Source organism: Lactobacillus mulieris, from assembly GCF_007095465.1.
GTDB classification, from domain to species: Bacteria; Bacillota; Bacilli; order Lactobacillales; family Lactobacillaceae; genus Lactobacillus; species Lactobacillus mulieris.
The window spans coordinates 1-115343 of the sequence record NZ_SDGL01000001.1; the positions used below are offsets into that span (position 1 = coordinate 1).

Genomic DNA, 115343 nt, shown 5'->3' on the forward strand with positions numbered 1-115343 from the left:
TATTACTATTTACAAGTCGAGTCTAACAAGATTGGACTTTTTTATTAACTAAAACGATTTAACTAGCACCACGCGTACTACTAATTCAAAATTTATATTCTTCTAAATAACCATTGCTTAGAATATCCATCATATTTACAACTACCTTTTGATACTCCTAAAGCATACAATTCATCACCTTTATATACTCTATTATTTTCAACATCTAAATAGTTAAAATTTACATCAAGATATGGAATACGTAATCTTTTCGCTACAGTATTTGGTTGTGCCATGATTTGAACATATGATACCAATATCTCATCTTGTTTCTCACTAATATACATCCATGCGTATTCATTTGTTTCATCAAGGCCTTGTAGCCTATACAAATCACCCAATTGAACTATAGATCTTATTTTTTTATAAAATAAGATTTTATTCTTTAATATTTCTAATTCATCTTTTCTTAAATTGTTTAAATCTAATTCAAGACCCAAATTTCCCCACATAGCAACCGTTGATCTTGTATCTAAATTTGTTATTCTGTTTGTTTGATGATTTGGTACAGCAGATATATGACAGCCCAACGAAACTGAGGGATAAATTAACGATGTTCCATATTGGATAGGTAAACGTTCAATAGCATCTGTATCATCACTTATCCATATTTGTTGCATGTAATACAACATGCCCGGATCACATCTTCCTCCTCCACCAGCACAACCTTCAATTATCACATTAGGAAAACGCTTGGTCAAATTTTCTAATATAGAATATAATCCAAGAATATATCTATGCGCTTGCTCCTTTTGCCTTTCAGATGATAAATAGGTAGAACCAAGATTTGTAAAGTTTCTATTCATATCCCATTTTACATAGTCAATAGAATAAACCGATAAAAAATTAGATAATATCTCTGTAATATACTCGCATACAGCTGGATTAGAAAGATCTAATACATATTCATCCCTAGACTCTTCAATACGTCTATTTTTAACTTGAATAACCCACTCAGGATGTAAGCGATATAAATTACTATTAGGAGATACCATTTCTGGTTCAAACCATAGTCCAAACTTTATTTTATTCTTTTTAATTTTATTTATTAAAGTATCCAGATTTCCACCTAATTTAACTTGATTAGGTACCCAATCACCAATAGAAGAAGTAGTATCATTTCTTTTTGCAAACCAGCCATCATCAATGACAAATAATTCAACACCTATCTCGGAAGATTTTTCAGCTAAGTTTAATAAACTTTCTTTAGTAAAATCAAAGTAATTAGCTTCCCAACTATTCAATAAAATAGGAGGGGTACTATTTAAATATTTTCTTGAAGCCAAAGTATTTCTATATAATTTATGAAAAATTCTTGACATCTTCCCTAATCCTTCATTGGAATACACCATCACTACTTCAGGAGTTTGGAAAGACTGTGAAGGATCTAAAATCCACTCAAAATCAAAAGGATTTATTCCTAATTGGACCCTAGTATTTTTATGCATATCCACTTCAACTTTTCCTAAAAAATTTCCACTATAAACAAAATTTAAAGCAAAAATTTCACCATACTCTTCGTTAGTTCCCCTCGTTGCCAGTGCTATAAATGGATTTTGACCATGACCACTAGCTCCACGTGCACTAGAAATTGATTGAGAACCTTGAACTAGATGTCTCTTATTAATATGGCATTCCCTTCCCCAAGCACCATTTAACTGAAACATATCTAAATCACTAAATAATAAATCAATTGACGCTGAACAGACTTTTTCAATATAACAAGTTTCATTACTTAAATTTTCTATTTTGACTGATTGAGTAATTGCATCATATGCGTCAAAAACAGAAAATGTCAATGTGATTTTTATTTTTTTTATTTTATCTATTAAGATTAAATCAATAGATTCACTTTCTTTAGAAATAATAGTAGGTAATCCCTTTAGTTTTTTCTTAGTTTTATAAATTTTGTAGGAGTCATATCTTAAATCTGTAATTCTTGAACCATCTTGATATCTTATTGAAAATGCAGGCTCTCTCAAGTCTGAATAACCATAAGATGGATAAATTTGTGGCATCTGTTCTAATTTAAAGTCTTTCACACCATTTGCATCTGCCAAATAACTTGCTCTATTTAATTCTTTTAATACATAATCTAAATTTGTAGGAGATATTAAGCTACCCCAATGTAGTATAAATAAATAATCATACTTATTTTTTAATAAAACAATACTAGTATTATTTGTATTTAAAAAATAATATTTTTCATCATTTTTTTCAATAACATAAATCACTTAATCATCCCTTCTATTCACTCATTACCTCTTTCGGCACAGCAAAAAGCCAAGTAGTAATAAAAGCGGTAATAAAGGTGGCTGCCGCCAACACTATATACAGTATTAATTGTTTAGGTGAATAAACATAAAGTAAAATACCTGGTATAGTTGTAATTCCATTTCCTGTTCCCTGTAATCCAATAATCATTGCAAGCATACCAGCAATTCCATTTATACAACAGCTTAAAATAAATGGAGTTACTTTATATCTTAATAAAACTCCAAATAATGCTGGTTCACCAATCCCTAATAGTGCAGAAACAGTAGCACTTGGTCCTATAGCTCTCACTTCCTTCTTTTTCGCTTTTAATGCAATTGCTAAACATACACCAGCAGATGAAAATCCACACATACATAAAATTGCATTCATTGGATTAAATCCTGTGTTAGCTAATAAGCTAATTTCTAGCATATTTGAAATGTGATGAACTCCAGTCAAAGTTATAATTGACCAAAAGAATCCTATAATCAATCCACCAATTCCAAAGGGTAAATGTAGCGCAGTTTTCATAAAGGATAATAAAATTAATTCAACACCATGTAATATAGGACCTATAATTAATAAGGATACCAGTAACATTATTAATAGTACTAAAAAGGGAGTAATCATGAAATCAAATGTAGCAGGAACTAATTTTCTCAATTTTATTTCTAGCTTAGATCCAATCCAACCTGCAACAAACGCCGGTAAAATGCTTCCCTGATAGCCAACAACAGGAATAATTCCAAATAAATATAGTGGCGTAATACCGCTTGAAGGATCAGCTACAGAATAAGCGTTAGGTAATGCAGGATTAACTAACATAAGTCCTAAAATCAACCCTAATATCGGTGATCCACCAAAGACTCTAAATGTTGACCAACAAACAATGGCAGGTAAAAATGCAAAAGTTGTTGCTGATAAAACATCTATTAATACCAACAAAATCTTTGGAACTTCCTTGATTGTCATACCAAATAAAGAAAGGAAATTATTATTAAATAATGCACCTTTTAATCCTAAAAATAGTCCAGTAGCCACTAAAACTGGAATTATGGGGACAAATACGTCTCCAAAAGTTCTGATAGCTTTTTGAAATTTATTTTTACCAGTTAACTTAGCTTTTTTTGCTTCAGCAACTGTAGTTTCACCAACACCTAATTTAATAACTTCAGAGAAAACTCTGTTTACATGTCCAGTACCAAAAATTATTTGGTATTGACCTCCTGTAAAAAAGGTTCCTTTAACTCCTTCAATTTTTCCAACTTCTTCTTCATTTATTTTTTCTCTATCATCAACAATCAATCTTAATCTTGTTGCACAATGTTGAGCAGATTTAATATTTTCATATCCACCGACAGCCTTTATAACTGACTTAGCAATTTTTTTGTAATCATACGCCATGTTACTATCCTCCTTGGTTGCATTTTTGAAATAATGTACGCGCGTTCATCTAAGATTATAATATCAAAAAGCGCTTACTTTGTCGATGCTTTTAGATAAATAATTCTATTTATAACTCATAGGCCTTAAAAAAATATATACCTATCTCAAACATTTTTGAAAATAATTCTTTCAGCTAATGCCAAAACTTTTTATACTATTTATTTAAAAAATGAATTTTTTAACAACAAAAAAGATGAAACCTAGCTTTTATACTAGATTTCATCTTTTTTACTTTATTAATTTTTAGTGAGCTGTAACAGCGATTAAATTGTCGCCAGCTTTAACTTTATCGTTTTGAACTCTGTCAACTGAAGCATAATCATTAGTATTAGTTACAATAACCATTACAGTAGTATCGTAACCTGCTTCCTTAACAGCAGCTAAATCAACTGTTCCAAGCTTGTCACCTTTCTTAATTCGTTGACCTTGCTTTACAAAGCTTTCAAAATGTTCACCTTTCAAGTTAACAGTATCAATACCGATGTGAATTAAAATTTCAGCACCATCATCTGATTTAAGACCGTAAGCATGCTTGGTTTCATAAGCAACAGTAACTTCCCCATCAACTGGTGAGTAAATATTACCATCAGCTGGAATAACTGCTGCACCATCACCCATTAACTTAGCTGAGAAGACTTGATCATGAACACTAGTCAAGCTTACTTCTTTACCATTAACAGGACTAGCAATAACTTCATCACTTAATGAAAGTTGCTTTTCTACTTTTTGTTCAACAGCAGTTTGCTTTTCAGTTGCTTCTGTTGCTGCAACAGGAGCCATATCAACAGTTTCTTCTTTTAAGTTCTTTTTACCATACATGAATGTCAAAGCGAAAGCAACTGCAAAGCTAAGAATTTCGCACATTACATAAAATGGAATTGAACTTGGGTAGATTGATAAAAATCCGATAAAACCAGCAGCACCCATTGAAGCTGCGATAACCTTAGTTAAACCAGCAACCATTGCTGCAACACCTGAACCAATTAATGCACAGAAGAATGGGAACTTGTATTTAAGGTTTACCCCAAACAAAGCAGGTTCAGTAATACCTAAGAATGCTGAAACACTTGCTGATGATGCTAAACCTTTCATCTTCTTATTCTTAGTTAAGAAGTAAATTGCAAGAGTTGCTGCACCTTGAGCAACGTTAGCCATTGAAGCTACAACGAAGATAAAGTCACCAGATCCAACATGGTTCTTAGCAAATTCTGTAACTAATTGTGTTTCAATTGCAGGGAAGCTTTGGTGAAGACCGGTAGTAACAATTGCTGAATAAGTCAAACCAAAGACACCCATACCAATAAAGCTAGTTGTATCGTAAAGCCATACAATACCTTGAGTTAATAAGTCTGAAACTTCTTTGAAAACAGGTCCAATAACAGTGAATGTTAAGAAACCAGTAATCATTACTGAAAGAAGTGGAGTAAAGGTAAAGTCAACTGCTTGTGGTAAGATCTTGTGGAATCTCTTTTCAAGAATTGATAATACCCAAATTGCTACTAAAACTGGAACAACTTGATACTTGTAGTTGGTTTGCATTACATGGTATCCCAGAATGTCCCAATACTTTGCAGTAGCACCTAAATCAGGAGATGTCATAATCATCCCGATTGCAGCACCAAGGAATTGGTTAGCACCAAATCTCTTAGAAGCTGAAATAGCTACTAAAATTGGCAAGAAAATAAATGGTGCTGCAGACATTAATTGAATAATATCTGAAAAACCCTTAACAGCTGCATTCATTTGAACAATTGATTTAGGTCCAAACAAGCCAGGTTGTGTTAAGAAGTTATTCAAAGCCATTAACAAACCACCTGCAACTAAGGCAGGAATGATTGGTACAAAAATGTCTGACAATAACTTAATGAAGGCCATTACAGGGTTAAATGGCTTACCTTTGTCAGCAATTTTCTTCAACTCTTCTGTTGAAGCTTCTTGTACACCTGTTAGTTTTACTAATTCATCATAAACAAAGTTTACATCCCCTGGCCCAATAATAATTTGATATTGGCCATTAGTCTTAAATGTACCTTTAACATCTGCATTGTTATCAAGTGCTGCTTGATCAACTGCGTCAAAATCTTTTAAAACTAATCGTAAACGGGTCGCACAGTGTGCTGCTGCTACTAAATTATCTTTTCCAACAGCAGCAACAACTTCAGAAGCAACCTTCTTGTAATCCATTGCCATGTTTACACGTCCTCGTTTCTAAAATAAATATTTGAAAGCCCTTACAGCTACTATAATACTTTATAATATTTTTTCTGTCAATCGTTTAACATAAATTTTCTTACTAAAAAATGTAAAAGCTTTCCGAAAAGGTTTACATTATTGATAAATTAGTATTTATTAATTGCTAAGCGCTTGACATTTTATAGGGACAATAATGTAAAATAAGATTATAAATTAAATAAACAAGGAGAATAATTATGGAATGGTCAACTGAAAAACGTTACTTACCTTATGAAAAATGGTCTGCCAAGACTTTACTTGAATTACAATCACAGGCAAGTAACTCACCTTATCAATTGCATTATCATATTCGTCCAAAAAGTGGACTATTAAATGACCCCAACGGCTTTTCCTATTTTAATAATGAATGGCATGTATTTTATCAATCATATCCTTTTGGTCCAGTTCATGGTTTAAAATCTTGGGAACACTGCGTTTCAAAAGATTTAGTTCATTGGAAAGATTTAGGAACAGCTATTTATCCTGATACAGAATTAGATAGCCATGGAGCTTATTCCGGTTCAGCAAAAGTTATTGATGATAAGTTATTCTTAATGTACACAGGTAATGCTCGAGACACTGAATGGGTTAGACACCCACACCAAATGGGTGCTTTTATGGATAAAAATAACCATATCGAAAAATTACCTAATTCATTAATTGAACAACCACAACACACTACAGATCATTTTCGCGATCCCCAAATTCTTGAACATAATGGTAAATATTACTGTATTTTAGGAGCTCAAGATAAAGCTACGAAAACTGGAAAAATTGCCCTTTTCGAAGCAAAAGATATCAAAGGACCTTGGCATGATCTAGGATATATTGACTTCACCAATGAAGAAATGGGTTACATGATTGAATGTCCTAACCTTGTTTTTATTGATGAAAAACCTGTTTTAATTTTTTGCCCACAAGGATTAGATAAGGCAATTGTTAAATATGAAAATATTTATCCAAATATGGTCTTAGTTGGTGATAAATTTGATTTCACATCTGCTCAATTTGATAGTAAACATTCAATCCAGAATTTAGATGATGGTTTTGATGTTTATGCTACTCAACCTTTTAATGCGCCAGATGGTAAAGTATATGCCTTGAGTTGGGTGGGCTTGCCTGATTTAACTTATCCTACTGATATTGAAAACTGGTCAGGATGTTATAGCCAAGTAAAAGAATTGAGCCTTAAAGATGGTCAACTAATTCAAAAACCTGTTTCCACCATTAAAAATTTGCGTCAAGAAGAAGTAAATTTCACTGGAGAATTAGACACTAAGAATCAATACGAACTTAAATTAGAAGTTGCTGCCAGCCAAAAGACCACTTTGCACATTGCAGCAAATGAAACCAATACTGAAAGTTTGAAATTACACATTGATACTGCAAATGGAGAATTAATTCTCGACCGGCAAAATAGTGGCTTTACTGTAAATGAAAAATATGGAACTGAGAGAGCAATCAAATTACCACAAAACACAACTTTAGACTTAGATATTTTCGTGGATCATTCATTAATTGAAGTATTTGTAAATAACGGGGAACACGTATTAACGGCTCGCTTCTTCCCTAAAAAAGGAAGCAATAAGCTTTTATTAGATGAAAATATCAAGTTTAAAGGTCAATATTGGGAAATGGCAGATATCTAATGTCTGTTAAATTAACCGATGTTGCTAAATTAGCTAACGTTTCACCAACTACAGTATCACGAGTTATCAATAATTACGGATATATTAGTGAAAAAACGCGTAAAAAAGTTTTTTCTGCAATGAACGAACTCAATTATCAACCTAACTCCCTCGCCCGCTCTCTACAAGGGAAAAAAACTCGCTTAATTGGTGCAATTGTTCCTAGTTTAACTAACCCTTTTTTTGCTGAATTAGTCAGTCGAATTGAAGAATTGCTTAATCGCAAAGATTACAAACTAATTCTCTGTAATGCTGTACAAGATTCTAGCCATAAAGAACGCGACTATCTTAACATGTTAAAGGCTAATCAAGTTGATGGAATCATATCTGGCACTCACAATTTAGATATTACTGAGTATCAAGAAACAGGCCTGCCAATTGTTTCATTTGACCGTAATCTCGGTCCGGATGTACCAGTTGTCAGTTCAGATAACTATCAAGGTGGTTGGGTTGCCACTAACAGTTTAATTAATTCAGGTTGTAAAAAAGTGGCTTTTTTTGGTAATATCAAGGGGTCTAATAATCCAACTGATTTACGTCTTAAAGGCTATCATGATGCAATCATTGAACATGGTCTACAAGAAATCTTAGTACCAATGAATTTTTATGAATCTGCTAATTTAAAAAAGATGGCATTTCAAAAGCTACTTAGTAAGCATGAAATTGATGGCGCCTTTTTTACTGATGACTTTTCAGCCAACTTATTTTGGCAATATAGTCGCTTCAACCATTTCAAAGATTGTGAGCGAATTAAGGTCATTGGTTATGATGGCACATCAATCATGCGGCAACTTAATCCCGATCTTTCAACAATTGCCCAGCCAATAGAAGAAATTGCTAACTTATTAGTAGATCTTTTAATAAAAAGAATAAATCATGAAGAACTTTCTGATTCAAATTATGTTTTACCAATTACATTAGTAAAAGGTAACTCGATATAAAAAAGGCTTTTCACATTGTGAAAAGCTTTTTTAGTGGATACTACCTTCAATTGTATTAATATCTCCTTGTCCATCCCGCTCTACAATTGCGCTAATTGCAGCAATTAAACCTTTAATATCATCAGCTAATGACAAAGATGGCATTTGCGGTTTAGAAATAACTTGTTCAGGCAAATAAGGAATGTGAATGAAGCCAGCTTTAATATCTGGGAAGAATTTTGCCCTTTGATATTGAACTTGATAAAAAATATGATTACATACAAAGGTACCTGCACTATTTGAAACAGTTGCCGGCAGACCTACTTCTCGAATCGCTTTAGTCATTGCCTTAATTGGTAATTGAGTAAAATAAGCCGTCGCTCCATCTGATTGAATAGTTTGATTCAAAGGTTGATATCCCGCATTATCTGCAATTCTGCCATCATCAAGATTAATTGCTACTCTTTCAGGTGTAATAGCAAAGCGGCCTCCTGCTTGTCCCACATTTAAAACGTAGTCTGGCTTATAATTTTCAATCGCCTCTTTAACTACTTCAGCACTTATATTAAATTTGGTAGGAATTTCTAATTTAATTATTTTAGCTCCAGCAATATTATCTGGTAAACGTTTTACTGCTTCAAGTGCAGGATTTATCCTATCTTCACCAAAAGAATCAAATCCAGTGACAAGAATCTTCATAGCTATCCCTTCTTACTAAAATATCTAAAAACTTATTATCCAAATCTTATCATAAAAAAATCAGATAGTGCAGTTTATTTGTATTATATTTTTAATCTTGATATAATTTAAACAAATAAGTTAAAGGAGTGATTAACATGATTCTTTTTGTTTACAGTCGTTAAGTTCATATTTTAATTAAACAAAGCGAGGTTGAAAACTCATGGTAAAATTACGTTAAACATCAATTCTCCAAAATGTCATAAGATATTTCTACAATATGAGGTACTTCAATGAGCAAATTAAAGAAGAAAAATTTCAACCCAAGTAAATCAAAGATTCATGTTAAGCAAGCATTAAAAAATTATGCTGGCAAAAAGGGGAAAGCCATTCATAGACTAAATATCCCTAATAAATCCGCTTAACTTAAAAGTGAGAGTTTTTCAACTCTCACTTTTTTTATTTTTGCTTAGCTTTTTCAAATTTTTCCTTGGAAATATAACTTATTTTTTCAACATACTGCCCTTTATGAGTAATTTCAATATATTCTTTGCTATTATCATAGCCGCCAACTTCAGAAAGCTTATATGATAGATTCTCGCCAGTTTTTGGATTTATTGCTTGAACTTGATAATAATTTTGCGTTCCTTTCTTTACTTTGGCATAACTAGTAGTTTTCTGAATAAAAGGATTAAATCGATCTGTTTGTGGTGTATGAACAAAGAAAAATGCAAAAATCGCTACAACAATAACGCCTGTAACTGTTAACATAACTTTTTTAAACGTGCTCATTGTCCTTCTCCTTCATTTTTAATTAGTTTTATTTTCTTTTCTTGAACTTGAATAATATAATCACATTTTTTCCAAACTTGTGGATCGTGTGTTGCAACTAAAATAGTTGCATCAGAACCAAAGTCATTTAATAGGTGCTTTAAAATTATTTGGGCATTATCTGGATCAAGTGAACCCGTTGGCTCATCAGCAAAAATAATTTTTGGCTTTTTCAAAATAATTCTCGCAAGTGCTAATCTTTGTTGCTCTCCACCACTTAACACAAAAACTTTTTGACTTAAATTTAAATAATCCAAATCAAGCAACTTAAGAACAGATTTCAATTTTTCTTGTGCCACTTTTTTAGATATCTTTTGATTTGCAAGTCCAATTAATAAATTTTGTTCAACTGTATCTGTATCAATTAGTCCATAATTTTGAAAAATAAAGCCAAAGTAATCTTTACGGAATTTAGCCAAATTTGCTTCCTTAACTACTTGGCCATCTATCTCAACTTGACCACTACTTGCACTTTCTAATCCGCCAATGATATTTAATAAAGTAGTCTTACCTGAGCCACTTTTACCAATAATTGCATAACTCTTGCCAGCATGTAAATCAGCCGATACATTTACAAAGATTGAATGATTCCCAAAGCTTTTACTAATATTTTTTAATTTAATCATTTTAATTACCGCCCTTAATTGCCATGGTTAATTGTTGTGAGTAAGCCTCGTTCAGCTCGCATCGCCAACACAATAATTGCACTCGTTTCCAAAATCAAATAGGCTATTAAGCCAAATATTAAGATCCAATTAATACCACAAAAAATTGCTACTAAGATTGCAACGCCAATATCAATTAATAAATTAAAACTTGTAAATTTTAAAACTAAGTCATAATTTGATATGCCGAATACTTTTCTAATTGCCATCCGAGGACGTTCTTTTTGCAAAAATGAAGAAGCAATAAAAATCATCAAGAAAAATAGCTGACCAATTGAAAGTACGATAGTAAGTGATAAAATTGTCAATTTCCTTGAAATTGTAATATTGAAGTTTGACAATCGTGTTTTAGCATCAGTAATCCCTACAATATAACTTTGCAATCCCAACTGACTGAGTTGTGTTTTTAATTTCTGCAAATTCTTAAACTGAATCATTCCTTTTGTCGCGCTAGAAAAATAGAAATCATTCGATAATAAACCCGAATCAACTATAAACACTGGATTAGTTGAAATAGAATCGCTAATTTCTTTACCTATTAAGTAATTGAAAACTTGGCCAGGATTTTTAATCAAAATATATTCAAAATTGAGTTTTTGCCCTTTTCTTCCACTCAACTCTTGTTGAAAGCTAGTATAGTCGACCACATTTTTCTTAATTTCAGATAATTTAGACTTATGAGTAATTGGGACAAATACATAAAGAGTCTTGGCTTGATAGCGTAGTTTATACAAGTCCTTCCCTGTTAAATCTTCTAATTTATTATATTTGAGGAAATTCTTATTAATAATTAATACATTTCCATTAGTAACATCAAAATTATTGCTTGCAGGATGATACTCCTGATTGGTTCTACTAATAATTACATCTGAATTTTTAGCGACCAATTTTTTAGTTAAGTTACCCAATTTATCTTCTTCTGCCCTATCCTGTGGATCAACATAACCATACTGGATAGTATAGCCACTGCCTCGACTAATCCACATATTCATAATATTCTGGTCGTCATGTAAATTTTTTACGCTTGAATATAATATAAATAAATTAAAGAAGACCACTATTAGTAAAACTATCTTTAACAAGTAACTTACTGCAGTTAAAGCAGCAGAATATGTCTGTCCTTTAATTGCTGCACCTAACTTTGCTAACAGTAAAGGAAAATAAGATAGCAATTCTAATAACAGAGCAAAAATTAATAATACAAGTTCTAAAATTAGTCCATACTTTGCAAAAAAGATAATTCCTGTCAGGTTCATTTCCCAACTAGTAACCACGCCAAAAATGATTATCAAAGCACTTAGTATAATAGCAAAAGGCCGACTAATATCTAATAAATCCCTAACTAATATTTTGAAAAAATTCCAACCATTAAGTCGTAAAATTGCATATTTTTTCAGATTTGCTACCTTTTCCATAACACTAACAGTAAAGAAAATTGCGAATACGCTAATAAAAATCAAAAGATAATTTAGGATATTTTCATTGAAAAAAGCAACTTTCCAAAAATCATCCTTACCTACTTCAAATTTAAGGCCATAGTCCGTTAATTTAGATTGCAATTTAACAAATTCAGATGATGAAGCATTAGTATAGTATTCTCCTTTAAGATCTAACAATTCCACTTCCTTACTAGAAAACTGCTTCACAGCACTATTTCGATAAAGTGAGGCATTATATGGTAAATCAGAGTTAAAAACATAGATTGATTTAGTTACTGAATTATTTATAGTATTTTGTCTAATTAAAGTTAGTTGGTAGTGGCCCTTTCGAGCCACCTTCTTTAGTTCAAAAAATACTTGTGCTTTATTGGCCTTCTGCTTATCGCCATATACTTTTATAACATTTTGCTCTCCTGGAATTGTTTCTAAATCGTATTGCCTAATTACAGTACTTAATAAAAAGAAAGCTACAATACTAATAATCGTAAACAAACTTAATTTAATTGTCTTGAACATGATTCTTCTCCCACATAACAGGCGATTTATTGTAATATTGCAATATAACTGTATACTTAAATTATATCTGAAGAATTAGTCTTTTTCAAAAAAACGCTTTCATGCAAAAACAAAAAAAGACAGCTCTTTCGAGCTGCCTTTTTTAACGTGAGATTAACGACGAACTTCACGAATTCTTGCTGCCTTACCGTGTAAGTTACGTAAGTAGTAAAGCTTAGCACGACGTACACGACCATGACGTACAACTTCTACCTTAGCAACACGTGGGTCGTTAACTGGGAAAGTACGTTCAACGCCGATACCTGAAGAAATCTTACGAACAGTGTAAGTTGCGCTGATACCAACGCCCTTCTTCTTAATTACAACACCTTCGAAAAGTTGGATACGTTCGTGAGTACCTTCAACAACACGTACGTGAACACGAACAGTGTCACCTGCGCGGAATGCAGGAATATCATCACGAAGTTGTTCCTTAGTCAATTCTTGAATTAATGGATCCATAATATATCTTCTCCTTCTACGATATTCTTCAACAATACTCTTGCCAGCGGAATACCCATAACTTAATTACGTGGATACAAACACCACTCAGAATAGTTTAACAAGTCTAGTTCTTATTTTCAAGATCTAGCTTAATTTCAGTTAATAATTTACTTTCTTCTGGGGTAAATTCTCGAGTTTCTAATAAATCTGGTCGCCTTAAAAGAGTATTTCGTAAAGCTTCTTTTAAACGCCATTCAGCAATTTTCCCATGATTCCCACTCATTAATACTTCCGGCACTTTCATTCCTTCAAATTCGGCAGGGCGTGTATATTGTGGGTATTCAAGTAAACCATGAGAAAAACTTTCTTCCACTGCAGAAGCTGAATTTCCTAAAACTCCCGGTAAAAGACGGACTGTTGCATCAATCATGCTCATAGTTGGCAATTCTCCACCAGTTAAAACATAATCACCAATTGAAACAACTTCATCGGCCATTTCATAAACTCTTTGATCAAAGCCTTCATAATGTCCACAAATAAATGTCAAATCTTGCTCTTCATCCGCCCAACGTTTAGCCATCTTTTGATTAAAAGTTTTCCCCTGTGGAGCAGTAATAATAACTTTTCCCTTTTTTTCAAGCGAATCAAGGGCTTTTTTTATTGGCATAATTTGCAAAACCATCCCAGCCCCACCACCATATGGAGTATCGTCAACATGGTGGTGTACATCAGTAGTAAAATCACGGAAATTTACTAAATTTAAATCCCATTTTTTATCTTCAAGAGCACGGCCAAGCATAGAAACCTGTAATGGAGTAAACATATCTGGGAAAAGCGTCAATACATTAATCTTCATCGCGTAATCCCTCCATCAATTCTACTCTTACCTCTTCTTTATCCAAATTAACACTCTTTACAAAACTTGGAACATATGGAAGCCAAAATGGTTTACCCACTTTAGGAGTTACTTGCCAAATATCATTAGCACCTGGGGCTTCAATATCAGTTACTTTACCAATCAATTCGTCAGTTTCATTATCTACTACTGATAAACCAATAATCTGGTGGTAATAATAATGACCTTCAGGTAATTGTTCTTGATCTTCTTCACTAATTACCAAAGTTTTACCAAATAAGCTTTCAGCTTCATTAATATCTTTAATTTCTTTAAAAGTAACCAGCCAAAATTGCTTAAATGGTCGTCCACTTTCTACGGTTAATTGACGCATATCATCTTTTATAAAAAGCTTAACCCCTTCACAAAAGCGTTGCTCAGGAAAATCAGTAATTACCTTTACCTTTACTTCACCTTTAAGTCCATGACTTGTTAAAACTTGGGCAACATCATAAAACTGCATTAAAAAATCCTCATTCTAGCTAATAAAAAAAGTTTGAAGCTCTCACTTCAAACTTTCTAAGTAAATCTAATTACTTGTTGTATTTTGCGTCGTGCAACTTTTGCATCAAGCCAGCACCTGAAAGAAGTGATCTAACAGTGTCTGATGGTTGTGCACCTTTTTGAAGCCATGCGAAAACTTTTTCTTCGTCAAGCTTTAATTCCTTAGGTTGTGAAACTGGGTTGTAGTAACCTACTTCTTCAATAAAACGACCATCACGTGGAGCTCTTGAGTCAGCAACTACGATACGGTAGAAAGGCTTTCTCTTTGAACCCATACGACGCATACGAATTTTAACTGCCATAGTTTGAATTCCTCCTAATTAATTAACGATATATAATATACCAAACAAAATAGAAGGTGTAAAGTATTTTTCCTTAACAGTTTAAATTTTTATGATTTAAATCTTTTAATGTGTTTTAGACGCTTCTTTTTACCTTTCTTAAATTGCTTACCCATACGGCGCATTGCAGCTTGAGCCATTGGTGAATCCATTCCTGGAAGTCCTGCCAAAGCCTTGGTATTACCACTAGTAATTTTTTGCATCATATCTTTTGATTGTTTAAATTGTTTAATCATCCGATTAACTTCCATAATTGGACGACCAGAACCAGCGGCAATTCTCCGTCTTCTAGAAGGATTAAGCAAATCTGGATCTTGACGTTCTGCTTCAGTCATCGAGTAAACGATAGCTTTAGTATGAGCGATTTGCTTTTCATCAATTGAGAAATTTTTAAGTTGTGGATTATTAGCCATGCCTGGAATCATCTTCATAATTTGGTCAAGTGGGCCCATCTTTTGAACTTGTTCTAATTGATCAATAAAGTCATTAAAATCAAAAGTGTTTTCACGCATCTTTTGCGCAACTTTTTCTGCCTCTTTGGCATCGTAATCTCTCTGGGCTTTTTCAATTAAGGTTAAAACATCCCCCATACCCAAAATTCTTGATGCCATTCTATCTGGGTAAAAACCTTCAAGCTCAGATAATTTTTCACCTTGACCAGTAAACAGAATCGGCTTGCCAGTAACTGCTCTAATTGAAAGAGCAGCACCACCACGAGTATCACCATCAAGTTTAGTTAAAATAACACCAGTAACATCTAAACGCTTATCAAAAGTCTCAGCAACTTGTGCACCAACTTGACCAGTCATTGCATCAACAACTAAGACAATATTATCAGGCTTAGCTACTTCTTTAACTCGTTCTAATTCTTCCATTAACGCTTCATCAATTTCAAGTCGACCAGCGGTATCGATTAAAACATAATCATTTTTAGCTTCCTTAGCTTGAGCTAAACCATCAGCCACAATTTTAGCGACATCTTTTTCATCTTCACTAAACACAGGTACTGACAATTGATCACCAATTTGCTTTAACTGATCAATTGCTGCAGGACGGTAAATATCACCAGCAATCAATAAGGGACGAGCCTTTTCAGTATCCATTAAATACTTAGCTAATTTACCAACAGTAGTAGTTTTACCAGTACCTTGCAAACCAACCATCATAATAATTGTTGGAATATGGGGAGCTTTGTTTAACTTGGCAGCTTCTTCTCCCATCATCTTAGTTAATTCATCATTAACAATCTTAATAATTTGTTGACCGGGAGTTAAACTACCTTGAACTTCTTGACCTAAAGCTCTTTCCTTAATTTTTTTAATAAAGTCTTTTACGACTTTAAAATTAACATCAGCTTCAAGTAAGGCAAGTCGAATTTCACGACTAGCAGCATTAATATCTGCTTCGCTAACCTTACCTTTCCCAGTTAAATTTTTTAATGCTTTTTGAATTCGCTCACTTAAATTTTCAAAAGCCATCTAACTATTCTCCTCTAATTAATTTAATTAACTTAGTTAAGTTATCGTGACAAGCCTCTGGATTACTATTTAGCTCTTTTAAAGCCTTACTAGCCAAATTTTCCATTTTAACGTAGTCACTCTTAAGGTGAAGCTTCTTTTCATAGTTTTCCAAGCTTTTACTAGATCTGCGTAAGTTATCATAAACAGCCTGACGCGAAACACCATGATTATCAGCAATTTCACCTAATGATAAATCATCATAATAATAATCTTCAAAATAGGCCTGTTGCCCTTTCGTTAATAACTGACCATAAAAAGAATATAAATCAGCTAAATTTTCATTTTTTATAAGTTCCATTTACTTCACCAATTCATAGTATACCAAAACAAAAAGCTACACTCCATGGTGTAGCTTAATTCATAGATAACTTACTTAATAAAGAAACAAAATACTGAAAACAAGATGAAGTCCCAAAGTGATTGTAAAAACACGAAATAAGGTTTCGTTTTAGCTATTTGACCTAATAAGAAATAACTTGGAACAACTGACAAAATTAAAAATATACCTGCAAATAAGATATTGGAATGAACCGTATTAAGCATCAAAAAAGTAAGTAAAATCATATTAAGAAGATGACCTACTTGATATTGATTTAAAGTCATATTTATCACCGTCCTCTTTTTTGTAACCGCTTTTATAATATTATTATACAAGATTAGATAAGAAAAAGCTTTTTAGATATCAAAAAAGGCGTAATATCAAGCTTTTAAGCTTGCTTACGCCTTTAATATTTACTTAAATGTATTACACGATCAAAATATTGCTCTAACTCTAAATTAAAATTATGTGCAATAAAAACAACGGTAACATCTAATTGAGATAAATATTTCAAAATTTTCTTCGTACCTGTTTCATCGATTGCACTCGTTCCCTCATCAATAAAAATAATCTTTGCTTTATGCACCAATGCCCTCGCCAAAATAATTTTTTGTCTTTGACCACCAGACACATTTAGCTTTTCTAAATCAACGGGTTCATTAATTCCAAGCGAAAACTTAGCTAAATCAGAATCAAGTCCCACTTTTTTAACTACCGATAGAGCTGTTGATTTTAGTTCCTTATCGTACATAGTAATATTATCCAAAATTGTCCCAGGAAGTAAGCTAGGCTTTTGAGGAATATATCTAATTTGTTGAGGGTCATAATTTATCAGTTGTCCATTTTTTAAAAAGCTGATTTTTCCAGTCGTTGGTTTTAACTGTCCTAAAATCAACTTCATCCAGGTAGACTTGCCTGCTCCAGTATCACCAGTCAGTAAAACTTTTTCACCAGCTTTAATATTTAATTCAGGATATGATAAGCTCTCCCCATTTTCAAATTGAAAAGTTAAAGGGCTAGTTGCAATGTCAACCGCATAATTTGGTATATTTTTTACTTCTTCTTCAAGCTCATGACAATCACTTAAAATTTCCCGGCTCAATTTATCAGTTCCTTTAATTTGACCCCAAGAAGTAGTTAACCTTGTAATTGAATTAGTTAAGTAATATTCATAATTTCCTACCGCAATTATCAAACCAAATTCCGCTTTGCCTGAGATAAACAAATAACCAGCAACAAGGTATAGAACAGTGGTAAAAATCGTTGCCATTAATTTATTTAATAGAATTAGAATTTGAATATTCCCAGTTTGTTTAAGATTAGCCCTTTCTAAGCTGGTAGAGGAGCTGGCTAAAATCTTGAATAATTTAGCTCCCGCTAAAAAGTGCCTAATTTCTGCAATTCCATCTAACCAATTTTCAATTTGAAAAAGATATTTTTGATTGGCAGCAGAGATTTTTTGAAAGGACTTTTGCATTGCTTTTTGAATAAATTTAGGAAGGAAAAGTGAAATAATAGTAACCAAAATTGTAACTAAAAAAAGTAACCAATTAGCATACCACAAAGCAAGAGCAGCAAAAACAATTAAACAAATACAAGAAATCAATTCTGGTAAAAGCAAAAATTTCTCTTGTCTTAACATGCTTATATCATTAGTAAGCCGATTTTCCCATCGAGCTAATTCAAACTTTTTTTCTTTATAAAAATGACTGATTAACTTCAATCTAACCTGATGGGAATATTGTTGAAATTGTCTTTCCAATAAATACGTTGAAATTGGTCCCAAAAACACAATTACCACATCAACAACTAGTGATAACAAAAGCATATTTAACCAAAGATTGAAATCATTTTTTTGAATTGCAGTTGTCGTGATTGCTATCAGGTAAGTTGCTAGGATAGTTGCAAAAGAACTCAAAATTATTAATAAAATAGAAATGCCAAAATTTAAAGGATTTGTTTTGATGAAGTCTTTAAAATTCAACTTCTTCACCCCTTCTCCAAATGAATCTGGTGGGTAAATAATTTCTTTGTTTCTGCTGGTAAGTTATGAGCAATAACAACAATTGTTATTTCTCTTTGCAATAGATTTTTGAAAATATCAAAACTAGTTTTACTATCAATTGCACTAGTGGCTTCATCAAGTAATAAAAATTTTGTATCGTGCAAACTAGCACGAGCAAGTACAATTTTTTGCATTTGCCCACCAGAAAGATTCTCATTTGCTAAATTAACTATTGTACTTAGTCCTTGAGGTAAAACTGCTAAATCTCGATCAAAATCAACTAATTTACAAGCTTTTTGAACTTTATCAATAGCTAAATTTTTAAACATTGTAATATTATCCAAGATACTAACTGGAAATAACTTAGCATCTTGAGCTAGATATAGCATATCAAGATTACGATTTTTAATTTCTTGGCCATTTTGCTTAAAGAAGTTAATTTGACCTGCTACTGGTTTTAATTCACCAATTATCAGTTTGAATAAAGTAGACTTACCCACACCACTTTCGCCAGTCACTAGAACTTTATCACCAGGTTTGATTTCAAAATCAGGATAACGAATTTCTTCACCATTTTGATATTTGAAAAGCAAATTTTGGCCCTTGACTCCACCTACAGCTTCATTTTCATTATCTAAAATTGGTTTAAATTTTTGACTTAGTAAAATTTCTTGATTTAAATCACGACTTGATTTGAGCTTCATATACTGATTAATTAAAGTACCAAGGCTTGCAAAAATATTAAAAGCAAAATAACTAGCAACCATCGTACTCCCAAGATCTAATTGATGAGCAAAAAATAAAATAGCCGCACTTGCTGCTAAGAGAGTCTGAGCTCCAATATTTAGTCCACTATTAAAAAAATCTGCAAATTGCATAGCCTTTTGTTCATTTAACTGAGCTTTTTCAAATTTGCCCGCTACTTGACCGAGTTCATTTGTTAGTTTGTGTTTTTTATGATATCTACGTATTTCTTCAATTCCTCCCAACCAGTTATGGGCATTTTTAAGAAGTAATTGATTTTTATCGGCCACTTTCTTACTTGCACGTGCAAGATAATTTTCCAATAATTTTGGTGCTAACATAATCAAGCTAAAACAAAAGAAAGTTATTAAAATTAAACCCCAATGAAGTGTTAATAAAACGCCTAATGAAAGAAAAAACGATATTGAATTAACTGCAATTTCATAATTAGCTTGAGCAAAATTATCTGATAACGTTTTTAAATTATTGCTCAGTTCATTTTGCATTTTAGAAATATCATGACAATTTTGATAATAGTAACTTTTAACTAAGCGAGCTCTTATTTGATGAAGATAAGCTTGTTTTATTTTTTCAAAACTATAATTTGTCCAGCCTTTCCCAATCCCAGTAATTACTGCTAGAAGAACGGTAACTAACAAATATGCTAAGAAATCTTTAAAATCTCTTTCTGATAAACTATTAATCAAAAATTTAAATACATAAGTACTACTTGTTGTTAGAATACTGGTAAATATCAATAAAAAGACTAGTAAAAAGCTCTGCAGGTAGTTAATTTTCAAAAGTCCTTTTAAATTCATATCTCCCCCTCCTTTATTTTGGTAAGAGCTGGATAAAGGTCTGATAACCACAATCAATAAATACTTGGCGAATATTAGTTAATTCTGTAGTATTCTTATCAAACAAAGCCTGGTAATACCTACCTAATAACTTATAAGCAAACAAAGTTAAATTAGCAGGCATTTTTTCGAGGTAGTTCTGCACATTGCGAGATTGATTGAATTCATTATTTTCATAGCAATTATCTAAATAATTAACTGAAATTGCTGCAATCACTTCTACTATCTCAAGATTAACTCCCTTAAAATCAGAGAATTTATTCATTATTGAAGCCATAAAAAAGGTAAGCTGATCAAGGTCATAGATACGCATTGTTAATCTAAAAATTTTTAAAGAGCTTAATGACCAACTATTTTGCTTAAAAAGTTCGGCTCGTAGTTTTTGCATTAGAGAATCAGATAATTTTGCATTCCTTTCAGTTTTGATAAAGAAGGTTAATAATTCAACCTGTAGATTCAAAAAACTAACATCATTACCTGTATATTTCGTTAATTCTGTTTGAAGTTCAGCTAATTGTTTTAAATCCTTGTTATACCATATATCCAAGACTCTATCCGTAAAAGTATTAAGATTAAAATAGTCAGTTTTTACTTTTGAATCAATTTTCATAAAGAAAGACGGTATATCTATGCAATGTGCATCTAAAATAGCTAATAAATCATTTACATTTATTTCATGAAGATTATTTTCAACCTTAGAATAAAAAGATGGTGAAATTACTTCAGCAGCCATAGCTGATTGAGTAAGATTTAAATTTTTTCTTTCTTGTTTTAATGCTTCTCCAACCGTCATTTAATCCACCTTATCATAGCGTCATTTCAGACTCAATTGGAATGAAAAATGGATTCTCACCTTTTCTAAAGACCATTCGATCAATTACTATAACACCCAGTTGTCCGACACCATAATCCATGGCATTTTCATACCCCGTTTCATCTAAAATATTCCACTCTCCAGAACTGGGATTAAAGAAATTAAGTAAATCATATTGTAATAAATCATCCAATTTGGAAAAATGCTTTTCATGGTACTGATTATATTCAAAAATCGTATTTAAAATTCCTTGTCTTCCATGACAAAAACAAGCTTCGATTGTGCAAAATCCCTTTGATAAAAACGAAATAATTTTAGATAAAGAAGAAAATTTTATTTTTCCATGTGAAAGTAATTCAATCCTATTAAAGCCAAAAGCAATTCCAGCGAGTCCTTCACACCAAGAATACTTTAACGAATCTGAAAAGAAGCTTTTATTAATATTTATACTTCTATCCACTATTTTATCAGCTTTTTTAAGTTCTAACTGAGCTTTACTTTTAAAATCTCTATTTTTAAAGTAACAACCTAAAAGATACAAAACATAAGCTTTCCCCACACTTCCATGAGCGAAATTAATTCTTGAGAAATTTGTGGTTTCAAAATCAATATCGTAAAAGCTTTCAAATATCTTTTCCCCTAGTTTTTTTAATTCTTTTGAAAAGCTAGCATCTTTTAATAATAAATTTAAATATAATAGAGTGTAAGCTTTTCCGGAAACACCTAAAACAAAATCGTTAACCTCTTTTTTTTCAGGCCACGATAGAATAATCTTTTTTGCTTCATTCCTTAATGTCGAAGAATCAATTTCTTTTTCCTTGAATAACGCAATTAAATTCCAAATTAATCCTGTACTTCCAAACAAATAACTATCTCCATATTCAAAATTATTGCTTATATCAAGTACTTTTTGTTTTATCGGAAGTTTTTCAGCGCTTACTTTCAATGCTGTATCGACCCCAGAAATTCCATGCTGAATAGATAATTCACTAACGTATTGACCAAAATTTTTACTTTTCCACCATTTTTCACCTATCTTATAATCTGATTTCTTTAATTGTTTCGGAAGCTCTTCTAAAGAATTCATCAATAAGCTAGTATCAAAATCTTTAATTGAGTCAACGTAAAATCCGTATTTATAAATATCTTTTATTTTATTTTGGTTCAAATTTTCAGATACATATGGATTGGGGTCTATTGACAATGACAAAATATAATTGGCAATATCTAAAAAAGCACTAAATTGAGGATTCAATTTTGAAGCTAATTTATTTTGATTAATCAAAATTCTAACTGCATCGTTAAGATTTTCAGAATTATATTTTGGTGTTTTTCCAAGTGTCAAGGTAATTATAATAATGCCTAAAGAAAACAAATCTTCTTTCTGTGTCAAAAAAGTTTTCGTAGAATAATTTGGAACATAATATGGTGTTTTAAAAGTTCTTTTATATTTTTTATTTGCATTTTTCCTAACATATTCAAGATCAACCAAATATGTTATTCCATCTTTATAAATAAAATTACTATTAGTTACATCACCAATTATATATCCTGCTTCATGGATAAGTCTTATAGTATTGCAAATTGAAAGAATCACACTTAATAATTTTTCTTTACCAAAAAAGCTATCCAAACTTTTCCCATCAATAAATTCCGTAACTTGAAATTCTATATTATTTTCATTGAAATAAGATTTCACTTTTGGAATCACATTTAAATTACTAAGATTGCGTAACATTTGATTCTCGTTCCTTAATAGTTCTTTAGCGGAATAAGCAGCACAATCATTCTTAACATACGGATTTGCCGATTTAATTATCACTTGTTTTCCAGTTACATTCTCAACACCTAAATAGACATCACCTTTGTTTTTTTGCGCCATTATTTCAATAAAACTATATGAATTTAGCTTGGATTGTTTTGAAATATTTTTTTCGGGTACTAATAACCATTTTTCCGTTGAACCAAATGGCCACTCTACTCCTTCAGGAAGATCAAAATAACCAACTCTACTATCTTCAATAATTTCACCTGAAGGTAACGTCATATAAAGAAGCTCTTTTTGAGCTTTTAAATCCCATCTTGCAATTTTCTTAAAAGCACCATATCTGAATTGAACGCAACTATTATTCGGTAATTGATAATCAGTAAATATTTGAGGAGCTTTAAAATTTTTTAGCTTTGTAAAAAGTTGTTTAATAACAATTTTAAACACATTTATATTTTGCGGATAAAATGTAATAAATTTATTTGCTTCTGCTACTGGTATATGTGGATCGTTTAAGATTTTAAAACATTCTATATTTTTAGCAACCTTGAAAGAACAGTCATTTGCTTCAAAAACAGCTTTTGCAATTTGAAAAACTTTATACTTATCTTCAGGTCTTGCTGCTAAATGTCCTTTCCATCCAGAATCAGGTAATTTTTGACTCTTGACGTTAAAATAAATCCAGAAATCAGAGACATTTATAGAATATTTTTTAGAAGTTCCTTTTTTTAAAAATTTTGAAAACTCGTCTTCTTTTTGATTGGCATAAACAAAAGGTAAATATTTATTCATTCTATTCCCTCCTTCTTAAATAAAAAAAGACTAATAAAATTAGTCTTTTAATAAAGATTTAACAAGTATAAGAACAAGTGTAAGAACACAATTTAGGTCCACCTGTAACTTCTCTGACTGGTAACTTCTTTAAATCTTTCATGCTAAATACTTTTACAACTTTCATAACTAAAATCTCCTTTTCTTTTTAATTTAATTAAATTTTATCATGGCTTTTTTTATAAAATTTATTTATTCAAATTTGAAAATTTATTTTCGAATACGAAAGTTTGTAACAAAAAGTGGGATAAAAGGGGGGCTTAGCTTATTGCTAACAAATAGATATACAAATTAATTTAGTTCAGATTGGACTTTTAGTTTGTGCAACACTTGTGCAACAAAATTACAATTAATAGTGATTAATAGCATTTTTACAAAAACAAAAAAAGCGTAATATCAAGCTTTTAAGCTTGCTTACGCCTTTCATTAATTATAAATTTTTATCCATATTGAATGTTAATTTACTCATATTAATACTTTCGGTTAACATCTTGCCCCATAATTTTTCAGTTTGTTCACGAGTATAACGAACAGTTTCTTGATTTTCTTTAGTCAAGAATTCTGTTAATTCTTCACCCTTCAAATCTCCTGCCTTAGCAACAACTTCTTCAATTCTTGCTCTAAAGTAGCGACGCATTTCAATTAGATAATCTGTATCAAATTGAACAAATTGTGGGTAATGACTTTCAACAGTTGCCGCTACTGCCTTGTAGAACCACCAGGCATCTTTTTGATTGAAAGTTAAGCTAGTATTCTTAAAACTTTCTTCAGTATCGTTCATATTGGCGAAGAATGGAATAAATGGTGTAAAGGTTGGTCCACCAATACATAACCAGTAAATCGCAGCCTTGTCTTCTGGCAAGTCATTTCTAATTTGTAAGATGTGGGCATTTTGAGTTCTATTTAAACCAATTGGACGGTAGCGATGCTTTTCTTCATCAGTACCCTTGCCATATGGATCAAATGGAGTTTCTTGATAGTGACTACCTAAAACAAAAGTAATATCATCAGGATTAATTAATTTTTCTGCCTTACGAATAAATGGTAAATCGCCATCTTCAGGATCTTGTTCAATACTTGGATTGAAGTATCTTTGAGCGTACCAAACACGGCTAGTGTTGTAATGACGGTCTTTTTCATTGTATGTACCAAAAATGTGTCGGAAGTTAAAGCCTTCTCGATCAACATTTAAGTGGTGCTTTTCAACGAACTCTTGAATACCTTCACTCCACATAAAGTTGTCAGGATCGTTAAAGTCAACTTGCTCAATTGAAACTCGGTTTGCCGCAACTGCATAGCAATCATCTGGAATTCTTTGGGCTACCCAGTGGTGACCGGTAACAATTTCCATGTACCAAACTTCATCCTTATCACCGAACAAAACTGAATTACCAGCTGCAGAACCATACTTTTTAATTAAATCACCCAATAATTTAACTCCATCACGGGCTGAGTCAATATAAGGTGCTACCACATTTTGCATACAGTCTTCATCAAGACCATCAACAACTAAGGGATCGAACGCTAAAGTTCTTTCATTACCATAAGTTGATTCAGTACAAGACATCGCAACGTTCTTTTCATTGATGCCACTTTCTTCATAGTAACCTAATTTTTTGTAATCAACATTAGGAACTGCTTGCGTTCTATATGCCCAATCTGGCAAATCCATTTCAAATTTATTAAGCCATGACTTAATATGGCGGCCTTTTTCACCTTTAACAGCAGGCTTTACCACAAATTTTTGTGGAGTAATTGGTAAAAATGTGTCATCATTTCTAGCAATCATTGTTGAGCCATCAATAGATGCTTTTTTACCAACTAAAATAGTTGTACATGCGCTTAATTCTTTCATTTTTTTCTCCTTATACAATGCCGTGGAATAAACCAACAGCATAACTAGCTGCATCAAAATCAGCTAAATCTTCTGCCTTTTCACCTAGACCAACTAATTTAACAGGTAATTTCATTTCATTTCTGATTGCTAAAATTACCCCACCTTTTGAAGAACCATCTAACTTAGTTAAAACTAATCCAGTTAACTTAGTAGTCTTATCAAAATCCTTTGCTTGAAGTAAGGCATTTTGTCCAGTTGAGCCGTCTAAAACCAATAATGTTTCACTTGGTTCTTCTGGCAGTAACTTTTTGATAGTACGTTCTATTTTTTCAAGTTCTTTCATTAAGTTTTGCTTATTTTGAAGTCGACCTGCTGTATCAACTAAAACATAGTCTGCCTTTTCTTCTAAGCCATGTTTAACACCATCATAGACTACACTTGCTGGATCAGCTTGAACGGGACCTGTTACAACTTCTGTTTCAGTACGTCTTCCCCATTCTTTTAGCTGTTCAACTGCACCAGCTCTAAAAGTATCAGCTGCAACTAAGACAACTTTCTTACCTTGATTCTTGAAACGTTGGGCCAATTTACCGATAGTTGTAGTTTTACCAGCTCCATTAACCCCAACAAAAAGGTAAACATTAGTCTTACCATCATTATACGTTAATTTTTCAGCCTCTGAATCACCATTTTGATCGTAAATGTCTACTAATTTTTGGACAATTAATTTTTTGAGTTCATCGTGACTCTTGGCATTTTGCAATTTTGCTTCGTCTTTTAGCTGTTCAACTAGTTCTTCACTAGTTTCAAAACCAACATCAGATTCAATTAGCAAATCTTCTAATTCATCAAAGAAGTCTTCATCAACACTTCTAAATTGAGCAAAAAAGGCATTAAGTCTAGCTCCAAAGCCCTGATTAGTCTTTTTCAAGCCACTATCATAAAGCTCTTGCGTTTTACTTTCGCTAGATTCTGCTTCAGGTTCTGTTTCTTCGCCTTTTTCTTCTTCTGAGCTACTATCTTCAACTTCTTGACTAGCCACAATATCTTTTTCTGGCTTTGAATCAACAACTTCTTCAGAATCAGTTTGCTCTTCTTTGGTAAAACTTACTTCCGGCTCATTTTTTACTTCATCAGAAGCTGAACTTTCATTTTTATCTTCAGCTGCTTCCGCATTAGTTTCAATTTCCGCTGATTTATTTTCTTCTGGTTTTACTTCATTAGTTTCTTCAGCAACTTCCGCCTTTTCCTCTTCTGGCTTAGAAGGAGCCTGCTTAGCTTTTTCCTCATTATTCCCAAATAATGTTTTTTTAATTTTGTCAAATAATCCCATTAACTCACCTCATCATTATCTTTAATCTCTTTCAATGACACTGAAAGAACCTGTGATACTCCTGATTCTTGCATAACTACACCATACAATTGATCTGCTTTTTCCATAGTTCCACGTCGGTGGGTAATCACAATAAATTGTGTATGCATATCATAATGATGTAAAAACTTAGCAAATCTTGTTACATTTGCATCATCAAGAGCAGCTTCTACTTCATCAAGGATACAGAAAGGTACTGGATTTACTTGTAAAATTGCAAAAAGCAAAGTTATTGCTGTTAAGGCTCTTTCTCCACCAGAAAGCAAACTTAACTTTTGGAGCTTTTTACCAGGTGGTTGAGCAATAATTTCAATCCCTGTTTCTAATAGATTATCACTATCAGTTAAAACCAACTTAGCATTTCCACCACCAAAGACAACTGGGAAAATTTGGCTAAAGCTCTTGGCAATTTCTTTAAATGCGTGACTAAAGCGCTTCTTAACTTCTTCATCAAGGTTAGCCATTGATTTTTCAATGTCTTCTTTAGCTTTAAGTAAATCAGCTTGTTGTCCAGTTAAAAAGTCATAACGGCTCTTAACCTCTTCATATTCTTCAATTGAAGACAAGTTAACAGGGCCAATATCATCTAAACTCATCTGATGCAATTTAACGCTTTTGGCTAATCTAGCCTGATTTTCAGAATTATTTTCAATTTCAGCCTGATTTAGAGCCATTTCATAAGTTAAAGCATATTCATCACGTAATTTATCAAGATGTTGCTTCATCTTAGTTTTAACTTGCGCTAAACTGACAGAATAACTTTCCTGCTCAGTTGCTGCATCTTTTCGCAAGTCGTAATTTCGAGTGAAACTAGCATCTAATTGGCTAATCTGAGCATCTAATTGTCCCAAGTGACTACTAATTTCTTTTAATTTTACTTCTAGTTCTTGTTTTTCTTTAGTCAATTCAGTAATTTTTTGAACTTTTTGAGCTTTTTGCTCAGCTGTTAATTCTTTATTAGAAGTTAAATCAGCTAGCTTAGTTTCTAAAAGTTTTACTTGGGATGTACTAGTCTCTTTTTGAGATGCTAAATCATGTAACTTAGCTTTCAAATTGTTTTTTTGATTGTGAAGAACAGCTAATTTTGGATTCAACTCTGCAAGCTTGGCTTGAACATCTTTATTAAGATTTGCAAAATCATCAATCTGATCTTTCTTTTCGGCCATTGCCTGTTTTTGTTTTTCTAAGCGGTCATTGATTTGCGTTTGTATTTGTTTTTTCTCTTTAATTTTTTCTTCTAAACGCTTGATTTCTGCTGCTCTTTCATCAGCACGATTTTGATAGAGATGATGCGCTTCTTTAAGACGCTTAACTTCACTTTCTTTGTTTTGATAACTTAAAGCTAATGCACTTAAATCTTGAATAGCCACTTGTAGTTCATCATTTAAGCTTGCAAAAATCTTTTTTTCTTTAGAAATTTTTTTATCTAAAGTAATAATCTTCTCTTTAGCTGCTTTTACTCCAGCTACCAATTCATTCACAGCTTTAGTTAACTTATTAATCTCACCAGCTGTTTGAAGTGGGGAATTATTTCTCTGATTCTTGGCCCCACCAGACATTGAACCACCCGGACTAATAACATCCCCATCTAAAGTAACAATACGATAGCGATAGATATGGCTATTAATCTTCATTGCATTATCAATTGTGTCAGCAACAATTACGTTACCCAATAAATAATTAACAGCTACTGATATATCAACTTGCCCTTTAGTTTTAACTAATTCACTTGCAACTCCAATAAAACCAGGCATCGACTTTAAAGTTGTGACTGTTGATGAAGGAATTGTACTAAATCGCAAGCCATCTAATGGAAGGAAAGTTGCTCGCCCCATTCGATTTTGCTTGAGTTGCATAATTGCGTTTCTAGAAGATTGCTTAGTATCAGTAACCAAATCCTGAACACCGCCACCTAGTGCAGTTGTTAAAGCCGCTTCTAACTCAGCTGGGAAATCAAGCAACTCACCAACAGCACCAATAACGCCTTGATATTGATCCAAATGATTTAAAATATTTCTAACACCATAGTAATACCCTTCATGGCGCTTTTGAATATTTTCTAACGCTTCTTTCTGAGCCTTAGCTGCTTGATATTTTTGACTTATATCTTGCAAAGAGCGATTAGCTAAGTTTTGTTTGGCTGTTAAATCATTAATTAAATCACTTTTTAGTTGAACTTGATTTTGTAAGTTATTTTTCTTAGCACTAGCTTCTTGACCTTGCTGCTTTAATTGAGTTAGTTCTGCCTCAGCCTTTTCTAGTTCTGCTTCAGCTGTCTTTAATTCAGGCATTGCAGCATTGTTTAGCCGTTTCAATTCATTTTCTGCATAAACCAAGTCATTATTATTGCTTGTTTGATCTTGCAAGCTTTGAATGTAATCATTACGCAAATTTTCTAATTCCTTGCTCAAGGTTTCAGGATCAGAATGTAAGCTTTGCGCATATCCATCCCTCTTTTTAGCTAAAGCAGCTTCTTGAGTAGCAACTTGATCTACTTCTTTTTGTAAAGAGGCTTCTTTTTCAGTCAAGGAAGATAAGTTCTTTTTTAACTCATTTAACTGATTTTCATACTCATGCTTTGTTGCATCATTATATTGGTCAGATTGTTCTGCAACTTGTAAATCAGTATTTAAGTTGGAAGTTTCTTGCGTTAGGTTAAGAAGACGTTCTTGCAATGCTTCTTTTTCCTTAGTTGTTTTAGCTAGTTGATTTTTTTTCTGTGCCAAATCATTTTGAGATTGGCTAACTTCCTCATCAAGCTTATTAAGCAAAATCTTACTTTTTTCTGTTTTTTTAGCTAGTTCAGTTCTTTTTAGTTCTAAATCTTGTAACTCAAAGGCTAGCAAAGTCTTTAAATCTTTATCTAACCCAGCTTTTTGGAATTTATATTCTTTTGCCAGGCTACTTTGCTTATGAAGCGGCTCAACTCGTCCTTCAAGTTCATTAACCAAGTCATTAATTCTGATTAAATTATCAGTAGTTTTAGCTAATTGATTGGTTGCTGCTTGTTTTTGTTCCTTAAATCGAAGCACTCCAGCAGCCTCTTCAAAGATAGCACGACGATTTTCAGGTCTAGAATTTAAAATTTCATCAACTTTTCCTTGAGAAATAATTGCTAATGAATCTTGTGAAATTCCAGAATCCATGAACAATGCATGCACATCTTTTAAGCGAACAGTTTGATTATTAATTAAATATTCGCTATCTCCACTACGTAGGATTCTCCGGGCAACCGTTACACGATCAGCATCGAAGTTAAGAGCACGATTCTTATTTTCAAATACAAGCTCCACTTCCGCATGATTCATTGGCGTCCTATACTGGCTACCCGCAAAAATTACGTCTTTCATGTTACTACCACGCAAAGACTTAGCGCTTGACTCACCCATTACCCAGCGAATTGCTTCTGTAATGTTACTTTTCCCACTACCGTTTGGACCAACGATACCAGTGATGCCATCGCCAAATTTTATTTTTGTTTTTTCTGCAAAAGATTTAAACCCTGTTAGGGTAAGTTCAGTTAATGGCACCTTTTCACCTTATTTCTCTTGATATTTTATTAATGCTAATTTAGCTGCTACTTGTTCAGCTGCTTTTTTATTATGTCCACTACCTTCGGAAATTTTCTTTCCTTCAACAAATAATGCTACTTTAAAATTAGAAGGAAGTTTAGTTTCCTCAAGAACTTGATACTCAATCTTAATTGCACCATTGACTTGTAAAAGCTCTTGTAAATCAGTCTTATAATCTCTTGAATCAGTAAATTCGCCACTATCAATCAATGGATAAACAGTTAATTTTAAGAATTTTTGAACAGCATCCATTCCTTGATCAAGGAATAACGCCCCATTAAATGCTTCAAAAACATCTTCTAGTAAAGTTTTTCTTTCTCTAGCGCCTGTTTTTTCTTCGCCGCGCCCCAAATTAATCTCAGCTGGGAAACCACACTCAATAGCAAAGCCAGAAAAGCCTTCTGTACGAACAATGTTAGAACGTAAGCGGGTTAGCTGCCCTTCATTTAAGCTTGGAAAATGCCGATAGAGATAATCCGAAACAGCTAATTCAAGCACAGCATCTCCTAAAAATTCCAGCTTTTCATAATTACCAGCTGACTCCTTAGGATGCTCATTTACATATGAAGAATGTGTAAATGCTTCTTCAAGAAGTGTTTCATTTTTAAACTTAATTCCATATTCTTCAAATAAGTAATTTTTAAACTTTGTACTTACCATCTCAAAATCCTTTCTAAAGCTCTATTATACCTATTTTTCAGTACGCAAAAAAGGACCATCTCGGTCCTTTTTCAAATATTAAATCTATTTTTTATAAGCAACATAGTACCAGTTAGGGAAGCCATTACCATTACTCTTAGATGGCTGCAAACTGTAACCCGTTAACTTATCATTAATTGCCATAATTGAATATGAATTAGTAAGTGGAACCACATAAGCTTGGTTATTCATATATTGTTGCCATTCATGGAATTTCTTCACACGATATTTATGATTAAAGGCTTTTTGTGAGTCAATTTCACTAAGCAATTCATTGTTCTTCTTAGTTACAAATCTACTATAGTTAAATTGAGCTGTTTCACTATATAAATCATTTGGTGATGGTTCACTTGATAAACTCCATGCTCCGATAAACATATCAACGTTAGGAGCATCATTTTTCAATTTATCATAGAATGAATTAAATTCAATCAAACGTCCACCTGTCAAAACAACGTGCAAGCCCATCTTCTTCCATTGTTGAATGTAGTTTTGAATAACTGCATCTTGAATTGAAGAACCACTCATTGCTGCTAAGTGAATAGTTAAAGGTTTACCATTTGGCTGAACACGATAAGTTCCACGTTTTTTGTATCCAGCCTTATCAAGTAATTCTTCACCCTTTTTAAGGTTGAATGAATAACCCTTAGCATCTTTATCAAAGTAATCGCCAAATTGTTTTGGAATCAAGGTTGGAATTCTAAAAGTTAATCCAGATGAATAACGCTTATAAACTTGGTTAACGTTCATGCCATAAGCAATAGCTTGACGCAAAGCCTTATTATTCATCTTGGAATCTGTATCCATCACATTCTTGCCAAGAGTTGAATTGTATTTACCAACTTTAAATCCAAGATAAGTATATTGAAGAGGAACTTTAGCAATGAAGTTAACATTCTTGGTTGAATTAATGTTTTGCCATTGCGAATTAATTACTTGAGTTACATCAAACTTATTTGACTTAATAGATTGTGAAACAGAATTTGGTGAAACAACTGTTGCTGTAATTTGGCTTAACTTTGGAGTGCCACGCCAGTAATACTTGTTTGGAACCCAAGTAACTGATTGACCACGAACAATCTTAGATAGTTTATAAGGACCGAAGAACAATGGATTCTTTCTAATCTTATCTGATGAAGTTAACTTCTTAAAACTTACATCTTTCAAATAATGATATGGTTCTGCATTTTCCCAAATATAACCATTACCTGATTGAGTCATACCTGGCTTCATTTCATTAAAGTGAATAACTACTGTCTTACCATCTGGCATTTCAATACCAGAAATAGTGGACGCCTTTCCCTCGTGGTAGTCTTTCATTCCCACAATATCTTCCAAACTTGAAGTATAGTTTTGCGATTGAGTTTCCTTATTAGCAAGTATCTCGTAAGCAAATTCAATATCTTTAGCAACAACTGGTTGCCCGTCAGACCATTTCACATTATCTCTTAATTTAATAGTAGCTGTTTTAGCATTTTGATCAATTTTTATACTTGCAGCACCATCATTTGTGTATCGATATTCATCATCAGTTGAGAATAAGCTTTCACTCCCATACTGCATAACCTCACTATCAATTGCACTAGTAGACAATTCATTACTAAAAATCCCAGTAAATGGTGTATCAGTTTCGATAGCAACATTTACTTTTCCACCCTTTTTAGCAGTCTTAGTTGGAACTGCCTGCTTAAAACTAATCGCTTGCTTAGTAGCATTAGACCCATTATTATTGCCACCACAAGCAGTTGTTGTGAGGGCGACTGCTGTCAATAAACCTAAACCTGTAAATACCTTTAAATTTTTCATATTATTCTCCTCATCGTCATCCAATGACAATAACTATTTTACCACCAAAATTTAATGAAAAAAAGCATAGTTATTTTTTATAGAAATTTATTTTTATTTAAACTAAAGAATAAAAAATGAGAAAACAAAAAAGATTCCTTTCAGGAATCTTTTTCGAGGTATTATTCGGTTTGTATCGGTTTATTTTTTATTTTGCGTAAGCAACATAGTACCAGTTTGGTTGACCGTTACCATTACCGAGACTTGGCTTCAAACTATAACCTGTCAACTTGTTGTTAATAGCAGAAATTTCATAACCATTTGATACTGGAACAACATAAGCTTCATCGTTCATATACTTTTGCCATTCGTGGAATTTCTTCACACGGTAACTATTGTTAAATGCTTTTTGTGAATCAATTTCATTTAACAATTGAGTATTCTTCTTAGTTACAAATCTTGCAAAGTTAAATGGTGCTTGCTCACTGTATAAGTCAGCTGGTGATGGTTCACTAGAAAGTGACCAACCAGCCATAAACATATCGATATTAGGAGAATCATTTTGAATCTTATCATAGAATGAATTTGATTCCATTAAACGACCTGATGAAAGCTTAACATCTAAACCAATCTTTCTCCATTGTTGGATGTAGTTTTGTGTAATAGAGTCACTTACTGAGCTACCACTTCTAGCAGCAAGGTAAATTACTAACTTCTTACCATTTGGTTGAACACGATATTTACCCTTTTTCTTGTATCCAGCCTTATCTAAGATTTGTTCAGCCTTCTTCAAGTTGTATGAATATGCATCAGCATTCTTACTGAAGTATTTACCAAACTGTTCTGGAATTAAAGTAGGAACTCTAAATGCAAGACCGTTAAAGTAACGTTTGTAAGCTTCATTAACGTTCATAGCATATGCAATAGCTTGACGAAGAGCCTTGTTATTCATCTTAGAATTCTTGTCCATCACATTCTTGCCAGTCTTAGTATCGTATTTACCAACCTTAAATCCTAAATAACTGTAAGAAAGAGGTACTTGGGCAATAAAGTTAACGCCTTTAGTATTCTTCACATTATTCCATTGTGAATTGATAACTTGGGCAACATCAAATTTCTTACTCTTAATTGATTGAGTTACTGAGTTAGTACCAACAACTGTAGCAACAATCTTCTTAAGCTTTGGAGTTCCACGCCAGTAGTACTTATTTGGAACCCAAGTAGTTGATTGACCACGTACGATACTTTGTAACTTATATGGACCAAAGAATAGTGGGTTCTTTCTAACCTTGTCGCTAGATTCTAAGTCTTTAAAAGCGACATCTTTCAAGTAGTGGTATGGAACCGCAGTTTCCCAGAAGTAACCATTACCTGATTGGGTCATACCTGGCTTCATTTCCTTGAAGTGTAAAACAACTTTACGTCCATTTTCACCATCTGGCATTTCAATACCAGAAATAGTTGAAGACTTGCCTTCATGATATTCTTCAAGACCAACAATATCAGCTAAAGAAGAAGTATAACGTTGAGAATTAGTATCCTTGTTAGCAATAATTTCATATGCGTATTCAATGTCTTTGGCAGTTACTTGCTTACCATCTGACCATTTAACACCTTTTTTCACTTCAATTGTAATGGTCTTAGCATTCTTGTCTAACTTGAAAGTAGCTGCACCTTTGTTAGTAAATTTATATGAATCATCTGTAGCAAGTAATGATTCATTACCAAATTGCATAACTTCTGAATCGGTTGAAGTTGTTGATAATTCGTTACTAAAGATTCCTGTAAATGGGGAATCAGTTTCAATTGCATAATTTACTGTACCACCACTCTTAGCAGTTTTGGTTGGGACAGTATCCTTAAACTTAGAAACTGAACTTGCTGAATTTGAACTTGAATTTGAATTACTACCACATGCTGTTAATGTAAGAGCAACCCCTGTAAGTAATCCAATAGAGCTTAACACCTTTACTTTGCTCATATGACATTCCCTCCATTTGTTTGTCGGTTCATATCCAATTTGATGTTTTTAATCTTAGCATGGTTATTTTAATATTGCAACATTTTTATCTCATTTTATTTTTAATATTTAATTTTTAAAGCAGATATGTACCCTTTTGTATGCTTTAATATCAGCAATGTAACCACTTACTATAAATCTAACAATAATTATATTTTTTTGCTATTAATTTGCATTAAGACTTAAAAATCGCGATTTATTTTATGAAAAGCAAGATAAAAATTAAAGTTAAATTCGCAATTATAATTTTTTATTGCAAAATAAAAAGGAATCGTAAGATTCCTTTTTAATAAAATTAACTTAGTTTTCACGTTGACGAGCATCCCCGGCTCTTTGTAAAGCACGACCAACATAGTTAATGCTTAAAGAAATAATTAAAAGCAAAATTGTAGCTGGCACCCATAACCATGGTCTAGTAGTTACGTTAACTGGATCATTTGCATACCCAATTAATGTACCTAAAGAAGGAGTGGTAGTTGGTAATCCGTAGCCAATGAATGAAAGTCCTGTTTCAATCCCAATGTTACCAGCAACAGTCAAAATAACGTCAATAATAATCATTGAACTGATATTTGGCAAGACTTCACGGAACATAATTCTTAAATTAGAAGAACCTGAAGTTTTTGAAGCCAAAACATATTCACGGTCTCTTTGAGACAAGACAAAAGATCTATAATATCTAGTTGATGAAGTCCAACCAAATAATGAAATCATTAAAACCAAAGTAACAGCATTGTAATTTGGAATAGTTGCAGCAAAAACAATTAAAATTGGCATTTGTGGCAAAATTTGGATAAAGTCAACTATTCTCATAATGATATTATCAATAGTACCACCAAAATAACCTGAAATTAATCCAATTACTAATCCGACTACTTCTACAATTAAAGTAACAGATAACCCAATCATAATTGAATTACGGCCACCCATCATCAATAATTGTAGGATATCTCTCCCACCATCATCAGTACCAAAGATATGGCCGGCTTCGCCCCAACTATAGTAAGCATCGGCAATGTTAACTTCTGTAACTTGTGATTTGCTTAAAAACAATGATCCTACGAAAGTAAACAATAAGATTGCAATGATAATAATCAAAGCACCCATTGCCACTTTATCCTTCTTTATTTCACGCCAAACAACTTTAAATCCTGAAGGAGGTAAAGAAACTTTAGCTGCAGTTTTTTCTTTCTTTGTTGATTTATCTTTAGCCATATTTCTACTCCCTCCTATTGAATTCTAATTCTTGGATCAACAATACTCATAATAATGTCAGAAAGTAAGTTACCAACCAAAGTCAAAATACCATAAAGCAAAATCAAAGCAGTTAAAGTAGTATAGTCACGTTGACTAATTGAATCAAGGAATAACTTACCCATACCAGGATATGAGAAGACTGTTTCTAATAGAATAGAACCACTAAGCAATCCAGTAATTGTATTACCAAAGAATGCTGCTATTGGCAAAAGTGAATTCCGCAAAATATGTTTGTTGAAAACAACTTTTTCTGGAACACCTTTTGAGCGAGCTGTTCTTACATAATCTTCAACTTTATTATCAACAATTCCTGTTCTAAGATATTGGACTATGCCAGTTGTGCTAATCAAGGCAACTAAAGTACCTGGTAAAATCAAGTGGTAGATTCGACTCAAAAATACGCCAAAAGTTCCACTTGCATCTGAACCAACAGATCCACTAATTGGGAACCAGTTTAAAACAAATCCAAACAGATACAACCCCAAGATATAAAATACAAATCCTGGAATGGCAAAAGTGAAGTAGTTAAAAATTTGGATACTTTGATCTTGCCACTTATCTTGGTTACGTCCTGCACTAATTCCTAAAGGAATAGCAATTAAGTAAGTTAAAATCACAGTAAACAATGATAACCAAAATGTATTAATTGCCCGATCCCAAATAAGTGAAGCAACAGGTACGTGTTGGATATAACTAGTACCTAAATCACCATGGAATAAGTTTCCAACCCAACGTGTATATTGAACCCAAGGTGCGTCATTAAGACCAAGCTCTTGCTTTAGTCGAGCAATTTCCTTGGGGTCAGTATTAGGATTAATAGCACCAGTAAATGGATCCCCAGGCATCATCTTTGCTAAGAAGAAGACCAACACACTAAGTAAGAAAATTTGGGGAATCATGATAAGAAATCTACGTAAAATTGTCTTCCACATCTTATTCACCCTCCTTTTCAATCTTATGAATTTCTTCTTCTGGTAAAGCTACAAAGTGATTTCGACTCACTTCACGTAATGGAAATACTTTACCATCTTTGTCATACCATCTAGCTTGGTCTTCTTGGAATTCCTTTTCAACCGCTTGACGATGCTTTTTATTTTCAGCACGGTGTTCAACATCAACTCGTGGAATAGCTGATAATAAACGCCGAGTATAAATATGCATTGGGTTTTTATAAATTTCTTCACGAGAACCTAATTCAACTAAACGCCCGCGGTGCATAATTGCTAAATTCTCTGACATGTGCTTAACAACACCTAAATCGTGAGAAATAAACAAGTAAGCAATATTGTACTGTTGTTGAATGTTCTTCATAAAGTTCAACACTTGTGCTTGAACTGATAAATCAAGCGCACTAGTTGGTTCATCAGCAACAATAAGCTTAGGGTTTGTTGCTACAGCACGTGCAACCCCAATTCTTTGTCTTTGACCACCTGAAAATTCATGAGGATACTTATAAATCGCATCACTTGGCATACCAACGATATCAAGTAATTCTTGAACTCTCTTTCTTTCTTCATCAGTAGTCAAGTTTTCGAAGTTTCTAATTGGTTCAGCAATAATATCCTCAATTCTTTTTCTAGGATTCAAACTAGACATTGAATCTTGGAAAATCATTTGGACATCTTTGTTATAATTCAGCTTTTTACGATTAGCTGGCTTAGTAACATCAACACCCTTGTATAGAATTTCACCGCTGGTAACCTTTTCAACACCGACAATAGACTTACCTGTTGTTGACTTACCAGAACCAGACTCACCGATCAAGCCATAAGTTTCGCCTTCATTAATTGAGAAGTTAACTCCATCAACCGCTCTTACATAGTCTGTAATTCTGTTCCAAAAGCCGGAACGAATTGGATAATGGACTTTAAGATCTTTAATTTGAATAATTTCTTTTCCCATATCTTATTCCCCGCTTGCTTCTTGGTCATCTTGGAAGTGGAAATTCTTCCAACAAGTACATCTAACCCAATGTCCTGGTTCCACTTCATGTAATACTGGATTTTCTTCGTGTTCACTTGCTGGAATCCAAGGAATTCTTGAAGCAAAACGGTCACCAGTTCTTGGCATGTTCTTAAGAGAAGGCACAGTACCTTGAATAACATGCAAGTCTTCATCTTGATCATCACTTTGTGGCATAGAATGGAGTAATGATCTTGTGTATGGATGTTTTGGATTTTCAAAAATAGTCTTAACGTCTGCTTTTTCAACGATTTGACCAGCATACATAACAGCTACTTCATCAGCAGTTTCTGCAACAACCCCCAAATCGTGGGTGATTAAAATAATACCTGATTGAGATTCTTTCTGAATATCTTCAAGTAAGTCTAAGATTTGTGCTTGGATTGTTACATCTAAAGCTGTAGTAGGTTCATCGGCAATAATAACTTCAGGTTTACATGCAATTGCCATTGCAATAACCACACGTTGACGTAATCCACCTGATAATTCATGTGGATACATCCGGTACATTTCTTCAGGTCTAGGCATACCAACTTGGTTAAATAATTCAATAACCCGCTTCTTTCTTGCGCTTTCATCCATATCAGTATGGTAGTACAAGGTTTCTGCAACTTGGTCACCAACCCGCATTAAAGGATTCAAACTTGCCAACGGATCCTGGAAAATCATCCCGATATTATTACCACGAATCTTATTAAAAAGTGATTCATTTAAACCTACTAAGTTAAGTTCGTTATATAAAATATCTCCAGTAACCTTAGTATTCTTATGGTCATACAAACCAATAATGCTTGAAGCAATAGTACTTTTTCCGCAACCGGATTCACCTACTACGGCTAAAATCTCATTACGTTTTAAAGTAAAGCTAACATCATCAGCTGCATCATAGAACTTACCTTGCAACCGATATGCAGTATGCAAGTGTTGTACGTCTAATAGCAGATCGCTTTGCTTCTCCAAAGGTCATCCCTCCATCTAGCACGACTAAAAAATTAAAAGTCGATTAGTTTTCTTAATTTGTTTTCTAATTATAAACAAAATCTTAAAATCTTGCAAGTTTCTCTAGTTATTTTCTTATTGATGACTCTTAATATATTCAACAGCTTGTCCTACAGTTTCAAGCTTTGCAGCATCTTCATCAGAGATTTCTGCACCAAAAGTATCTTCAAGATCCATAACAAATTCTAAGAAGTTGATTGAATCGCCATCTAAATCCTTCTTAAAGTTTAATTCATTTGTCACTTTATCAGCTTCAATATCAAAATGTTCTGCTAACAATTCAGCAACTTTGTTAAAAATTTCAGTTTCGTTCATGGGATACCTCCAATATATTTTTATAAACAGTTTAAGCCAAGCTTAAATAAAAGTCTATTAATCTTGTTTTGAGAAGTCGTTTACAAATAACTTAATTAATTCTTCTTCAATCATCTTATCCATTTGTAACAATGTATAGTAAATTGCTCTCTTATCACTTCTACCATGCGTTTTTACTACAGGGGCATTTAAACCTAATAAAACTGCTCCACCATACTTTGCGGTATCAAATTTTTTAGCAACACCTTTTAAAGCAGATTTTATTAATAAAGCACCTAACTTGGTCGTCAAACTACCATTCAATAATGACTCTTTAATTAAATGAATAATTACACTTGAAGTTCCTTCAATATTTTTTAGGACTGCATTCCCTGTAAAACCATCTGTTGCAACAATATCAGCCTTACCATCTAATAATTCATTACCTTCAATATTACCAATAAAGTTTAATTTACTTTCTTTAAGCAACTGATATGCTTCTTTATGAATGTCATCACCCTTATCATACTCAGCGCCATTGTTTAAAAGAGCAATCCTTGGGTTCTTAATACCACGTACTTTTTCTGCATAAAAATTAGCCATTTCAGCCCATTTAAGGATATATTCCGGCTTAGCTTGGGCATTAGCGCCAACGTCAATCATGTTAAAGCCTAAATCAGAATTTTTGACTGGCAAAGTTGGCATTAAACCTGGACGCTCAACTCCCTTAATTCGGCCAACGATAAAAATTCCAGCTGCAAGTAAAGCACCAGTATTACCTAATGATACTAATCCATCTGCCTTGCCTTCTTTAACATATCTTGCTGCGACAACTAAAGATGAATCTTTTTTTCGTCTAATAGCTCTAACCGGTTCATCTTCATCTTGAATAATTTCAGTTGTAGCAATCACTTCTATCTGCTTATCAGTTGAATTATCTGCTAGCAATTTTTTTATTTTATTTTCATCACCAAATAAAAGAAATTTAGTATTTGGCAACTTAACTTTTGCCTCTAAAACAGCTTCAACAATCGCTTCAGGTGCATGTTCTCCACCCATCGCATCAATTGCAATTTTCCTCATAATTTCACCTAATCTATTTCTTTAATCTTTTGACTATAATCTATTACTTCTTTTAAAGCTGAATTTTCCATTAGATCTGGATCTGTCTTTACAAGTTGTCTTGCCACATTTTGGGCAACAACCATTGTATTATAATCATTAACTAAATCTCCTAATCTAAATTCAGGAATACCAGATTGAGCCTTTCCAAACAAATCACCTTGTCCACGCAGCTTTAAATCTTCTTCAGATAATTTAAAACCGTTACTTGTCGAAGAAATTATTTCCATTCTTTTCTTACCAATATCAGTTTTTGGATCAGCTACAAAATAACAAAAGCTTTCAGTCTTTCCTCGCCCAATTCGGCCACGCAATTGATGTAACTGACTTAATCCAAAACGGTCAGCATCAAAGATTACCATCATATTTGCATTAGGGACATCTACACCAACCTCAATAACACTAGTTGCTACTAGGATATTTATATCGCCTTGCGAAAATTCTGTCATAATTTGATCTTTTTCTTCACCATTCATTTGTCCATGCAGTAAAACAACTTTTTCATGGTTAAAGTAAGATTGTAACTTTAGACAAAGTTCTTTGGCATTTTTTAAATCAATATTTTCAGATTCTTCAATTAAAGGCGTTACTACATAAATTTGAAATCCTTGACTCAATTGTTCTTTCATCTTAGCTAAAACTTGATCAAGATGTGAACTAGTTATCCATGCTGAAACAATCGGCTTTCTCCCTGCTGGCAAATGACGAATTTCAGATACATCCATTTCCCCATATGCAGTTAAGGCTAGTGTACGAGGAATTGGCGTAGCAGTCATTGCTAGTAAGTCAGGATTTTCACCTTTAATCATTAATTTTTGACGTTGATTAACACCGAAGCGATGTTGTTCATCAATAATAACCAAACCTAATTTCTTAAATTTTAAACCTGGTTGAATCAAGGCATGAGTTCCGATTACTACATTGAGGGTTCCATCAGCCAATTCACGATAAATTTCACGTTTTTCCATTGTTTTCGTGCTAGAAGTCAACAAAGCTATTCGCACACCAAATGGTCGCAACAATTCATCAATCTTTCCAAAATGCTGGTTAGCTAAAATTTCAGTTGGCACCATCAACGCTGCTTGATAACCAGCAGTAATTGCAGCATAAATTCCAAAAACAGCTACAACTGTCTTTCCACTACCAACATCCCCCTGCAAAAGCCGTCTCATTTGTCTTTTTTGATGTAAGTCAGCAAAGAGCTCATTAATAACCTTTTTTTGGTCGGCACTTAGCTCAAAAGGTAAAGTATTCGTCAACTTTTTTATTTCATTTAAATCATACTTTTTAGCCGTTCCTAATCTTCCCTGTGGCCTCATTGTTAAGAGAGCTAATTGTACCTGAAAAATAAAAAACTCCCTAAAAATTGCACTTCGCTTCGCCAACTTTGCTTCATTAGGACTTTTAGGTTCATGCATTTTCTCAACCAATTCTTGGTCATTCATCAAACGGTACTTTTGTCGAATTTCTTCTGGAACAATATCCATTAATTCCTGTTTTTGAGCAAGTGCTAACTTAATTAGTTCAATTAACTTCTTTTGCTTAATATGGCGATTTACTGGATAGACAGGACTAAGACTGGATTTTTCACTTTTAGCTGCCACAAATTTAAAGCCCGATAAACTTTGCTTAGCAAGATTATACTTCCCATAAACTGCCACTTCTTTACCAACTTCTAGCTGACTTTTAAGCCATGGTTGGTTAAAAAAATTGACCATGATAATATCATGGTCAATTCTGAGTTTAAAGCTTAATCGACTTTTTTTGTAACCAAATCGACTAACAAAAGGCTCAGTGGCGATTATTCCTTTCAAAAGCACCTTTTGACCATCATTCAATTGATCTAGTGGAATCATCTCTAAATCGTCATAACGATATGGAAAATAGAAAAGTAAGTCATAGATACTATAGATTGACAAACTTTCTAACGCAGCGGCCGTTTTCGGCCCGACCCCTTTTAGCCTAGTGACTGGTTCAAATAAGTTATTTAGCATTTTTCTATTCTACTGAAACTAAGAATGAGTAAACTGGTTGACCACCATCATGAATTTCAAATTCTAAATCATCATGGCTTTCTTCAAGTTTAGCTTGAACTTCCTCAGCTTGCTTTTTATTACTATCACGCCCGTAAATAATTGTTACGATTTCACTATCTTCATCGAGCATTTTTTCAATCATTGCGCAAGTTGCATCAATTAAATCTGGCTTATCAATTTCAATGTTACCGTCAATAATTCCCATAAAATCATCTTTATGAATTTCAACATTATTGATATTAGTATCACGAATAGCACGTGTTACTTCACCAGAAACAACCATACTTGCTTCTTCGTTCATTGCTTCGACATTTTCTTCAACACTAGCATCTGGATTGAAAGCTAACATAGCTGTTAATCCTTGAGAAATAGTCTTAGTTTGAACAATACCAACAGGAATATCACATACCTCAGCTGCTTGTTTAGCTGCCATGATAATATTTCCGTTATTTGGCAAAATAATTGCCTTACTTGCTCCAGACTTCTTGATTGTATCAATGATGTCTTGAGTAGATGGGTTCATAGTTTGTCCACCTGAAATAATTCGGTTTACACCACCACTTTCAAATAATTGGCGTACACCATTACCTGAACAAACTGCCACCACAGCAAAATCAACTTTTTCTTCTTCTTTAGCTGCTTCATCAACAATTGTTTCATGTTGAATTCTCATATTATCAATTTTAATTTTGCCTAATTCACCAAATTGTTGCCCATAAGTAAATACTTCACCTGGATGTTCAGTATGAACATGGACCTTAGCAATTGTGTCATCAGATACAGCTAATAATGAATCACCTAAAGTTGATAAATGCTTTCTAAATTCTTCCAAATCAAAAGGCTTCTTACCTGGAATATCTTTAGTTAAGTCAACCATTATTTCAGTACAATAGCCATTCTTAATATCCTTAGTAGAAAGCTTACTTTGTGATTGCTCATGAGTTGCACTCATCATTTGATCCATTTCATCAATGTCAGGAGTATACACATCAGAGAAGTTTTCTCCAAGTAAACCTTCTAAAAAGCCTTCATAGATGAAGAGCAAACCTTGACCACCAGAATCTACAACCCCAACTTCTTTCAAAACAGGCAATAAATCTGGAGTAGTCTTTAATGCGCGCTTAGCTCCTTCAACAATCGCTTTCATAACTACTTCAACATCATCACTATCATTAGCAGCATTTTTACCATCTTCAGCTGCTACACGTGCAACGGTTAAAATAGTTCCTTCAACAGGCTTCATAACAGCTTTGTATGCTGTAGCAACACCATTTGAAAAGGCATCAGCTAATTCTTGGGCATTTAAGGTTTGCTTGCCAACAGTTGCTTTATACATACCACGGAATAATTGTGAAGTAATAACTCCACTATTTCCACGTGCTCCCATCAACATCCCTTTGGCCAAAGCTTCAACTAATTCACCAACACTTGTACTTTGACTTTCACTAACAGCGCGTGCGCCACTTTCCATTGTCAAATTCATGTTAGTACCAGTATCGCCATCAGGAACTGGGAAAACATTTAAATTGTTGACATATTCTTTATTTTTACCCATACGGTGAGTAGCAACTCTCACCATATCTCTAAATTGTTTACTTTCGATTACAGTTAATACCAATTTAACTCCTCCGGTAAGCGTTATTCATCAAGAACCTTGACGCCTTGGACAATCACGTTTACAGATTTGGTCTGAATGCCAAGTTGTTGTTCCAAATTATATTTAACACTATCTTGTACATTACGACTTACCTCAGAAATCTTGAGGCCATAGCCAACAATTATGTAGACATCGACAGTGATTCGATTATCAACCGATTTGACAACGACGCCACGCTTATAGTTGGCACGATTCAAAATTTCATTAACTCCATCACGGATGGCATTTTTTGAAGCCATCCCGACGACACCATAATTAGCAGTTGCAGCAGAGCCAACAACGGTTGCAATTACACCATTAGTTACATCAATTAGGCCATGCTTGGTCTTAATTTTAACTGCCATATTATTTTCCTCCGTTCTCAAATTGGGTAATACGAATGTATTTTATCATAGTAAATACAATAATCAAATTAGTACAGATTATAAAAATAGAAAAAATTGATTTTCTATTGCAATTATATCCTAGCTTTGCTATATTATTAAAGTGTTACTTATAACAAGTAAAGGAGGTTTAGCAAATGGCAAAAGATTTTGTTACTGGCAAAAAGACTACTTTCGGCAACAAGCGTTCTAAAGCTTTGAACTCTACCCGTAGAGCTTGGAAGCCAAACCTTCAAAAAGTGCGCATTCTTGTTGACGGTAAGCCAAAGCGCGTTTGGGTATCAACTAAGACTTTGAAGTCTGGTAAAGTTACTCGCGTTTAATAATTTTAATAATTAAGCTTAATTATGCAAAAAAGACCAAGGAATACCTTGGTCTTTTTTGTTTTTAACTTTAAAGATTTGCAAAGCGGTTAAGATCTTTACTATAAATTACAGCAATTGTCCCTTTTTCAAAATAAAGTTCTACTGACTTATCAGCAACAAACTCATTAGAAGCAAAAGATACCGGGTATGCTGATGTATAGTTCTCTAATGGGTATTTTGCGCCTCGTATTGAAAGATTTTTAACTTCAGTTAAATTGACTATCCCTAAATATGAATAGCCTTCTAATGGCTTAATATGATGTTTTCCAGGTAAAAATAATCTAATTACATTTTGACGATCAATTAAAGTTACCTTAGGAGCATAAATTTGAAACTCTGGCTTTAAAAAGGTAAATAAATTAACTAAAAAATGATCTAATCTACCACCAGTGGCACCATAAATTTTTAAGCTAGTTAAATGATAATTTTCAAAAGCAGTTTTTATCATCAATTCCGAATCAGTTAAATCTTTTACTGGATTGGAATAACGAATATCTTTCACTACTTTTTCAATTTTGGCTAGTTCAGCTTTTTTTAAAGAATCAAAATCTCCGACTGCAACATCTGGAGTCAAGCCTTTTTCAACCAAAAACAAACTACCACGATCAACACCCAACAAAAATTTGTTGTTATATTTTAATTCATTAAAAAAGCCTTCAGGTATTAGCTCAAGTGGTCCTCCTAATAAACTAATGCCCTTCATTTAAAATGCCTTCTAATTTTCTAATTTGACTAGCAATATCACCATTTTTAAAAATATATGATCCGCAAACCAAAATATCCGCTCCTGCTTGAGCAGCTAATGGGGCTGTTTTATCATTAATTCCTCCATCAACTTCAATTGGAATATTTACACCAGCCTCGTTTGTTAATTGCTTGAGTTGAGCAATTTTTTCAGCTGTTTCTGGTATATATTTTTGCCCACCAAAACCAGGATGAACACTCATCAATAATACTTGTTTTAATTTTTTTAAATATGGCTTTAAAGAAGCTACATCTGTTTCCGGATTTAAAACCAGCCCTGCTTTAACACCATTACTTGCTAAATAATCTAACCAATAATCCACTTTATTAGTTGCTTCAAAATGAAATTCTAGCAAATCAGCTCCTGCTTGAGTAAAAGCTGGAATTGTTGTTTCTAAGTTATTACTCATTAAATGAACTTCTGCTTCAACTAATGGAAACTCGCGCTTAAAGTCCTGCACAAGTTGTGGGCCATATGACAAATTAGGTACAAAATGCCCATCCATAATATCAATATGGAATCTTGTAATACCGGCTTGAGTTGCTTTTTTTATATCTCTGCCAAGATTTAAATTGTCTGCATTCAAAATTGATGGTGAAATAATCATATTTTTCCTTCATTTCTTTTATAATCCTTAGCTTTATTTTAGATATTCTGGTAATCTTTGGTCTTCAATTTCTGTTCGAAGTGCTAAATAATCATCATATCTAAATTGAGCAATTTTTCCCTCAGAAAGCAAAGCTTTCACTTCACATTTGGGTTCATGAATATGTTGACAGCCTCTAAATTTACAAAATTGGCTAGCCTTGTTAAATTCAATAAAATAATTTTGTAATTCTTTGATTTTAATTGGTCCTAAATCAATTGCGGAAAATCCTGGTGTATCAGCAATAAAACCATCAGAATAAGCAAAGAGTTGTACGCTTCTAGTTGTATGCTTACCACGGTTTAAACTTTTAGATATCTCTCCAGTATCTTGTCCAGCATCCTCTTTTAAAAAGTTTAATAATGTTGATTTGCCAGCACCTGATTGACCAGCTAAGGTCCAAATTTCATTATCTTTAATCAAAGACAATAAAGCCTGTTCTATCTTTTCTTTGTTACTAAAGACACGATAGCCAATTTCTTCATAATAATTTAAAGCTTTTTTTATAGTTTCAACTTGCTCATCAGTCGCAAGATCTGCTTTTGAAAGATAAATTGTTACTGGGACCCTTTGCCATGCAAAAAAAGTTAAAAATCTATCCAAAAGATTGACACTAAAATCTGGTTCAACCGCAGAAATAACTAATAAGACATGGCTAACGTTAGAAACAGCTGGACGACCAATCCGATTCTTTCGTTTAAAAACTTCAATCAAATAATTTGTGCCATGTTTATCAAGTTGAACTTTTACTAAGTCACCAACTTGTGGCTTTTCTTGTCTTTTGCGAAAAACGCCACGCGCCCTAGTTCGCACTAGACCGTTTGGCGTCATCACATCATAATATCCAGCAATTAAACTGATTACAATTCCTTCGGTAATCATTTAGTTACCCTTTCATTTGTTACAGTAGTTCCATCATTGACAACAATTAATGTTCCTGAGCCATTTTTTAGACTAAATGGAATATTTAAAGTTGTATTTTGAGTGATATAAAAATCACGATAAACATTAGTTATTTGATGATTGTCATCGGCAATATAAATCTGGATATGATTTCCATTACCATTATTGCCTTTACTTGAATCATAACTAATTGACACACTCTTATTAACGGAATTAGTATCGCTAGAGCTATCTGATGATGCTGAATCACTAGAAGCTGAAGAACTGTCTTGTTTTCCTTTAGATACAACAACTTCTAATGTATCTCCACGAGCCATCGTTACTCCTGCTGTTGGATTTTGTGAAATAATTAAACCTTTTTCAACGGTATCTGAATATCTTTCTTCCGTCTTTAAAGTTAAGCCATTTTCTTCAGCATAATCTTGCGCGCTCTTTAGAGAATACCCAGTTAAGTCTTTAACTTTAAATTGCTTAGGTTTAGCTTTTTTGCGACTTCCCTTAGAAACAACTATGACAATCGTCGTTTTAGCAGCATTTACACGCTCACCAGCCTCAATACTTTGACTCATGACATAATTTCGACTAATCTCAGTAGAATAATCAGTTTCTTTTTCAACTTTAAAGCCTAATTTTTCTAATCGTTTTTTGGCTTGAGTATAGTAAACCCCAACTAAATCTGGAACAGTAGTTAACCCGGCTCCTTTAGAAATAACCAAATCAACACTCTTGCCCTTTTCGATTGAATTTCCCTTTGTAGGTAGAGTTTTTATGACTTTACCTTTGGCAACTTTATCAGAATACTGATACTCTATCTCGCCTATTTTAAGGCCAGCTGCTTGAAGCGACTGCTTAGCCTGATTTTCATCGAAATCACTTACATCTGGGACTGTTGTTTGATTTGTTTTACTTAAAGCTAAAATAAGACAAATTAAAACAACAATAATTGCAAAAATTGAACTGAGTAGCCAAACTTTATGCTCTTTAAAAGTCTGCCAAAATTTTTTCTTCTTTGCTGGCTTTTGTTTCTTTTCTTCTTTTACATTTTTTAGAGCAGCATCTTCACTAGAAATAATTGTTGGAATAACTCGAGTTTCTTCTAAAGCTGGATTATGCGACGGTTTAAAGACCGGTTCATTAGCCCTTTCAGGATTAAGAGAGGTGTCCAAATCTGCTTTCATTGTCAAAACAGATTCATAGCGATCTCGAGGATCCTTTGCTGTTGCGCAAAGGACTACATTTTCCAAAGGTTGCGGTAAGTTAGGTACAATCTCTTTTAAATCAGGAAGTGGTTCTTTTAAGTGTTTTAATGCAATTGAAATAGCAGTTTCGCCACCAAAAGGCACTTTCCCTGCTAAAAGTTCATATAAAATAATTCCTAATGAATAAATATCGGATTGTTTGGTAACTAAACCACCTTTAGTCTGTTCCGGTGACATATAGTGAACAGACCCCATTGTAGAGTTAGTTTGGGTAATGGTACTTTGATTAAGAGCAACTGCAATTCCAAAATCAGCAATTTTGATTTTACCAGTATTCTCATCGATCAAAATATTTTCTGGCTTCAAATCACGGTGAATTACATTATGCTTATGAGCAAGAGCAACTGCACTTAGAATTTGATCCATGATTCTAATAACTTCTGTAAAGGGTAGTGGGTAATTATCATGCAAATATTGATGCAAATCTGGTCCCTTTATGTATTCCATTACCATATATGGAAGGCCTTGATCTGTATCAACATCAAGCACTGAAACAATATTAGGGTGACTTAATTCACTAGTTGCCATTGCTTCACGCGTAAAACGTTTCAAGGTTTGTGGATCACGTTGCAAATCAAGTCTTAAAACTTTAACGGCTACTTTTCTTTGTAAAATGATATCTTCGGCTAAATAAACATTCGCCATTCCACCTTCACCTAAGGTGTCCAAAATTTTGTAACGTTCGCCTAATAAATAGCCTTGAGTTATCATTTCTTGTCACCTGCCTTGCACAAAAGCAGGCAAACTGTTATATTATCTCCGCCACCCAACCGATTTGCCTCAGTGATTAATTTCTTGCATCGATCGTTTAATGACAAAGATTTGGTTGCCAAAATTTGGTGTATTTGGTCATCCTCTAATGAATTAGTCAAGCCATCAGTGCATAGTAAAATAATGTCATTTTCTTGAATGATGGGACGATTAAATTCAGGATTAATAGTGCTGGAGACACCTAAAGCCTGTGTAATAATATTTTTTTGTGGATGATTTCTAGCTTGTTCTTTGGTAATTTGTCCAAGTTTTACAAGTTCATTTACCAACGAATGATCTTCAGTTAATTGGGTAAACTTTTCTCCAGAATACAAATAAGCTCTTGAGTCACCTAAGTGAGCAATTAAAGCATTATTTTCAAAACAAATTGCCAAAACCACCGTAGTCCCCATTCCATTTAAATCTGGGAAACGATCAGCAGCGCGTAAAATAGTTTCATTCTCCAGTTTCAATTGGACTTGTAACCATTTCTTCGCCATTTCCGCTGTTACAAAATCGGTCTTCGCAAAGTCATGTCCCAAATGGCTAACTGCCATAGTAGAAGCGACATCTCCACCTTGGTGACCGCCCATTCCATCACAGACAACTGCCATTTTTATACTTTTTTGATTTTCATATACTTGAACAAAGTCTTGATTGGTCTTTCTAACACGACCAATACTTGATGCAAAAGCTGTTTCAATCAAAATACTTAACCTCTTAATTTCATTTTTGCAATAAAGAAGCCATCACTGCCATAAGTATCTGGTAAAATCTTCAAACTTTCTTTACTTTGAACTTTAGATAAAGTTATTGGCATTATTTCAAATTCTGGATGCTTCTTTAAAAATTCTGCTATAACTTGTTCATTTTCTTCAATTGTAATTGAACAAGTTGAATAAACTAATTCACCATTCTTCTTTAATAATTGGGCAGCACTATTCAAAATCCCCAGTTGAATTCTCGCTAAATTATGAACATCTTTCATAGTCTTATCATAGCGAATTTCTGGTTTTCTTCTTAATAGTCCAAGCCCAGAACATGGTGCATCAACTAATATTTTATCAAATTTAGTATCAGAAAAATGCTCTGCAGCTTTTCTAGCATCTAAAGCAAGAGTTTCAACTCGCTCATCAACATGCATTCTTTCGGCATATTTTTTGATTAAGTTAAGTTTCTTCTTATGAATGTCTAGACTTATCACTTTTCCTTGTGGCAAGTTTTCTGCTAATTGACTTGTTTTTCCACCAGGAGCTGCGCAGGTATCCAAAACATAATCATTTTCTTGTAAATCAAAGCAATCCACTACTAAACTTGCTGCCTCATCCTGAATTGTAATCTGACCTGCCTTAAATTCATCTGTATTGACAATACTATGATTAACTAAAAAGCAGTTATCTGCAAGGGTTGATTCAGTCAAAGAATATCCTTGCTTTTTCAAACTATTAATTATTTGCGTTTGATTTGCACCTTTAGCAATTCTAATACTATTTTCTGCTCGTTTATTTAAACTCGGCAAGATTTTTTCAGTACGCTTCAAACCCCAGTTCTTAATAAAATACTGAACCAACCATTCTGGCATACTCTCTTTTATGCTCAAAAAATGGACAGGATCTTTCGGACTAGGTAAGACTTGCCCACGTCTTAAAAAAGAACGTAAAATTCCATTTACCAAACGATAACCAGATGAGTTCTTTTTACCAAAGCTCTTAGCTAATTTATTAGCTTCATCAAGAACAGCTCGATTAGGTACTCGATTTAAGAAAATCAACTGATATACCGACATTAATAAAAGTGGCTTCAAATAATCTTCTTTTAGTTTAGTTCTAAGTAAATCTTTTAATTGATATTCCAAGAATAACTGATATTGAATTGTTCCATAAACTAATTGGGTAACAAAAGCCTGATCTTTTTGAGAAAAATTATTTTCATTTAGAGCATGACTTAGACTTAAATTAGAATAGCCTTTTTGCTTAAATACTTTTATCAAAGTAGCCAACGCTACAGCACGTGCTGAGTTAGTCATCAATAAATACTTCTCCTAGCTTCAAACTTGCACCTTTACCATTCATATAGTCACGGCCGGCCATTTTCTTTTTCCCAGTTGGCTGAATTTCAGTAAGATTGAGAACCGTATGATTAGCAAAACTTACCGCAAAACGCTTGTGATTATCTACTAAAGCCCCAGCAGGTAATTGGGTTGTTTCATTTGCTACTTCTGAAGACCAAACCTTCATTCTTTGACCATTAATCATTAAATAAGCACCCGGATCTGGATTTAAGCCACGAATCAAGTTATGAACTTGGCTTGCAGTCATATCCTTAGTTATTCTTTCTTGGTCTTTACTAATATTTGGTGAAAAGACTACCTTAGTGGTATCTTGTGCTTTTTTATCGCAACTACCATCAATAATGCTTGGTAAGGTTTTAAGGAGTAAATCACGACCTAAAATAGCCATTTTTTCAAATAAACTACCTGCTGTATCTTCTGGTGCAATTGGTAGCTTTTCTTGGGCATACATATCACCAGCGTCCATTTCCTTAACCATTTCCATAATAGTTACACCAGTTTCTTTATCTCCATTAATCAAAGAGTATTGAATTGGAGCGCCACCACGATACTTAGGAAGAAGTGACCCGTGGACATTTACCGCTGCAATTTTAGCACTCTTTAAAAATTTAGTCGGTAAAAACTGCCCATAAGCTGCTGTAATAATTAAATCAGCATGTAAATTAATCAAAGTATCAAGTTCTTCACTTCTTGGTAAACGAGCAGGTTGATAAACAGGTAAATCGTATTTTTGAGCCATCTCTTTAACAGGAGAAGAAGTCAATTTCTGTTTTCGACCTACTTTTTTATCCGGTTGTGTAACCACCGCCAAAACTTGGTAATTATCCTTTATTAAACCTTCTAAAACTGTCGCACCAAAATTTGGTGTCCCTAAGAAAATAACTGATGTCATATTCATCCCTCTTTCATTATGATATTCTTCCAGGTTGAGTATCAATATAAATATTTAAGCCATATTTTTGCTTTTCTTGAGCCAAATCTTGAATCTGATGAAGTAGCTCATTTAATTTAGGTTCACGTTTATATTTTACCAGTATTTGATAATAATATTGATTTTTAATTTTAGAAATTGCACTCGGAGTTGGTCCCAAAACAATTGTTGGAGCATGAAGATTGCGCATTAAAATTCTTTTAATAGCAAAGGCTTCTTTGGCAGCATTTTGTTCATTTTTTGAAGCAACTGAAATTAAATTTGTAAAGAAAAACGGAGGATAATTTCCCTGATATCTTACTTTCATTTCAGTTTGATAAAAAGTTTCATAATCCTGTTTTTGCGCTAATTTTATTGCATAATGGTCTGGATTATAAGTTTGAATCAAAACTTGCCCACTTTTTTCTGCACGTCCTGCTCGCCCAGCCACTTGAGTTAATAACTCAAAAGTCTTTTCGCTTGCATTATAATCAGGCAAATAAAGAGCCGTGTCGGCATTAATCACCCCAACTAAAGTTACATTCGGAAAATCAAGCCCCTTAGCAATCATTTGCGTACCTAGTAAAATATCTGCTTCACCTGCACCAAATTTATCTAATATTTCTTTATAACTCCCCTTACGTCTTGTAGTATCAACATCCATTCTTAAAATCCTTACACCTGGAAGAAGTTCGCTTAACTCTTCTTCGACTTTTTGGGTTCCAGTTCCTAAAAAGCGAATTTTGCTACTTTGGCAATTAGGACAACTATTTGGGATTGGTTGATGAAAACCACAATAATGACAAATCATTTGATTTGTATCTTTATGCATAGTTAAAGATAAATCACAATTAGGACATTGTAAAACAAATCCACAATCTCGGCAAAGCATAAAACTAGCAAAACCACGTCGATTGAGCAATAAAATTATTTGTTCATTTCTCATCAACTTTTCTTTAATAGCTTCAACAAGGTCAGTAGATAAATCAAATTGACTTCCCGCAAATTCTACCGACTTCAAATCAATAATTTTAACTTCAGGCAGGGCTTTTTGATTGGCTCTTTTTGTTAAACGCAATAATTCATAAACGCCTTTTTGAGCACGCGCACGACTATCAAGAGATGGTGTCGCACTTCCTAATACTAAAGGCGCATTGTGAAATTGACTTCTCCAAATAGCTACATTTCTTGCATGATATCGAGGTGTATCTTCTTGCTTATATGATGCTTCATGCTCTTCATCAATAATAATTAAACCAATATTACTTAATGGAGCAAAAATAGCACTCCTAGCTCCTACAACTACTCGAGCTTCACCGCGTCTAATTCTGCGCCATTCATCATATTTCTCTCCTTCTGATAAACCACTATGTAAAACTGCCACTTCTTTTCCAAAGCGGGCATTGACCTGGCTAACCATTTGCGGAGTTAAGGAAATTTCCGGCACTAACATTAAAGCATTTTTCCCTTTTTGTAATGCATTGCTAATGGCATGTAAATAGACTTCTGTTTTTCCACTTCCAGTTATTCCTTCAAGTAAATAAGTTTTTGCTTCGGACTTCTCAATACTTTTATTTATTTTTTGCAGAGCAGCTGTTTGTTCCTGATTAAGAATAACAATCTTTCTTTTAATATTTTTTGAAAATTCAGTCAAAGGATTTCGATATTGCTCAACTTCTTTAATTTTGAGTAAATCTTTTTTAACTAAAGTATTAATTGCTGAAAATGATAAATTATATTTTTTCAACTGCCCAGAATCAAAAGGAAATTGTTCAAAATGTTGGATTATAAATTGCAATAATTCAGCCTGTTTAACAGCATTTGAACGTAGACTTTGTTGAATTTCTTTGTAATCGGTGAGACTAGAGGTAAGATAATAAACTTTTTTTGTTTTTTCCTTAGCTTTATTTTCAACTGCATATTCAATTTTAGCCATATCCTTTTTTAGTAACTGATTAATTTGGGCAATTTCTTCTAAATCGGTCACTTTTGCTAAATCAATACTTTTTCCTTTAAAAATTTGTAACTCTTCAGCCTGCTTGGTTGTTGGAATTAAAATTTTTCGATATTTTGCCCTCATAACACTAGGAAGCATGGTTTGTAAAATTGAAATCCGATAAGAAAAAATAGTTTTAGCCAAATATGCTGATAATTCAACTAATTCCGGAGTTAAGGGAGCTTGTTCATCAACAACTAACAACAAGTCTTTCAATTTTCCTTGATATTGACTAGTTTTAGTTAAGCCTACAACGAAGCCTTGAACTTTCCTTCGACCAAAAGGGACAACAACACGGGACCCAGTTGTTAAATCTGCAATTTGCTCAGGGACTTGATATTCAAAAATTCGATCTGTCTGCTTAGCTGCAACATCTACAATTACTTGCGCTATCATATTTATTTTCACCTGCTAAAAAGACCCTCATCTTAGCGATGAAGGTCTAACTAATTAATCAATATTAGTTTTGTGATCTGGGTCAATAATTACCTTACCTGCAGCAATTTCTTCTAATGCTTGGCCAACTGACTTAGATGATTTAAATTTATCAAGTGCTGCTGGATTACCTGCTTCAAGCTCATGAGCTCTTTTTGAAGCTAAAACTGATAAAGAATATCTTGAATCAACTCTGTCTAATAATTTATCAATTGATGGATATGTAATTTTCATGTATTAGTCCTCCTCAACCATTTTACGATACGAATCAATTACTCGCTTAACACTAACATGCTCGGCTTCAACAATCGCTTTAATATGACTAACTGCATTTGCAACAGTATCATTGACTACAGCATAATCATAATCAGACATCATCATAATTTCGTTGCGCGCTTGTTTCATTCGATTTTGAATAACAGCCTCAGAATCTGTTCCTCGATGAACTAGCCGATGCTTTAATTCATGCAAATCTGGCGGTGTTAAAAAGATAAAAACACCATCAGGCATTTGTTCACGAACTTTTTGGGCACCGTTAACATCAATTTCAAGCAAAACATCTTTACCTTCGCTCAGCATTTTTTTAACTGGAGCTAGCGGTGTTCCATAGTAATTGCCTACATATTGATTATATTCAATAAGCTCACCTTGGTTAATAGCCTCTTTAAAACGATCAACACTCACAAAGTAATAATCTTTTCCATCTACTTCACCAGGACGAGGCTTTCGAGTAGTCATTGAAACTGAATATTCAAATGGAAATGCTTTAGTTTCAACTATTGCACTTTTTACTGTACCTTTACCAACACCAGAAGGTCCTGATAGAACCAATAATAAACCTTTACTTGCCATGATTGCTCCTAAAAATCATTAATAATTCTATATTGCACTAAACTAGCAGATTTTTCAAGTTTCACTCCTTTTTTCTCATAATTAAATAACAATCATTTCCAAACATATTTTCGATTTTTCCTTGATTTTTTAAACATTAGTTCGTATAATTTAATCAAACGATTGTTCGAGAGTAATTTATGATTTTCGAGTGCTTTTAGGAGATTGAGAATATGAAGAATTTACAACTTATTGGGAAAAATCTAGTAACTAAGACTTTTAACTTATTTGAAGATATTTTTGCTTATGACCAAGACCAACTTTCTATCATTGGACAAAAGCAGCATTATATTTTAGCTAATTTAAGCTATGCTTTATTGCACCGTAGTTATATTTTGTTGACACTTAAAGACAATACCAATATAATTGGGAAAATCATTAAGGTCGTACCTAATAACAAAATTATTGTAAAAAATGCTGATACTAATGCAATTAACATTGTTAATATTACTGATATCTTTCGAACTGATATTGCCTAAAAAAGCTGGAAAGTTTTCGCTCAAAAAAGCGCATCTTTCCAGCTTTTTTAAATTTTATTTTTCGTGACTTCTCTTAATTAAGTCAGCAGCATTTTGTTCTGCAGCTGCTGTAATATTGATTCCTGCCATCATCTGTGCAATTGCTTTTACGCTTTCTTGGTCATCAAGTATACGTACTTGAGTAAAAGTATTGCCATCTTCAACATGCTTTTCAATTTTGTAGCGCCAATCACTACTTGCAGCTACTTGGACAGAGTGTGTAATTGCAATAACTTGCTTTTGTTGCCCAATTGAATGCATTTTCTTCCCAATAGCTGCTGATACTCGTCCTGAAACTCCAGTATCAATTTCATCAAAAACCATCGTGCCAACAGGTTCAACTTTTGAGAAGATTGTTTTTAAAGCTAAAATCAATCGTGATTGTTCACCACCAGAAACAATCTTCACAAGTGGCATTAATTCCTCACCTGGATTAGGGGCTATATAAAATGCTACTTCATCAGTTCCTAATTCATTGAAGGTTTTCGATTGAACGAATCTAATTGAAAATCTTGCTTTCTCCATAAATAAATCAGCTAATTCAGAACGAATTTCTTTTTCAAGCTGTGAACTAGTCTTTTCTCTCATCTGATGAAGCTTTTGAGCTGAAGCTGCCATATTATCTTCTAACTGACTAATTTCTTTTTGAAGTTTATCTTCATCTAGACCACCCATTTCAAACTGACTGAGTTCCTTAGAGATTTTTTGATAGAAATTAAATACGTCTGATAAATCTGGGCCATACTTCTTTTTTAAATTATTTAAAGTATCTAGTCGATTAGTAACATATTGGAATCTTTCTTCATCAAAATCCAAGTTGTCCATTATATTACCTAATTCACTTCGACTATCTGATAAAGAATATACCCCATCAGATAATGACTGGGCCATATTCTTGAAGTCTGAACCATATTCTGCAAGTTCATCAGCAGCATTTTGAGCATTACCCAATAAAGTTGTCAATCCATGTTCATCATCATCAAATACTTGCATTAAATAATTTGCTGTTTCTGCAATTTTTTGATAGTTATTTAATTTTGAATACTCTTGTTCCAGCTTTTCATCTTCATCAATATCTGTTAAATCAGCAGAATCAAGTTCATCTTTTTGAAATTGAAGAATATCATGCCTTTGGGCTAATTCTTGAGCCCCTTTTTGCAAATGCTTTAATTTATTTGTTAATTCTACCCATTTTTTAAATAGACTCTGATATTTTTCAAGTTCTACTTTAAAAATAGCTCCTGCATACTCATCAACTAAGTCTATTTGCCGTTCTTGATTCATTAATATTTGTTGATCACTTTGACCATGAATATCAACCAAATATTGCCCTATTTGTGCTAAAACTGTAATCGTTGTTAATTGACCATTAATTCTAATTACATTGCGTCCCTTATTTGATAATTCTCTACTAATGATTAAATCATCACCATCTAAAGGTAACCCATATTCGGAGCATAGATTTTCAACTATTTGCTTTTGACTTTCCTCAAGCGTAAAGAGTCCTGTAACAACTGCCTTTTTTTCACCTGAACGAATCATTTCACTTTGAGCGCGGTGTCCCAAGAGAAGGGAAAGTGCATCAATTAAAATTGATTTTCCTGCACCAGTTTCACCAATCAAGACCGTCATGTTCTTCTTGAATTTGATTTTCAGATTTTTAATAATTGCAAAATTCTGAATGTCTAATTCAACTAACATTATTCTTTCTCCTTTATAGCTGATTTACTGCAGCATTAATTACAGACTTAACATCGCCATCCCATAAAAGCTGACTAGGATTTGCAAGATTTTTTCGAAGGTGAATTAAAAATTCAATATTTCCCTTTCCACCTTTAATAGGAGAATAGTCAATCCCCAGAACATCAAAGCCAATTTCCAAAGCTTTATCAATTGTATGCTTAATAACAGCTTCATGTACATTATGATCCCGAACTATTCCATTTTTTCCAACATGGTCAGGTCCTGCTTCAAATTGTGGCTTAATTAAGCAAACAGCATCACACTGATCCTTTAAGATGTCAAACATTGGTGGCATAATCAAATCTAATGAAATAAAAGAAACATCAGTCATTGCAAAATCCGGCAAGCCCTCAGTAAAGTCGGCTGGCTTAGAATATCTAAAGTTTTGTCTTTCCATTACAATAACTCTTGAATCATCTCTAAGCTGCCAAGCCAATTGGTTATACCCCACATCAAGAGCATAAACTTTTTTTGCCCCACTTTGCAGTGCAACGTCGGTAAACCCACCTGTTGATGCACCAATATCAAGACATAATTTATCAGTTAGATCAATATCAAAAACTTTTAAGGCTTTCTCTAACTTAAAACCGCCTCTAGAAACATACTTTTGGCCATCATCTTTAATATAAAATTTTTCATCTTCTGGAAACTTTTCTCCAGCTTTATCAATCCTCTGATGTAAATGGTCAGTCACTAAGCCGGCCATAATGGCCCTTTGAGCTTGAGAGCGAGAATTGAATAACCCTTGCTTGAATAAAATTATATCTGCACGTTCTTTAGCCATTACAACACCTTTTTATATAGGTTTAAGAATCCTAATAACACTTCACTATTTAAGTCAGTCAAATTATTTTTCGCCGCTAAAATTAATTCTTGTAATTCTTTTCGACTTTCATCAATCCCTAACAAAGTTAAAGTATTATTTTTGCCTTCTTCTTCATCCTTATGAGTTGCCTTACCAGCTTCTTGACTTGTTTGAACAACATCAACTAAGTCATCATAAATTTGATATGCACGGCCAAAATTGGCACTAAAGTCGACTAATTTTTTACGAGAAAGATCATCTGCTTTGGCATAAATAGTTGCAATTTCAACACTGGCTTTTATTAAACAACCAGTTTTCAACCATTCCATTCGATTAATAAAATTATTATCTTCTTTAACAGCGTCATTATTAGTTGAATCAATATCTAAATATTGTCCACCTGCCATTCCATTAGGGCCGATTGCATTTGCCATAACAGCTACCATTTCAGCATTTTCAGCACTAGCAATCCATTCTAATCCCATTGGCAACAAAGCATCTCCTGCTAAAATAGCCTCTGCTTCACCCCATTTTTTATGACTAGTGAGCATTCCACGACGATAATCATCATTATCCATTGCTGGTAAATCATCATGAATTAAAGAATAAGTGTGAATTAACTCGATTCCACAAGCAACTCGAATTTCTTTTTCGGTAATTTCTTTTCCAAGTGAAATTAATGTTGCCAAAAAAAGCAATGGTCGTAATCTTTTACCACCTGCCATCACTGAATAAGCCATAATTTGACTAAATTTCTTATCTTCAATTTCACTAGATAGATGCTGTTCAAGATAATGATCAATAATTGGTTGATATTTTTGATAAAAGTTTGTAAAGTCTGTCATTTTATTCCTCTGGTGCAGCTGCATTTTGTGGATCTAATTCATGTTCAGTACCATCTTTGTCGATCAATTTTGCAACTGTTTCCTCTGCTGCTGTTAACTTCTTTTCCAAGTCTCGGCTAATCTTTACACCAGCCTGAAATTGTTCCAAAGCTTCGTCCAATGGGACATTACCATTTTCAAGATTATTAACAATTTTTTCGAGATCTGCTAATTGTTCTTCAAAATTATTTTTTTTACTTGGCATCTTCATTATCCTCTACTTCTAAAATCTTAGCCTTGGCCTTGCCATCTGCAAAATGCAAATTTAAGACCTCATCTTTTGCAATATTTTTAGTCGACATTATCGTCTTTCCAGCTTGGTCAGTTGTATAAACATACCCACGACTTAACACCTTTAGCGGACTAATGTCTTCAAGAGTTTGAACTTGTTGTTGAAAGGCTATCCGCTTATCTTTTAAAAGAGTTTTAATTGCATTAAGCAACCTTTGATTCAAATAATCATTACTTTGCTTGGTCCGTTCAAGTAATCTCTTAGGACTTTGGGCTAATAACTTTTGCTCGCTAATTTTTAGATTTTGTCGATTGTTTTGCAAAATCACCTTTATAATTTGCATCAATCTCCCAGTTAATTGATCAACACTTTGTACTTGTTGGTCATATAACCGCATTGGTTCACGCATAATAGGCGAGTTTTGAATTCTTAGTAAAGCCTGTTTACGTTCACGAATACATGCTTGCATACTGGTTAGAAGTCTACTTTGCAGTTGGTGCAAACCTGCCAATTCATCGCTTAAATTAGGTGTTGCATACTCTGCAGCAGCTGTTGGAGTTGCTGCACGTACATCAGCAACTAAATCACATAAGGTTGTGTCAGTTTCATGCCCCACTGAACTAATAACAGGCATAGGCATACTATATACTGAGCGAACTACTATTTCTTCATTGAATGGCCATAAATCTTCAAGAGATCCACCACCTCGTCCAATAATCATTACATCATATTCACTAGCCCGCTCTTTAATTTGGTTCATAGCATTTACTAAGCTTTCGGCAGCAGTATCTCCCTGAACTTGCGCAGGGAAAAGATCTATTTCAGCATGTGGAAAGCGTCGATTAGCAGTTACCATAATATCGTGAATAACTGCTCCTGATGCACTGGTAACAACTGCAATTTTATCTGGAAAGCGTGGTAATTTCTTTTTATGTTCAGCAGCAAAAAGTCCCTCTTTAGATAACTTATCCTGTAATTGACGCAATCTTTCATACAGCTCACCCAAACCAGCTGGCTCCATCGTTTGAGCATAAAATTGATATGTGCCTTGTGGTGGATAAACGCCAATATAACCACTTACATAGACTTTCATACCCTCTTCAGGCTTAAATTTCAACTTTTCAAAAGCAGAACGGAACATTACTACGCTGATTTTTGCTTTTTCATCTTTTAATGAAAAATATTGATGGGAATTTCTGCGATAGCGAAAATTTGATAATTCACCTTTCAAAAATACTTGATGTAAATAAGGATCGTTCTTAAATTTTAAATTGATATAGTAATTTAAATCAGAAACAGATAAATATTTATCATGATTTTCCATTTTGTCTCCTTGTCAATGCAACAACTTGTTGCATTAAACTCTCAACAGTTAACGGACCAACACCACCTGGAACTGGTGTAATATAACTAGCCCGCTTTTTGACATTATCAAAATCAACATCTCCGACCAAATGGCCATCAATCCGGTTTATCCCAACGTCAATAACAACTGCTCCTTCTTTTACCATATCTGCAGTAACTAGCTTAGCTTTTCCTACTGCAGCAACTAAAATGTCAGCTTGCTTGGTTAACTCTGTTAAGTTCTTAGTATGGGAATGGGCTAAAGTTACAGTTGCATTTCTTTCAAGTAACAATGCAGCCAATGGCTTTCCAACAATATTACTTCTACCAATGATAACGGCTCTTTTACCATCGAGTGAAATCTGATAATGATCTAATAAATCAATAATTCCACAAGCTGTTGCAGGTTTAACAAAATGAGTCCCCTGCCATAAACGCCCCACATTTGCAGCGGTTAGTGCATCAACATCTTTTTCCGGATTAATCGCTTCAATTAAGTGATCTGAATTAATCTGATCTGGGACTGGAAGTTGAACCATCACACCATTAATTTGGGGATCATTATTTAACTTTTGGATTAAAGCTAAAGCTTCTTCTTCAGTGGTTTCTGCAGGTAATTGAAAAATTTCTTGATCGATTCCTAATTTTTCAGCTCTTCTTTTTTTCGCTCTAACATAAACTTTACTTGCGGGATCGTCACCAATATTAATTACACAAAAATGTGGCTTTATTCCGTTGATAGACATTGCTTTAACCTTTTCTTTAATTTCTTCAGATAAAGTATTGGCTAATGTCTTTCCATCTAGTATTTCTGCCATCAACTATATCTCCTTAACAAAAAATGCCGGCAAAAGCCGGGATTAATTACTTGCTTGGCATAAAGTTTGCCAAAATTCCGTTGATAAATGATTTAGATTTTGGATCATCAAATTCTTCACACAAAATTAAAGCTTCATTTACAGCTGCTGGAGCTGAAATTGCATCACTTTGACTAATTTCGAAGATTGCGACTTCAATAATTGCTACAGAAATTCGATTTACCCGCTCTAAACGCCAGCCTTTTCTAAGATACTTGCTAATGTCAGCTTCAATCTCAGATTTTTTAGCTAAAACACCTGCAATAATTTCATGAGCGTAAGCTGGAATTACTTTTAAATCTAAACTTTTAGCAACCTTTGTTTCCACTTGTTCAATAGTCAAATCTGGTTCGCCATTAGCGAGAAAAATTGCTTGCATTGCAATTCTACGACTATCGTGTTGTGACATTATTCCCCATCCTTTTCTGACTCAGGAAATAATTCCTTCTTGTCTTCTTCTACCTTAGTAACATGTGCTTTTTCATCTGGGAAAATAAGACCAACTACGTGTACATTAACTGTAGTCAAAGTTAAATCCGTCATTTGAGAAAGTTGCCCAGCCAACTTTTCTTGGATTTTGGCAGCAACCTTAGGAACATTAACACCAGCATCAAAGTAAGCATATACATCAGCGATTATCTCATGATTTTGATCAACTGAAACTGCTACACCTTTACCGCGATCTTGGCGTCCTAAGACCCAGTTCAACCCAGACTTTAGACTGCCACGCATCGCAGCAACACCATCAACTTTTTCGGCAGCGATTGCTAAAATCACTTCCAAAACGCTTAAATCAATCTTGATTTCGTCACCAGTTTGATTACTGGTCAAAAGAATTGTTGAACTATCAGCCATTTTTCTTACCTCGTAATATTAATACTACTTATTAGCACGTGATACATAACTACCATCACTAGTATTGATAGTTAAGATGTCACCAGCATTAATGAAGAATGGAACATTAACTACCAAACCAGTTTCCATAGTTGCTGGCTTACCACCACCTGAAGAAGTATCTCCACGAATACCTGGTTCTGTTTCAGCAACTTCAAGATCTACTGTGTTAGGTAAGTCAATTCCTAAAGTTTCACTTTCGTGCATAATAACGTTAACTTCCATGTTTTCCTTTAAGAACTTAGATTCTCTTTCTACTTCGGAATTAGGAATTTCAAGTTGTTCATATGTATTCATATCCATAAATACATAATTTGCACCGTCATTGTAAAGGTATTGCATTGGTTTAGTTTGAATATCCGCTGTATTTACCTTTTCAGTTGAACGGAATGTATAATCCTGGACAGCACCTGTTCTCAAGCTCTTTAATTTTGAACGAACAAAAGCACTACCCTTTCCTGGTTTAACGTGTTGGAATTCTACAATTCTCCATAAATCGTTATTGTGTTCAATTGTTAAACCATTCTTAAACTCATTAACTGAGATCATTGTCATAAGTAATCCCTCATTTCTACTTAAATATCTTACCAATTATAGATAAAGATTTCCACACTCTTACTAATTTATAAATGAATTAGTTCATCTTTTTGGAAAAATGACATAGTTACTGGTGCTTGCTCATTGATTAAAATATCATCTTCAATTCTAACACCGCCCTTTTCAGGAAGATAAATTCCTGGTTCAACGGTAATAGCCATATTATTAACTAGTTTTTGCTTTTTAAAAGGTAAAGCTGGCATACATAATTCATGAATTTCTAATCCAATACCGTGACCAATACCATGACCAAAATATTCTCCATACCCTTGTTCAACAATATAATTTCTTGCTGCCTTATCCACATCTGCACCGGTATTGCCGACTACTGCCGCTTCAATCCCACGTCTTTGAGCTTCATGAACGATTTGATAAATCTTTTCTAATTCAGTATCTACTTCGCCCACCGCAACAGTTCTTGTAATATCAGCAGTATAACCATTATAAAAACTACCAAAATCACAAACTACTAACTCACCTTGCTTAATCACCTTATCACTAGCAACTCCATGAGCCCAACTAGAACGCACACCTGAAGCAATAATTGTCTCAAATGATGGCCCATCACCACCGTTGAGCTTAAACAAATAATCTAGCTTGGCAGCAATTTCTCTTTCAACTGCTCCTGGTATAATCATTGGTAAAATTTGCTTAAAACTTTCGATGGAAATAGAAATTGCTTTCTGTAAGGCTTTAACTTCAAGTTCATCTTTAACATTTCGAACTTGTTCAATTAGTTCTTCCACTAAAATAAACTGACAATTAGGATTAGCTTCCTTGAGATTTGAAAATTCAGAAGCAGAAACGAATTCTCCTTCCAGAATTAGTCTTTTAACTGCAAGTTTTTTCAAAATTCGACTGATTTCATTCACGTCACCAGTTTGCTTCATAATTGCTGTTAGTTCACCACTAGCCTGAGCTTGGATTTGACCAGAAAATCTAGAATCGGATAATAAATATCGATCACCCTTATTAGTCAAAATTAATTGAGCTTCTTCACCAGTAAAATTTGTTAAATAGCGATAATTAGCTTGATTAAAAATCAAAAAAGCATCTGCATTATATTGTTTCATTAATTCAAGCACTTTTTTTATCCGTGCCTGTGTTAAGGTCAAAAGTAAAGAGTCAGTCATAAGCTTGTACCTCAAATATTAAAAAAGACCGAAGACATTATGCCTTCAGTCTGCAAAAAATAGTCTTATTTTGCTTCTTCAACTGGGTAAACAGAAACTTGCTTTCTAGTTTTACCAAGACGTTCAAACTTAACAACACCATTTACCAAAGCAAATAAAGTGTCATCACCACCGATACCAACGTTCTTACCTGGGTGGATCTTAGTACCACGTTGACGGTAGATAATTGAACCAGCGTTTACTGCTTGACCGTCAGCACGCTTTGCGCCAAGACGACGACCAGCTGAGTTACGACCATTGGCAGTTGAACCACCACCCTTGTGGTGGGCAAATAAGTTCATAGTTGAAAAGTTATTCATCATCATAATATTATTCACCTCTTATTAAGCTTCAATGCTTTCGATAGTTACCTTAGTGTAAGGTTGACGGTGACCATATTTACTGTGTGAGTGCTTCTTAGGCTTGTACTTGAAAGTTACAACCTTCTTTTCCTTACCTTGCTTTTCAACAGTAGCCACAACTTTTGCACCTTCAACTAATGGAGTACCAACTTTAACGTCTTTACCATCAGAAACAAGAATTACTTGATCAAAAGTTACCTTTTCGCCAGCTTCAACATCAAGCTTTTCTACGAAAACACTGTCGCCCTTAGCAACCTTGTATTGCTTACCACCGGTCTTAATTACTGCGTACATTTGTACACCTCCATAAAAAATACTTAGACTCGCCAAGCCAGGTGCCTTCACATGAAAGACTTGTGACCTAGCATGTGCGGTTGCAGATGTGAGGTTTCACAAATACAACTACTTTAGTTTACTACCCTATCACTTGTTTTACAAGGAGAAACTATGTTATTTAACTAACAAAATCATTTTATACTGCGCTACCCAAAGTAAAGGTAATAACGCCTGTTAAAACACCAGTAAAAATATTTCTAAAAATTGCCTTTTTAACAGATGCTTCACTATTAAGTGTACTAATAAATGCATTAAGTGCTAAGGATACTACCATTGCGCAAAGAGTTATTGGGATTCGCAAATTCATTGGAGATAAAGTCATTGCACACAAGGGAATAATAGCACCTGCAATAAAAGAACAAAAGGAACTTAAAGCAGCACTGATAGGTGTTAAGCCATCAGTTTTTTCGAGTTTCAAATCTTCATCAACAGTCTGATTTTCTAACTTTTTCATCAAAATATCCCTTTGTGTAGATACAGACATCCATTCTCCACCTGCCATTGAACAAGCACCTGCTAGCATTCCTGAAAGGCCTGCTATTAATAAGGTCTTACTATCCAAATTTGCGCCACTAGCACCTAAAACAATTCCAGAAACAGAAATAATACCATCATTAGCACCTAATATACCTGCCCTGATAATGTTCAATTTATCCCAAAAACATTGTGATTTTATTTTTATAAAGCGACTAAATGTGAAAGTTCTTTTCAAAGTTTATTCTCCTAAATTGGTCTACCAATCAAATAAATACTTAAACAAGCTTTTTTAATTTGTTTTTTCTGTGCTTTTTCTGTGGAAACGGCTTTTTTTTTACCCAATACCGCCAGACATGTTGAGCTGTATGAGTCTGTTAAGTTCTACTGCATATTCCATCGGCAGCTCCTTGGTAAATGGCTCAACAAAGCCCATGACAATCATTTCAGTAGCTTTTTCTTCACTAATACCACGACTCATCAAATAATAAAGCTGCTCTTCAGAAATCTTCGAAACTTTTGCTTCATGTTCCATTGACACATTTGAATTTAATACTTCATTGAATGGAATAGTATCACTTGATGACTTATCATCCATAATGATTGTGTCACATTCAACATGGGCAAATGAGCCATCACAATGTTCATTAAAGCGGATATGACCTCGGTAGTCTGCTATACCACCATCTTTACATAGTGACTTAGAAACGGTACTTGAATAAGTATTTTTCGCATTATGCACCATGGTTGCACCAGTATCAGAATCAATGCCCTTACCAGCAAAAGCAATTGATAACATGTTCCCATGAGCGCCTTGACCATTGAGATAAATACTTGGATATTTCATGGTTACTTTTGAACCTAGATTACCATCAACCCATTCCATAGTTGCATTTTCAAGTGCCTGTGCCCTTTTGGTTTCCAAACTATAAACATTGTTAGACCAGTTCTGAATTGTAGTATACCGACAATATGCGTCTTTCAACACATTAACTTCAACAACCGCAGCATGGAGTGAATCAGCTGAATAATTAGGAGCAGTACAGCCTTCTACATAGTTAACGTGAGCCCCTTCATCAACAATAATCAATGTTCTTTCAAATTGACCAGAATTACCAGCATTAATTCTAAAATAACTCTGAATTGGAGTTGGACAACTAACACCCTTAGGTACATAAATAAAAGTGCCACCAGACCAAACTGCCGTATTTAAGGCAGCTAGCTTATTATCACTTGCTGGCACAAGCTTACCAAAATATTTCTTAACCAAATCAGGATGCTTTTGAACAGCAGTATCTGTGTCCATAAAGATAATCCCCATATCTTCAAATTGCTTACGCATATTATGGTAAACAACTTCTGATTCATATTGGGCACTAGAGCCTGCTAAGTATTTCCGCTCTGCTTGTGGCACTCCTAACTTATCAAAAGTTTTCTTAATATCTTCTGGTACATCTTCCCATTTGCGAGCCACAAAATCACTATCACGTCTGAAATAATTAATGTGTTCATAATCAAGCTTGGTTAAGTCTGGTCCAAAATTAGGTAAGGATAACTTTCGATATGTTTTATAGGCAGCTAGACGAATGTCTAACATCCATTTAGGTTCATTTTTAGCTGCTGAAATTTTTCTAACAACCTCTTCACTTAACCCTTCACCAGTTGTATAAATTGGTTCAATATCATCTTTAAATCCATATTGATATTGCCCACCTAGATTTTTTATTGCTTCATCAGTCATTATTTTTGTCCTTCATAATTTTCAATTAGTTGATAAATTGCCTTCCACGCTAAGGTGGCACATTTTATTCGTGCTGGAAATTCTTTTACTCCTTCAAGCATAATACAATCACCAAGTCGATCTTTTTCAGCTTGATTCAGTTTATCCGTAATCAAATTAGAAAAGAGCATAACTTCATCTTTTATCTCAGATATTTCTTGCCCTAAAACCTGATCTGTCATTAAACTTGCGCTTGCTTGACTGATAGTACAACCATAGCCAGAAAAAGCCATATCAACTAGCTTATTATTTTCAAAATAACCATCTAAAACTAAAACATCCCCACAAGAAGGATTATGAAGCTCAACTGTTGCATTTTTCTTCTTTAGTTGACCATGATGTCTTGGAGCTTGAGCCGCTTCAACAATGCTTTCACGATATAAATCAGTCAAATTAAAGCTCATTTTCCAAAAAACTCCTTTATCTTATTTAAAGATTTTACTAAGGCATCTATATCTGAAAAATCATTATAGATATAAAAACTTGCTCGTAAGCAAGCCGGAATTTTCAAATAATTCATCAATGGCTCAGCGCAGTGATGTCCAGCTCGCAAACATAACTTATCTGCATCCAAGAAGCTGACTACATCATGGGGATGAATACCATCTAAATTAAAAGAAATTATTCCATTATTAGCCTCACCATAAATGCTAACACCACCAATTTCTTCCAACCGACTTCTAGCGTATTTACATAGTTCATAATCTATCGCCTTAACATTGGAAATTCCAACTTGCTTTAGATAATTAATTGCAGTATCAAGTCCAATTGCACCTGCAACATTTTGAGTTCCCGCTTCAAACTTAAGAGGAGATGACTTAAAACTAACAGATTGTTGGCTAACCTCGCTAATCATTTCCCCGCCATACTCAACAGGTGTCATTTGATTAAGCAAATTCTTTTTTCCAAATAACACGCCAATTCCCATTGGACCAAGCATTTTATGACCAGAAAAGGCATAAAAATCACAATCAAATTTTTGAACATCAATCTCTATATGTGCAGCAGCTTGTGCTCCATCAACGACTAAATATGCACCAAAACTATGAGCCAATTTGGCAATTTTACTTAGATCAAGAATATTACCTAAAACATTTGACATATGATGTAAAGCTACAATCTTAGTTTTAGAGTTTAACTTTGCTTCATAGTCATCATAATCAAATTCAAGATTGGGCGTTAAATATACATAAACCAACTTAGCTCCAGTTTTTTTAGCAATAATCTGCCAAGGAACTAAATTCGAATGATGTTCTTCAATTGAAATTAGAATTTCATCCCCAGGCTTGAGAATTGACTGGGCGAATCCATTAGCCACCCAATTAAGTCCTTGTGTTGTCCCTTTGGTAAAAATCACTTCATCTTGATCAGCGTTAATAAAATCAGCAACGTGTTTTCTGGCCTGTTCATATTTAGCTGTAGTAGCTTCACCTAAACCGTATAGCGCCCGATGAACATTGGCATTTTGACTTTGATAATACTTGCTTAACCTATCAATTACGCATTGTGGCTTTTGACTAGTAGCAGCACTATCTAAATAAATCAAATCCGAATTTTTAAGCAATGGAAAATCTGCTTTATAGTTATTTTTCACTAATCTTTCTCTCAATTAAATCACTAAATACTTGCTTTAAATCAGCAGTTGGAATTTCTTCAAGAACAGGAGATAAAAAGCCACGAATTACAACCCTCTCAGCCATCTTCTTATCAAGTCCACGACTCATTAAGTAGTAAAGCTGCTCTGGATTTACCCGACCGATGCTAGCTGCGTGACCAGCCATAACGTCATTATCATCAATGAGCAAAATTGGATTAGCATCTCCACGTGCTCCCTGACTAAGCATCAATATTCGACTTTCTTGTTCAGCATCACTGCCTTTTGAACCTTTCATAATATGACCAACAGCATTAAAAATCAAAGTTGATTTATCCAAACTGACGCCATGTTGCAAAATATGGCCAATAGTATTGTTACCATAGTTGGTCACACGAGTATTAATCCCCTGAACCTGATTATTAGTAGAAATCCCTACTGCCTTTAATTCAGCATGACTTCCATCACCAACCAAGTCACTATTAAAATCACCCAAAGTTAAGCCATCGTTCATTAAAGCCATAGCCCAATCAACCTTAGCATCTTTTTCTAAATAGCCACGCCGATTCAAGTAAGAAGTTACATTTTCAGCTAAATTATCAATACTAGTATAGTGAACATGACTATTTTTCTTGGCAATCACTTCACAAACAAAGTTAACCTTGCTTGCTTCATTGCCTTGACTAGTAAGCTTTTCAATATATGAGAAATTACTTCCCTCATCAACTATTAATAAGACATGATGAACATATTCAGAGCCTAAAGCTGCTTTTTGTAAATATTCACAGGTTAGAGGCGTTTCAACATGAACATTTTTAGGGACATAAATAAATAAACCACTTTGTAAATATGCTACATGTTCAGCTAAAAATTCATCATCACTAGCCTTTAATCCCTTAGTCATAAAATATTTCTTTATTAATTTAGGATAATTTTGTAAAGCATCATGAAAATCAGCCACAATTACCCCTTTTTTACGATATTCATCGGGGATATTAATTTGAGCTAAATTCTCTCCTGCTTGAACAACATTAGCTTTAGAAGCAAAAGATTCAGTTGGAATAAAATTACCAGTTAAATGCAAATCCCAATGCTTATATTTCAATTTTTTAAAATCAGGATAAGGGGTTTTACCAATAAGTTGACTCGCATTTTCACGAATTTCTGAAAACCAAGTGGGCTCTAAGCGCTTTTTGGCTAAAGTTTCTACATTTTCCATTCTTCAGCCTCCTATGCGTCTTCATCAACCAATTTAATATCTAATCCCAATTCATCACGTAGTTTTGCATAACCTTCATTTTCAAGACGTTTAGCCAAACTTGCATCACCAGTTTTGACAATTTTTCCGCCCATCATAACATGAACAAAATCAGGTTCAATATAGTTAAGCAAACGTTGGTAGTGAGTAATTAGCAAAGCACCAAAATTATCGCCACGCATTAAATTAACACCCCGTGAGACAACTTTTAAAGCATCAATATCAAGACCTGAATCAATTTCATCTAAAATAGCAAAAGAAGGTTTAATCATCATCATTTGCATAATTTCATTCCGTTTCTTTTCCCCACCAGAAAAGCCTTGATTTAAATAGCGTCCTGCCATTTCCATTGTCATATCTAAAGTCTTGAGTGTGGTTTGAAGTTCTTTCATAAACTCACCCATTGGAACAGGATCATTTTTGGGACGACGAGCATTAACTGCTGCTTTTACAAATTCAGCATTAGTTACTCCTGGAATTTCAGCTGGATATTGCATAGCTAAGAAAAGCCCTGCTCTTGCTCTTTGATCAACGGGCCAATCTAAGATGCTCTCACCATTTAACAAAATGTCGCCACTATTAATGTGATATTTAGCATCACCCATAATTGTTGAAGATAAAGTTGATTTACCAGTACCGTTTGGACCCATAATTGCATGAATTTCACCAGTACTCATTTTGAGGTTTAATCCCTTTAAAATTTGCTTTTCTTCGTTATTATCTTGAACTGAAACATATAAATCTTTTACTTCTAACGTTGACATTATTTTCTCCCAATTTGAATAAAAATTGTGTTGTTACGAATATAAGCATACAACATATTGGGGATAAAATAAAATTTATTAGTTAAGTTTCTATATCTTGTATATTGAAAGATATTAATTATTAACTTGTAACCTCCAAAATATTCAAAATAAAAAACGTTGATTATTTGAGTTTAAGCACTCATATAATCAACGTTTTCTTACAGAATAAAGATTATTTTATATCAAAATATTACGATACAATTTTTATTTCTTTGCTTTTTCTTCTAAGCTATTCTTTATCTTAGTCAATCTAATTGCTTCTTTACATTCTTTGTTGATTAATAAATCCAAAGCAATGACTACACTACCCCAAATTATAATAATTGCTAAAGTCATATAAAATTAGAAATGATAGATTCATGCAATATAAAAATGCTTATGTTTAATTTTCTTAATTTTTAATTTCATAATTTCATTAGCATACTTTTTGTTCTGCCAATCAAAATATTTATTAATTAAATGTAATACTAACCCAACTATAATAACTAAATCTATCACATCTTTTCTCCTTTCTATACTAGCTTTTTATTTTTAAATTATATACCAAATCTTTATTTATTGATATTTACCTAATCAAATAGTTAAATCATATTTTTGACACTGATAATTATGGTCCTAAGTATTCATACGGTGGTTGCCAAGTTTTCGATAATTCAATTAGTCTTTTTTCTAAATAAGCCATTTCTTCATCATTCAGACTTTCAATAAAAGGATCTGATATTTGATAGTCTACTGGTGGCTTTCGAATTTCACGTTGAATATATTCTTCTATTTCTTCTTTTCTCATCAATATTTTTCCATTATTTTTCTATTATTAGAAATTAAAATTATTCTTGAAATTGTTTTCTGAGCTTTTTATCAAAATCATCAGGTACACTCACTTTTTGAGACACTTTTTTTAACTTACTTAAAAAAACAGCCTTTTCTTCAGCATTCATAGTATCAGGAATTAATTCATTAATATCATCAACATAATAGTACTGATCAGAATTAAGTATTCGCTCTGTCTTTAAGAAGCATATATGACTTATTAAATTAATATTTGTACGTAAAGTACCCTCGTGTATCATATCATGAGTAGCCCATTCCCATTCCCATGATGGACATTTTATTTTTTCCATTGCACGAGCCCTCTATTCAATATACAAAAAATTGATAATAATATTACGACTTACCGTGTCTTTTATTCCAATCATCTAGTGATTTAAGCAAAGCTTTTCTTATTTTTTCATAATAATCATCAGGAACTCTACCTGCGTCATGCCTTCGTTTCCAAACACGTAGTGAAATTTCTATCTTCTTAGGCCAAACTTTTTCAAGTCTTTTTTGGCCAATTTCCATTTGTTTTGCAAAGTCATCTTTATCATTCATTGCTTGTTTCCTCTACTAACACAACATATCTTTTGTTAATTGTATCATAGTAATATATAATAAGTTTGAGTCGTGTATTGCTAACAAATTAATTTTAAAATTTTGAAATAAGAAAACGACACAAAAAAGAACTAACATATAGTTAGTTCCTATATACTTATTAAGCTCCAATATTAAAATATGGATTTTCCCATGTCTTTTCGATTTCTTTCAATCTATTATCTAAGTAATTCCATTCTTCTTCAGAAAGTGAATCTAAAAGAGGATGTTGCGCATATTGAGCATCAACAGGAGGTTTACTTAATTCTTCTTGAATAAATTTATCTATTTCAGCTCTTCGCATTTTATAATCCCATCTCATCTTTATACAACATTCAAATCATCATTTTTCATTTTCTAAATCAATGAGTTCCAATATTGTATCATCACCAATCACATCCATAGGATCTGCATGCAAAAATTGTTGAATTTTTTCACGGAGTAATTTATTCTTTTCAGCTTCAGTCATTGTTTTTTTCATAATAAATCATCCCTATGTCTCACCAAACTATTTTTTACAAATATCATTATTCCTCAAAAAGAGAATTAACAATGTTTTTTCTATGTTAATTAAAAAATTACCTTTCATATTCTGTCTCAAGAAGTTCAATTAAAGTATCATTGTCCATAAGGTCTTTAACATTTGCTTATTTTTTCTTCCAAGGGATCTTTTTATGATTTTTCAAGGCTAACAATTCCTTATTATTTTCTAAATCCATCCATTACTGAATTGTTCTGGATAAGAATCATCTTTTATCGCTTTCATAATCGCTCTATATGCTCCTGCCTCATAGGAATTTGAAAGTTTTTGATTATTCTTCAAACGATAAGAAAGATTTCTCTTATTAACTTCTATTTGATTAATGCACTTTTTAGTATCTCCATTCCAAATATCATAAATTACTTTATCTTTAGAATTAGATACTAATTTAATAGTAAACATCAAATTCTCTCCTACTTTATCCCAAAATATATCTTCGGAGATAGTATCATCTGTCAGCAACTCCATGGCACTCATCTTGAATATCTTATTAATCTTTTCTTCAATTAAGGTTTCTCTATCTTTTTTCAGGATAAGTCACTCCATTCTTTAGCAATGAGCTAAAATCAATTTTTATAATTAAGATTAACCCCAGCCATCACTATATTCTTGAGGAGCTACATTAAATTGTATTGCTTCCATAATAGCTCTATATGCTCCTGCTTCATATGAATTAGACAATTTTTGATTATTTTTCAAACGATAAGATAAATCTTTCTTACTAACTTCTATTTGATTAACATATTCATTTCTATCAAAGTCCCAAATATCATAAACTAAAGTATCTGGGGTATTTGATACTAATTTTATAGTAAACAATCTTCTCATGCCTTTCAGAATATTTTTTTCTTAAAAAGATAAGATATTATTCTATGGACCCTTATAGAAATATTCATCAGGTGGCGTCCATGTAAAAGAAATTTCTGTTAATTTTTCAATAAAATAATTCCACTCTTCTTTTGAAAAACTATCTTCAAATTCAGTTGTATATTGGCCATCAATAGTAGGTGGGGTATTAATAAGTTTTTGAATATACTCATCTATTTCAGCTTTTCTCATCTAGCTACTCCTAATTTTTATAACTACCCTCATCATGCTTCAAATAATACATTGGTTTAGAGACATTATCAAATATTTAATTACAAATCTTCTAAATATCATTGGTATTCTCAGTTAGCCAATGATAGTATAAAAAATTTTAATAAAAAAGAAGCAATAAACATGTTAAATGAATTAAACATTTAGCAGTTTCTGCTTCTTTTATTTTGCTTTTTTCTTTCAAATTTCTTTCAAAAAGCACTTTTCGAACTTAATAACGTTGATATAGCAGCATTCTTAAGCATATAAGTGGAGATGAGGGGAGTTGAACCCCTGTCCAAACGCATTCCATCACTAACCTCTACGATCATAGAGATATTATTTAAATTTCATTAGGCTCAAACGCCATATATCAGGGCTAGTAGAACCTAACTAACCTGCAAAATCTCTTCTTATTCTCTCAGGTGGCAAAACTAAGCGTAACCTATTAGAGTTGATACCAGTTAGCAATCATAGGTGAATCGCTAAAAGGCAACACATGCTGACTAAGCAGCTAATGCGTAAGAATTATTGTTTTTTGCAGTTATATTTAACTGATAACGTTTTTACGTAGACGTAACCTACGAATCGCAGTCAGAGCAGATCTACGCCTGTCGAATCCCAAAACATCCCCATAAAAAAGGACATAGTAATTATACCGATAAATCACTATATCCTCAAGTGTTTTGCCTAATCTAAGTGCGCTAAACGTACAACATCACGTTCAATCATCAATTCTTCATCTGTTGGCACAATTAATGCAGCAATTTTAGAGCCATCTTTAGAAATAAGTTTTTCTCCATTAGTCTTATTTGCTTCAAAGTCCGGATCAAGTCCCATACATTCAAATGGCTTCATAATTCCTTCACGAATATAAGCATCGTGTTCTCCAATTCCCGCTGTAAAGACAAGGGCATCAATACCTCCCATCTCTACAGCATATGAACCTGCATAACGAATAACACGATTAATAAAAATATCTCGAGCTAATTTTGCTCTTTTATCTTTACTATTTTCTAAATCTCTCATATCAGAAGAAATTCCGCTAATACCAAGAAGCCCAGACTTATGATTCAAAATATCAATCATATCATCAATGTCATTAATTCCTTCTTTGTCCATAATAAATTGAATTAATGAAGTATCAACATCCCCAGAACGAGTTCCCATTGTAACGCCTGCAAGTGGAGAAAATCCCATTGAAGTATCAAATGATTTGCCATTTTTAACCGCTGTAATTGAAGCACCAGATCCCAAGTGACAAATAATCATTTTAAGATCGGATAAGTCTCTATGTAAAAGTTCAGCTGTTCTATTAGCAACATATCTTACACTAGTACCATGAGCTCCATATTTACGAGCCTTATACTTTTCATAATATTCAAAAGGTACAGAATAAAGATAATGAACCTCGTCCATTGTTTGGTGGAAAGAAGTATCAAAAACAGCAACTTGGGGAACCCCAGGAAGTAAATTCATGAAAGCTTTTATTCCACGGCCTTCAGCAGGATTGTGTAGTGGTGCATAATCAGTTAAATCAAAAATCTTTTGTAAATTTTTTTCATCGATAATAGCAGAATCAGTAAATTCTTCTCCACCACTAACAATTCTATGGCCGACACCTACATTTTCTGTTAAGTCCTTAACTACATCATATTTTTTTAACCAATCAAGTAAAACCTTTACAGCCGTTTCTTGATCTGGCAATGCAACTTCTTCAGAATACTTTTGACCATTTTCAAGCTTCATTTCAAAAGTTGAACCCTGAATCCCAATTCGATCACCAAGGCCTTCTGCAAGAACATTTTCATCAGGTAAGCCAAATAACTTATACTTAAACGATGAACTACCTGAATTAATTGCTAAAACTTTTTTCATAGAGTGATACTCCTTTAATTTAATTTCACAAACTATCTTTTTTTAGTATACCACTCGTTTAATTTTTGGTTGAAGTCAACTAAAGATTTTTCTTCTCTAAGTGAACCAAGTTTAGCTAACAATACATCCCTGCTTTGCGCACCTTCACCATGATTTTGGAAAACTAATAATGATTTCTGATTTAATGGGTTTTGGAACAAATCATTTGGCAATTGAACCACTGCCTGCAAATATACTTTTTTAGCAAGCCAAGGCATAAATTCTGCCCCTAGCTTTCCACCTAAAAGACTATTAGGTACCAATAAAAAGGCATAGCCCGCTGGAGCTAAATTCTTAATTGTTTGCTCTACTAATAATTCATGTGCTAATGAATGCCCCTCCTTAGCTTGAGTAGCAAAATTCTTAGCATTTTCATCAATTGGATAATAACCAACAGGTAGGTCTGATACTATTACATCTGGCTTTTCAATTAGCCAATTTTCTAGCGCATCTTGGCAATATAAGTCAATTTTATAATTACTTAAATGAGCCCCCACATCTGCCAAATCAAGCATAGATTCATCATTATCTATTCCTGCTAAACGATATTTATTCTGCGAGTGATGGCTTTGAACTAGTTGGTCAATAACAGTGTAGAGTAAACTTCCTGTCCCAATTGCTGGATCAACAACAGCTAATTCAGTTTTCGTAATTAATTTGTCCCAAACCATTGCAACTACCGTTGCCAAAACTGGTGGAGTTGGCATTTGAGAATAATTGCGTCCATCTTCTTTCATTGCTTTTAAAGTTAGCAAAGTAAAGACCATATATTTTTGAGTACTTGGAAGCTTATCATAATTTAATTCTTGATATTTTTTAGATAATAAAGCTACTGTTTCTTTGTCTGGAGCACCCATTTCTACTTTTATTTTGCCATTTTCTAAGTTATCAAAAGTTTCAGTTACTGCACCGGCAAATGGGACATTTAAATTTTTTTGTAAAATTTGAACTACGTCTAAAAATTGTGCAAAAATTGCTTCAATATTTTTCATTTAATCAAACCCCTTTTTCTTCTATAACATTTTAAAAGAAAGAGGCTATTACATGCAAGAAAGCTTACTTACTTTCGAAGTATTTAACCAGAAGCTGGTTATTTTCGACCGTTTTTACAAAAGTAAATTGATAATATTGTAAGAAAAGCAAGACAGCTAGTAGAAAAAGAATTGTACTAATTAATATACTCCCCGTTATTTTACTTTTTATCATTTTTTTCAAGTTCATCATTAATTGGCTTGTTTTTACTAGTAAGATCAAAAAACCACTCACTCTCTCCATTTTTTTGCTCGACAATTCTTACTTTTAATTTTTGATTATCTATATCAAAGCTACTTTGTTTTACATTCATCAGCAAAGGAATATGCCCGCCCTGACTCGCAGTTAACCTGAGCATTGAACTATTGTAATATTCAAGGACATAATTTGTTGTTTTGCTGGCTTCCTCTCGCTTGAATATTACCTTCTTGGAGTTGCTTCCTTTTTGGTCAATTTCAATATAATTGCTACTTTCAATAAAGTTATTTAACTGAACATAGCTCAAAACTAATTCATTACCATAATGTTCAGCTTGTCGATATTGTTTAAACAAAGATAACAAGTTAGTTAACATAATTAGACAAAATAAGGTAATCACTAAGCTAATTATGGCTTCTACTAATAAAAAGCCTTTTATCTTTTTAATTTTCATATTCAATCCCATGAACTTTAATTTTATTTAAATGATATTTCCTTAAAACATAATCAGCATAAGCACGATCACTTCTTATTTGTGAATTAGCTTCAATTTTTCTTGTTTCAATAAGACAAAAAACAAACAAGTTAAGACAAAACAATAAAATAATCAAACTAATTGCTGCCTCAATTAACAGGAACCCTTTAACTTGTTTCATTTATCTTCCCCCATTTTAGCTGAATACGAAGTTCTTTTTTAAATTTCTTTGTACGCAAAGTAATTGTTTTAGGCGCAATATATCCTGTTTGTTCAATATTTGTTTTTGCTAAATTATATATCTTTACACCTTCTGGTAAGGAATATTTTTCAACTTTGCCATCCTGATCTTTAACGATTAATAAGTTATCTGATTCATAATAATCAATTAAATAAAGTTTATTAGTAATACTAGCTCGTCGTAATGCCTGATTAAGAATAACTTTAACTTGCATACTAGCGCTATCAATTAACATTTTTTCTTTAATAACAGAAAAATTGAGCCAGCCAATTGAGAGAATAGCTGTAACAATTGCCAGGGTTATAACTGTTTCAAAAAGTGTAAAGGCCCTAACTCTATTTCTTAACAACTTCACCATTTGAAATTACAAATTTTTCTTGTGCTCTTTTTGCTTGCTTTTCAGAAATATATTTAGCTTGCTCTAATTGATCCCAAGAAGTGATTTTTTTGCCATCTTCTTCAGCAAGAGTCACTTGAGCCTGCAGAGTTGTCTGAAATGCTTCATCTGTCTTAGTTTCTGCATTATTTTTTTGATTGGTTAAATTAGGTACTACTAAAATCATCAAAATTGCAATAATCGCTATTACAATTACCATTTCAATTAAAGTGAAGCCCTTAACGGTCTGTTTTCTTAACTTTTTTACTAATTCCTTAAATTTCTTCATCATGATCCTCCTACATACTCTGCATCAATGCATACATTGGCATCAACATTTTCAAATACATTCCAATTATGCAAATTCCAATAAAAATAAAACAAATAGGTTGGACATTAACAATCAATCGTTCCAAGCCCTGGGTCAAATCGCGAAAAAATCCATTAGCTAAGATTGTACATTTCAAGCCCAATTCTTTCCGTTCAGCACCAGTTTCTATAAATAAAAGCAAATTATCAGGTAAAAAGGCTTCTCCTCGAATAATATCGCCTATACTTTTGCCCGCTTCAAACTGTTTAAGCATTTTTCTTCCTAATTGCTCTTGTAATGATCCATCTTCTTGATTAGTAAATAATTTACAGATTTCTGGAAAACTAAAACCTGCTCCTAGCATCATTCCGAATTCTGAACTTATCATATAAAAAACATATAACTGAGTTATTTTCCCGACAATTGGATATCTCAACAATGCCTTTAATGCCTTATAATCTTGTCTTTTCAATAAAATTACAATTCGAGTTACCCCTGCACTTAGTACTGAAGCAACAACTATCAGAATTGCAAAAACTAAGTTAGCAGTTCCATCTTCTTGTCCTAGCTGACCATTTAAGAAATTTTGCATAAACAACAACATAAAAATCATTAAGACAAACAAAGTTATAGGATAAGACAATTCAGCTTTTAACTTTTTTAACTGTTCTTCTTTTAGTCGATTAATAATAACCAGTTGATTAAGACATTCATTTAAATTTCCTTGCATCATCGCCAAATCCACTTGGCTAGCAATTGTTTTTCCAAAACCCATTTGTCGTAAAATTTGGCTGAAATTAACACCTTGCTCCATTAAATATGTCAACTTACGCAACAATCGTTGTTTTTTTGACCATAAAGCTGGCATGACCTGCAAACTTTCAGCCAGAGATAAGCCATTTTTTAAAGACATGGCCAAATATTCTAAAAATTCTAACTGCTCACGCCCAGTTAGTTTATCCTTCTTGAAAGCTGGTAAAACTATCGCCACTAATTCTTTCCTCCTTTAGTAGTTCAGCCAAATTTTCTCGCCAATTAATAAAATCACCAGTTTTCGATTTATTGATTTCTTTGTGTAGTGTTTCACCACTTGCAATATCTAATAAACAGGCGATTTCTCCATCTATGGTTTGAATTAGACGCTGATAACTCACACAATTTAAGCAATTAGCTAATTCAACTGAATCAATTCCCAACCCTTTTAACCTAGCTATTGTTTGCAAAGTAGACCTTGCATGAACTGTTGCTAAAACTAAATGTCCACTAAGAGCCGCATCAACTGCTAGTCTAGCCGTTACTTTGTCACGAATTTCTCCAATAATTAAAATATCTGGTCGCTGACGCAAAGCCGCTTTTAACAAGCTTTCATAATCAATGCCAGCTTCAAGATTTATTTGGGTTTGCAAAAACTCTGGTTCAAATACTTCAACTGGGTCTTCAATTGTCATAACTACTTTCTGATGGGCTAATTTTTTAGCTAAATAATACATAGTTGAGGTTTTTCCAGAACCGGTTGGTCCACTTGTCAAAATTAATCCTCTTTTTATTGCTGCAGCTGTTAAAAGATCAACTTGTTCAATAAAGAAATAACGATTGTTTTGAATACTATTAATCAGCCTAATAACTAATGATTCTTTCCCAGAAAACTCTCCTAAAACTGAAAAGCGTAAAAAAACCACTTGGCTTTGCTTATTATTTTTAAAAATATAGCTTCCTACCTGAGGACGACGATGTTCTGAAACATCCATTTGTGCAATAAACTTAAAGTAATTAATCACTTCTAATCCAAACTGCAAATTCAACTTTTCACGTCTTATTAATCCTTTACTAGTCCGAAAATTAACTTCATAAAAATCCTGCTTTCCAGTTATGAAAATATCACTTGTATTCATATCTTTAGCGCTCTTTATCAAGTCTTCAGCCCAATGTTTTACTTCCATATTTCTTCCTCCTTTCCAATCATAAATACACAAAATCAGTTTATTTTTTTCTAAAAAAAGACTTGAACTAAATTAGTTCAAGTCAAAATATTATTTATTTTATTTTTCAATTGGTTTTTCGCGGCCAATTAACCAACAAACTAGTAAAGCAATACATGCTTCAATAAAGATGTACAAACCTCGTAGTGCAATCTTAGTACCACCCAAATATACATCTAAAATAATTGAACCTATAATAAGTGCAATCATAATAATCCATTGCTTCTTAGAAAATGCAATACCATATTCAACTTCACGTCTTCTAATTCCCGGTAAAATTGCCCCTAAACCAATCAAAACAACAACAGCAATGATGTTAATGATTAATTCATACCACCAAATATCACTAAATTGTTTTACATCTTGAGGAGCTACCCCTAAAACAGTTGCTACAGCTGTTACTACTAATAAGGCTAACCCAGCCAAATAAGCTAATTTATCGTTTTTAATGTAGACATATTCAGAAGGATATTTTTTAGAATCTTTTCTTACACGCATAAATGAATAGAAAATCCAACATGTTACACCTGGTGAAATAATACCATTTAAGTTCAACAACCAGTTAAAAATATCATTCATATCAGGTAAGAAAACGCCCAAAAGCATAATAAATGCAGAAAGAGAAACAGTTAAAATATAACCATTAATTGGCAATCCATCCTTGGTTGTCTTACGTAAAAATTCAGGCATATACTTATCCCCAGTATCGGAAATAAGCATTCTAGTCATTGCATCTAGTAAAACAGCTAATAAAGCCGCATTATAAAAGACGGAGGTCCAAGCATAAACATATAGCAAGGTGTGTCCTAGACCAAATTGTTGTCCAACTGCTTCAAATACATAGTAAGAACCATTCATCTTCAAATCATTTGGTAAATGATAAGCATCAAAATAGATTCCTAAAGCAAATGAACCAAAGATAGTCAAAAATGCAGTCATTACTGCTAAAGCAATCATAGCTTTAGGAAAATCTGTCTTTGGTTTTTTCATTCTAGTTACATATGGTGCAACTAATTCTGATCCATTAACTGCATAAATCAACATCCCTACTGTAGTCCAATATTTTAAATCGAATTTTGGAATCATCGTCTTCCAAGTAAATGGTTGCGTTGCCATATGACCACCAGACTTTGCCAAACCTACAAAGGCCAAAAAGACAAAGAGCATAGTCATAATAAACATCATTGCTCCACCAATTGTAGACAATACTTCCATTGAGTTAGCAAACTTTCTTTCAATAAAGATAAAAATAATAAACATCAAGAAAGTCAAAAGAGTAAATTGAGCATTAGAAATACTATCTTGAAATTTTTCTGAACCAGTAAAAGCCCAACCTACATCAACAATAATTTCATTTGCGGAATCAACAACATAAGGAATAGAAGCTGCCCAATAAGTCCAAGCAGTGAAGTAGCCTAAGAATTCTCCATCAGTTCCACGAACCCAAGATGATAGACCACCACCACCTTTGTTAAAGATTGACCCTAATTGCCCAACCATTAACGCATATGGAATAACATATAAAAATAACATCAAAACCCAAGATGTCATAACAGTCATACCTTGGTTTTGGAAGTTATACATAATATCATCTAAACCAATAACTGTAACAAACGCCATTAAAGTTAAGGTTGGCCAGGAAATATATTTCTTATCTTTTATTAAATCATCCAATTTTATTACCCCGTAAAAAATATTTAAACTATCTATTTTATCTGCCTGGTAATAGAACAGGCGATTTATTCTTCAAACTCGAATTCATTTTTCATCTCCAAATTTATTGTAACGTTTAATATTTTACTGTTTACTTCTTGTAATTTCTATATCCTAATAAAAATTCCCACAAAAAAAGCCTCATAAATGAGACTTTTTTGTGATTTACAATATTGAAATATTATTTAGATACATCTTTTAACTTTTCATAGTTTTGTGTCATCCATTTAAGATAACTTACCCCATTAGGCATAGTTTCACGCACTTCGATTATTGGAACACCTGCAGCCTTACACTTCTTTACTAAAGCTTTTACTGTTGAACTGCTTGCTTGAGTGTTGTTTACGAAGAAAGCAATTTCTTTGCCACTGATTGCCTTGTTCATCTTTTCAATAATCTTGGCACTTGGATCAGTTTCATTTTCAATTGCTTCTTCAAAATCTTTATCACCAATCTTAAAACCAGCAGCTTCTAAAGCATAATCAAATACTGGTTCACTTACATAAACTGGCTTAGAATTTTTACCATCAACAGTCTTGGCGACGGCCTTAATTTCAGAGATTTGTGCTAAGTAATTTTCAGCATTCTTCTTAAAATAAGAAGCATGCTTGGAATCTAATTTTGATAATTTCTTAACTAAGTAGTTAACATATTCTTCTGGCATATCTAAGTTATACCAAATATGAGGATTATCACTACTCTTTAATTTCATGATATCTTCACCAACTTTTACAGCTGTTTTACCATTAGATTTAGCTAACTTGCTCATCCAATTGTCATACCCCATACCATTGGCAATTACAATATCAGCACTATTAATTGTAGTAGCAGATTTAGTCGTTGGTTCAAAATCGTGTGGATCAATATCGCCATTAGAAATAATAGCTTCACTATTGCCATACTTTCCTACAATATTTTTAGCAATATCGGCATAAACATTAGTTGATGTAACGATTTTAATTCCACTGCTTTTTTCACTTGTCTTTTGTGAACAAGCAGTCACTATAGTTAAACTGGCTAATGCCAAAGCCATGATTGTAAATATTTTTTTGATTTTCATTCTATTCCCTTTCTTATAAATGTAAATCATAGTAGAGTATACTTAATTATCCTCTTTGTCAAGGAAGGTGTATTAAAATGCAAAAATTTAAATTCAGCAAGCGAGAGAAATTGAGTCTTGTTCTTGCACTAATCATTTTTATAAGCTTATTCATTTCTAGTTCAATGACTTATCATGAACAAAAAATGAGTTCATCAACGATAAAAACTTACTTTGGCTTTCTCGACCCACTTTTATCTCATATTTCTATTAATTATGGTGGTCAAATTCACAGCGCAAGCAAAGATGGCCTAACTAGTTTTACACAATTTTTTGTCAGAAAATTAGCCCATTTTTCAAGTTATTTTTTATTAGGATTAGGCCTGTTTGCAGGACTTAAACGTTTCTTTTTGAATAAAGTTTATGCTTTTATTTTTATTTGGCCAATTACTATTAGTTTGGCAGTTTTCGATGAATATCACCAATATTTAACAGGTGATCGTACTCCAAGTGTACATGACGTAGTCCTTGATAGTATCGGAGCATTATGCGGGATTTTATTATTTTTGATTTATCGATTGTTCATTGAAAAATCTGCGAAAAAAGCAATAAAAAATTAATATAAATTGAATTTACTGGCCTTTAGCGGTAAGATTATAAAGGTTAACTATTAAATAAAGAAAGAAGGATTCTTATATGTCAGGACATTCAAAATGGCACAATATCCAAGGCCGCAAGAATGCACAAGACGCAAAAAGAGGTAAGATTTTCCAGAAATTATCTCGTGAAATTTATATGGCTGCAAAGAGTGGTGGTCCTGACCCTTCAGGGAATCCAGCATTGCGGTTAGTTATGGACAAAGCTCGTGCAGCTAACATGCCTAAAGATAACATTCAACGTGCAATTAAAAAAGCCGAAGGTGGCTCTGAAGAACATTACGATGAAATCACATATGAAGGTTACGCACCAGGTGGTGTTGCTGTTTTAGTTGAAGCTTTGACTGATAACAAGAACAGAACAGCTACTAGTGTTCGTACTGCATTTACTCGTAATGGTGGTAGTTTAGGAGCAACTGGTTCAGTTGCTTACATGTTTGACCGTAAAGGCTACATTGTAATTGATCGCTCAACTACTGATGCTGATGAAGACCAAATGTTGATGGATGTGATGGATGCCGGTGCAGATGACTTACAAACAAGTGATGATGCATACGAAATCTACACTGATGCCAAAGAATTTACTGGTGTACGTGATGCTTTGGAAAAGGCTGGCTACAAGTTAGCTGATGCAGAACTTACTATGATTCCACAAAACACTACTCCAGTTCCAGCTGACAAGAAAGAACAATTTGCACATTTAATCGATGCATTAGAAGACGATGATGATGTATCAAATGTCTACACTGCAGCTGATGATGAAGATTAATCATCATTAAAAAAGCTTATTGGGAAAAATCCCAATAAGCTTTTTTCTTATTCATTTTTTAAATTTTCAATTAAAACTTCACAAGCTTGCTTAATTTTGCGATAACTTGTTTCAAAATCTCCAGTAAACCATGGATCGTCAATATCTTTATGAGATCCTAACAAAGTTAAGAGCTTCTTTTCTTTACCTTCAGGATCTCCACCAGTAATGCGATTTAAATCAAGGAAGTTTTCTTCATCCATACAAAACAAGTAATCATATTTTTGATAATCCTCTCTGGTTACCTGACTTGCCTCATGATAAGTATAAGGGATGCCTTTTTCATCTAATTTACTTTTGGCGCGTCGATCCATATCATGACCAATTCCGCTAGCATTAATTTCATCTCGAGTTGTAGCCTTAGAAGCAAATTCAACATCACTCAAACCCGCTTTTTTAGCTAAATCACGTGCGATAAACTCAGCCATAGGAGATCTGCAAATATTACCATGGCAAACAAATAAAACTTTTTTCATATTATATTAGAGTCTTTCTATAGTTATGACAAACTACTTCCCAAACGATACTTGCAATAACCACAATAATTACAGCTGTTAGGAAATTAGGTGAAATTGTAACTTTCATGCCTGAATACAAAATTTCATCAAGTGTTGCAGTTGCCTTTTCACTAGCAAATAATAATCCTACTAACATCCCAACAGAAGACAAAATTGCAGTCAATCCAGCAAACCGTTTACCAAGTAGTACCAAAATAATACTAATAACAAAGCATAAAAGCAAAGCATAATACACAAGCTGATACAAATTCATCGCATTTTTTACATCTTCATTATTACGTTTTAATCCTGCATTAATTCCGGCTGCAATATACTTACTAATAAATTTTTCGCCACTAGTCTTGGCTGGTAATTTCAAATCGTTACTTGAGAATTTTCCCTTTTTTTCATAGGTACTACTCAAATTATAAACTTCAAGTGGAGTAATGCTTACTTCTGTTTTCTTTGGTAAATGATTCAGCATTTCATCTTCTAATCCACTTGAAGCAAAAAGACTAGACAAGTTACCATAACCAGAATCATCAGCAACTTCAGTAATTAATTGCTTGGCATATAAACGATTATTATTGCTCTTCATGTTGATTGAGCTTGTCAATAAAAGCAACAATGAAAAAGCAAATGCCAGCGATACAATAATCTTAGTAACTAAATAAATAATTTTTCTCATTTACATCATCTTTCCCAGGTAAAATCCAATATAAACTAATAATAATCCAAGTAGATATGAACTAACGGCATATAGTAATCCTATTTTTGTCTTACGCAAAGTTACTAATTCTTTATTTAGCGTAGAAAAAGTTGTATAACCACCTAAAATTCCTATCCCCAAAAAAGTATAAACATTCTTATCTACTCCTAAAGCAAACAGGAAACCAAGACAAAAAGCACCCGTCATATTAATAAAAAAAGTAGTCTTCGGCCATAAATGATTCGGCTTGATAGTTACAGTTAAAAAATAACGGAAAATTGCTCCTAATGCAGCTCCTAAACCAGCTAAAATCATTTATTTATTCCTCTCTTTCCCAATAAAATACCGACTTTCATGCCTAACAAAGCAAATAAAAAGCCAAATATAATTGAAATCAAGAAATAAGATACAGCTGCTACACTTTGGTTGGCATTAATAAACTTCAAACTGTCTAATTCAAAACTAGAAAAAGTTGTGAAAGCACCGATGAAGCCTGTACCTAAACCCGTATTTAACCATTCAGGTAATTTTTGACTCTCAATAACAAAATAAGTAAGACAAGAGAGTAAAAAACATCCTAATAAATTACAAATTCCAGTTCCAATGGCTTGATAAATTCCCGATAAAAAATATCGACATATACCACCCAAAAAGCCAAAAGCTGCAACACTTAAATAAACTCTTAATTTATTCATAGTTTCATCTCCAGAACAATTGTAAGTTTACCGCAAAAATAACTTTTAATAAAGCAGAAAAAAGCTCTCAAAGCTTGTCTTTGAGAACTTTTCTGAGGAAGTATTAATTAAATTTTGTTCTATTTAAAAGTAATGAACTGGCGACAACTGAAATAGAACTAAAAGCCATCGCCAATCCTGCTAGTTCTGGACTTAAAACTAACCCTTGCTTAGCAAAAATACCAGCAGCAATCGGAATACCTATTACGTTATAGATAAAGGCCCAGAAAAGGTTGATTTTTATTCGATTAAAGATTTTCTTAGAAATTTGTAAGGCATTAAGCAAATTCTTTAGATTATCTTGCATTAAAACAATGTCACCACTTTCAATGGCAATATCTGTTCCACTCCCCATAGCTACACCAACATCGGCAGTCGAAAGTGCTGGTGCATCATTAATTCCATCACCAACAAAAGCAACTTTAGCTTCTTTTTGGAGTTTCTTAACTTCCTTTGCCTTTTCATTTGGCAAGACTTCGCTAATAACCTGATTTACACCCACATTTTTACCAATTTCTCTAGCAACGTTTTGGTTATCGCCAGTTAAGATAACTGTTTTCTTGCCCATTTTTTTAAGTTCAGTTATTACAAAAGCAGCATTGTCTCTTGGAATATCCTGCATCGCTACTACACCAATCGCTTTACCAGCAATTCCCACATAAGCACAAGTCTTGGCTTGACTTTCTAACTTTTTGGCAGCATCTAGTAATTTTTGACTTAAATCAGTTGCCATTTTTTCATTTCCAATAAAAATTTCCTGGCCATTAATTATCCCTGAAATTCCTTGTCCTTTATGAACTTGAAAATTGGACACTTCATAACTTGGCAACTTATATTTTCTAGCTTCATTTAAAAACGCTTTAGCAAGTGGATGCTCACTATTTTGCTCTAAGTTTTTTGCTAAAGTTAATACCCTGTTAACATCTCCTACAATATCCGTTACTACTGGCTCACCTTTCGTAATCGTTCCTGTTTTATCAAAAACAATAGTTGAGATTTGATTTATTTCTTCAAGAGCTTGCCCATTTTTTATCAAAATTCCATGCTTAGCACTTAAATTAGTACCAACCATTAAAGCAGTCGGAATTGCAAGTCCCAAAGCGCAAGGACAGGCTATAACTAAAACATTAACTGCAAAAATCAAACTTCGATCAACTGGAGCAGAAAAAATCACATACCAAACTTCAAATGTTATGATTGCAATAATTAAAACAATCGGTACAAAAAACTGTGAAAACTTGTCAGTTAATCTCTGAATAGGAGCTTTTGAAGCTTGGGCTTTCTTAACAAACTCAACGATTTGATTAAGTAAAGTATCTTGCCCTAATTTTGTAACGCGATAGTTAATAACACCATCATAATTAATTGTTGCACCAACAATGTTATCTCCTACTGTTTTTTTAACTGGCAAACTTTCACCAGTAATCATTGATTCATCAACATGGCTACTTCCTTTAACAACAACGCCATCACATGCGAACTTCATTGCTGGTTTAGCTACTAAAGTATCGCCAATTTTTATTTGTTCAACTGGTATCTTAATTTCTTGCCCATTTTTGAGTAGGATTGCTTCTTTTGCTTGTAATTTTAAGAGCCCCTTTAATGCACCACTAGCGCGTTTACGCATCCCTTCTTCAAGGCTATCACCTATTAAAACAAATAAAATAATAACCGCTGCACTTTCAAAATATACTTCATGGCCAAGAGTCATTGCATAAATACTATAAAAATAAGCAACTAAAGTCCCAATTGTTACTAATGTATTCATATTAGCTTGCCCTTTTTTAAAGGCTGCCCAAGCACTAATATAATAGTCTTTAGCTGCTAAAACTAGAATCAATGTTGTTAAGATTAAAGCTAATTCATTATAATATGGAAACATAATATGAAAAGGCATAAGAACCATTTGAAAAAGTAATGGCAACGCTAAAATTAAAGTAATTATAACTTTTTTTCTTACACTCATTTTCATTACTTAACAACTACCTTTCCATGAAACATATTCATTCCACAGCTATAGTTATATTCTCCTGCTTGATCGGTTGGCACTTTTATTGTTACTTTTTCACCTGGGGCGATTTTTTTATCAAGTGCTAATTCAGCTGATCTTACTTCAGCCAAACACGCTGTTGCGTCCTTTTGCAAAAATTCCACTTCTACTGGAATTCCTTTTTGTAAGACCAAAGTAGATGGACTATAGCCACCTTGAATAACAATCTGGGCTTTTTGCTTATTTTGATCTGCCATAGCTAATTCTGTATCTTTAACTTTCCTAATAAAGAACCACCAAATAATAAATCCAATTATAAATACAGCAATTAGAATTGAAAAACTGCGCATACTTCACACTTCCTTTAACAATGATGCTTTTGATTATTATGTAGACAATCGCAAGGGACAGATTCTGGAGCTGATTGTTCCATTTGATTAAGTTCTGCCTGAATCTCATTTATTGCAGATTTAGATAAAGGAATTTCCTTTATCAATCGAATTAACAAACTTCCCTTATGCATATCACACATATGAGCAAACATATCCTTGGCTACTTGATACATCATCTCATTTTCAGAAACCATTGCACTGTAGATATAGGCTCGACCTTTTTTTCTAGTTTTTACTAAGCCTTTATTAACTAATCTTCTAATTAAGGTTTTTATAGTAGATTCCGTCCAAGACATTCTTTCACTTAATTGATTAATTATCTCACTGCTTTTCACTTCATCAAGTGTCCAAATAATTCTCATGACTTCCCATTCAGCATCTGAGATATTCATCTTCATTACTTTTTCGGTCATTATTTCATCTCCATCGTTTACATTTGTCAACATAATATTATAACCATGCTTACTTTTTGTCAATAAAAAAGGCCAAGTAATTAAACTTGGCTCGTTATAATCTTCTTTAAAGCATAAGCAATTCCATCATCATCATGATCCTTAGTAATCAAGTCTGCACGCTCTTTTAAGTCACTAATTGCATTTCCCATTGCAACTTTATAAAAATTATTATTTTCAAACATCGACAAATCATTACCTTGATCACCAAAAACTACTACTTCATTTTCATGAAAACCTAAGCGATGTGCTAATTGATGAATAGCCAGTCCCTTAGAAGCTACTAAATTATTAACTTCAATTGTGTCAGTCCCCAAAGACGAAATCCCACTACTTGAAGCATTCCATTTTTCAAAAAACACTTTTGGCAAATTTTGTCTAAAGTCCTTAATTTCACTTGCAGATCCACTAAATTCGGCCTTAATAAAGCGAAAATCTTGTGGAATTTGAGGCAAATCACGCACTCTGATTTTCATATTATTCAATGCAGAAGCTGCTGCCATAATAATTGAAAGGTTTCGATCCATTGTATAATAATGATTTTCGGTCATAAAATGTAAGTTAACCTTACCTAACTGTTGATAATGAAGCATCTCTTTTAAATCTTCATAAGTTAAATCATTACTTATTAACTTTTCCCCCGTTAGGCGCTGCACAACTCCACCATTAAACAAAATAGCATAATTACTATGTCCTGAAATGTTTAACTGCTTTAAATATGGCAACACACCAGGCAGTGGACGCCCTGATGCGGGAACAACTTTTATCCCCATTTTGTTAGCCATCTGCAATGCTTTCTTAGTTTTCGAACCTATACGATGATCTGATGTTAATAATGTTCCATCCAAATCAGTCGCGATCATTTTTATTAACATTCTTTTCCTCACAAAACAAACTTTTTAAGTGCTTTGGCAATCCCATTATGATTATTGTCATCAGTAACATAATCAGCTAAATCTTTAATTTCATCAATTGCATTTCCCATAGCAATCTTCTTGAAATGTGGATTTGAAAACATTGAAATATCATTACCTTCATCACCAAAAATCATCACTTCATCTTCTTCAAAACCTAGTCTATTAGCCAATTCCACTAGAGCCAAGCCCTTTGAAGCTGCTGGATTATTAAATTCAATAATATTTTCCGCACTTCTAACCACATTATATTGATCAAATACCCAATCTGGCAAGCGTTTTCTAAAGCGTGCAACTTCATCAACTGAACCCGTAAATTCACACTTTATATAACTAAAATCCTTTTTTAAGTCCTTTAAGTCGCAAACATGGATTTCATTATTTGTGGTACTTGCATTAATTCCCATCTGAACATTAATTATCCGATCAAAAGTATAAAAAGCTTCAGTTGTTTCAAAGTGCATATTGACATGAGCTAATCTCTGTAAATGTTTCATCGTTTCAACATCATGCAAATTTTGTTCATGGCTAAAAAGAACTTTTCCACTATAAGATTGGGCAACCCCACCATTAAAAACAGTTGCGAATTGTTGATCCCCTTCAAGTCCTAATTGTGCTGCATATGGCAAAATACCTGATAGTGGTCGTCCAGAAGCTAAAACAACTTTCAATCCTTGTTTTCTTGCTAAAGTAAGCATTCTTTGCGTTTCAGCAGCAATTGTATTATGTGTCGTCAAAAGAGTTCCATCTAAGTCAACGGCAAGCATTTTTATTGTCATTTTAGTCCTCCGAAAATTAAAATTATTTTTTAAACATATATTTTATTGTACAAAAAAAGACCGCTATCTGCAGTCTTTTTATCCCTTAATTAAAGAAAGTTACTCGCCCATTTCAACCTTTACAACTTCTACAATCTTATTTACATAAGCATCAGTTTGTTCTTGAGTTGGGCCTTCAGCCATTACACGAAGTAATTCTTGAGTTCCAGATGGTCTTACAAGGACACGTCCATCACCATTCATTTCATCTTCTACTTCCTTGATAACGGCCATTACTTTTTCATTTTGTTTCCATGCTTTTTTATCCTTAACAGGAACATTAATTAATCGTTGTGGGTATTCTTTGAAGTCTTTTAAAAGTTCTGTTAACTTCTTGCCAGTTTTCTTCATAACTAGCATTAAGTGAAGTCCTGTAAGCATACCATCACCAGTGTTGTGGTAATCACTAATAATCACGTGACCAGATTGTTCCCCACCTAAGTTATAACCATTAGCACGCATTTCTTCTGAAACATAACGGTCCCCAACTTGAGTACGGATATTCTTCAATCCAGCACGCTCTAATGCTTTAGTGAAGCCAAGATTACTCATCACAGTTGTTACAATAGTATTTTTCTTAAGACGGCCATGTTCTGCTAAGTACGTACCAATAACATACATAATGTGGTCACCATCTACTTCGTTACCATTTTCATCAACAGCAATACATCTATCTGCATCCCCATCAAAAGCTAAACCAAGATCTGCACCTTGCTTAACAACTTCTTCTTGTAACTTCTTAGTATGAGTAGCCCCAACATGGTCATTAATGTTTAAACCATCTGGATGAGTTGCAATAGTAGTGAAATCAATATTCAAGTCAGCAAATAGACGTGAAATCAAATGACTTGAAGCACCATTTGCACCATCAACAACTACTTTAATTCCATCTAAATCTTCAGGAATAGTTTGTTCGATAAATTGTAAATACTTTGAAGCACCTTCATGATAATCAGTTACTGTACCTAAACCTAATGCTGATGGGCGAGGTAAAGTATCTTCTGGTGCATCAATTAATTGTTCAATTTCTTCTTCTTTTGCATCAGATAATTTAAGACCATCGCTACCAAAGAACTTAATCCCATTATCTTGAACCGGATTATGTGAGGCTGAAATTTGAACACCAGCATCTGCACCTTGAGCACGAACTAAGTATGATAAACCTGGAGTTGTAATTACACCTAATTCTAAAACTTCAATCCCAACTGACAAAAGTCCTGAAATAAGGGCATATTCGAGCATTTGTCCTGAAATACGAGTATCTCTAGAAACTAAAACTTTTGCTTTTTCTCCATCTTTCTTGTGCTTAGTTAAAACATAACCACCCATACGACCTAACTTAAAAGCCATTTCAGGGGTTAAAACTTCATTAGCAATTCCACGAACGCCATCAGTACCAAAATATTTTAACATTACAATAAACTACCTTTCTTATGAACTTGATTGTGCAGAATTTGCAACTGTTACTTTCACATCCACTACTTCTTCACTTGCCTTGATTACCCCATCAGGCAACTTCAGCTTTATCTTTTTGGTCTGTGAACTAGTAACATTCTTCAAATCAACATCTGTATCAAGTTCTTTAATCTTCTTCAAAGCACTGCTCTTGCCATAAATAGTTACACTAGTGGTTTCTGCAGTCAATGAGTAAACCTTATCACTAGATTCATTCTTAGGGTTTAGCTTAATTTTAACAGTCTTTTTAGGTAATGTAATTGGGATTTTTACATTTACTGCTAAAGGATTAATAACAACATTCAGTTGCGAACCCTTCTTATCTTCTGCCACTAACATAACTTGCTGTTCAAAAGTCTTAGTTGTATTAGTTGGCAAAACAACTTTGGCAATGATCTTATTAATTTGATTTACTTCACTTTTTGCACCAGTAACACTGACTACTGAAGGATCAGCTTTAGCGGTTCCTATCTTGTATGCATCCGGTACAGCATTTTTATTATACTCTATTTGAACCGGGAGCGAACGAGATTTTCTTCTTTGAATATTAACTGTTATTTTTTGCGGATTAATTGAATAAGCTAATTGCTTATTCAAATTTGTTACTTTAACTTTAATTGTATGCTTACCAACACTCAATTTAGTTAAATCAATATAAACACGAAAATTTTGAGTATTCTGTGTCGATGTAACTAAGGCACTAGCTCCAGAAAGAGTCATCTTAACTTTTTCCGGATAGCCCGTTACATAATATCGATCTGTATTTACAGAAACTTGTAATGGGACACTGATAGTAACTTTTTTAGTTGCAGTTTGCTGGCTAGTTGTTTGCTCACCTTGAGTGAAATAACCATGCTGAGTCGTATCAATATAAATAACTAATAACGTGGCGGCAAGCAAGGCGATTATCTTATAAAACCAAGGTTTATCAAAGAATTTATTCATCGTCCTGCACCCCAATTCCATAACCTACCCAATAATTTTTGGATAACTGTCTGCCTTACTTCATCTTTGGGTACCAATTCACTAGTCAAGTATTTCATATATTCGTCTCTAGTCATATCTAACATAAATTGACTATTTTTGGTGATTGTGACGCCACCAGTTTCTTCTGAAACAACAATTGTTATCGCATCAGTGACTTCCGAAATCCCAACAGCTGCACGGTGACGGGTACCCAGTTTCTTAGGAATCATACTGTTATCTGATAATGGCAAATATGCCGCTGCAACTGCAATTCGGCCATTTCTAATAATAACTGCACCATCATGCAGTGGTGTATTAGGAATAAAAATGTTAATTAATAATGCACCTGTAACTTCAGCATCCAAGCCAATACCTGTTTCAATATAGTCATCAAGACCTGTATTACGCTGAATTGTTATCAAAGCACCTATCCGTCTTTTACTCATATATTGAATTGCTTTATCTAATTCAGCAACAAATTTTTCTGACATTTGTCGTTCAGTTTTGGCATTACCATTAAAAAACGGCATTCTTCCTAGATGTTCAAGTCCTCTACGAATTTCCGGTTGAAAAATGATAATAACTCCAATAACTGACCAAGATAGGAGTTGATCAACAATATATGCGAAGGTGTTAAGTCCTATCCAACCAGCAACTTGTCTAGCTACCCATATAATAACTAAACCTTTTGCTAACTGGACAGCCTTGGTCCCTTTAATGAGCATCAACAATAAATACAAAATATACCAAACTACTAAAATATCTAATAGGATTGATAAATTTTGCCAAGTAAAGAAATTAGTAAAATTAAAAGTCATCTAGCCCCTCCTATCATTAAATATTATTATACCCTTTTAGCGAGAATACATCTTAAATTCTAAGAATAAATCATTATATTCTTGTACTTTTTTAGGAGGTAAGTCCTTATAAACTTGTAAATGCTTAATGGTGTTTTTATCTGGATAAAATTGCTTGTCATCCCGAATAGATTTTGGCAAATACTTCATCGCTGCTTCATTAGGAGTCGCATATCCACCATATTCTGCATTTTGTGCAGCATTTTTAGCATCTAGCATAAAATTAATAAATGCATAAGCAGCTTTTTTATTTTTAGCGGTTTTAGGAATCACCATATTATCAAACCACAAGTTAGATCCTTCTTCTGGCACTACATAATGGAGATGTGAATTATTTGATAACATTTCACTTGCTTCACCAGACCAAGTAACAGCAAGAGCAGCTTCATTTTGAATCATATACATTTTAATTTCATCAGAAATTATTGCTTTAACATTTGCTCCTAAACTATCCAATTTTGTCTTAGCAAGTTTTAGTTCAACCGAGTTAGTTGTATTCATTGAATAGCCTAATGAAACTAAGGAAGATCCCATAATATCACGTGCTGAATCAACTAACAGAATGCTATTTTTCCATTTTGAATTCCATAAGTCATTCCAGTGTTGAATTTCACCAGGCTTAACATATTTATCATTATAAATAATTCCCAAAGTACCCCAGAAATATGGTACAGAATATTGATTCTTTTTATCAAAAGATTGATGCAAAAACTGCTTGTTAATATTTTTAAAATTAGACAGCTTATCAGTATTAATCTTGTCTAGTAAATGACCCTTTCTCATTTTGGTAATCATGTAATCTGATGGAATTACTAAGTCATAGCTAGTCCCACCTTGTTTTACCTTAGTATACATTGCTTCATTTGAATCAAATGTTTCATAAATCACTTTATAGCCCGTTTGCTTTTCAAATTTAGTAATCAAACTTGGGTCAATATAGTCGCCCCAATTATAAATAATTAATGTTTTCTTGGAAGAAGTAGCCGCTGATGAATCTAACTTATTAGCTGCTAAACTAAGTCCCAAACAAAGGGCCAAAATAATGGCTGCACCCCAAATTAATTTTTTCACTTAATAAGGCCCCCAATCTCTGGCTTATTACCTTTATGGCTATGACGTGTCGTTAAGAGATAATATCCACCAACCAACAATAAAACAATTAAAAACATTAGAGTTGACAACGCATTGATTTCTAAATCAATCCCTTGGCGCGCACGAGAATATATTTCAACTGATAAAGTAGTAAACCCATTTCCTGTTACAAAAAACGTAACAGCAAAATCATCCAGTGAATACGTTAAAGCCATAAATAAACCAGATAATATTCCGGGTGTAATTGCTGGTATCAAAACTTTGCTATAGACCTGCCAATTATTAGCACCAAGATCACGAGCTGCATCAATCAATGATTTATCCATTTCTTTGATACGAGGAAGCACCATTAAAACAACAATCGGAATTGAAAAGGCAATGTGACTAAGCAAAACTGATCCAAAACCTAAACTAAGTCCTAATACAGTAAAAAGCACCAAAAAACTGGCACCAATAATAACATCTGGTGACACCATTAATACATTATTTAATGATAACAATACTGTCTTTTTCTTTTTATTCTTAGTGGCATCAATCGCAATTGCTCCCATTGTACCAATAACTGTGGCAATTAAACTAGAAAGCAAGGCTAACATTATCGTATCTAAAAAGATTGCTAAAAGTCTGCCATCAGCAAATAAGTCTGCGTAATGAGATAACGTAAAGCCACGAAAGACATCCATATTTTTTCCACTTGAAAAAGAAAAAACAATTAAGTAAAAAATTGGCAAATAAAGAATCAATAAAACAAATGCCAAATATAGTCTACCCCAAACTTTTTTCATAGCTTTACCTCCTTTTTGCGCTTATTCTTCTCACCAGTCATAACCATTACTGCTACCATCATCACAATTAAAATCACACCAATTGTTGACCCCATGCTCCAATTCATTGTTGTTGTAAAATATTCCTCAATTGCTGTTCCTAAAGTAATCACGCGATTACCACCAATCAATCTAGTCAACATGAATAGAGATAATGATGGAATAAAAATAGCTTGAACGCCACTTTCTACACCAGGAAGAGACAATGGCCAGATTATATAGCGAAAAGTTTGCCACTTACTTGCACCTAAATCATTAGCAGCATTTATTAAAGCAGGATCAATTTCTTTAATTGCAGTATAAATCGGCAAAATCATAAAAGGAATTTCAATGTAAGTTGCTACGAAAATAAAGGCAAAATTTGTAAATAAAATATTTACAGGACCTATTCCAAATAAATGTAAAAAATTATTTACAAGTCCATCTTTTCCAAAAATCCCAATAAATGCATAGGCTTTTAAAAGCAAATTAATCCAAGTTGGTAAAATTATCAAAAGTAACCAAAATTGCTGATTCTTTAGTTTCGTTAAAATATAGGCTACTGGATATGATACTAACAAAGTAAATAAAGTAATAAGTAATGCATACCAAAATGAATTAAGTGTCATTCTTAAAAATGTAGCATTAGTAAAAAAATTACTAAAATTCTCCAAACTAATTGAGCCATTACCTGTTAAAGAAGTCCAAAAAATCATTAACAAAGGTAAAACCACAAATAAGCCAATCCAAAGACTGTAAGGTAATAAAAAGAACCAACGTTTATTCTTCATTATCATCCTCACCTTCGTATTTTTCTAACCGTGCATCAAATTCTTCTTCACTTTCACCAAACCGCATAACATGAATATCTTCTGGATCAAAGAAAATACCTACTTCTTTTCCTACTTCGGTCGGATTTGTAGAGTGAATTAACCACTCATTTTCATCAGCGTCATGAGCCTTAATTTCAAAATGGTCACCTAAAAAGAGCTGACTCTCAACTGTAACTATTAATTTACCTTTATCAGGTTCCACAATGTCCAAATCTTCTGGTCTCAGCACCACTTCAACTTTTTCTCGTGGATTAATCCCCGCATCGGCACATTCAAAATGCTTATTAACAAATTCCACTTCATAGTCTTGAACCATTCGACCAGGGACAATATTAGAATCTCCAATAAAGCGAGCTACAAAATCATTAACTGGTTCATCATAAATATCCACTGGTGTCCCAGATTGCTGAATTTGTCCTTCATTTAAAACAAAGATTTCATCACTCATTGCCAAAGCTTCTTCTTGATCGTGAGTTACAAATATAAATGTAATACCTAATTTCTTTTGAATAGCCCGTAATTCAAACTGCATTTCTTTACGTAAACGCTTGTCTAGTGCAGATAAGGACTCATCTAGTAAAAGTACCTTTGGTTTATTAATAATTGCCCGGGCAATAGCAACCCGTTGTTGCTGTCCACCTGATAATTCAGATATTTCACGATTAGCATACCCATCTAGGCGAACAGTATGTAAAGCCTCTTTAACAGCTTGTTTAATTTCAGATTCTGGTCTTTTTTTCAGCTTTAAAGCAAAAGCAACATTTTCGTAGACATCTAAATGTGGAAACAAGGCATAATTTTGAAAGACGGTATTTAAATGTCTTTTAGAAGCATCTAAATTAGTAATATCTTGACCATCAAACAAAATTTGGCCACTAGTTGCTTCTGTAAAACCGGCAATAATTCGTAAAATAGTTGTTTTTCCACTACCACTTGGACCAAGCAAAGAATAAAATTTACCCGATTCAATCTCTAAGTTAATATCTTTTAAAGCTACAAAGCCATCATCATAACGCTTAGTTACATTCTTTAATTCAATGATGTTCACTTACTCTCCCCCTCAATATCACGACCAATTATTCTAACTTCAGTATGTAAATCAATTCCGCGTTGCTCTTTAATTGTTTTTTGAATGTAATGAATTAGATTTAAATAATCTGTAGCTGTTGCCCCACCTTTATTAACAATAAATCCTGCATGCTTAGTTGATAATTGTGCTCCACCAATTTGCTTTCCTTGCAAGCCAGCCTTAATCAACATTGGGCCGACAAAATGACCTGTTGGACGCTTAAAGACACTCCCGCAAGATGGATATTCAAGTGGTTGTTTGTAGGCACGCAAAGCATTAAGATAATTCATTTCATCTAGGATTTTAAGCTTATCGCCAGCTTTCAACTTAAAACGGGCACTAACTACAATATCTCCAGTATTTTGAACCAATGAATGACGATAACTAAATTGCATCTCATCATGGCTATAATGCTTAATTTCACCAGTTCTAGTTAAAACTGTAACTTCAGAAATAGCTTGTTCACTCTCGCCACCATATGCCCCAGCATTCATGAAGACGGCACCACCAACACTGCCAGGAATCCCTGCAGCGAACTCTAAACCTGACAGACCGTGATTAGCAGCAAAAAAAGCTGTTTTAATGATTGTTGCACCAGCTTGGGCCTCAACTATATCTCCATCAAGCTTAATTTCATTCATGTCTGTTAAAATAATTACTAAACCAGCAATCCCTTTATCAGATATGATTAAATTTGATGCATTACCAATAACAGTAATATCTAAGCCATCTTCATTTGCTGCAGCAACTAACATCTGCAGCTGCTCCAGATTCTTTGGAAGAACCAGATATTCTGCCTCTCCACCGGTTTTAGTAAAAGTATATCGACTCAAAGGTATCTGCTTTGAAATATTATAATTCTGCTTAATTAAAGAATCTATTTTCATTTAGGAGCCTCCAATTTTTTCATCCTTTTTATTTTACCGCAAAGCGCGTTATTACGCAGTAGTATGCTATACTGAAATTGTTTACATTTAAGGAGAATTTTAAGATGAATTTTATTGCCATGGATTTTGAAACCGCCAACCGCCATCCCGAAAGTGCCTGTTCTCTTGCACTAGTAATGGTCAGAAATAACAAGATTATAGATCGTTTTTATACGGTAATTAATCCGCAAATGCCATTTGATGGACGCAATATCCAAGTTCATCAAATCACTCCGGATGATGTTAAAGATGCACCAACGATGGCTGAAGTTTGGCCAAAAATCAAAGCCTTATACCAACCAGGGATGCTTGTTGCGGCACATAACGCCAGATTTGATGCTAATGTTTTAAAAATGTCATTAGCCAGATATGATATCGATGAACCCCATTATCTAGTGATTGACACCTTAAAAACTAGTCGCTTATTTGAACCTGATTTACCAAATCACAAACTTAATACTGTTGCTGAAGCATTGGACGTTGAACTCTGGCATCACCATAATGCTTTAAGTGACAGTGAAGCTTGTGCCGGAATTTTGATTAAACAAAATGAAAAAATGGGTGATGAAGCAATCAAGAATTTAATTGAGCAAAGGTAAGATAAAAAGACGTAACTGAACGATGTGTTCAATTACGTCTTTTTCTTACTCTTCAAACTTAGCTAATGTATCTTCTAGCCAATCTTTAGCTTGCTTTCCTTGTGCATTAACTTCAACTACTCGCTTAGTTGAATCCCAAGAATCATCAACTCGTTTTAAAGTTAACTGCAAATAATCGTCTGGCAAGTCATTCATAATAATTTCCGGCCATTCAATTACTACAATTCCTTGCTCATTTAAATAGCCATTTAAATCAATACTTGCCAAATCGTCATTTTCAAGACGATACATATCCATATGAAAAAGTGGTAAACGTCCCTCACGATACTCTCTTACAATCGTAAAAGTCGGACTTTTAGCTGGACGTCTAATTCCTAAGCTTCGAGCTAAACCTTGTGTCATTGTGGTTTTACCAGCACCTAAATCACCATTTAACAAAAGTAAGCTACCAGGTTTTGCTACTTTTCCAAGACTAGCCCCTAATTTTTGCATTTCTTGAGCTGAATTAATTTCTAATTTCATTATTCTACATCCAAACTTTGTGCTGCTGTTAAAATTGCTGCTTCATAGACATCTTGACTACTACATCCCCGTGATAGGTCATTAACCGGTTTTGCTAAACCTGCCAAAATTGGTCCAATCGCTGTAAAATCACCTAATCTTTGTGCAATCTTATAGCCGATATTTCCAGATTGTAATTCTGGGAAAATAAAGACATTAGCATGACCAGCAACATTTGAATCTGGTGCTTTCTTAGCCCCAACACTTGGTACAAAAGCTGCATCAAATTGCATTTCTCCATCTGCACTAATTTCAGGATACTTTTCTTTAAAACTAGCAGTTGCATCTTGCACTTTACTTACCATTTCTCCCTTAGCTGATCCCATCGTTGAAAAACTTAAAAATGCAAGTTTTGGTTCTAATCCAACCATTTTAGCTGTTTGGGCCGCTTGATATGCAATTTCTACTAAAGTATCTGCATCTGGGTCAATATTCATAGCACAATCACTAAAAATATATCTTTGCTGGCCTTTTTCCATGATAAATTGGCCACTTACTCGTTTCATACCTGCTTGAGTTTTAATAATTTTTAGTGCTGGTCGTACAGTATCTGCAGTTGAATGAGCTGCTCCAGATACACAACCATCTGCCAAGCCATTATACACAAGCATATTTGCAAAATAATTTGGGTCTGAAATTTGCTTTTTTGCTTGTTCTTCACTTTCTTTTCCCTTACGCAGTTCATAGTATTGCTTAGCAAAATCATCTTTTCTAATGTCATTTTTGGGATTAATAATTTTCAATCCTGTTAAATCAAGCTCATGTGTTTTAGCAGTTTGCTTTATTTGAGTTTCATCACCCAACACGAGTGGTTGGATAATCCCTTCATTCTTTAATTTAACAGCTGCTTTCAATACACGCTCATCTTCTCCTTCAGGAAAAACAATTACTTTTTCCTGTCCAACAATTTTTTCTTTTAATTCATCAAAAATACTCATGACAAGCTCCTTTATTTTTCTATTTCAACTTCTTGTGGTAATTGCCAATCTATTGCCCGTTTCCCCCATTTCGTTAAAGCGGTATTACATCTTGAAAATGGTCGAGAACCAAAAAATCCATATCTAGCTGAAAAGGGACTTGGATGGGCTGACTTAATGATGACATTTTTGCTTTCATCTATTAAAGGAATCTTGTTCTGAGCAAATTTTCCCCATAATATGAAAACTACTTCTCCACGTTCACTTAAAGCTTTAATTGCTTGATCAGTAACTTCTTCCCAGCCTTTTCCTTGATGACCATTGGCATGTCCATAGGGCACGGTTAATACCGCATTAAGAAGTAACACACCCTGGTCTGCCCATTTTTTCAAGTAACCATGCTTTACAGGAATACAACCAACATCATCATATAATTCTTGATAAATATTTTTTAAAGATGGTGGTAACGCAATCCCAGGATTTACTGAAAAACTCATCCCTGTTGCTTGGCCTGGGTTGTGATAGGGATCTTGTCCTAAAATAACCACCTTTGTATCTTTAAAACTAGTTAATTTAAAAGCGGTAAAAATATGATACATATCCGGATAAATTTGTTTACTTGCATATTCTTCTTTTAAGAAGTTATGCAATTTTTGGTAAGATTCACTTGAAAAGACCGGTCCTAAAACCTGATCCCAATCATTTCCAATAAGTTCTTTCATCGCAAAATCAACTCTTTCTTTCCTTTATATGTTATCATGAAACTAATTAGGGAGTCTGTAATTTTAAAAATTTTTCAAGAGCAGGTTCAAAAATGAAATTAATTTTACTTTTTAATCAACAAAAAAATTATGGCCAAATTCCTGTTGTCGACCCAGCTGGTCAAACACAATTTTTTATCCAGGGAAAACTACATAATTCTAATCACACGCTTTTTTTAACTGATATTAACCATAATGAAATCGGGCGTCTATACCAAGATGGACGGAGTATTTTAACCAGTTATACTATTGATATTATTGATTATGATTTAGCTCAAGTTAAACAAGTAACTAACGTTGAATTTCCAATGTTCCTAACTAAAAAGAATTATTTAATAACTGGGAGTACTAAAAAAGGCTCCTATGAATTTAGGAGCACTTTTAAGAAAATTGCTAGTTGCGAAAGCATGATTATCGATTCTGGATTAGCATTAGTTTGCGATATTAAAAAATATCAAGATATACCTTATATTTTATTAGTAGCTGGCTTATTCAGCCAATGGTCCGCTACTCCACTTGAACTACCTAAATTTAAGTTCAATAATCAGCTTTCAACAGATTGTAATTAAGACTTAAACGCGATACTTGCGCCGTAATTCACGCTCTTGATCGCGCTTCTTTATTGTTTCCCGCTTATCGTATTGCTTTTTACCTTGTCCAACACCAAGCAAGATTTTAGCAAAACCCTTTTTCAAATAAACCTTCAAGGGAATAATAGTCATCCCTTGTTGAGCCTGAATTTCTGCTAATTTGCGAATTTCTTTTTTATGTAAAAGTAATTGCCGACGTCGCAATGGATCATGGTTATAAATGTTTCCCTGTTTATATTCACTAATATGAACATTTTCCAGATAAGCATTACCATTATAAATTTGTACATAACCATCCCTTAATTGGATTCTTCTTGCTCGTACAGATTTTATTTCAGTTCCAGTTAATGCAATACCAGCTTCAATTGTTTCTTTGATGAAATAATCATGGCTGGCTTTTTTATTTTGCGCTAAAACATTATTTGTTTCATTTTTCATATGACGACGCTCCTATTTATAACGTCTTCTACCTCTATTATCTCTTGAATTGCGAGATTTGTGGCCACTACGGTTTCCATCTCGATTGCGACTTCCTCGACCCAACCGATCATCTCTACGTCTAGGGCGACGAATACCACGATCATTATGCTCTTTCTTCGGAGCATTTGGATCATAGATTTCAAAGTCTAATTGATGCTGTTCTACATTTGCATTAATTAAAGTTACTTTAAGTGGCATTCCAATCTTAAATTGGCGATGGGTTCCTCGACCTGTTAAAGTTAAAGTCTTTTCATCAAAATTATAGAAATCATCAGTCAAGTTAGAAATATGAATTAACCCCTCAACTGTATTTGGCAGTTGAATGAACATTCCAAAACTAGTTACTGATGAAATTACTGCATCAAAATGCTCACCAACATGATCAGACATAAATTCGGTCATCTTTAAATCATTTACTTCTCGCTCAGTATCAATAGACTTTCTTTCCTGAGTTGAAGTTTGCTCTGCAACATCTGGTAAAATCGGTCCAAAATGTTTTTGAGTATCTTCTGACAAGTTGGAGTCTGTATATTCATGAATCATCCGGTGAACCATCAAATCAGAATATCTTCTAATTGGTGATGTAAAGTGGGTATAAAATTCAGCTGCAATCCCAAAGTGTCCCAATGGTTCATCAGAATAATGCGCTTGTTTAAGAGAACGAAGCATAACCATTTGCACAACTGCTTCTTCAGGAGTTCCCAAAGTTTTGGTTACTACTTTTTGCAAGTCAATTGGCTTAACATCATTTGGATCAGCCTTAATATTTAAGCCTAACGCAGAAACAAATTCAAAGAAGCTTTGAATTCTCTCTGCATCAGGAGTTTCATGCACTCGATAAAGAAAAGGAACATGTTTTTTAAAGAATGCTTCTGCAACTGTTTCATTAGCCAATAACATAAATGATTCAATCATTTTTTCAGCTGTTCCACGATTATGAAGCACAATATCTACTGGTTTACCTTTTTCATCAACGATAATCTTTGCTTCTGGTTCTTCAAAATCAATTGCCCCACGGTCATGACGCTGATTATACAAAGCTTCGTGTAAACTAGCCATTTTCTTCAGCATTGGCTGCAATTTTGCATACTTTTCTTCTAATTCATTTGCTGGCTTAGTTAAAGCTTCATTTACTTTATTATAAGTTAAGCGTCCATGTGAGCGCATAACTGAAGGATGGATATCATACGCCACTCTCTTACCTTCTGGAGTGATTTCCATATCACAAGATAATACCAGGCGATCTACACCTTCATTAATTGAACAAATACCATTTGAGAGTCTAAATGGCAACATCGGAATAACACGATCTACCAAGTATGTGGAATTTCCTCTTTGATATGCTTCTTTATCCAATGGTGAATTTTCTTTCACATAATGTGCTACATCGGCAATATGAACGCCCAAATGGTAATTACCATTAGGTAACTTCCACAAAACGACTGCATCATCAAAGTCCTTTGAATCATCACCGTCAATTGTAACTGCAGGTTGATCTCTAATATCAACTCGATTAGCCAACTCACCTTGTTCAATATGGTCAGGTATTTCATTTGCCTGCTTCATTGCATCTTCAGGCCATTCAGTTCTAATATCATGTGCTGCAACAATTGACATGATATCAACACCTGGATCATTTTTATTACCAATAGTTTCTAAAATAGCCCCCTGCATATTTTCAGGCATATCCTCAGTTGGATATTGACTAATAGAAACCTTCACCATATCACCCATTTGTGGCGTAATTCCATCAACTGGTGTATAAATTTTATAATTCTTAAATTTCTTATTACTTGAAATTACATATCCGCAAAATCCACTAAGTTTTACCTGAACATCTGTCAAAGGATAGAATTCCCCAACAAGAGTTTCTACCCCTCGTTCTAAAATTTCAATTACTTTACCCTCAGGTCCTTTACCATTCCATGGATTACCATTTGCGATAATTTTTACTCTAACGTAATCACTATCTAAAGCAAGCAATGTATTGTCAGGTCCAACAAAAATGTCATCAGCATTTTCTTCATCATCAATTCTGACGAAGCCGAACCCTTTTTCATTCGCTCTAAAAATACCAGTAATCTCAGTATCAACACTTGCTAATTGATATTCCCCATTACCATCTGTCACAATTTGTTTTTCTTGTTCAAGAAAAGTCAATGCCTTTACTAATTCAGCAAATTTGATATGATCGCGACTAGACATTCTCTCCAATTGATTTACTCTAAATTTTCTTTGTGGATTATGCCGAAAAATTTCCAATATTGTGGCTAAAACTCTCTCATCTTGAGCCATTAATCTACCTCTATTCAATTATAAAAAACGCCTCCCAAAATAAGATCGGGAGGCTAAAAATTACTTAGTTGATAAATATGCAAGGACAAAAGCTAATAAGAAGAAAAGGACTAATAATACTGAAGTTACCTTTTCCATAAATGCTTCAAAACCACGCTTTTTAGATTGACCACTAAATACTGCCCCACCTGACAAGGCATTTAGGGCATCTTGTTGTTTTTGTGGTTGCATCATCGTTGCAATAACAATCAAAATAGATACGATGATGAGAAGCGTCATAATTATATTGTACAATATGCTGCCTCCATTAATAAAAAATAATAATCACTGTTACAAGTGTACCATAGTCGCGAAAAGATTGCGATATTATGAGTGAAAAAAGGTAAAGAAAAAAGGCCTGCATTAAGCAGACCTTTTTCCTTCTAATCAACAATCAAATTAGAATTGCTTGTGTAAGTTGTAGAATGAGTGAATACCCTTGAATTCAGCAGCTGAATCAAGTTCTTCTTCAATTCTCATTAATTGGTTGTACTTAGCGATACGGTCAGTTCTTGACATAGAACCAGTCTTGATTTGACCAGCGTTAGTGGCAACAACCAAGTCAGCAATAGTAGTGTCTTCAGTTTCACCTGAACGGTGAGAAACAATAGCAGTGTAGCCAGCTTCCTTAGCCATTTCAATAGCTTCGAAAGTTTCAGTCAAAGTACCGATTTGGTTAACCTTGATTAAGATTGCGTTAGCTACGCCCATTTGGATACCCTTCTTGAGGTAGCTAGTGTTAGTTACGAATAAGTCGTCACCAACGATTTGAACCTTCTTGCTCAAACGGTCAGTAAAGCCTTTCCAGTCGTCCCATTCGTTTTCGTCCAATGGGTCTTCGATTGAGATGATTGGGTACTTTTCAACTAAGCTTTCAAGTAATGAAGTCCATTCTTCAGCAGTGTATTCACGACCATCAGCAACAGTTACGTACTTGTGGGTTTCCTTGTTGTAGAATTCTGAAGCAGCACAGTCCATTGCGATAGCAATGTCGTCACCTGGCTTGTAACCAGCACGTTGGATAGCTTCAACTAAAACTTCAAATGGTTCTTCGTTGTTAGCAAGGTTAGGTGCGAAACCACCTTCATCACCAACAGCAGTAGAGTCACCGCGTTCCTTAAGTAAAGCCTTTAATGCGTGGAAAGTTTCTGCACCCATTCTTACAGCTTCGTGCATTGACTTAGCACCTACAGGCATAATCATGAATTCTTGGATATCAACGTTGTTGTCAGCGTGCTTACCACCGTTAATAACGTTCATCATAGGGGTTGGTAATACGTGAGCGTTAGGGCCACCAAGGTATTCGTAAAGTGGCATACCTAATTCATCAGCAGCTGCACGAGCAGCACCTAAAGAAACACCTAAAATAGCGTTAGCACCAAGACGACCCTTGTTTGGAGTACCGTCAAGGTCAATCATAGTTTGGTCAATTAAACGTTGGTCAGTAACGTCTAAACCAATAACTGCCTTTGCGATTTCAGTGTTAACGTTCTTAACAGCAGTTAAAACACCAGTACCGTTAAAACGTGACTTATCACCATCACGTAATTCAACAGCTTCGTGTTCACCAGTTGAAGCACCTGATGGAACGATTGCACGGCCGAAGCCACCTAATTCAGTGTAAACTTCAACTTCAACAGTAGGGTTACCACGTGAGTCAAGGACTTCGCGTGCGTGGATATCAGTAATTACAGACATTGGAAATCTCCTTTATGTATTTTTGTAAATATTACTTTACTTATTTATTATACCAAATTTTAGTCTTGGTAATTAACTAAACTTAAGAATGATTCAACTTCAAGTGAAGCACCACCAACTAAACCACCATCAATGTTAGGCTTAGCCATTAATTCCTTAACGTTAGCAGGCTTTACAGAACCACCGTATTGAATTCTTACATTTTCAGCAGTTTCTTCATTGTAAAGCTTAGCGATGCTTTCACGAATAGTCTTACACATTTCTTCAGCTTGATCACTTGTAGCAGTCTTACCAGTGCCGATAGCCCAGATTGGTTCATAAGCAATAACAAGTGATGAAACTTGTTCACTAGTTAAACCATCAAGAGCCTTCTTGATTTGATCAACTACAAATTCTTCTTCCTTACCTGCTTCACGAGTTTCAAGAGATTCACCACAGCAGATAATTGGTAATAAACCATTTCTAAAGATTGCTTTAGCTTTCTTGTTAATGTCTTCGTCAGTTTCATGGAAGTAGTCTCTACGTTCACTGTGACCAATGATGCAGTACTTAACGCCCATTTCTTTCAAAACTTTAGGTGAAGTTTCACCAGTGAAGGCACCTTCATCTTCAAAGTAGCAGTTTTCAGCAGCAACAGATAAGTTTGAGCCTTCGCTAGCTTTAATAAGAGCGTCAAGGTCAACTGCGGGTGCAGCGATAACTGATTCAACTTTGTTTGATTCAGGAAGCTTATCTTTAACACTTTTAACAAATTCTGCAGTTTGTGCAGGATTCATATGTAACTTCCAGTTACCAGCAATAATTGGAGTACGCATTAATAATGCCCTTTCTATTTATCAGAAATACATTCAATACCAGGTAATTCCTTACCTTCAAGGTATTCAAGTGATGCACCACCACCGGTAGAAATGTGGGTAATCTTAGGTGCAATACCTAATTGCTTAGCTGCAGCAGTTGAGTCCCCACCACCAATGATAGTTGTTGCATCTGGTAAGTCAGCCATTGCACGACCAACTTCTAAAGTACCTTCGGCAAAGTTTGGCATTTCGAAACAACCCATAGGTCCGTTCCAAACAACAGTCTTTGCACCTTGTAAAGTCTTTCTGAATAATTCAACAGTCTTAGGACCGATGTCAAGACCCATTTCATTGTCAGGAATGTCATCACCAACAACTTCACGACTTGCGTCATTAGAGAATTCAGTAGCTGCAACGTTATCAACTGGTAAAACAATCTTACCGTTGGCTTTTTCTAATAATTCCTTAGCAAGTTCTACCTTGTCAGCTTCAAATAATGACTTACCAATCTTGTGACCTTGAGCTGCCAAGAATGTGTATGCCATACCACCACCGATTAAGATGTGGTCTGATTTAGGAATTAAGTTAGTAATAACACTAATCTTATCTGAAACCTTTGCACCACCAAGAATAGTTACAAATGGGTGTACAGGGTTAGCAATTGCATTACCCAAGAACTTGATTTCCTTTTCCATCAAGAAGCCTGCTGCAACCTTCTTGCCTTCTGCTTTCATTGCAGTAGCAATACCAACGTTTGATGCATGACTTCTGTGAGCAGTACCAAATGCATCATTTACGTAAAGGTCACCTAAACTTGCCCAGTATTCGCCAAGCTTAGGATCATTCTTTGATTCACGCTTACCAAAATCATTGTCAATGTCTTGGAATCTAGTGTTTTCCATTACCAAAACATCGCCATCGTTCATTTTAGCAATTGCGTCTTCTACTTCTTTACCTTCGTTTGATGGTACGAATTCTACATCTTTTTCAAGCAATTCGCCTAAACGCTTTGCAACAGGTGCAAGTGACAATTCTTTCTTGTCAGCGTCTGACTTAATACGACCTAAGTGGCTAAGCAAAATTGCCTTACCACCATTATCAATGATGTATTTAATAGTTGGCAATGCAGCAACAATTCTGTTATCATCACCAATTACGCCATCTTTAATTGGGACATTAAAGTCAACACGAACTAAAACTTTCTTACCTTTAACATCAAGGTCAGAAATAATTAATTTAGCCATTAAAAATTACCTCCAATGGTTAATAATCGAAAAAAGACGAAGGGGAGTAATCCCCTCCGCCTTCTCAAACAACAAAATAATCAGTTACTAAATATTAGCTGTTGATTAAAGAGTTGCAAACTTCAATAAAGTACGAACCATTTGGCAAGTGAATGAGTATTCGTTGTCGTACCAAGCAACAGTCTTAACTAATTGCTTGTCGCCAGCAGTAGTTACTTCAGTTTGAGTTGGGTCAAAGATTGAACCAGCAGTCATACCAAGAATGTCGCTTGAAACGATTTGGTCATCGTTGTATGCGAATGAAGCACTTTCGTATTTCTTCATTGCTGCGTTAACTTCGTCTGCAGTAACCTTCTTGCTCAATACTGATACTAATTCAGTTTCTGAACCGTCAACAACTGGAACACGTTGTGCGTGACCTTGTAACTTACCGTTCAATTCAGGAATTACAAGACCGATAGCCTTTGCAGCACCAGTTGAGTGAGGAATGATGTTAGCTGATGAAGTACGAGCAGCACGGAAGTTACCGCCACGAACTGGACCATCTAATACCATTTGAGTTGAAGTGAATGCGTGGATAGTAGTCATAGTACCAACTTCAATACCGAATTCCTTGTTCAATGCTGAAGCCATTGGTGCTAATGAGTTAGTAGTACATGAACCAGCTGAAACAATCTTGTCATCAGCAGTTAAAGTATCATCGTTTACGCTGTAAACGATAGTCTTAAGGTCGTTACCTGCAGGAGCAGAAATTAAGACTCTCTTTGCACCAGCATCAAGGTGAGCTTGTGACTTAGCCTTGCTAGTGTAGAAACCAGTACATTCAAGAACGAAGTCAACACCGTCGTTCTTAACCCATGGAAGGTTTTGTGCTTGTGGTTCAGCGTATACACGGTACTTCTTACCATCAACTACGATTGAGTCTTCAGTTGCTGAAACTTCGTGGTTGAAAGTACCATGAGTTGAGTCATATTTAAGAAGGTGAGCCAAAAGAGCTGGAGTTGTTAAGTCGTTAATTGCAACAACTTCAATATCTGATGACTTTTCGCCTAAATCCATAATACGACGGAAAGCTAAACGACCAATACGACCGAAACCGTTAATACCAATTTTAACTGTCATGTCCAAAAGTCCTCCTTAGGAACTAGTAATAACATTATTTTTATTTTAAAGAGAGCCTTATTGCCCCTTTAAAATCAAATCTGAGGCACATTCGTCTGTAATTAGCCATGTTTGACTCGGTGCATTGTGCATATAAGAGCTAATTGCCTTAGCCTTGGAATGACCACCGGCAAATGCAAATATATGAGGTATTTTGCTAAGATCTTCAAATTGCAGGCCAATTCGAGGGATCCGCTCAATCATCTTACCATTCTCATCGAAAAAACACCCAAAACATTCGGAGACGGCGCCAGTTGCTCGAATTCTTGATAAAGCAACTGAATCATAACCACGGCGCTTAGCCATATCCTCAGCTAAGCCTATTCCGTGAATTGCAACATCGCATTGTGATATATCTTGCAATACATCACTAATTGCGGGATCACGAATCAAAGAGCGATAAGCATCTTTAGATACATTTTCAGGCAAGTATAATGTTTTATATTTGCCCCCTGTAGCCTTCGCCATTTCTTGAACAATCGTACTACTTTGCGTTTCAACACTTTCACCTAACGCACCACGACCTGGAACAAATTCTAAATCGCGATTTTTACTAAGTGAACTTGATAAGACTTTCGAAGCTTTAGCTAAAGTAGCACCACCTAAAACGGTAATAATACTACTTCCTAATGGTAATAATAAATCGAGAGCTGAATTAAGCTTCTCTCCCATTAAGATTGATACCCGCTCCTGTAAATCGGCATCACCTGGAACAATAATTGCTCTAGCAATCTTCAATTTCTTTGCCAGCTTAATTTCAGCTTGGCTCGCATTGAATAACCGATTTATAAGGCTAGTTGCATCTTTCAGCGTTTCCTCACCTTTTTCAGTGAGATACATCCCAAAAGGTTTAATTTCAATTAAACCTAATTTCTTTAAGTATTCTGTTTCTGTTCTTACCGTTCGCTCGCTCATACCGAGCTGTTGAGCTACAGCACGACGTCCAACAGGATACCTTAAAGATATTTGTTCAAGGACTTGATAACGCTGTCGAGAAATTTTTAAGACATCTGGAACCAGGTTTTGTAGCAAGGTAAAATCCGTGTCCATAGCCTGCCTCCTTCTTATGGGACATTATCTGACCATGTTGTTGTCATTTTTTGACCCAATACGCTTAAAAATATAAGAGAAACGTGACTTTTGTTCAATTCCAACATTTCCCTTTCGACGATTTAAGTATAACAATGACCCAAATTAATTTCAAGTATTTTAGAAAAAATAAATATTTCCGCTTACAAAACTTTTATTTCCTATTTTTTATTTTTTTGCTATACTAGTTGTTGATGTGATTTGGGCCCTTAGTGTAATGGATCGCACGTAAGATTCCGGTTCTTAAAATCCGGGTTCGACTCCCGGGGGGCCCATAAGTTAAGTCAGTAAGCTAGTATGCTTACTGACTTTTTTATTTTCTGATATATTTTTTATCCTTAGCATTATTTTTTATTTGTTGGTACCGTTCAACTTCCATATGTAAATCGTATTTTTCCCTAAGTTTGGCTAACTCTTTCATAAAATGACTTTGATGATGAGCATCAATAGCAGTTTGATCTTCCCAACTATCAATTAATAATATTTTTTCTGGATCATCTAAAGATTGAAAATAATCATATCTAATATTTCCAACTTCCTTTCTTATTCCGTCAACTATTCCTAAATTTTTCATTTCTTGAACAAATTTTAAAGCTGAGCCGTTTTTACCAATATAATAAAGATTCACTGTAATCGCCATCTACAAGTCCTCCAAAAAAAGCAATTTGATAGTTACCCAAAAAGCATACGCTTTCAAGCTTTCTAAATCAACAAAAAAGACTAGCCAAGGCTAGTCTTTTTTAATCTTCAATTCTAACGTCTTTATTTACTTTTTCGGCATCTTTCAAGTCTTCTCCATCATAACTTGATTTTACACCCCAAATGTAAAAGCCAATTGATGCCAAAATTACAATTACAAAGTCCCATGGATATTTAAAAGTATTATTTCCTCCAAACGCACTACTTCCCAAATATGAAATTATTGAAATAAAAGCTAAGAAGGATAATAGCCACAGACTAGACTTAAATTGTTGAGCAAAATTTTTATTTTCTTTCTTAAACTGGTAGTAAAAATATATTGGCAACCCAAGCAACACAACAAAGATAACTTCAATTGTAGTTGGCCACATTGCCCAATATATTACTAATCCAGTTAAAACAAATGATACAGGAGCAACCCATTTTAAATGAACTGATTTAAATGGTCGCTTAAAGTTGGGACGCATTTTTCGCAAACTAATAGCCGCAACTGGTCCTGTAGCATAAGCTACAAAAGTTGAAACTGAAACTACAGTTGCTAATTCACTCCAATTTCTAAAGAAGAAAACTAGCGCCATTGCTAAAATTAAATCCCAAACCATTGCATAACGTGGAGTTTTATACTTTTTATTAACTCGCCCTAAAAAGGCGGGAACATTTCCTGACCTAGTCATTGCCATCAAGGTTCTAGCACTTGTTGCAACAAACGTTACACCAGTACCAAAAGGTGAAATAAAGGCATCCATATAGAGCAAAACAGAAAGCCACGTCAAACCTAGCAAAATAGCAATATCAGCAAATGGTGAAGCAAAATCAACCCCATGCCAGCCCACCTTAGCTAACATAGTTGGTTCAACAGCTCCTACAAAGGCAACTTCAAGCAATACATAAATAATGGCTGTAACAGATAACGAAATCCAAACTCCCCGAAAAATATTCTTATGTGGTTTCTCAATTTCACCAGCTAAATTAATAACTGTTTGAAAAGCATCATAAGATAAAATAATTCCCGAAACAGTAACAGCTTGAAAAATTCCTTTTGTACCATAAGGCATAAAAGTAGAAACATTATTACCAAAATTACTTGAATGAAAACCGGCTAAAATCAAGAAAATGATTGTTAAAGATGGAATCAAAAGCTTAAAAACAGCAATTAAACTTGTAAAACGTGTTAATAATTTAACAGACCCGAAATTGATCAAACTAAAAACAAACATAAACAAGTAAACCGCCCATAATCCTTCATTTGTAATGGTGCCATTATGAAAAAAGCCTCTAGTCCAATTAGCCCAGCTCCATGGCCAACTACTCATATATTGAACACAAGCTACTGCTTCAATCGGAATCAAGGTAATTAAAGAAACCCAGTTAGCCCACGCACTTAAAAAGCCGAGAAGCTGTCCATGACTATATTCAGCGAAGCGACTCATCCCCCCGCTTTCGGGGAACATTGTACCTAATTCAACATAATTAAAGGCAATTAACATCATAATTGCCGCACCAATAATCCATGAAATAATTGAACTAGGTCCAGCTACTTGTGCAGCACTACCAGCTCCAAAAAGCCAGCCAGAACCAATTAAAGAGCTTAATGCTAGCATAACGCCAGAAAATAAGCTAATCTGGTTTTTCTTCATAAAAATTCTCCTCATTATTTTTCACATCTTTGTAGAATACAATATTTTCTGCATAATTTAAAGTAATAAGTCAACAAAAAACGCAATTCAGTAGTAGAAGCGCTTTCAGCTTTCCTGTATAATATCACCTAGTTATTGTATTGTTTTAATAAAGAAAAGGATACTAGTATGACAAACGAAAATCATAATAAAAAAATTGCCTGGACCACCTTAGCAATGATGGCATTTTCAACTGTCTGGGGATTTGGAAACGTTGTAAATGGATATATTTATTTTGACGGAACCAAAGTTATTTTCAGTTGGATTCTAATGTTTGCCCTTTATTTCATTCCATATGCATTGATGGTCGGGGAATTAGGGGCTGTTTTCCAAAAAAGTGAAGGCGGCGTAAGTTCCTGGGTAGATGCAACACTAGGGCCTAAATGGGCATATTATGCTGGATGGACATATTGGGCTTGCCACATAGTTTATATCTCAAGCAAGGGAACTGGTGGTTTAAGAGCTATGGCTTGGGGAATATGGGGCGACATTACACACTTTGATGCACTACCAACGGCATGGGTTCAAATAGCGACATTAATTATCTTTTTATTCTTTTGTTGGATAGCAACCAAAGGATTAAGTATTTTAAAAACTCTGGCAACTTTAGCTGGTACTTCCATGTTCATCATGTCAATTTTATTTATCATCATGATGTTTGCCGCTCCTGCAATTAACCCTCATGCTGGCTTTAATAATATCGATTGGAACTTAAAAAGTTTAATACCAACCTTTAATTGGAAGTATTTTACATCCCTTTCAATTTTAGTCTTTGGTGTTGGTGGTTGTGAGAAAATTTCTCCATATGTTAACAAAGTTAAAGATCCAAGTCGCGGCTTCCCTAAAGCGATGATTTTACTTGCAACCATGGTAATTATTTCCGCCATTTTAGGTACCGTTGCAGTAGCTATGATGTTTTCAACTAAAGAAATTAATGCTGACTTAAATAACTATATTTCTAATGGAGCATATTGGGCCTTCCAAAAATTGGGCGAGTATTATCATTTAGGGAATCTTTTCTTGTATATATATGCATGGTGTAATG

At 33.9% G+C, this 115343-nt stretch carries 119 protein-coding genes, 1 tRNA gene, 1 other RNA gene and 1 other annotated feature (1 of these 122 running past the window's edge); of the genes, 11 read left to right on the top strand and 110 right to left on the bottom strand.

Annotated elements, in window-relative coordinates:
* Positions 1 to 92: 92 nt before the first annotated feature.
* The 3 genes from ETI37_RS00005 to ETI37_RS00015 form a co-directional block, all read right to left on the bottom strand.
* A complete protein-coding gene (locus tag ETI37_RS00005; RefSeq protein ID WP_143458367.1) occupies positions 93 to 2273 on the bottom strand; it encodes an alpha-galactosidase in 2181 nt (726 codons plus the stop codon).
* 13 nt (positions 2274 to 2286) lie between these two features.
* The gene (locus tag ETI37_RS00010) at positions 2287 to 3699 is read right to left on the bottom strand and encodes a PTS transporter subunit EIIC (RefSeq protein ID WP_006586881.1); all 1413 of its coding nucleotides are present in this window, start codon (positions 3697 to 3699) and stop codon (positions 2287 to 2289) included.
* A gap of 285 nt (positions 3700 to 3984) precedes the next feature.
* Positions 3985 to 5925, bottom strand: a complete 1941-nt coding sequence (locus ETI37_RS00015; protein WP_034535796.1) for a sucrose-specific PTS transporter subunit IIBC — start codon at positions 5923 to 5925, stop codon at positions 3985 to 3987.
* Between the two features lie 245 nt (positions 5926 to 6170).
* Between ETI37_RS00015 and ETI37_RS00020 the strand changes: the two genes are divergently transcribed.
* Together ETI37_RS00020 and ETI37_RS00025 are read left to right on the top strand one after the other, a co-directional pair.
* Complete coding sequence (locus tag ETI37_RS00020) at positions 6171 to 7622, top strand: sucrose-6-phosphate hydrolase (RefSeq protein ID WP_006586883.1); 1452 nt, start codon at positions 6171 to 6173, stop codon at positions 7620 to 7622.
* Positions 7622 to 8602, top strand: coding sequence for a LacI family DNA-binding transcriptional regulator (locus ETI37_RS00025; protein ID WP_006586884.1), 981 nt, complete (start codon positions 7622 to 7624; stop codon positions 8600 to 8602). Before ETI37_RS00020 ends, ETI37_RS00025 begins: the two co-directional genes overlap by 1 nt.
* Before the next feature lie 30 nt (positions 8603 to 8632).
* Here ETI37_RS00025 and pcp read toward each other — a convergent pair whose 3' ends face one another.
* Positions 8633 to 9280 carry a pyroglutamyl-peptidase I gene (pcp, locus tag ETI37_RS00030; protein WP_006586885.1) on the bottom strand — a complete coding sequence of 216 codons (648 nt, stop codon included), beginning with the start codon at positions 9278 to 9280 and terminating at the stop codon, positions 8633 to 8635.
* A 272-nt stretch (positions 9281 to 9552) separates the two neighbouring features.
* Here pcp and ETI37_RS07940 point away from each other — a divergent pair, with 272 nt between their 5' ends.
* On the top strand, positions 9553 to 9684 hold the full coding sequence (locus ETI37_RS07940; protein ID WP_006586886.1) for a hypothetical protein: 132 nt from the start codon (positions 9553 to 9555) through the stop codon (positions 9682 to 9684).
* A gap of 34 nt (positions 9685 to 9718) precedes the next feature.
* Here ETI37_RS07940 and ETI37_RS00035 read toward each other — a convergent pair whose 3' ends face one another.
* From ETI37_RS00035 to ETI37_RS00175, 29 genes are all read right to left on the bottom strand, one after another.
* Positions 9719 to 10051, bottom strand: a complete 333-nt coding sequence (locus tag ETI37_RS00035) for a YxeA family protein (protein ID WP_006586887.1) — start codon at positions 10049 to 10051, stop codon at positions 9719 to 9721.
* On the bottom strand, positions 10048 to 10716 hold the full coding sequence (locus tag ETI37_RS00040; RefSeq protein ID WP_006586888.1) for an ATP-binding cassette domain-containing protein: 669 nt from the start codon (positions 10714 to 10716) through the stop codon (positions 10048 to 10050). Before ETI37_RS00040 ends, ETI37_RS00035 begins: the two co-directional genes overlap by 4 nt.
* Positions 10717 to 10730: 14 nt before the next feature.
* Positions 10731 to 12710, bottom strand: coding sequence for a hypothetical protein (locus tag ETI37_RS00045; protein ID WP_006586889.1), 1980 nt, complete (start codon positions 12708 to 12710; stop codon positions 10731 to 10733).
* A gap of 153 nt (positions 12711 to 12863) precedes the next feature.
* Positions 12864 to 13211 (bottom strand): 50S ribosomal protein L19, encoded by a 348-nt coding sequence (gene rplS, locus ETI37_RS00050; RefSeq protein WP_006584892.1) that lies wholly within the window; start codon positions 13209 to 13211, stop codon positions 12864 to 12866.
* A gap of 106 nt (positions 13212 to 13317) precedes the next feature.
* Entirely contained in the window at positions 13318 to 14049 is a 732-nt protein-coding gene (trmD, locus tag ETI37_RS00055; protein ID WP_006586890.1) for a tRNA (guanosine(37)-N1)-methyltransferase TrmD, read from the bottom strand.
* Positions 14039 to 14551, bottom strand: a complete 513-nt coding sequence (rimM, locus tag ETI37_RS00060) for a ribosome maturation factor RimM (RefSeq protein ID WP_006586891.1) — start codon at positions 14549 to 14551, stop codon at positions 14039 to 14041. The genes trmD and rimM overlap by 11 nt, the downstream gene beginning before the upstream one ends.
* A 70-nt stretch (positions 14552 to 14621) precedes the next feature.
* Entirely contained in the window at positions 14622 to 14894 is a 273-nt protein-coding gene (rpsP, locus tag ETI37_RS00065) for a 30S ribosomal protein S16 (RefSeq protein WP_006584894.1), read from the bottom strand.
* 89 nt (positions 14895 to 14983) lie between these two features.
* The gene (gene ffh / locus ETI37_RS00070; RefSeq protein ID WP_006586892.1) at positions 14984 to 16411 is read right to left on the bottom strand and encodes a signal recognition particle protein; all 1428 of its coding nucleotides are present in this window, start codon (positions 16409 to 16411) and stop codon (positions 14984 to 14986) included.
* Between the two features lie 4 nt (positions 16412 to 16415).
* Complete coding sequence (gene ylxM, locus ETI37_RS00075; protein ID WP_006586893.1) at positions 16416 to 16751, bottom strand: YlxM family DNA-binding protein; 336 nt, start codon at positions 16749 to 16751, stop codon at positions 16416 to 16418.
* 71 nt (positions 16752 to 16822) lie between these two features.
* Positions 16823 to 17056 carry a hypothetical protein gene (locus ETI37_RS00080; protein WP_006586894.1) on the bottom strand — a complete coding sequence of 78 codons (234 nt, stop codon included), beginning with the start codon at positions 17054 to 17056 and terminating at the stop codon, positions 16823 to 16825.
* A 122-nt stretch (positions 17057 to 17178) separates the two neighbouring features.
* On the bottom strand, positions 17179 to 18765 hold the full coding sequence (locus tag ETI37_RS00085) for an ATP-binding cassette domain-containing protein (protein WP_006586895.1): 1587 nt from the start codon (positions 18763 to 18765) through the stop codon (positions 17179 to 17181).
* Complete coding sequence (locus tag ETI37_RS00090) at positions 18762 to 20339, bottom strand: ATP-binding cassette domain-containing protein (protein ID WP_034535762.1); 1578 nt, start codon at positions 20337 to 20339, stop codon at positions 18762 to 18764. The genes ETI37_RS00085 and ETI37_RS00090 overlap by 4 nt, the downstream gene beginning before the upstream one ends.
* 13 nt (positions 20340 to 20352) lie before the next feature.
* Positions 20353 to 21171: a helix-turn-helix domain-containing protein gene (locus ETI37_RS00095; protein WP_143458368.1), complete on the bottom strand. Its 819-nt coding sequence runs from the start codon at positions 21169 to 21171 to the stop codon at positions 20353 to 20355.
* 13 nt (positions 21172 to 21184) lie between these two features.
* Positions 21185 to 23752, bottom strand: coding sequence for a class III lanthionine synthetase LanKC N-terminal domain-containing protein (locus tag ETI37_RS00100; RefSeq protein ID WP_006586898.1), 2568 nt, complete (start codon positions 23750 to 23752; stop codon positions 21185 to 21187).
* A gap of 469 nt (positions 23753 to 24221) precedes the next feature.
* Complete coding sequence (locus ETI37_RS00105) at positions 24222 to 25646, bottom strand: C69 family dipeptidase (protein ID WP_034535763.1); 1425 nt, start codon at positions 25644 to 25646, stop codon at positions 24222 to 24224.
* Positions 25647 to 25656: 10 nt separating this feature from the next.
* Entirely contained in the window at positions 25657 to 26961 is a 1305-nt protein-coding gene (ftsY, locus tag ETI37_RS00110) for a signal recognition particle-docking protein FtsY (RefSeq protein ID WP_006586900.1), read from the bottom strand.
* Positions 26961 to 30530 (bottom strand): chromosome segregation protein SMC, encoded by a 3570-nt coding sequence (gene smc / locus ETI37_RS00115; RefSeq protein WP_143458369.1) that lies wholly within the window; start codon positions 30528 to 30530, stop codon positions 26961 to 26963. The genes ftsY and smc overlap by 1 nt, the downstream gene beginning before the upstream one ends.
* Positions 30531 to 30539: 9 nt before the next feature.
* Positions 30540 to 31232, bottom strand: a complete 693-nt coding sequence (gene rnc / locus ETI37_RS00120) for a ribonuclease III (RefSeq protein WP_006586902.1) — start codon at positions 31230 to 31232, stop codon at positions 30540 to 30542.
* 84 nt (positions 31233 to 31316) lie between these two features.
* Positions 31317 to 33077: an oligopeptide ABC transporter substrate-binding protein gene (locus ETI37_RS00125; RefSeq protein WP_048598093.1), complete on the bottom strand. Its 1761-nt coding sequence runs from the start codon at positions 33075 to 33077 to the stop codon at positions 31317 to 31319.
* A 187-nt stretch (positions 33078 to 33264) separates the two neighbouring features.
* Positions 33265 to 35037, bottom strand: coding sequence for an oligopeptide ABC transporter substrate-binding protein (locus ETI37_RS00130; protein WP_006586905.1), 1773 nt, complete (start codon positions 35035 to 35037; stop codon positions 33265 to 33267).
* A 339-nt stretch (positions 35038 to 35376) separates the two neighbouring features.
* Entirely contained in the window at positions 35377 to 36291 is a 915-nt protein-coding gene (locus ETI37_RS00135; RefSeq protein ID WP_006586906.1) for an ABC transporter permease, read from the bottom strand.
* A 14-nt stretch (positions 36292 to 36305) separates the two neighbouring features.
* On the bottom strand, positions 36306 to 37265 hold the full coding sequence (gene opp4B, locus ETI37_RS00140; RefSeq protein ID WP_006587361.1) for an oligopeptide ABC transporter permease: 960 nt from the start codon (positions 37263 to 37265) through the stop codon (positions 36306 to 36308).
* Between the two features lies 1 nt (position 37266).
* Positions 37267 to 38235, bottom strand: coding sequence for an ABC transporter ATP-binding protein (locus tag ETI37_RS00145; protein ID WP_006586908.1), 969 nt, complete (start codon positions 38233 to 38235; stop codon positions 37267 to 37269).
* A gap of 3 nt (positions 38236 to 38238) precedes the next feature.
* Positions 38239 to 39255, bottom strand: a complete 1017-nt coding sequence (locus tag ETI37_RS00150; RefSeq protein WP_006586909.1) for an ABC transporter ATP-binding protein — start codon at positions 39253 to 39255, stop codon at positions 38239 to 38241.
* Between the two features lie 114 nt (positions 39256 to 39369).
* Positions 39370 to 39609, bottom strand: coding sequence for an acyl carrier protein (gene acpP, locus ETI37_RS00155; protein WP_006586910.1), 240 nt, complete (start codon positions 39607 to 39609; stop codon positions 39370 to 39372).
* A 57-nt stretch (positions 39610 to 39666) separates the two neighbouring features.
* Positions 39667 to 40671: a phosphate acyltransferase PlsX gene (gene plsX / locus ETI37_RS00160; protein ID WP_006586911.1), complete on the bottom strand. Its 1005-nt coding sequence runs from the start codon at positions 40669 to 40671 to the stop codon at positions 39667 to 39669.
* An 8-nt stretch (positions 40672 to 40679) separates the two neighbouring features.
* On the bottom strand, positions 40680 to 42704 hold the full coding sequence (gene recG / locus ETI37_RS00165) for an ATP-dependent DNA helicase RecG (protein WP_006586912.1): 2025 nt from the start codon (positions 42702 to 42704) through the stop codon (positions 40680 to 40682).
* Positions 42705 to 42708: 4 nt separating this feature from the next.
* Positions 42709 to 44364: a DAK2 domain-containing protein gene (locus ETI37_RS00170; RefSeq protein WP_006586913.1), complete on the bottom strand. Its 1656-nt coding sequence runs from the start codon at positions 44362 to 44364 to the stop codon at positions 42709 to 42711.
* Positions 44365 to 44384: 20 nt separating this feature from the next.
* On the bottom strand, positions 44385 to 44747 hold the full coding sequence (locus tag ETI37_RS00175) for an Asp23/Gls24 family envelope stress response protein (protein WP_006584909.1): 363 nt from the start codon (positions 44745 to 44747) through the stop codon (positions 44385 to 44387).
* A 176-nt stretch (positions 44748 to 44923) separates the two neighbouring features.
* Between ETI37_RS00175 and rpmB the strand changes: the two genes are divergently transcribed.
* Positions 44924 to 45109 (top strand): 50S ribosomal protein L28, encoded by a 186-nt coding sequence (gene rpmB, locus ETI37_RS00180; RefSeq protein ID WP_006586914.1) that lies wholly within the window; start codon positions 44924 to 44926, stop codon positions 45107 to 45109.
* Between the two features lie 70 nt (positions 45110 to 45179).
* On the opposite strand, the gene ETI37_RS00185 is transcribed toward rpmB, so the two are convergent.
* Genes ETI37_RS00185 through gmk form a run of 10 tightly spaced genes read right to left on the bottom strand, consistent with a single transcriptional unit; the run spans position 45180 to position 55718 of the window.
* Entirely contained in the window at positions 45180 to 45854 is a 675-nt protein-coding gene (locus tag ETI37_RS00185) for a thiamine diphosphokinase (RefSeq protein WP_006586915.1), read from the bottom strand.
* Positions 45841 to 46503: a ribulose-phosphate 3-epimerase gene (gene rpe / locus ETI37_RS00190; RefSeq protein ID WP_006586916.1), complete on the bottom strand. Its 663-nt coding sequence runs from the start codon at positions 46501 to 46503 to the stop codon at positions 45841 to 45843. The genes ETI37_RS00185 and rpe overlap by 14 nt, the downstream gene beginning before the upstream one ends.
* A 33-nt stretch (positions 46504 to 46536) precedes the next feature.
* Positions 46537 to 47424, bottom strand: coding sequence for a ribosome small subunit-dependent GTPase A (gene rsgA / locus ETI37_RS00195; RefSeq protein WP_006586917.1), 888 nt, complete (start codon positions 47422 to 47424; stop codon positions 46537 to 46539).
* Positions 47421 to 49415, bottom strand: coding sequence for a Stk1 family PASTA domain-containing Ser/Thr kinase (pknB, locus tag ETI37_RS00200; RefSeq protein WP_006586918.1), 1995 nt, complete (start codon positions 49413 to 49415; stop codon positions 47421 to 47423). Before pknB ends, rsgA begins: the two co-directional genes overlap by 4 nt.
* Positions 49412 to 50161: a Stp1/IreP family PP2C-type Ser/Thr phosphatase gene (locus ETI37_RS00205; RefSeq protein ID WP_006586919.1), complete on the bottom strand. Its 750-nt coding sequence runs from the start codon at positions 50159 to 50161 to the stop codon at positions 49412 to 49414. Before ETI37_RS00205 ends, pknB begins: the two co-directional genes overlap by 4 nt.
* Positions 50162 to 50166: 5 nt before the next feature.
* Complete coding sequence (rsmB, locus tag ETI37_RS00210) at positions 50167 to 51480, bottom strand: 16S rRNA (cytosine(967)-C(5))-methyltransferase RsmB (protein ID WP_006586920.1); 1314 nt, start codon at positions 51478 to 51480, stop codon at positions 50167 to 50169.
* Positions 51473 to 52417 carry a methionyl-tRNA formyltransferase gene (gene fmt, locus ETI37_RS00215; protein WP_006587362.1) on the bottom strand — a complete coding sequence of 315 codons (945 nt, stop codon included), beginning with the start codon at positions 52415 to 52417 and terminating at the stop codon, positions 51473 to 51475. Before fmt ends, rsmB begins: the two co-directional genes overlap by 8 nt.
* A gap of 16 nt (positions 52418 to 52433) precedes the next feature.
* Positions 52434 to 54827 carry a primosomal protein N' gene (priA, locus tag ETI37_RS00220; RefSeq protein ID WP_006586922.1) on the bottom strand — a complete coding sequence of 798 codons (2394 nt, stop codon included), beginning with the start codon at positions 54825 to 54827 and terminating at the stop codon, positions 52434 to 52436.
* Between the two features lie 54 nt (positions 54828 to 54881).
* A complete protein-coding gene (gene rpoZ, locus ETI37_RS00225; RefSeq protein ID WP_006586923.1) occupies positions 54882 to 55100 on the bottom strand; it encodes a DNA-directed RNA polymerase subunit omega in 219 nt (72 codons plus the stop codon).
* A 3-nt stretch (positions 55101 to 55103) separates the two neighbouring features.
* The gene (gmk, locus tag ETI37_RS00230; protein ID WP_006586924.1) at positions 55104 to 55718 is read right to left on the bottom strand and encodes a guanylate kinase; all 615 of its coding nucleotides are present in this window, start codon (positions 55716 to 55718) and stop codon (positions 55104 to 55106) included.
* 212 nt (positions 55719 to 55930) lie between these two features.
* On the opposite strand from gmk, the gene ETI37_RS00235 reads away from it, so the two are divergent.
* Positions 55931 to 56236 carry a hypothetical protein gene (locus tag ETI37_RS00235; protein ID WP_006586925.1) on the top strand — a complete coding sequence of 102 codons (306 nt, stop codon included), beginning with the start codon at positions 55931 to 55933 and terminating at the stop codon, positions 56234 to 56236.
* 54 nt (positions 56237 to 56290) lie between these two features.
* On the opposite strand, the gene recN is transcribed toward ETI37_RS00235, so the two are convergent.
* The 37 genes from recN to ETI37_RS00415 all read right to left on the bottom strand — a co-directional run bounded on the left by recN (position 56291) and on the right by ETI37_RS00415 (position 83742).
* Positions 56291 to 57976, bottom strand: coding sequence for a DNA repair protein RecN (recN, locus tag ETI37_RS00240; RefSeq protein WP_006586926.1), 1686 nt, complete (start codon positions 57974 to 57976; stop codon positions 56291 to 56293).
* 13 nt (positions 57977 to 57989) lie between these two features.
* Positions 57990 to 58802, bottom strand: coding sequence for a TlyA family RNA methyltransferase (locus tag ETI37_RS00245; protein ID WP_006586927.1), 813 nt, complete (start codon positions 58800 to 58802; stop codon positions 57990 to 57992).
* Complete coding sequence (locus ETI37_RS00250; RefSeq protein ID WP_006586928.1) at positions 58802 to 59668, bottom strand: polyprenyl synthetase family protein; 867 nt, start codon at positions 59666 to 59668, stop codon at positions 58802 to 58804. The genes ETI37_RS00245 and ETI37_RS00250 overlap by 1 nt, the downstream gene beginning before the upstream one ends.
* A gap of 1 nt (position 59669) precedes the next feature.
* Positions 59670 to 59912 (bottom strand): exodeoxyribonuclease VII small subunit, encoded by a 243-nt coding sequence (locus tag ETI37_RS00255; protein ID WP_006587363.1) that lies wholly within the window; start codon positions 59910 to 59912, stop codon positions 59670 to 59672.
* A complete protein-coding gene (gene xseA, locus ETI37_RS00260) occupies positions 59902 to 61263 on the bottom strand; it encodes an exodeoxyribonuclease VII large subunit (protein WP_006586930.1) in 1362 nt (453 codons plus the stop codon). Before xseA ends, ETI37_RS00255 begins: the two co-directional genes overlap by 11 nt.
* Complete coding sequence (locus ETI37_RS00265; protein WP_006586931.1) at positions 61250 to 62101, bottom strand: bifunctional methylenetetrahydrofolate dehydrogenase/methenyltetrahydrofolate cyclohydrolase; 852 nt, start codon at positions 62099 to 62101, stop codon at positions 61250 to 61252. The genes xseA and ETI37_RS00265 overlap by 14 nt, the downstream gene beginning before the upstream one ends.
* Positions 62102 to 62147: 46 nt before the next feature.
* Positions 62148 to 62549 carry a transcription antitermination factor NusB gene (gene nusB / locus ETI37_RS00270; RefSeq protein WP_006586932.1) on the bottom strand — a complete coding sequence of 134 codons (402 nt, stop codon included), beginning with the start codon at positions 62547 to 62549 and terminating at the stop codon, positions 62148 to 62150.
* Positions 62549 to 62995 (bottom strand): Asp23/Gls24 family envelope stress response protein, encoded by a 447-nt coding sequence (locus ETI37_RS00275; RefSeq protein WP_006586933.1) that lies wholly within the window; start codon positions 62993 to 62995, stop codon positions 62549 to 62551. Before ETI37_RS00275 ends, nusB begins: the two co-directional genes overlap by 1 nt.
* 24 nt (positions 62996 to 63019) lie before the next feature.
* Positions 63020 to 63589 (bottom strand): elongation factor P, encoded by a 570-nt coding sequence (efp, locus tag ETI37_RS00280; RefSeq protein ID WP_006586934.1) that lies wholly within the window; start codon positions 63587 to 63589, stop codon positions 63020 to 63022.
* A gap of 68 nt (positions 63590 to 63657) precedes the next feature.
* Positions 63658 to 64764 (bottom strand): aminopeptidase P family protein, encoded by a 1107-nt coding sequence (locus ETI37_RS00285; RefSeq protein WP_006586935.1) that lies wholly within the window; start codon positions 64762 to 64764, stop codon positions 63658 to 63660.
* Positions 64765 to 64829: 65 nt separating this feature from the next.
* Entirely contained in the window at positions 64830 to 65129 is a 300-nt protein-coding gene (gene rpmA, locus ETI37_RS00290; RefSeq protein WP_006584927.1) for a 50S ribosomal protein L27, read from the bottom strand.
* Positions 65130 to 65147: 18 nt separating this feature from the next.
* Entirely contained in the window at positions 65148 to 65459 is a 312-nt protein-coding gene (gene rplU, locus ETI37_RS00295; protein ID WP_006586936.1) for a 50S ribosomal protein L21, read from the bottom strand.
* A gap of 15 nt (positions 65460 to 65474) precedes the next feature.
* Positions 65475 to 65551, bottom strand: a sequence feature (ribosomal protein L21 leader region).
* 86 nt (positions 65552 to 65637) lie between these two features.
* Positions 65638 to 66213: a VIT1/CCC1 transporter family protein gene (locus ETI37_RS00300; RefSeq protein ID WP_006586937.1), complete on the bottom strand. Its 576-nt coding sequence runs from the start codon at positions 66211 to 66213 to the stop codon at positions 65638 to 65640.
* 99 nt (positions 66214 to 66312) lie between these two features.
* Positions 66313 to 67716, bottom strand: coding sequence for a Fe-S cluster assembly protein SufB (gene sufB, locus ETI37_RS00305; protein ID WP_006586938.1), 1404 nt, complete (start codon positions 67714 to 67716; stop codon positions 66313 to 66315).
* Entirely contained in the window at positions 67716 to 68159 is a 444-nt protein-coding gene (gene sufU, locus ETI37_RS00310; protein WP_006586939.1) for a Fe-S cluster assembly sulfur transfer protein SufU, read from the bottom strand. Before sufU ends, sufB begins: the two co-directional genes overlap by 1 nt.
* Positions 68156 to 69364 (bottom strand): aminotransferase class V-fold PLP-dependent enzyme, encoded by a 1209-nt coding sequence (locus ETI37_RS00315; RefSeq protein ID WP_006587364.1) that lies wholly within the window; start codon positions 69362 to 69364, stop codon positions 68156 to 68158. Before ETI37_RS00315 ends, sufU begins: the two co-directional genes overlap by 4 nt.
* Positions 69339 to 70568: a Fe-S cluster assembly protein SufD gene (gene sufD / locus ETI37_RS00320; protein ID WP_006586941.1), complete on the bottom strand. Its 1230-nt coding sequence runs from the start codon at positions 70566 to 70568 to the stop codon at positions 69339 to 69341. The genes ETI37_RS00315 and sufD overlap by 26 nt, the downstream gene beginning before the upstream one ends.
* An 11-nt stretch (positions 70569 to 70579) precedes the next feature.
* Complete coding sequence (sufC, locus tag ETI37_RS00325) at positions 70580 to 71371, bottom strand: Fe-S cluster assembly ATPase SufC (RefSeq protein ID WP_006586942.1); 792 nt, start codon at positions 71369 to 71371, stop codon at positions 70580 to 70582.
* Between the two features lie 649 nt (positions 71372 to 72020).
* Positions 72021 to 72200 (bottom strand): hypothetical protein, encoded by a 180-nt coding sequence (locus tag ETI37_RS00330; RefSeq protein WP_006586945.1) that lies wholly within the window; start codon positions 72198 to 72200, stop codon positions 72021 to 72023.
* Positions 72201 to 72240: 40 nt separating this feature from the next.
* Positions 72241 to 72534, bottom strand: a complete 294-nt coding sequence (locus tag ETI37_RS00335) for a hypothetical protein (RefSeq protein ID WP_006586946.1) — start codon at positions 72532 to 72534, stop codon at positions 72241 to 72243.
* A gap of 43 nt (positions 72535 to 72577) precedes the next feature.
* Positions 72578 to 72784, bottom strand: coding sequence for a hypothetical protein (locus tag ETI37_RS00340; RefSeq protein WP_006586947.1), 207 nt, complete (start codon positions 72782 to 72784; stop codon positions 72578 to 72580).
* A 160-nt stretch (positions 72785 to 72944) separates the two neighbouring features.
* On the bottom strand, positions 72945 to 73127 hold the full coding sequence (locus ETI37_RS00345) for a hypothetical protein (RefSeq protein WP_022091195.1): 183 nt from the start codon (positions 73125 to 73127) through the stop codon (positions 72945 to 72947).
* A 39-nt stretch (positions 73128 to 73166) separates the two neighbouring features.
* Positions 73167 to 73304 carry a hypothetical protein gene (locus tag ETI37_RS07770; protein WP_006586949.1) on the bottom strand — a complete coding sequence of 46 codons (138 nt, stop codon included), beginning with the start codon at positions 73302 to 73304 and terminating at the stop codon, positions 73167 to 73169.
* A 228-nt stretch (positions 73305 to 73532) separates the two neighbouring features.
* A complete protein-coding gene (locus ETI37_RS00350; protein ID WP_006586950.1) occupies positions 73533 to 73841 on the bottom strand; it encodes a hypothetical protein in 309 nt (102 codons plus the stop codon).
* 108 nt (positions 73842 to 73949) lie between these two features.
* On the bottom strand, positions 73950 to 74192 hold the full coding sequence (locus tag ETI37_RS00355; RefSeq protein ID WP_006586951.1) for a hypothetical protein: 243 nt from the start codon (positions 74190 to 74192) through the stop codon (positions 73950 to 73952).
* Positions 74193 to 74234: 42 nt separating this feature from the next.
* Complete coding sequence (locus tag ETI37_RS00360; RefSeq protein ID WP_006586952.1) at positions 74235 to 74423, bottom strand: hypothetical protein; 189 nt, start codon at positions 74421 to 74423, stop codon at positions 74235 to 74237.
* 286 nt (positions 74424 to 74709) lie between these two features.
* Positions 74710 to 75075: a transfer-messenger RNA gene (gene ssrA / locus ETI37_RS00365) on the bottom strand.
* A 56-nt stretch (positions 75076 to 75131) separates the two neighbouring features.
* Entirely contained in the window at positions 75132 to 76319 is a 1188-nt protein-coding gene (locus tag ETI37_RS00370; RefSeq protein ID WP_006586953.1) for an acetate/propionate family kinase, read from the bottom strand.
* Positions 76320 to 76351: 32 nt separating this feature from the next.
* Positions 76352 to 77350, bottom strand: a complete 999-nt coding sequence (locus ETI37_RS00375; protein WP_006586954.1) for a class I SAM-dependent methyltransferase — start codon at positions 77348 to 77350, stop codon at positions 76352 to 76354.
* Between the two features lie 200 nt (positions 77351 to 77550).
* Complete coding sequence (gene comGF, locus ETI37_RS00380) at positions 77551 to 78042, bottom strand: competence type IV pilus minor pilin ComGF (RefSeq protein WP_006586956.1); 492 nt, start codon at positions 78040 to 78042, stop codon at positions 77551 to 77553.
* Entirely contained in the window at positions 78032 to 78244 is a 213-nt protein-coding gene (locus ETI37_RS00385) for a hypothetical protein (RefSeq protein ID WP_006586957.1), read from the bottom strand. Before ETI37_RS00385 ends, comGF begins: the two co-directional genes overlap by 11 nt.
* Positions 78231 to 78662 (bottom strand): type II secretion system protein, encoded by a 432-nt coding sequence (locus tag ETI37_RS00390; RefSeq protein WP_006586958.1) that lies wholly within the window; start codon positions 78660 to 78662, stop codon positions 78231 to 78233. The genes ETI37_RS00385 and ETI37_RS00390 overlap by 14 nt, the downstream gene beginning before the upstream one ends.
* Positions 78640 to 78972, bottom strand: a complete 333-nt coding sequence (gene comGC / locus ETI37_RS00395) for a competence type IV pilus major pilin ComGC (protein ID WP_006586959.1) — start codon at positions 78970 to 78972, stop codon at positions 78640 to 78642. Before comGC ends, ETI37_RS00390 begins: the two co-directional genes overlap by 23 nt.
* A gap of 7 nt (positions 78973 to 78979) precedes the next feature.
* Entirely contained in the window at positions 78980 to 79981 is a 1002-nt protein-coding gene (locus ETI37_RS00400) for a type II secretion system F family protein (RefSeq protein ID WP_006586960.1), read from the bottom strand.
* Complete coding sequence (comGA, locus tag ETI37_RS00405; protein ID WP_006586961.1) at positions 79947 to 80930, bottom strand: competence type IV pilus ATPase ComGA; 984 nt, start codon at positions 80928 to 80930, stop codon at positions 79947 to 79949. The genes ETI37_RS00400 and comGA overlap by 35 nt, the downstream gene beginning before the upstream one ends.
* 99 nt (positions 80931 to 81029) lie before the next feature.
* Positions 81030 to 82643, bottom strand: coding sequence for an APC family permease (locus tag ETI37_RS00410; protein ID WP_006586962.1), 1614 nt, complete (start codon positions 82641 to 82643; stop codon positions 81030 to 81032).
* 220 nt (positions 82644 to 82863) lie between these two features.
* Positions 82864 to 83742: a metal ABC transporter solute-binding protein, Zn/Mn family gene (locus ETI37_RS00415; RefSeq protein ID WP_006587430.1), complete on the bottom strand. Its 879-nt coding sequence runs from the start codon at positions 83740 to 83742 to the stop codon at positions 82864 to 82866.
* Between the two features lie 77 nt (positions 83743 to 83819).
* Between ETI37_RS00415 and ETI37_RS00420 the strand changes: the two genes are divergently transcribed.
* A complete protein-coding gene (locus tag ETI37_RS00420) occupies positions 83820 to 84341 on the top strand; it encodes a VanZ family protein (protein WP_006586964.1) in 522 nt (173 codons plus the stop codon).
* A gap of 76 nt (positions 84342 to 84417) precedes the next feature.
* Positions 84418 to 85146: a YebC/PmpR family DNA-binding transcriptional regulator gene (locus tag ETI37_RS00425; protein ID WP_006586965.1), complete on the top strand. Its 729-nt coding sequence runs from the start codon at positions 84418 to 84420 to the stop codon at positions 85144 to 85146.
* A gap of 47 nt (positions 85147 to 85193) precedes the next feature.
* On the opposite strand, the gene ETI37_RS00430 is transcribed toward ETI37_RS00425, so the two are convergent.
* The 17 genes from ETI37_RS00430 to murB form a co-directional block, all read right to left on the bottom strand.
* Positions 85194 to 85661, bottom strand: coding sequence for a low molecular weight protein-tyrosine-phosphatase (locus tag ETI37_RS00430; RefSeq protein WP_006586966.1), 468 nt, complete (start codon positions 85659 to 85661; stop codon positions 85194 to 85196).
* Position 85662: 1 nt separating this feature from the next.
* Positions 85663 to 86370, bottom strand: a complete 708-nt coding sequence (locus ETI37_RS00435; protein WP_006586967.1) for a hypothetical protein — start codon at positions 86368 to 86370, stop codon at positions 85663 to 85665.
* Positions 86371 to 86706 (bottom strand): CrcB family protein, encoded by a 336-nt coding sequence (locus ETI37_RS00440; protein WP_006586968.1) that lies wholly within the window; start codon positions 86704 to 86706, stop codon positions 86371 to 86373.
* Positions 86703 to 87086 carry a fluoride efflux transporter FluC gene (locus tag ETI37_RS00445; RefSeq protein ID WP_006586969.1) on the bottom strand — a complete coding sequence of 128 codons (384 nt, stop codon included), beginning with the start codon at positions 87084 to 87086 and terminating at the stop codon, positions 86703 to 86705. The genes ETI37_RS00440 and ETI37_RS00445 overlap by 4 nt, the downstream gene beginning before the upstream one ends.
* A 103-nt stretch (positions 87087 to 87189) precedes the next feature.
* Positions 87190 to 89097 (bottom strand): copper-translocating P-type ATPase, encoded by a 1908-nt coding sequence (locus ETI37_RS00450; protein WP_006586970.1) that lies wholly within the window; start codon positions 89095 to 89097, stop codon positions 87190 to 87192.
* Positions 89097 to 89465 (bottom strand): cupredoxin domain-containing protein, encoded by a 369-nt coding sequence (locus ETI37_RS00455; protein ID WP_143458370.1) that lies wholly within the window; start codon positions 89463 to 89465, stop codon positions 89097 to 89099. Before ETI37_RS00455 ends, ETI37_RS00450 begins: the two co-directional genes overlap by 1 nt.
* Before the next feature lie 14 nt (positions 89466 to 89479).
* The gene (locus tag ETI37_RS00460; protein ID WP_006587432.1) at positions 89480 to 89920 is read right to left on the bottom strand and encodes a CopY/TcrY family copper transport repressor; all 441 of its coding nucleotides are present in this window, start codon (positions 89918 to 89920) and stop codon (positions 89480 to 89482) included.
* An 80-nt stretch (positions 89921 to 90000) separates the two neighbouring features.
* A complete protein-coding gene (locus ETI37_RS00465; RefSeq protein ID WP_006586973.1) occupies positions 90001 to 90834 on the bottom strand; it encodes a Cof-type HAD-IIB family hydrolase in 834 nt (277 codons plus the stop codon).
* An 8-nt stretch (positions 90835 to 90842) separates the two neighbouring features.
* Entirely contained in the window at positions 90843 to 91652 is an 810-nt protein-coding gene (locus tag ETI37_RS00470) for a Cof-type HAD-IIB family hydrolase (RefSeq protein ID WP_006586974.1), read from the bottom strand.
* A 99-nt stretch (positions 91653 to 91751) separates the two neighbouring features.
* Positions 91752 to 93104, bottom strand: coding sequence for a phosphoglucosamine mutase (glmM, locus tag ETI37_RS00475; protein WP_006586975.1), 1353 nt, complete (start codon positions 93102 to 93104; stop codon positions 91752 to 91754).
* Positions 93105 to 93122: 18 nt separating this feature from the next.
* Complete coding sequence (locus ETI37_RS00480) at positions 93123 to 94091, bottom strand: CdaR family protein (protein ID WP_006586976.1); 969 nt, start codon at positions 94089 to 94091, stop codon at positions 93123 to 93125.
* Positions 94088 to 94930, bottom strand: coding sequence for a diadenylate cyclase CdaA (gene cdaA, locus ETI37_RS00485; protein ID WP_006586977.1), 843 nt, complete (start codon positions 94928 to 94930; stop codon positions 94088 to 94090). Before cdaA ends, ETI37_RS00480 begins: the two co-directional genes overlap by 4 nt.
* 36 nt (positions 94931 to 94966) lie before the next feature.
* Entirely contained in the window at positions 94967 to 96040 is a 1074-nt protein-coding gene (locus ETI37_RS00490) for an ABC transporter substrate-binding protein (protein ID WP_006586978.1), read from the bottom strand.
* Positions 96037 to 96846, bottom strand: a complete 810-nt coding sequence (locus tag ETI37_RS00495; protein ID WP_006586979.1) for an ABC transporter permease — start codon at positions 96844 to 96846, stop codon at positions 96037 to 96039. Before ETI37_RS00495 ends, ETI37_RS00490 begins: the two co-directional genes overlap by 4 nt.
* A complete protein-coding gene (locus tag ETI37_RS00500) occupies positions 96843 to 97655 on the bottom strand; it encodes an ABC transporter permease (RefSeq protein ID WP_006587434.1) in 813 nt (270 codons plus the stop codon). Before ETI37_RS00500 ends, ETI37_RS00495 begins: the two co-directional genes overlap by 4 nt.
* On the bottom strand, positions 97645 to 98745 hold the full coding sequence (locus tag ETI37_RS00505; protein WP_006586981.1) for an ABC transporter ATP-binding protein: 1101 nt from the start codon (positions 98743 to 98745) through the stop codon (positions 97645 to 97647). The genes ETI37_RS00500 and ETI37_RS00505 overlap by 11 nt, the downstream gene beginning before the upstream one ends.
* Positions 98742 to 99653 carry a UDP-N-acetylmuramate dehydrogenase gene (gene murB / locus ETI37_RS00510; RefSeq protein ID WP_006586982.1) on the bottom strand — a complete coding sequence of 304 codons (912 nt, stop codon included), beginning with the start codon at positions 99651 to 99653 and terminating at the stop codon, positions 98742 to 98744. Before murB ends, ETI37_RS00505 begins: the two co-directional genes overlap by 4 nt.
* A gap of 104 nt (positions 99654 to 99757) precedes the next feature.
* Here murB and ETI37_RS00515 point away from each other — a divergent pair, with 104 nt between their 5' ends.
* On the top strand, positions 99758 to 100291 hold the full coding sequence (locus ETI37_RS00515; protein ID WP_006586984.1) for a 3'-5' exonuclease: 534 nt from the start codon (positions 99758 to 99760) through the stop codon (positions 100289 to 100291).
* Positions 100292 to 100336: 45 nt separating this feature from the next.
* Here the strand turns inward: ETI37_RS00515 and tsaE are convergent, their stop codons facing one another.
* From tsaE to ETI37_RS00530, 3 genes are read right to left on the bottom strand one after another with little or no spacing between them, the layout of a single operon-like run.
* On the bottom strand, positions 100337 to 100813 hold the full coding sequence (gene tsaE / locus ETI37_RS00520; protein WP_006584968.1) for a tRNA (adenosine(37)-N6)-threonylcarbamoyltransferase complex ATPase subunit type 1 TsaE: 477 nt from the start codon (positions 100811 to 100813) through the stop codon (positions 100337 to 100339).
* Positions 100813 to 101790 (bottom strand): phosphate acetyltransferase, encoded by a 978-nt coding sequence (gene pta / locus ETI37_RS00525; RefSeq protein ID WP_006586985.1) that lies wholly within the window; start codon positions 101788 to 101790, stop codon positions 100813 to 100815. The genes tsaE and pta overlap by 1 nt, the downstream gene beginning before the upstream one ends.
* 11 nt (positions 101791 to 101801) lie before the next feature.
* The gene (locus tag ETI37_RS00530) at positions 101802 to 102491 is read right to left on the bottom strand and encodes a uracil-DNA glycosylase (RefSeq protein WP_006586986.1); all 690 of its coding nucleotides are present in this window, start codon (positions 102489 to 102491) and stop codon (positions 101802 to 101804) included.
* Between the two features lie 92 nt (positions 102492 to 102583).
* On the opposite strand from ETI37_RS00530, the gene ETI37_RS00535 reads away from it, so the two are divergent.
* A complete protein-coding gene (locus ETI37_RS00535; protein WP_006586987.1) occupies positions 102584 to 103099 on the top strand; it encodes an LURP-one-related/scramblase family protein in 516 nt (171 codons plus the stop codon).
* 3 nt (positions 103100 to 103102) lie between these two features.
* On the opposite strand, the gene smpB is transcribed toward ETI37_RS00535, so the two are convergent.
* The 8 genes from smpB to ETI37_RS00575 form a co-directional block, all read right to left on the bottom strand.
* Positions 103103 to 103558, bottom strand: coding sequence for an SsrA-binding protein SmpB (gene smpB / locus ETI37_RS00540; protein ID WP_006586988.1), 456 nt, complete (start codon positions 103556 to 103558; stop codon positions 103103 to 103105).
* A 12-nt stretch (positions 103559 to 103570) separates the two neighbouring features.
* Entirely contained in the window at positions 103571 to 105895 is a 2325-nt protein-coding gene (gene rnr, locus ETI37_RS00545) for a ribonuclease R (protein WP_006586989.1), read from the bottom strand.
* Between the two features lie 60 nt (positions 105896 to 105955).
* Positions 105956 to 106189 (bottom strand): preprotein translocase subunit SecG, encoded by a 234-nt coding sequence (secG, locus tag ETI37_RS00550; RefSeq protein ID WP_006586990.1) that lies wholly within the window; start codon positions 106187 to 106189, stop codon positions 105956 to 105958.
* 144 nt (positions 106190 to 106333) lie between these two features.
* Positions 106334 to 107632 carry a phosphopyruvate hydratase gene (gene eno / locus ETI37_RS00555; RefSeq protein ID WP_006584976.1) on the bottom strand — a complete coding sequence of 433 codons (1299 nt, stop codon included), beginning with the start codon at positions 107630 to 107632 and terminating at the stop codon, positions 106334 to 106336.
* Between the two features lie 59 nt (positions 107633 to 107691).
* A complete protein-coding gene (gene tpiA / locus ETI37_RS00560) occupies positions 107692 to 108447 on the bottom strand; it encodes a triose-phosphate isomerase (protein ID WP_006586991.1) in 756 nt (251 codons plus the stop codon).
* A 14-nt stretch (positions 108448 to 108461) separates the two neighbouring features.
* Positions 108462 to 109673 carry a phosphoglycerate kinase gene (locus ETI37_RS00565; protein ID WP_006584978.1) on the bottom strand — a complete coding sequence of 404 codons (1212 nt, stop codon included), beginning with the start codon at positions 109671 to 109673 and terminating at the stop codon, positions 108462 to 108464.
* A 105-nt stretch (positions 109674 to 109778) separates the two neighbouring features.
* A complete protein-coding gene (gene gap, locus ETI37_RS00570; protein ID WP_006584979.1) occupies positions 109779 to 110795 on the bottom strand; it encodes a type I glyceraldehyde-3-phosphate dehydrogenase in 1017 nt (338 codons plus the stop codon).
* A gap of 57 nt (positions 110796 to 110852) precedes the next feature.
* On the bottom strand, positions 110853 to 111884 hold the full coding sequence (locus ETI37_RS00575; protein WP_143458371.1) for a sugar-binding transcriptional regulator: 1032 nt from the start codon (positions 111882 to 111884) through the stop codon (positions 110853 to 110855).
* 242 nt (positions 111885 to 112126) lie between these two features.
* On the opposite strand from ETI37_RS00575, the gene ETI37_RS00580 reads away from it, so the two are divergent.
* Positions 112127 to 112198, top strand: a tRNA-Arg gene (locus ETI37_RS00580).
* A gap of 38 nt (positions 112199 to 112236) precedes the next feature.
* On the opposite strand, the gene ETI37_RS00585 is transcribed toward ETI37_RS00580, so the two are convergent.
* Together ETI37_RS00585 and ETI37_RS00590 are read right to left on the bottom strand one after the other, a co-directional pair.
* Positions 112237 to 112563, bottom strand: coding sequence for a putative quinol monooxygenase (locus tag ETI37_RS00585; protein ID WP_006586993.1), 327 nt, complete (start codon positions 112561 to 112563; stop codon positions 112237 to 112239).
* Between the two features lie 100 nt (positions 112564 to 112663).
* On the bottom strand, positions 112664 to 114259 hold the full coding sequence (locus tag ETI37_RS00590) for an APC family permease (protein WP_006586994.1): 1596 nt from the start codon (positions 114257 to 114259) through the stop codon (positions 112664 to 112666).
* Between the two features lie 168 nt (positions 114260 to 114427).
* On the opposite strand from ETI37_RS00590, the gene ETI37_RS00595 reads away from it, so the two are divergent.
* Positions 114428 to 115343, top strand: partial view of an APC family permease gene (locus tag ETI37_RS00595; RefSeq protein WP_006586995.1) — the 5' portion only. It continues 509 nt past the right edge of the window; 916 of the gene's 1425 nt are visible here — the first part of the coding sequence; its start codon is at positions 114428 to 114430; the stop codon falls past the right edge of the window.

Excerpts from the sequence above, each read along its gene's own strand:
- ETI37_RS00495 (WP_006586979.1), bottom strand. The coding sequence starts at position 96,846 with ATGAAAAAAGTTTGGGGTAGACTATATTTGGCATTTGTTTTATTGATT.
- pknB (WP_006586918.1), bottom strand. The coding sequence starts at position 49,415 with ATGATAACTCAAGGCTATTTATTAGGCGAACGTTACAAAATTTTGGAC.
- recN (WP_006586926.1), bottom strand. The coding sequence starts at position 57,976 with ATGTTAGTTGAATTAGACATTCAGAATTTTGCAATTATTAAAAATCTG.
- ETI37_RS00175 (WP_006584909.1), bottom strand. The coding sequence starts at position 44,747 with ATGGCAGTTAAAATTAAGACCAAGCATGGCCTAATTGATGTAACTAAT.
- ETI37_RS00250 (WP_006586928.1), bottom strand. The coding sequence starts at position 59,668 with ATGACAGACTTTACAAACTTTTATCAAAAATATCAACCAATTATTGAT.
- ffh (WP_006586892.1), bottom strand. The coding sequence starts at position 16,411 with ATGGCTTTTGAAAATTTAAGTGAGCGAATTCAAAAAGCATTAAAAAAT.
- ETI37_RS00015 (WP_034535796.1), bottom strand. The coding sequence starts at position 5,925 with ATGGATTACAAGAAGGTTGCTTCTGAAGTTGTTGCTGCTGTTGGAAAA.
- ETI37_RS00435 (WP_006586967.1), bottom strand. The coding sequence starts at position 86,370 with ATGAGAAAAATTATTTATTTAGTTACTAAGATTATTGTATCGCTGGCA.
- fmt (WP_006587362.1), bottom strand. The coding sequence starts at position 52,417 with ATGACATCAGTTATTTTCTTAGGGACACCAAATTTTGGTGCGACAGTT.
- ETI37_RS00450 (WP_006586970.1), bottom strand. The coding sequence starts at position 89,097 with ATGAAAATGAGTGTAAGAAAAAAAGTTATAATTACTTTAATTTTAGCG.
- sufC (WP_006586942.1), bottom strand. The coding sequence starts at position 71,371 with ATGTCAACGTTAGAAGTAAAAGATTTATATGTTTCAGTTCAAGATAAT.
- ETI37_RS00440 (WP_006586968.1), bottom strand. The coding sequence starts at position 86,706 with ATGATTTTAGCTGGTTTAGGAGCTGCATTAGGAGCAATTTTCCGTTAT.
- ETI37_RS00530 (WP_006586986.1), bottom strand. The coding sequence starts at position 102,491 with ATGAAAGAACTTATTGGAAATGATTGGGATCAGGTTTTAGGACCGGTC.
- ETI37_RS00425 (WP_006586965.1), top strand. The coding sequence starts at position 84,418 with ATGTCAGGACATTCAAAATGGCACAATATCCAAGGCCGCAAGAATGCA.
- gap (WP_006584979.1), bottom strand. The coding sequence starts at position 110,795 with ATGACAGTTAAAATTGGTATTAACGGTTTCGGTCGTATTGGTCGTTTA.
- rpmB (WP_006586914.1), top strand. The coding sequence starts at position 44,924 with ATGGCAAAAGATTTTGTTACTGGCAAAAAGACTACTTTCGGCAACAAG.
- ETI37_RS00045 (WP_006586889.1), bottom strand. The coding sequence starts at position 12,710 with ATGTTCAAGACAATTAAATTAAGTTTGTTTACGATTATTAGTATTGTA.
- ETI37_RS00535 (WP_006586987.1), top strand. The coding sequence starts at position 102,584 with ATGAAATTAATTTTACTTTTTAATCAACAAAAAAATTATGGCCAAATT.
- rsgA (WP_006586917.1), bottom strand. The coding sequence starts at position 47,424 with ATGATTACCGAAGGAATTGTAATCAGTTTAATTGCTGGATATTATGAT.
- ETI37_RS00375 (WP_006586954.1), bottom strand. The coding sequence starts at position 77,350 with ATGAAAAATATTGAAGCAATTTTTGCACAATTTTTAGACGTAGTTCAA.
- recG (WP_006586912.1), bottom strand. The coding sequence starts at position 42,704 with ATGCTAAATAACTTATTTGAACCAGTCACTAGGCTAAAAGGGGTCGGG.
- ETI37_RS00255 (WP_006587363.1), bottom strand. The coding sequence starts at position 59,912 with ATGCCAAGTAAAAAAAATAATTTTGAAGAACAATTAGCAGATCTCGAA.
- cdaA (WP_006586977.1), bottom strand. The coding sequence starts at position 94,930 with ATGACTTTTAATTTTACTAATTTCTTTACTTGGCAAAATTTATCAATC.
- ETI37_RS00390 (WP_006586958.1), bottom strand. The coding sequence starts at position 78,662 with ATGGTGAAGTTGTTAAGAAATAGAGTTAGGGCCTTTACACTTTTTGAA.
- rsmB (WP_006586920.1), bottom strand. The coding sequence starts at position 51,480 with ATGACTAACTCAGCACGTGCTGTAGCGTTGGCTACTTTGATAAAAGTA.
- sufU (WP_006586939.1), bottom strand. The coding sequence starts at position 68,159 with ATGAGCTTTAATTTGACTGATTTATATCGTGAAAGCATTGTTGAAGCG.
- rplS (WP_006584892.1), bottom strand. The coding sequence starts at position 13,211 with ATGGATCCATTAATTCAAGAATTGACTAAGGAACAACTTCGTGATGAT.
- ETI37_RS00565 (WP_006584978.1), bottom strand. The coding sequence starts at position 109,673 with ATGGCTAAATTAATTATTTCTGACCTTGATGTTAAAGGTAAGAAAGTT.
- plsX (WP_006586911.1), bottom strand. The coding sequence starts at position 40,671 with ATGAGGAAAATTGCAATTGATGCGATGGGTGGAGAACATGCACCTGAA.
- ETI37_RS00020 (WP_006586883.1), top strand. The coding sequence starts at position 6,171 with ATGGAATGGTCAACTGAAAAACGTTACTTACCTTATGAAAAATGGTCT.
- rpe (WP_006586916.1), bottom strand. The coding sequence starts at position 46,503 with ATGATTATTTCACCATCAATTTTGAATGCAGACAATTTAAATCTTGGC.
- xseA (WP_006586930.1), bottom strand. The coding sequence starts at position 61,263 with ATGGAAAATCATGATAAATATTTATCTGTTTCTGATTTAAATTACTAT.
- ETI37_RS00415 (WP_006587430.1), bottom strand. The coding sequence starts at position 83,742 with ATGAAAATCAAAAAAATATTTACAATCATGGCTTTGGCATTAGCCAGT.
- ETI37_RS00575 (WP_143458371.1), bottom strand. The coding sequence starts at position 111,884 with ATGGACACGGATTTTACCTTGCTACAAAACCTGGTTCCAGATGTCTTA.
- ETI37_RS00135 (WP_006586906.1), bottom strand. The coding sequence starts at position 36,291 with ATGGCTAAAGATAAATCAACAAAGAAAGAAAAAACTGCAGCTAAAGTT.
- ETI37_RS00265 (WP_006586931.1), bottom strand. The coding sequence starts at position 62,101 with ATGGCAGAAATACTAGATGGAAAGACATTAGCCAATACTTTATCTGAA.
- tpiA (WP_006586991.1), bottom strand. The coding sequence starts at position 108,447 with ATGCGTACTCCAATTATTGCTGGTAACTGGAAGTTACATATGAATCCT.
- rplU (WP_006586936.1), bottom strand. The coding sequence starts at position 65,459 with ATGTACGCAGTAATTAAGACCGGTGGTAAGCAATACAAGGTTGCTAAG.
- ETI37_RS00590 (WP_006586994.1), bottom strand. The coding sequence starts at position 114,259 with ATGAAGAAAAACCAGATTAGCTTATTTTCTGGCGTTATGCTAGCATTA.
- ETI37_RS00025 (WP_006586884.1), top strand. The coding sequence starts at position 7,622 with ATGTCTGTTAAATTAACCGATGTTGCTAAATTAGCTAACGTTTCACCA.
- ETI37_RS00285 (WP_006586935.1), bottom strand. The coding sequence starts at position 64,764 with ATGACTGACTCTTTACTTTTGACCTTAACACAGGCACGGATAAAAAAA.
- ETI37_RS00100 (WP_006586898.1), bottom strand. The coding sequence starts at position 23,752 with ATGAATAAATATTTACCTTTTGTTTATGCCAATCAAAAAGAAGACGAG.
- acpP (WP_006586910.1), bottom strand. The coding sequence starts at position 39,609 with ATGAACGAAACTGAAATTTTTAACAAAGTTGCTGAATTGTTAGCAGAA.
- ETI37_RS00445 (WP_006586969.1), bottom strand. The coding sequence starts at position 87,086 with ATGAATAAATTAAGAGTTTATTTAAGTGTTGCAGCTTTTGGCTTTTTG.
- ETI37_RS00470 (WP_006586974.1), bottom strand. The coding sequence starts at position 91,652 with ATGACAATAAAAATGCTTGCCGTTGACTTAGATGGAACTCTTTTGACG.
- ETI37_RS00105 (WP_034535763.1), bottom strand. The coding sequence starts at position 25,646 with ATGAAAGAATTAAGCGCATGTACAACTATTTTAGTTGGTAAAAAAGCA.
- ETI37_RS00480 (WP_006586976.1), bottom strand. The coding sequence starts at position 94,091 with ATGAATAAATTCTTTGATAAACCTTGGTTTTATAAGATAATCGCCTTG.
- rpmA (WP_006584927.1), bottom strand. The coding sequence starts at position 65,129 with ATGATGATGAATAACTTTTCAACTATGAACTTATTTGCCCACCACAAG.
- gmk (WP_006586924.1), bottom strand. The coding sequence starts at position 55,718 with ATGGCAAGTAAAGGTTTATTATTGGTTCTATCAGGACCTTCTGGTGTT.
- comGA (WP_006586961.1), bottom strand. The coding sequence starts at position 80,930 with ATGGAAGTAAAACATTGGGCTGAAGACTTGATAAAGAGCGCTAAAGAT.
- ETI37_RS00235 (WP_006586925.1), top strand. The coding sequence starts at position 55,931 with ATGAAGAATTTACAACTTATTGGGAAAAATCTAGTAACTAAGACTTTT.
- efp (WP_006586934.1), bottom strand. The coding sequence starts at position 63,589 with ATGACAATGATCTCAGTTAATGAGTTTAAGAATGGTTTAACAATTGAA.
- ftsY (WP_006586900.1), bottom strand. The coding sequence starts at position 26,961 with ATGGGATTATTTGACAAAATTAAAAAAACATTATTTGGGAATAATGAG.
- ETI37_RS00080 (WP_006586894.1), bottom strand. The coding sequence starts at position 17,056 with ATGACTTTAAATCAATATCAAGTAGGTCATCTTCTTAATATGATTTTA.
- comGF (WP_006586956.1), bottom strand. The coding sequence starts at position 78,042 with ATGAAAATTAAAAAGATAAAAGGCTTTTTATTAGTAGAAGCCATAATT.
- comGC (WP_006586959.1), bottom strand. The coding sequence starts at position 78,972 with ATGATGAAGAAATTTAAGGAATTAGTAAAAAAGTTAAGAAAACAGACC.
- ETI37_RS00455 (WP_143458370.1), bottom strand. The coding sequence starts at position 89,465 with ATGCGCAGTTTTTCAATTCTAATTGCTGTATTTATAATTGGATTTATT.
- ETI37_RS00335 (WP_006586946.1), bottom strand. The coding sequence starts at position 72,534 with ATGGAAAAAATAAAATGTCCATCATGGGAATGGGAATGGGCTACTCAT.
- smpB (WP_006586988.1), bottom strand. The coding sequence starts at position 103,558 with ATGAAAAATGAAACAAATAATGTTTTAGCGCAAAATAAAAAAGCCAGC.
- ETI37_RS00010 (WP_006586881.1), bottom strand. The coding sequence starts at position 3,699 with ATGGCGTATGATTACAAAAAAATTGCTAAGTCAGTTATAAAGGCTGTC.
- ETI37_RS00185 (WP_006586915.1), bottom strand. The coding sequence starts at position 45,854 with ATGAAGGGCATTAGTTTATTAGGAGGACCACTTGAGCTAATACCTGAA.
- ETI37_RS00275 (WP_006586933.1), bottom strand. The coding sequence starts at position 62,995 with ATGGCTGATAGTTCAACAATTCTTTTGACCAGTAATCAAACTGGTGAC.
- ETI37_RS00500 (WP_006587434.1), bottom strand. The coding sequence starts at position 97,655 with ATGAAGAATAAACGTTGGTTCTTTTTATTACCTTACAGTCTTTGGATT.
- sufD (WP_006586941.1), bottom strand. The coding sequence starts at position 70,568 with ATGGAAAATGTAGAAACTTTAGCCAAAAAGCGCTTAGAGCCCACTTGG.
- eno (WP_006584976.1), bottom strand. The coding sequence starts at position 107,632 with ATGTCTGTAATTACTGATATCCACGCACGCGAAGTCCTTGACTCACGT.
- ETI37_RS00090 (WP_034535762.1), bottom strand. The coding sequence starts at position 20,339 with ATGAATTTAAAAGGACTTTTGAAAATTAACTACCTGCAGAGCTTTTTA.
- ETI37_RS00125 (WP_048598093.1), bottom strand. The coding sequence starts at position 33,077 with ATGAAAAATTTAAAGGTATTTACAGGTTTAGGTTTATTGACAGCAGTC.
- rpoZ (WP_006586923.1), bottom strand. The coding sequence starts at position 55,100 with ATGAAAATTACATATCCATCAATTGATAAATTATTAGACAGAGTTGAT.
- ETI37_RS00350 (WP_006586950.1), bottom strand. The coding sequence starts at position 73,841 with ATGAGTGCCATGGAGTTGCTGACAGATGATACTATCTCCGAAGATATA.
- ETI37_RS00385 (WP_006586957.1), bottom strand. The coding sequence starts at position 78,244 with ATGAAACAAGTTAAAGGGTTCCTGTTAATTGAGGCAGCAATTAGTTTG.
- tsaE (WP_006584968.1), bottom strand. The coding sequence starts at position 100,813 with ATGAAATTAGAAATTAATTCAGCTCAAGAAATGCAAAAATTAGGGGCT.
- ETI37_RS00095 (WP_143458368.1), bottom strand. The coding sequence starts at position 21,171 with ATGACGGTTGGAGAAGCATTAAAACAAGAAAGAAAAAATTTAAATCTT.
- ETI37_RS00330 (WP_006586945.1), bottom strand. The coding sequence starts at position 72,200 with ATGAGAAAAGAAGAAATAGAAGAATATATTCAACGTGAAATTCGAAAG.
- ETI37_RS00370 (WP_006586953.1), bottom strand. The coding sequence starts at position 76,319 with ATGAAAAAAGTTTTAGCAATTAATTCAGGTAGTTCATCGTTTAAGTAT.
- rnc (WP_006586902.1), bottom strand. The coding sequence starts at position 31,232 with ATGGTAAGTACAAAGTTTAAAAATTACTTATTTGAAGAATATGGAATT.
- rpsP (WP_006584894.1), bottom strand. The coding sequence starts at position 14,894 with ATGGCAGTTAAAATTCGTATGCGTCGTATGGGTTCAAAGAGAAAGCCT.
- ETI37_RS00355 (WP_006586951.1), bottom strand. The coding sequence starts at position 74,192 with ATGAGAAGATTGTTTACTATAAAATTAGTATCAAATACCCCAGATACT.
- glmM (WP_006586975.1), bottom strand. The coding sequence starts at position 93,104 with ATGTTAAAATATTTTGGTACTGATGGCGTTCGTGGAATTGCTAATGAA.
- sufB (WP_006586938.1), bottom strand. The coding sequence starts at position 67,716 with ATGACTGATGAAGCAATAAAAAATCTAGGTGGGCAATATCAATATGGA.
- ETI37_RS00040 (WP_006586888.1), bottom strand. The coding sequence starts at position 10,716 with ATGATTAAATTAAAAAATATTAGTAAAAGCTTTGGGAATCATTCAATC.
- ETI37_RS00130 (WP_006586905.1), bottom strand. The coding sequence starts at position 35,037 with ATGAGCAAAGTAAAGGTGTTAAGCTCTATTGGATTACTTACAGGGGTT.
- ETI37_RS00515 (WP_006586984.1), top strand. The coding sequence starts at position 99,758 with ATGAATTTTATTGCCATGGATTTTGAAACCGCCAACCGCCATCCCGAA.
- ETI37_RS00340 (WP_006586947.1), bottom strand. The coding sequence starts at position 72,784 with ATGAATGATAAAGATGACTTTGCAAAACAAATGGAAATTGGCCAAAAA.
- rimM (WP_006586891.1), bottom strand. The coding sequence starts at position 14,551 with ATGCAGTTTTATGATGTTGCCCAAGTTTTAACAAGTCATGGACTTAAA.
- ETI37_RS00145 (WP_006586908.1), bottom strand. The coding sequence starts at position 38,235 with ATGGGAAAAGAAATTATTCAAATTAAAGATCTTAAAGTCCATTATCCA.
- murB (WP_006586982.1), bottom strand. The coding sequence starts at position 99,653 with ATGAAAATAGATTCTTTAATTAAGCAGAATTATAATATTTCAAAGCAG.
- ETI37_RS00420 (WP_006586964.1), top strand. The coding sequence starts at position 83,820 with ATGCAAAAATTTAAATTCAGCAAGCGAGAGAAATTGAGTCTTGTTCTT.
- ETI37_RS00035 (WP_006586887.1), bottom strand. The coding sequence starts at position 10,051 with ATGAGCACGTTTAAAAAAGTTATGTTAACAGTTACAGGCGTTATTGTT.
- opp4B (WP_006587361.1), bottom strand. The coding sequence starts at position 37,265 with ATGTGGAAGACAATTTTACGTAGATTTCTTATCATGATTCCCCAAATT.
- pcp (WP_006586885.1), bottom strand. The coding sequence starts at position 9,280 with ATGAAGATTCTTGTCACTGGATTTGATTCTTTTGGTGAAGATAGGATA.
- ETI37_RS07940 (WP_006586886.1), top strand. The coding sequence starts at position 9,553 with ATGAGCAAATTAAAGAAGAAAAATTTCAACCCAAGTAAATCAAAGATT.
- ETI37_RS00430 (WP_006586966.1), bottom strand. The coding sequence starts at position 85,661 with ATGAAAAAAGTTTTATTTGTTTGCCATGGTAATATTTGCAGATCTCCT.
- ETI37_RS00460 (WP_006587432.1), bottom strand. The coding sequence starts at position 89,920 with ATGACCGAAAAAGTAATGAAGATGAATATCTCAGATGCTGAATGGGAA.
- ETI37_RS00360 (WP_006586952.1), bottom strand. The coding sequence starts at position 74,423 with ATGAGAAAAGCTGAAATAGATGAGTATATTCAAAAACTTATTAATACC.
- pta (WP_006586985.1), bottom strand. The coding sequence starts at position 101,790 with ATGAGTATTTTTGATGAATTAAAAGAAAAAATTGTTGGACAGGAAAAA.
- trmD (WP_006586890.1), bottom strand. The coding sequence starts at position 14,049 with ATGAAGATTAATGTATTGACGCTTTTCCCAGATATGTTTACTCCATTA.
- priA (WP_006586922.1), bottom strand. The coding sequence starts at position 54,827 with ATGATAGCGCAAGTAATTGTAGATGTTGCAGCTAAGCAGACAGATCGA.
- ylxM (WP_006586893.1), bottom strand. The coding sequence starts at position 16,751 with ATGGAACTTATAAAAAATGAAAATTTAGCTGATTTATATTCTTTTTAT.
- ETI37_RS00585 (WP_006586993.1), bottom strand. The coding sequence starts at position 112,563 with ATGGCGATTACAGTGAATCTTTATTATATTGGTAAAAACGGCTCAGCT.
- ETI37_RS00245 (WP_006586927.1), bottom strand. The coding sequence starts at position 58,802 with ATGGCTAAAGAACGTGCAGATATAATTTTATTCAAGCAAGGGTTATTC.
- ETI37_RS07770 (WP_006586949.1), bottom strand. The coding sequence starts at position 73,304 with ATGAAAAAAACAATGACTGAAGCTGAAAAGAATAAATTACTCCGTGAA.
- ETI37_RS00345 (WP_022091195.1), bottom strand. The coding sequence starts at position 73,127 with ATGCGAAGAGCTGAAATAGATAAATTTATTCAAGAAGAATTAAGTAAA.
- rnr (WP_006586989.1), bottom strand. The coding sequence starts at position 105,895 with ATGGCTCAAGATGAGAGAGTTTTAGCCACAATATTGGAAATTTTTCGG.
- ETI37_RS00465 (WP_006586973.1), bottom strand. The coding sequence starts at position 90,834 with ATGTTAATAAAAATGATCGCGACTGATTTGGATGGAACATTATTAACA.
- nusB (WP_006586932.1), bottom strand. The coding sequence starts at position 62,549 with ATGTCACAACACGATAGTCGTAGAATTGCAATGCAAGCAATTTTTCTC.